The organism is Marinomonas piezotolerans (assembly GCF_003362755.1).
In the GTDB taxonomy this organism is placed as follows: domain Bacteria; phylum Pseudomonadota; class Gammaproteobacteria; order Pseudomonadales; family Marinomonadaceae; genus Marinomonas; species Marinomonas piezotolerans.
The window spans coordinates 113,723-229,065 of sequence record NZ_QKRA01000003.1; the positions used below are offsets into that span (position 1 = coordinate 113,723).

Here is a 115,343-nt window from a genome sequence, read left to right on the forward strand (position 1 = left end):
CTCATACGATTGTTTTGCGTTGAGTATATCGGTTTGGTAAAGGCTACTGCTTGCCGTCGTCAAACTTCTCAGACTATTGCATAATGATTCATGCTCTTTTGTATTAATAAGTAGTCTCAAAGTATCTAATTTAGATCTTATGTTTCTGATCATCTGAAACTCTTTTGTGCCATATTTTTTTTCCTTTCCTTGCTGTTGTGTGCTTGAATAGTTTTCCAAAAAGTGGTGCATAAAATTATTCGCATCGGTAACTAATGATTCAGAGTTATCTATTAATATTAAAACCTTTCTTTCTAAAGTGATTTTTCGTACCCATTCGTTACCTTTTACGAGGGCAATAAAAAATACGCCAATTGCGCCAACTCCTGAGCAGAGAGTGCCAACCGTCTGCCACAAGTCCTTTGAACTTTCGTAAGTCAGTCCTGCCGTAAATGTTGCACCTAATAGCGTGCCAGTGAGAAGAGTAAGTCCGTGCTCGGCTAGAAATGTACCGCAGGTTTTTTTCATACTGTCCCTGTAATTGATTAGCGTAGATCAATGGACTGTATCATGAAGTCTGGCTAAACTGACAATTCATATACAAAGTTCAAGGAGGAACGACATGGAACAACTTACCAGATTACTCAAGGATTTAGAGAGCATCACATTCCAAGATATTTCAAAGATACCGCACGAAGAGCAACACATCATTGTGGCGCATATAGAAGCGCTGCAGGATCGGTTGCGCAAAATCTCAATCCGGAGACAGTAATGTACGATAATAACGAAAACATTGTTATGAGAGCGTTATTCAATCAGCAAAGAATCCAAATATTAACGCTGGGTATAGAAAATAATTATTTCACTGACAGTTATCTATATGCGTGGGAGAGTGGTGTATATCCATACCTTGATGACTCTGACGGAAGTGTTCTACCTAAGCCACATGAGTGCTACGAAGAATATTTTCAAATCACGCGCGACATCGTGAGTGAAGTTCTTGAGTTTATATATAACTCATTCAAGGATGATAAGAGCATTACCTTCTACGAGCTAGAAGAAAATTATGGTGGCCAATGGGATGCTCGCTATGGACGAGAAACATTATTATCTATTTGTCGTTATGCATACCTCAAAGGTCACTTTCATAGCAAAGTATGGGAAGGGCTTCTAACTCAGTTTGAACATCCTTCTGAAGCAAGCGCAATAGTAAGAATTATGGATAGAGATAATGATATCTATATTATGTAGTAATGAGAGAGTGCTTAAGGAGGAGCAACAAAAACATTGCGGAGAAGGTTGGGACTTTGCAGGATCACTTGTATATATTTGCTATGGAGAGGGGGGTTGAGTTATTTATCTGATTTGCGTGGTGAGGTTGCTCATGATGCAGCCTCTAAGTACAACTTTGATTTCATTGAATCACGCAAATATGCCATCAGGATATATGAAGGTGGAATAGGGCGAATGATGACAACCAATGAGCTTGAGGATCTTGAAGAGATTCTTGAGCGCATTTGCAGCACTGAAAAGAAGCGAAGGGCTGAAATTGCAGCCGAGAAGTACAGAAGGATGAAGGATGGCTACTGAGTTGGCTCAAGTCTGCGAGCACATCAACGACACCTTTGTTGTGAAGTGTGTTGAACAGGTTCAGCCAGAAACATACCTAGGCTTTGAAATATTAGACCTTATCAGTGCCATTATTGCTGTATTTAGTGTGTTGGCGGCTGGCTTTGCGGCTTACGCAGCATGGAAGGCTAATAAGCTTAGCGAATCAGGAGCTAAGGCAAATAGAGTGCACAATATGCAGTCTGTTCGTCCTTTACTCGATTTCGAGGTTGGTTCACAGAAGCTATTATCCGAAATGAATGATAAGGAGACATACTACGATGCACTAATGTATCTAAAGTTGTCTAACCATGGGAATGGTCCCGCAATTATAAGTTCAATTACCTTATGGTGTGTCTCTAAAGCTATTGAGCTACACAAGTTTGATCTTAACTCTCGTGATGAATTTCTGAACCGTATTTCAGAAGAAAATCTACTTGATGATCTTAGTGCAAGGATAACTTCAATTATAAGTGAGGCAGTCTTAAAGGCTGGTTCGGAAATAACTTTAATGGAAGTCCTATTTAGCTCTAAAAATAAGAACCAAGAAGCCAAAGTTCATTCAGCAGTAGGCTCTATAAAAGTACTAATCAATTACGAGTGTATTTATGGGGAAAAATATACGCTTGACACCTTGATAACAAAAAACTAACCTTTTTCCCATAGTGCAAGATTCTGCTTAAAACCTCGCTTCGGCGGGGTTTTTGCGTTTCTGGCCTCCAATTTAGTTCTGACTGGCATAGTCAGCTTAGCCGCCCACGGTGCGAATCGTGAGGCGGCTTTTTTATTTCCGCACCACATGGAACCCATTTATGTCTGATGATATTGCTGCACTGCGTCAAGAAGTAAGACAGCAGTTCACACAGTTAACAGCCGCTACCAATGAGATTGCATCGTCAGTTTCGAAAATGACGGCGCTTGTTGCTCGAATAGAAGAGCGCAACGTAAGCCACGATGATGGAATGCGCCGTCTTGGTAAGCTGCTAGATGATCACGAGGAGCGTATTCGTATCGTTGAGCGTAACGCGCTAACTCAAACATCCTACGTAGCGGGCACGTGGAAAGTGGTGACAATTGTTGCTGCTATTGTATCCGTGGTTGTTGGTGCTACTGCGAGGTTTTTCCCGTTATGAGCATCACACGCATCGTAATCCATTGCTCTGACTCGCCAAACTTTCGTGACGATACAGCAGAAGATATTCACCGCTGGCACAAAGAGCGTGGTTGGGATGGTATCGGCTATCACCATGTGATTTGTGTTGACGGCGATGTGCAGAATGGTCGTCCGCATTATTGGACTGGCGCACATGCCTCGCCATACAACGCCAATTCTATTGGTATCTGTCTTATCGGTCGCGATCAATTCACAGACGCGCAATGGCGATCACTGGAAGGTTTGGTTTTATCCCTAACCAATGAATACCCATACGCCGAAGTGCTAGGCCATTGCGATCTCAACGAGCACAAGAGTTGCCCAAACTTCGATGTAAAGAGTTGGTGGGGCAATATCGAGCGCAACAATTTAGACTAATCGGAAGGGGAGAACATGGTAACTGCAATCGTTAACGCCATCGCTGGAGCGTTCTCTAGCGGCGGACTAGCTGGAATCGCATTGCGAATGGTGTGGGAATCACTACTCGCTATGGTTCTTAAAATGAACTGGAAAGTTGTCATTGAGCGAGCCGTTAGTCGTCTCGTAGTGCGTGGTCTGCATGGCCTAGCATCGATGAAAACTAATGATCTAACGCGGGAAACCGTGAGTGATATTCTTGAGCAAATGGGCGAAAAACGTTTACCAAAGCTAAAGGAGGCCAATGACGTGCTGAATAAAAAGCACGATCCTGGCTGAATCCGCTAAATCAAACCGCTCAAGATGTCATAAGTCTGCGCCTCAGTAACTAAGTTGCTGGGGCGTTTTCTTATGGGGTTTAAAGAAAACTATGGCAAGAAAATATGACTTAGAAGCGATTGAGGCTGACTACCGAGCCGGCCAACTCAGCAAACGCGCAATCGCTACAAAACATGGGTGCTCAGAGGCTGCTATTCGCAAGTGGGCTGTTAAGCGCGGATGGGCTCAAGACCTAAGCGGTAAAGTGAAGCAGGCCACTAAAGCCAAGCTAACAAAAACCGTTGCGGAAACTACGCCCAAAGTTGCAGAGCGTAAGAAGCGCGAGCCTGATGCCAAGCTAACTGATGAAGAGATCGTAGAGGAAGCCAGTAACGCCGCCGTCGATGTCATTACTAGCCACCGCACCCGCGCCGCTGAATATCAGGAAATTGTTCGTATCTATGGAGCGAAACTACGCGAGCAGCTAACGAATGGAAAGCTGACAGTACAGGCGCCGAATGGCGACCCAGTAGAGATCGACATCCCACTTGAGTACATCGGTAAATGCCTGAATTCTGCAACACAGTCACTAGAGCGCCTAACTAAGCTAGAGCGTCAAGCGTACAACCTCGACGATCAGCAAGACTCAAGCTACGAGGATGATTTAGAGGCTATATCTGAGGGATTGTAAATGGATAGAGCCGAGCGTAGGCGCAGGATCAAGGCGTTGCGCAAGGACTATGCGACATTCGCCAAGCGCTGCTTAAAGATCAAAGTCAAAGCGGGTGAGATTAAGGCGTTTGAGTTCAACGCCGCACAAGAGCACATACACAACGAGATCGAGGACCAACTTAAGCGAATCGGAAAGGTTCGTAAAGTGCTGCTAAAAGGACGACAGCAGGGCGGCTCAACGTATGTGGCGGGGCGCTATTACAAGAAGGTTACGGAAACCAACGGTTACAGCGCATTTATTCTCTCACACGAGGCTAAGACAACTGGCCGACTGTTTGAAATGGTGCAGCGTTACCACAAGCACTGTAACCCGTTAATAAAACCAAGAGCGGGGCGAGATTCAGCGCAGGGCATGAACTTCCCTAAGCTAGACAGTGGTTTCGAGCTAGCGACAGCGGGTAACAAAGAGACGGGGCGGGGCTTTACATCGCAACTGTTTCACGGCTCAGAGGTCGCGTTCTGGCCGAATGCTGATGCGATTCTAGCGGGTATCCTTCAAACACTTCCCGATGTGCCAGGTAGTGAGGTGGTGCTTGAGTCCACGGCCAACGGCGCAGGCGGCATCTTCTACGAGTACGTGCAGGATGCGATAGCGGGTAAAGGTGAGTACGAATTGATATTCGTGCCTTGGTATTGGCAACCAGAGTACCGAGCCACACCACCAGCCGATTTCAAGCGAACGGAAGACGAAGAGCATTTAGTTAAGCTCTGCTTGAATCATCCAGACGGCCCCAAGTACAGCCACAAACTAACAGACGCGCAACTGTACTGGCGTCGAAATAAAGTCTACGAGCTCAAGAGCCGCGACAAATTCAAACAAGAATACCCGTGCTACATCAAAGAGGCATTTTTGTTCTCAGGTCGTCCAGTATTCGACCCGAACCATACAGAGGAAGCGCTAATTGAGTGCTTCTCTCCATCTAAAGTGTATCGAGTAAGCCCTAACGGAATGACCGAAAACACGATGGGCGAGTTTAAAGTATGGGATGAACCAAAGCCCGGTAAGCGCTACGCCATTGGAGGGGACGTTGCGGAAGGTCTAGCGCACGGTGATTACTCATGTTTAGACATAGTAGACGAGAAAGGATTACAAGTTGCGCAATGGCATGGGCATGTTGAGCCTGATTTATTAGGCGACATTGCGAGCTTTATAGGGCGTCGATATAACAAAGCGTTAATCGGCATTGAGCGCAATAACCACGGCTTGACCACGCTGACACGCCTTAAAGACTTAGGGTATCCGAATATCTATGTTCAAGAAGAGCTAGAGCGAAGGTATGGAGAAAAGCCAACTAAACGAATGGGTTGGCAAACAACTACGCGTTCTAAGCCGCTTGTCATTGATAACTTAGCAGCGCTACTACGTGACGGAAATGCGGGAATAGTTTGTAAAGAGACGGTAGACGAGATGCAAACCTACGTCATTGATGAGAAGGGCGCGTTTAACGCCCGATCAGGCTCATTTGATGACCGTGTAATGAGTTATGCGATTGCCCAAGAAATGGTTAAGCACATGCCTAAAAAGCGTTTCACATCTATGCCAGCAAGCGCGCTGGTGACAGCAGACACAACAGCAGGTTACTAATTAATGGCCGGTTTACTCAACTTTGTAAGCAACGATCAGTTAGTCGAACGCGAGCAAGCAGAAATTAAAGAGAAAGAAGAAAAGACCCGCCAAAAGTACAACGCTTTAGGTCTGTCTTTGGCAAACAAATACGACGAGTGGAAACGAGCCAAAGAACCAATCGAACTACGTTGGCTTGATGCGCTGAGAGCGTTTAACAGCCAGTACGATGCAGACACCAAGAAAGTTTTAGACGCCGCACCAGAACGATCAAAAGTGTACGTTGGTTTGACTCGCACAAAAGTGATGGCTGCATACTCGCGCTTAATAGATTTGCTATTTCAGTCATCAGACTCATTTTGGGGAATCGATTCTACACCATCACCAGAAATGCCAGAGCAAGAACTCAAGGCGCTAAAGCATATTGCAATCCAGCAAGTGGCTCAAAGTGGAGAGCAACTTACACCCGACGCGGTAGAAGAATACTACAACCGATTAGTCGAGTTTGCCCGCGATGAATTCAAGGATTTAGCCAAGGAAGCCGCCAAGGAGATGGAGAAAGAGATCAAAGACATATTGGTAGAGGGAGAAGCAGAAAAACACCTTAAATCATCCATCTTAGAGGCTTGCATCACAGGATCAGGGTGCGTAAAGGGTGCCACCGTTAACGTGCTGAGTGATAGCGTATGGTCGCAAACGGAAGGACAGTGGAGCCTTGATGTTCGCGAAAAAGTCACTGCAGACGTTGAATCGGTAAGTGTCTTTGACATAGTGCCTGACCCTTTTGCAACGAGCATGGATGATATGGAGGGTTTATTTCGTCGTCATGTTTTGAATCGTTCACAGTTTCGCGCCTTAGCTAAAAATGGATTCAGCGAACAGGAAATACTAGCCTCGTTAGTCGATTACGAGCATGGGAATCACACATTAAGCGATTCAGAAACCGCTCGCAGAAATATCGCAGGGATGAGTAACGAATCGTCCAGCAATCGCTTTGAAGTGCTTGAATATTGGGGAACTGTTGATGGCCGAGACTTACGATTAGCAGGGGTTCAAGTTGAAAATGAGCAGGTTGAGTATCAAGCGAACGTCTGGATTTGTGGTAATCACGTACTGAAAGCGCGACTCAATCCATTGGTTCCAGAGCGTATCCCATACAACATATTTCCTTATGAGCGCGTTCCTCATCAATTTTGGGGTATTGGCGTACCTGAGATGATGAAGGACAGCCAGACCACAATGAATGCAGGCGTGCGAATCTTTGTAGACAATGCTGCGGTTTCATCTGGACCAATGGGGGAAATAAACGTCGATATGATCCCTGACGGTATGCGCTTGGAAGATTTTATGACGGCCAAGCCTTGGAAGCTTTACCCTCGCAGTGGTGGAGCACCCGAGGCTCCTATGATTCGATGGAATCAGCCATCAGCAAACGGTCAAGCCATCAATCATATAATTGAAATGTTCCGCCGTTTTGCAGATGAAGAAACCAGCTTACCAAGTTATACCCACGGCGAAACAGGACAAGGGCTCAATAAGACGGCATCCGGTATGTCGATGCTTATGGGAGCGGCAAACGTTGCCATTAAATCAGTTGTTAAGAACTTCGACGATTACCTCACTAAGCCACTTATTCAATCCCTGTTCGACTTCTGTATGAAGTGGAGCGATAACGAGGAAGCCAAAAGCGGCGACATTAAAGTTATGGCGCGTGGCTCCACTGCACTGATTTCAAAAGAACTGCAAAGCCAGCGCTTAATGCAGTTTACACAAATGACGGTTAATCCAGTGGATATGCAGCTTACAGACCGTAAGTTTTTGCTCAAATCCATAGCGGAATCGCTAGACATTAACGCAGACAAGGCATTGCTATCCGATGAGCAAATACAAAATGCAGCCGCCAGAAGCCAGCTCAATCCTAGCTCTGAGGGCGAACAGCCAGCATTGGGAAGTCCTGAACAAGTACCTGCGCAATCGACTTGATGCGCTTAGGTCGGAGCTGGAAACCTTAGACAACGATACTGAGGTGCGGCGCGTACAAGGCCAAATTAGAGAGTTACACGATATTATTAAGCTGGAAGAAACAGCCGAGCGAGTCATCAAGTCCGCTCGTTAACCCCAAAAACATTTCAATTTAACCGCCCAAGTGGCGGTTTTTTTATTCCTGGATACGCCAATGCGCCCCAGGGCAAACCAAAGCAACGCGGATTCGCCGAGAGAAGGCCCCGCAAGAGGAAATCATCATGACTGTAAACACTGATCAACTAGAGCAAGAGGCAGACGAGCTATTTGCGCGCAGGAATCAAGCCCCCGATAAATCGGATACGGCTAAAGATGAAAGTGAGCAAACCGAGCAAGAGCAGGCAGAGCAAACGCCCCCTGAGCAGCAGGACACAGCAGAAACTCAAGCCGAGCGAACGCCAGAGGTAATCGCAGAAGAGCGAATCAAAAACGCTCAAGCCTTGATGACCAAAGCCACGCAGGAAGCCGCCGCACTACGACGAGAAAACGCCCAACTAAAAGAGCAAATGGAAGCTTTACAAGCCAATCCATCTGAAGGTGAGAGTAATGCGCCCGAAGTCGGTTCGCTTGAAGATTTGATGGAAGAATATCCTGAATTGGTAGGGCCTCTTGTCCAGCGGTTAAATCAACTCGAAGGAAAGATTAATGGCATCGAAACAGTAAGTCAGAAAAGCAAAGAGGATGCTGCGCTTGAGGCTCACTGGGACACGATTAACCAAGCTCATCCTGATCACATGGAGATAGCCCAAGAACCTGACTTTCAAGGGTGGGTGGCGCGTCAGCCACCAGTGATGCAACAGATTGCACAGAATGGTTCTGCTCAAGATGTGATTTACCTTCTGGATCAGTACAAAGCCACCATCTCTAAAGGCACCAGTCAAAACAAAAAAGTGGATCAGGCCAAAGAGTTAGCAGATAAGGTTCCGCGTACTCAGCAAAAGCCTACCACGTCCTTAAAACCTTCTTTCACCCGCGAACAAATAGCCAAGATGTCGCCAGAACAATTCTCTAAGTATGAAGCGGAGATTGACGAGGCAATGGCTCGCGGGGAAATAAACTAATATCTGGAGAATACAATGCCAGCACCTTTCCCCGATGGCAATGCTGCCAACTTCGTACCAGAGGTATGGAGTAAAAAGCTACAAGCGCGTTTTTACGCACAAACCGTATTAGCTCAGTTTTGTAATCATGACTGGGAAGGCGAGATTAGCGGTCAAGGCTCAAAAGTTAAGATTCGAACCCCGCCTTCTATTAGTATCGGTGATTACACCGGCACGGTTACTTACCAAAGCCTAGAAACAGATATTATTGAGTTAGCGATTGATAAAGCGAAGTTCTATGCTTTTAAAGTCGACGATATCCAGAAAGCTCAGTCGGACATTGAGTTAATCAATAGCTCAACTACCGATGCGTCTCAAAACATGAAAATCCAAGTTGAGCGTGATGTGTTTTCCTCTATCTACGCAGACGTTCCAGCCGCCAACACGATTACCACACAGGTAACAAAGTCTAACGTGCTGGACATTATCGTAGACCTTGGAACCGCGCTTGATGAAGCTGATGTGCCAGAAGAAGGCCGCAAGCTGATCTTGCCACCTTGGATTTGCGGCATGATCAAGAAATCTGACCTTAAAGATGCGTCATTGTCTGGTGATGGTACGTCCATCATGCGTAATGGTCGCTTAGGTATGCTTGATCGTTACGAAATCTTCACCAACAACAACTTGGCGGTGATCGACGGAACCGGTAAATCTCCTGGCGATGTTGGTTTTGATCCCGCTACAGCAGTGTGGCATGCGCTTGGCGGCACCAAGCATTTCTGTTCTTTCGCGTCTCAGTTCGTGAAAACAGAAACAGTGCGTCTACAAGACACCTTTGGTGACGGTATCCGTGGACTTAAAGTGTATGGCTTCGAATCAACTAAGCCAGAAGCCGGCGTATTGCTGAAAGCCAGTAAGTAAGCCGTAAACCAGCAACAGGGCCACTAGCACAGCGCTAGTGGCTCTTTTTTTTGTGAGATAGCAGCATGAAACAACCAAGCCAAATGACCAAAGACGAACTAGAAGCCTACGCCAAAGAAAAACACGGTGTAGACCTAGATAAACGCGAAAAAATCGATGATTTACGCGCAAAGGTAGCCAAGTTGGATTCTGAAATTTCAGATAAGGAAGTAGATGCCTCTGCGGTGCCAAATGAGGACGCAGAACAAGTGAAGTACTTAAAGCATCCTAAGACTGGCGTGGTGATGGTGGCGACTAAGGCGTTGCTTAAACGTAGCGACCTCCAGCCATGCGAAGCACCTAAAAAAGACGCTTAGGGGTAAAGTATGCCTTTAGTGTTTAGCGATATTGAGTTGCTTATCAGTCCAGAAGCGCATCAAGCCCCGTCGGTATTGATTCAAGACTATCTTGGGTATGTTGTAAATGACTTCTGTAGGCGAAGCAAATTTGTTAGGAGAACATTTGAGCATGACCTGCTTGCAGAAGGAAATAGCTTCCAGCAGGAAGTCACAGACGACGAACAGCTTCATGAACTATGGAAAGCGGAGTTGGGTGGAGTAAGGCTTGATCATTCAACGCCATATACGCCAAGTAATGTTCCCTCACTTACTATTAATGATGATAAAAAAGGCTTTTCAGTCAACAACCCCCAAGATGCTAAGCAACTAAAGGCTACCTTTGTTGTTACTACTAAACGATCTGCCACTCAATATCCTGAAAGCCTAGAAGAATGGCTTGATGGTCTTGCTAGTGGCGTCATTGCAAGATTGCAGTCCATGACAAACAAGCCATGGAGCAATGCCAATAACGCATACACTCACCAACAACGCTATGAAATGGCGGTATCTAAAGCCAAAACAAAAGCAATAGTCACATCTACTGGTGGCGATATGCGTTTGCGACCAACCCCTTTTATCTAAGGTAAAAAACTATGGCCACCACAACCGTTGTGAGCATCATTAAGCGCGCTCAATTGGCGCTCAATGATAAAACGAGCATTGTTTGGAACGAGCGGGAATTGCTCGATAACTTCAACGATGCCGTGAAAGACATCGTATCTCGGCGTCCTGACGCGAACGCAATTAATGCTTTTTTGGACTGTACGCCCGACTCAAGCAAGCAGACATTGCCTGCAAATGCGTTGCGCCTTGTCGATGTCGTGCGTAACAAGGACGGTCGAGTCATTCAGGAGACGGATCGCTTAACGCTTGATTCGAGTCGCCCTGATTGGCACCAAAGCACACCGACGCTTTCTGTAGAGCATTACATCTATGATGAGCGTGACCCTAAGACGTTCTATTTGTATCCGCGCCCTATGAATAATGGCGCTGATCCTCACCAGATTGAAGTTGTTTACTCAACGTGTCCAGAAGCTATAGATATCGACGATACAGCTATCAAAGCTGGCACCGACACAACGAAGATACCACTAGACGACATTTACGCTAATCCTTTGCTCGATTTCATTTTGTACCGATGTTACAGCAAGGATCTTGGATCGGCAGCGAACGCACAGCGAGCAGCGTCACATTACCAAGCGTATGGCAACGCGCTTAATGTGAAGCTGCAAGCAGACGCTATGATTGCGACAAAGGGGTAATAAGAGATGGCATGGCCTAGTTTTACAGCAGACGTTACCCAAAACAGTAACCAGATCACCATTTATGGCGCAGTTCCTGCGAGTGAGATTCCAGCAGGGTTTGAGGCCATCGTTTATGGCGTTGAAACGGTTGCGAATTTAGAAGTCGCTGCAGGCACCGAGATTATGTATGACGGCGGCGGCAATCCGTATTCGACATTATCACTTGTTCGCCCGTTTACTGGCTCAACTGCGACAGGTGTTGAGGTCGTGATTAAGCCCACTGGATCACTCTTTAACGATGTTGTGGGGGTGTTCCGAAATGGCTCCAATCAGCAAAACCAGCTCATGGCGAACTATTACCAGTTCTGCGAAGGTGATACACCGATTACACACCAGCCGTTAGACGAAAATGCTGATCCGCTATCAATCGATACGCTACCCATGATGAATCAGCAAGTGGCCGATGCTATCTCTGCTTTTCAGAACGCTGCGGGTACGGCGGCTGGTTATGATGTAACTAGCACTAGCACGGATACATCAAACGGGTCGAATGGTTTAAAGCGATTAATGCGTCTAGGTGATTTTGGCGGGTATGGAGGAAGCACTGCACCTAGCCTAAGTAGCTTGAGCCTAAACGATTTAAATAATATCCCTATATCTAGTTTGCTAGCGGCAGGAGTTGGCGCTTCAAACTTACCTGTCGAAACTAGCGTAACTGTAAATACTAATTTACGTAATGCAGATCACGGAATGCAGGATGTATTTACTTCAAACGGCCAAACCCGCCGCTATTTTAGAATAAAAGACGGAGGAGCTTGGCTACCTTACGTAGAAATGCTCCATACAGGCAACACTGGCTCCATCGTCAGTAAAGATTACATAGAGGGCACATTCGACCCATCAGTTGAAGATACTGATAGTGTCGGCGTTCCGAGTTATTCCATTAGAGCTGGTGAATACACTAGAACGGGTGATGACGTCACAGTTTATATTCTTATGGGCGGGTCATGGGCAATCACTCCAAGCGTAACTGGAAGACTCAGAATTGCAAACCTGCCGTTTATTTCAAACGGCGATTATAGTTTCATGCCAAACATAGGATTTACAGACCCAGCATCGGTGGGGTGTTCACTGGTCACTGGGTATGTAGTTAACAACAGTAACCATTGTGTCATAAATGCGACCAGTGGAATTTCTACAAATGGGGAGCCACTACCATTTGACGGCGTAAAATCATCTACAACAGATTTTTATGTATTTGCGACCATTGCCTACAAAGCCGTACCTCAATAATGCTAGGAGAGAAAAAATGTTAGAAAAGAAAGATACATACACTGCCAGAGTAATTTTCGACGCCTTCAACGCTGTTGAGGTAACACGATTCACAAAAATTTATGAGAATGGCGTTCTGGTGTCAGAGCTAAAACCGTATAGCTATGTGATCACAGCCGGAAAGGATTACTCAGACCAACCAGCGGAAGTGCAAAGTATTTGCCAAGCTGTTCACACGCCAGAAATCATCGCAGCTTATCAAGCCAGCATAGAGCAGTCAGAGCCGACGGCCTAATCCACTACGCCTGATTCACCCACAGCGCACTAGCGCTTTTTTTGTGCCTGAAATAAGCTTATGACCCTAAAAATTAGTAATTTTGCGGGCATAGCGCCCGTTGTAGCCCCCCACAAACTTAGCAATGGCCTTTCACAGACTGCGAAAAACGTGCGCCTAAATTCTGGCGCATTAGAAGCGATGCAGGGCAATACTGTGGATTCGCCGCTAGCGTTAGGCAACACAGCGTCAATCGCACGCTACAAGCCGGGCGAATCAGCGTACTGGTTCGAGTTCGACAGTCATGTTGATCTCGTGCCATCTCTAATATTCGGATCGGCACGCAGCGAAATGTATTGGACGGACGGGATAAAGCCAAAGCGCACGACATCGAGTATTGCGACCGCTAGCGCGCCTTATCCGTCTACATCGTTCTCTTTGGGTGTGCCAGCACCAGACGGCCAGATCGTTGCGGGTGATATCACAGGGGATGAACCAGAGTCTGAATTCGATAATGAAGACCGCGTTTATGTCGTGACGTTTGTTACAGACGAAGGCTATGAGGGAGCGCCGTCTCTGCCAGTGACTATTACGCTAGGCACTGAGCAGGGCTGTACGATTTCAAACCTGCCTACCTCAGCTTCAGGTAACTATAACGTCACTAAAAAGCGCATCTACCGCGGCACGTCTGCGACAACTGAGCTGCAATTCCTCGTAGAGCTGGACTTAGCGACCGCTGAATACGCTGATAGTAAAGCAGCTAATGAACTAGGCGAAGCGCTCATAACCTACGACTTTGATCTTCCGCCTGATGACTTAATGGGGCTCACGGTTTTGCCTAATGGTGTATTGGCTGGATTCAATGATAATCAGCTTTGTTTCTGTGAGCCTTTTATGCCCTATGCGTGGCCTACGGGTTATCGTCTCACGACAGAAAGCCCGATAGTGGGCATTGCCGCAATCGGTGGCGGTTTGCTGGTCACAACAACAGGTAAGCCTTATTTAGCATTGGGTGCAACACCTGGCAGCATTCAGCTACAACAAATGGACAGCAATCAAGCGTGCGTAAGTAAACGCAGCCTTGTCGATGTTGGAGCGTCGGCTTTGTACGCCAGCCCTGATGGAATCGTACAGGGCAGCGCTAGCGGCGTTCGTTTGGTCGGTGATGCGCTGTTTTCGCGAGAGCAATGGCAGACCCTAAAACCAGAAAGCATTCACGCATACTACCATGACGAAAAGTATATTTTCTTTTATGACAACGGCACAGAGCAGGGCGGATACATCTTTGATCCGCAAGGCAAAGGCAATGCCCTAACAGAGTTAGATTTCTACGCCACCACAGGCTACAACGATTTAGAGAGCGATACGCTTTACTTGGTCGTTGGTTCAAACATCGTAGCATTCCAGCATGGCGACACGCTTACCTACACTTGGCAATCCGCTCAATTCCGCCTTCCTAGTCTTATGCCTTATTCCGTGTGCCGTGTTATTGCGGATGATTACCCTGGGGAAATTACAGTTAATGTAGACGGGCAGACTACGACAGTTGAATACGAGGATGACCAACCGTTTCGCATTAGCGCAGGCGGTCGAGGTCGATTTGTCGATATCACGTTGACTGGCACCAATACGGTTAAAGAAGTGCTGCTAGGCCATGATATGGGGGCCGTGTATGGCTAATCGACGCAAGCGACCAGCTATAGAACATGTTCAATTAAAGGGTGAGCTATCTAGTTTAAACAGCGTACTTGCTGCTATTCGCGAGCATCTTGAGATAAACGAAGGTGAGCGCGGCGACCCTATGGAAAGAGGTGTTAAGGTCCGTGATCTTGTCGCAGCTGGTATATCTGAATATCGGCTTCGTAAGAGCGGGAAGGGGCAATATGCTACGCTGACAGGCACGCAAACAGAAACACACAACACCAGCACACCGCCGACACCGCAAAACCTTCAAGCGCTCCCAACAACCGCAAACGTCTATTTGTCGTGGGGCAATCCGAGCTATTCCTACCACGCATACACTGAGGTTTGGCGTAGCAGTGAAAACAATCTTGCGACCGCTGTAGACCTTGGGGCGAGCCCTGATGGTCTGGTTTACGCTGATGCCGTGGTGTCAGGCCAAACCTATTACTATTGGATTCGCTTCGTTTCTAAAGCTGGCGTTAAATCAGAGTTCAATGCGGTCGATGGTGTTGAGGCAGTTACGGAACTACCTCCAGAAGAAATACTGAACCAGTTAAGTGGCCGCATTACGTCGAGCGAGCTGGTTCAAGAGCTACGTGATCCAATAGAACAAATCCCTTTATTGTCGGAAGCGATCGGCACTGAAACTGAAAATCGAATTGCTGCAATATTGGCTGAATCGCAGGCGCGAGCCGATGCTATACAGGCGGAAGTTGATGCGCGTATTGCAGCGATTACACAAGAACGCGCAACGTCAGCGTATGAAATATCTGTAGAGCAAACAACTCGCGCCCAAAAACTAGCCGAGGAAGCGCAAGCCCGAATTGATGCCCTACAATCTGAGGCGGATCAGCGTGTTGCCGCCATACAAACAGAGCAGGCCGCTAGAGCTACAGCAATCGCGAATGAGCAACAGGCTCGTGCTAACGAAATTCAACAGGAAGCGCAAATCAGAGCCAATGCGCTTGCCGCTGAATCACTGAACCGAATCAAAGGGTTTCAGGCGTTACAATCCATTGAGTCGCTTGTAGGCACGGATGCACGAGAGCTGAAAACGCTATCGCGCATTGCAAACGAAGAAATGACTCGGATGCAGCAATATCAAGAGCTTTCAGCATCCTATCAAACACTCTACAGCACTACGTCAGCGGAAATTATCAGGCTAGACGAAGCAGTTGCAACGGAAAAAGAAGCGCGAGCCACGGCGATCACAAGCCTTACGGCGCAGTTTCAAACGGAATTAGGCACGGTACAACAAGCGGCTGTAACGGAAGCTATAAACGTTATCACAACAAATGATGACGTAATTGCCGAAGTTATTAGCAAAATCAGCGCAGCGGATACGACAGGATGGGCAACGACTGCATATGTAACGGAAAACGCAGTAACGCCGCTCAACGCGCTCACTAATCGTACCACTACCCTTGAAAGCCAATATCAGGCCATTGATAGCACGTATTTATCTCAAGCATCGTTCACAGAATGGCAACAGACGTACACGACCGACAAGGAAGCCACCACAGAGCGCTTAGATACACTAGAAAGCACTGTCTCCGATCCATTAACAGGGCTAACAAGTAAAGCCAGCACAACGCAGCTCACACAGACTAAGAATGATATTTACAACAGTCAAGTATCTCAGTTCGGCAGTATTTCAGCACGATTCATCCAGCAACAGGGCGACATTGATGCTAAAGCGACTAAGACAGAGCTGACGGATGCTATCAGTGATGCCAAAGGCGCTAGTGTAAGCGAGTTCACTCAGATACAGGCTGAGTTTGATAACGTTGCCAATGATGTCAATTCCAAAGCTAGTAAGACCGAAGTAGAGGACATCGCTGCAGGGCTTGAAAGCGCGTCCATCGAACAAGCAAGCAACAGCAAAGCGGTGGTTGAGTTTGCCGAGCTGTCAGCAATGACGGAATCAATAAAGTCATTACAGCAGTCCGTTACGGCTGATCAATCATTGATTAGCAAAATTGACAAGGTGACAGCGGAATACAGGACAGGTATCAGTACGGCGACCGCAGAGATAACACGAGTTGAAACAGTACTGTCTGATGAATTGAGCGCTAGCGTGGAATCGTTCGAAGCATTTACGGCCAGTTACGAGACAGACAAAGCCAACACACTTGCAACTAAAACAGAGCTGAATCAGGCCAAGACGGACGTATTGGGTGCAGAGGTAAGCGAGTTCTCTAGGCTAGAGGCTAAATTCAACGAGCAAAATAGCCAAATAAACACGAAGGCTAGCACTGCCGATTTATCTAATGCGATCTCAACAGAGCAAGAAGCAAGAGCAAACCTAGCGTCTTCGGTCGCTACACAGCTTAATTCCCAACAACAAGACATCGACACACGAGCAACTAAAACTGAATTAACAGAAGCTATATCTACTGAGCAACAGGCCCGTACTAGCCAATACAACTCTACGCAATCTGAGATTTCAGGTCTTAATGACTCACTTAAATCGAAAGCCAGTACGACAGAGTTAGAAGAAACGGCAGCAGCGTTAGATTCATCGTTATATGCGCGGCTAAATTTGACAGCAACAGCTCTAAAACAGGATGCATTTACCGCTGAAACGAGAGCAATTAAGAGCATAGAGCAGTCTGCGAACGCTGATGCCGTTCAGATCAAACGCCTAGATCGAATGGAGTCGGAGTACAAAACAGGTGTCGGCCTAGCGCGAGCAGAAATTGCTCAAACACAAACAATCCTGACGAACAGCGTTGAGGCTCTAGCTGAAACCGTTACAACTCATAAAACGGAATACGAAACAGACAAGTCTTCAACATTAGCGACAAAGACAGAGCTAGATCAAGCAAAGTCAGACATTAAGGGAAGTGCTGTTACGGATTTCACAGAGATCAATACGCAACTCGAATCGCAGCAACAGGACATTGCGACGCGAGCCACTAAGACAGAACTTAATGAAGCTATATCTGGCGAATCAAATGCGCGAGTATCCGCTATAAATCAGCTTTCAACAACGGTTAACGGTCACACCTCGACTCTGCAAACACAAAGCGAAAGCATTGATGGTATCGGCGCTAAGTGGGGTGTTAAGTTTTCCATAGGCAATGATGGACAGCAGCGCGTCACCGGCTTTCAAGTTAACGCAGGAGAGGGGTCAACTGGGGCGCACTTTGATGTTGATGAGTTCAGTATCAGTAAGCCCGGTGCGGAAGCATTGGATTTTGCTGTGGCGGATGTCTTGCAACCTGACGGAAGCACTAAGCGAATGGTTGTGATGGACGCGGCCAAGATAGTGAACCTCGCCGTTAAAAGCGCACAGATTGAATCCGTAGCGGCTGACAAAGTTACAGCAGGAAAAATAAACGCGGCTGTCTCAATGATGGCAGCAAAGATATTTGGCGGGGCTCTTCGTCTTGGGGCTGGCGGGACTATTCTGAGGGATGACGAAAACGGAGATTCTGCAGGGTACAAAGCTGTCATAGACAGCGACGGTAGCATCTATTCCGAAGCGCACTTAAGAGTAGGCAACGAACAGCAGTACATCCATTGGAATGGTGAAACCTTTGAAATATCGGGTATTTTAAAGTCTTCGGTTATAGACCCATCAAGTACACTTGTTAAGTCCAGTGAAAATGCGACAACTGGACCTATAACTGTTCATACGCTTAATACAGATGTTTTGTTCGCCAAGCGTGAAGGGGTTCAGGAGTTTGGATCGGGCTACATTTACAGTGAGAGTACCTACATAGGAAAACTGTATTTACCCAAAAGCGATGATACTAGCGAGCCTAACAAGAAGGTGGTAACTGATCTAGGGCAGGTTCTTAATATAAACTTCCCATGCCGCGGCCATGATTGCTCTATGAATATTCAGTACAGGCTAGATGGTGGCGATTGGATAACATGGGAGCCGTGGCCTAACAGTACTGTAACGTCAGTTGCTGGTGCGACATCAGGCAACTTCTATCAAATTGTTAATTTGGATTTCCCGTTATTCGGCCCAAATGGGGTAACAGATGCAAATGATCATTCATTGATAGAGTTTCAATTTCAAGTTGATTCGATTAGTGGGCAGTATGGTCGATTCGAGGCGAGTAACATTTCGTTTACCTACAACAACCTCTAACTGACATTAGATAACAAATAAGCTATGATTTTCTCATGCTGCCGAAATTGTGAGCAGCCCTCCAATAAATCAAAAATTCCAAATAAAACCGCCCACCCGAGGCGGTTTTTTTGTGCCCAAAGGTAACCCCATGACTAATGAAAACGACACAGATACGTCTAGTGGCGAGCTTTCGTGCGCCCAGATACATGAGCTATTGGCTCAGCAGGTTAACGACAAAATTGAAGAATTCGAAGCGTTCGCTTTAGAGCAAGAGCAGATCGAATTACCCGTCGAGCATTTGTTTGTGAATGGCATGTACGCCCGAAAGATATTGATTCCGAAAGGTACTGTCCTTACTGGAGCTGTTCATAAGTGGGGATACGTTGACATCATGCTTAGCGGGGATATTTCAGTTGCGACACCCGAAGGTGTCAAGCGCATGACAGGTTGGCAGATTCTAGAAGGCAAGGCAGGGCGGAAGCGTATGGGTTATGCCCATGAGGATACGCATTGGATCACAGTGCATAGAACCGACGCCACTACTTCCGATGGCATTGAAAGCATTTTAACGGTCCAAAACATGGCGCAGTTTGAGGCTCTACCTTTAACCGAGCGCGAGGTTATTTTAAAAGAGGAGACTCAACTATGTCAGTTGCCATCGCAGCAGTAGGTGTTACTGCCTACAGCGCTTATCAGAATGGGGAGAACGCGGACAGATCCGCAGGTAATCAAGAAAAGGTAATTGAAGCCCAAAACCGCATTGCCCAAGCGCAGCTCGATATGGCTCAAGAAGACCGTGATTACTATGAGCAGACTTACCGACCGCTGGAAGAAGAGATTGCCGCTAATGCAGGCGTTACGGATGCAGAAACCAACCAGATGGTTGCTCAAGCTGGCCTAACAACAGCAAATGCTATGGATTCCGCTAATGCGCAACGAGAGCGAAACTTACAGCGCATGGGGGTAAACCCCAATAGCGGCGCGTACGCAGCCAATACACGCAAGAACGCTATTGCAAAGGCAGTCGCCAAAGCTAATAGCCAAAACAGCGCACGCGCAGCAGCAGAGCAGCAGGATTACAGCGAAAAAGTGGCGGCAGTAGGATTGGGTAAGGGAATAACTAGCTCAGTAGGCGGATTAATGTCTAGTGCAGCGAATACATACGGAAATTCAGCCGCTGGCTATGGCATGCAAATGCAAGCGTATGGTAATGCTGCGGCTAGTTCAGCTCAGTTAGGTATGCAGATTGGCGGGGCGGCAATGGCTTCCTACGGAGAGAACGGTTTTGATAAAGAAAAGTTTGGGAATCTCGCAATCGGCAACTACAACTACGGGGTACAGAAACAATGAGCATCGGATTAGGGTATGTTGCAAAAGGGTTGATGCAGGGCAGACAACAAAACATTAATGATTCATTGCGCCGCAATGAGGAAGAAAGAAGACAGATGTCATTCGGCCTACAGCAACGAATTGGCGAAGCTGATGCTAAAGTGAAAGAGCATAACTCCAGTGATCACAATCTTGGCTTACTGGATCGCCGCAATACGGCTAACACCGAACAAGCCGAAGCCCAAGCGCGCACTGCTAATTTTCAATCGTCAGATGGATATCTGGATACCCTTTATCGAGGTGTTGAGGCTGGCGTGACAGGCAAGCAGCTGAATAACCAATATGCTCAGCAAGGCATTGATCTACGAGGCGAGCAGCTTACACCCGAGGCCAAAGCCCTCCGCCAAAAAGAACAAAATTTTAAAGCGTCTGAACTTGAACGACGTGAAGCGATTGGAAAAATGGACTTGCGCATCAAGCAGCGAAACGAAGAGCTATTACAATTAACTCACCTAAACGATAAAGCGCGAGCTCAGCAAGAGCGCCAGAAGCTTACCGATATTGATGCATATGAAACGATCAATCGTCTGCGTCAAGGTGACAAATCAAACGCTATTCGACTGTTTAACGAGTTGGACAGCAACGGCATATACGATGCCACAGACCTATCTTTTGATGATGCAGGGAATCTGTATATCGCGCGTCGAGATAATGAAGATATTATCTATCCTGCCGAAGCAATCAAAGGCATAGAGCAGCGCATTCAAGCGGAGATTGAACGAACTTCGGCTAAAAAAGCGCCTAAGGTTTACAAAGAGAAAGTGTTCAATGAAGCAGGCGTGGAAGTAGGTGAGAAAGCCTACGTTCTGCAGCACGATCCAGCGACAAATAAGCAGTACAAGCAATATATCGAAGAAAAGCCACAGCAGCAGGCTCAAGTTGATGCAAACGAAGAAATTCAAGTAGCGTTAGAAATGGTTCGTGATGGTGAGCTTTCAGCCGAAATGTTTGAGAAGTGGTACGGAATTAAGCCGCCGTCCGATGCCTCACAAGGTGCGAACACCGAATTTGCAGATGACTACATTCCACCGGACACAAACACCACCACGACGGTTGATAAACCAAAAGGGCTAGGGCTTCTACAATCAGGTATCAAGCCTAGACCGTTAGCACGCTAAACAGAATGAAATGATGAAACCCGCCAAGTGCGGGTTTTTTATTGCTCGGAGAAAACAACGTGAGTGAAATTACACGCGAAGAAATACAGCGAAAAGCACTGATTCGTAAGCAAATCCGTGAAAAAGCAAATTCGGAACAAGAGGACGAGCAAGGGTTCTTTGGTGATGCCGTTGACGCGATGCAACACGGTTTCTTATCTGGTGCCGCCGATTTAGCAGATGGTATTGGCTATCTAACTGGTAGCGAAACTGCTAGCGATACAGGTGAATGGCTACGCGGGCATGCTGATAATCAGATCGAACAAATGAGCACACAGGGGCGTGAAGCGTTCGAGGGTTTTGGTGTCGAGTCTGACGATGACAGCATTACAGGATACGGCTTGAAAGACAGCAGCTCACTAAAAGGATTTGGTTTAAATGTGCTAAGTGGTGTTGGCTCATTTGCCCCAACAATGATACCAGGCGGTTTAGCGGCGAAAGGAGTTAGCACAGTTGGTAAGGTGACGGGTGGCGTTGCTAAAGGCACAAAGGCGGCAAGTGTTATCGACAAAAGCGCTGATGTTGTCGGCTTTGGTGGTGTTGGCGCGGCGACTATTGGCGGCTCAACGGGCAATCAAGCTAAGCAGGAGATAATGAACGCCACCCCTGCCGACCTTAAAGATGCACCGCTCTACCAAGATCACTACCGAGCACTACGAAACAGTGGCACAGACCATAAAACTGCTATGTATCAGGCGCGTGAAAACCTCGCAAACGATGTTGCAGAGTTAGCCGCACAAGATGGCGCGAAACTTGGCGCAGTGACACAGGGTGCGCTTGGTCCAGTAATGGGCAAGCTATTCCGAGGTGAAGGGGGGACATGGACAAAATCTATTGCTACAGGTGCCGCAACAGAGGGCTCGCAAGAGTTTGTTGAGTCAGGCGGTCAAACGGCCGTGTCAAACCGTGCCGTGAACCCTGTGTTGCCTCGCGATACTATGGATGGCGTTGTGGAAGATGCCATTAGTGGCGCAATGATTGGCGGTCCTGTGGGCGGTGCGTTTGCCGCTGGCGGTAAAGCCGCTAGCCGAAACAAGCCACAACCCGAAGCAGCTCCGGACCCTAACGATCCACTAAGCCAGCCAGACGCACCAGAAACGCCACAAGACAAGGCCCAAGCTGAACTTGATCAGATAGACGATCTACTCACAAACGAAGCTGAAACGCTCAACGATGAAGAATATGAAGCGTTCCTTGCCCGTCGCGATGAGCTATTACAGATACTTGATGTAGGTGATCAAGACAGCCAGCCATTTGATATGGCAGGGCCAGAGCAGACACAAGCACAGCAGTTTGGCTTATCACCGAATGGTCCAGTTCGTGATGACACTGAATACAGCCGCAATCAATCGGCATTTGAGCGACAGCATGGCACAGCAAGAAATACCAGCATTGATGGTGAATACATCCCTAGCCAACAGCCAGAAACTAATTACTCTTGGGAAAACCGCTTAGGTCGAATTGGTGAAACAGTAGACGGGGAGCTATTACGAGATCCTCAACAGGTTGGGAGAGATGAAAAGCAAGCTCAACAGGTAAGACCACAAGAGCAATTAGCAGGACCTAGAGGGCTAGGGTTAACACCGCCAAGCTATTTGCGGGTGGAACCGGAGCGCACACAGCCTAACAGAGAAGCGGTAAGTTATTCGCAAATCAATAGCGAGGGCGCTTTCCTTGATGCTCCAAGCTTGCGACCAGAGCAACGCCAGCAGCAGGAAGGGCGTCAGAGGCGCACTAAACAACAAACTGAGTTTGGCGTTCCACAACAAAGTGTTATTGCTGAACCTTATCGGCCAACAGAAACCGAGTTGGCCGCACGCGAAACCACACGCCGCTCTTTTGAAGAACCAGTAACCGAAGTGCGTCAAAGTCGTAAAGCGCGTGACGAAGCGTACCAATTGCAGAAGCTACAAGAACGGCAGCTTGTAAAAAGTCGATTAAAGCAGCGTTTGCGAGAAACCGAACGCCGTAAGCAGGAGAACCAAGTAGCGCTTGGTCAATTAGAAGTAGGTAGCGAAGTAAAAGCAGCCAAGGGCAACAAAGCAAAAGCGTATACGCCCAACAACAAGGCTATTGATGTTGAATATCAAATCGTTGAAGCAAGCGATCTAACCACTAGCCATGATGATCACTTCCAAGCGCGCACCGATTATCCTCAAGCCCTGCAGAACCGTGACCGCTCAAGCCCAGCATTGCGTAAACAAGTGGAAGACAATGCCAAGAACTTGATCCCTGAAAAATTGGGCGAAGACTCTGGTGTCGTGAGTGGCGCGCCTATTATCCGTAATGGTGTCGTGGAAAGCGGAAACGGTCGTACCATGTCAATCCGTCGCGCATACAATGACAATGGTGCAGCGAACTACCTCCAGTATTTAGAAGACAATGTCGAGCGATTAGGCATTAACAAAGATGAGCTAAGCCAATTCAATCAGCCCGTGCTTGTACGTCAGCGCCTAAATGATATGACGGCCGACGAGCTCACCAGTTACACCAAAGATGCGAACACTACAGATGCGTTCGCCTTAAACCCGGTAGAGCAAGCTAAGTCAGACTCAAACCGCTTGAGTGATGACGATATGGCATTAATTGACATTCCAGAGTCTGGCGACTTTGCTGCAGCGTCTAACCGTTCCTTTGTGCGGAAGTTCCTGAGCCGATTCCCGAAAGCCGAACAGAACGCCATGCTAAATGGTGACGGCACTATCTCAGATGGCGGTATCAGTCGTGTGCAAAACGCTATCTTTGCCAAGGCATACGGTTCTGATCAGCTAATTGAAGACATTACCAGCACGTCAGCCGACGATATGAAGACGGTCGCTAAGGCATTGATCAATGCAGCACCAGAAGTGGCTAAGTTAAACGCACAGGGCGGTGTCGAGGGCTTCACCGATACGATCGTGGATGCTGTAAATATTGTTAAGCGTAGTCGTCGTGATGATGTGCCAGTAAAAGAGCTAACTGACCAGTTTGATTTGATGTCAGAAAATACAGTCGATCCAACCACGGCAAGCCTTGCCAACTACCTAGACCAGAACGTGCGCTCTATTAAGCGCATGACCGACGCCATCAAAGGGGCCGCTCAACGAGGGCAAGAGGGATTGCGTAACTCTCAGACTGATGGGCTATTTGGCCGCGCTCCTGCGCCTACAGTTGCCAACGTCCTAGATTTTGGTGGTGAATCTAGCGCACCGAGTGGTAAACAAAATAGCGATACTGGTAAACAATCCTCTGATATTAGTGAACAAAACACCAATATCGGTAAAGAAAATGCTGTAACCGCCCCCATTGGTAACACTGAAACGGTAAACAATGCCCAGCCAGAAATAGAGCAATCTGATGAACCTCAGGTAAAACTTCAGAAGTCAGGCAGACCATACAGCTCTGAAAAAGTCGCAAGGATGTCGCAAACCTTCAAGAACACGCCAAACGCTGAAATCGTGCCGTATCAAGGTGGTTTTGGGATTATTGAAGGCAAAAAGCCTAAGCCGCAATCAAGGATAAGCAAAAAACAAGCAGCCAATATCAAAGCATCGGTACAGCAATCACTAGATAAAACCAGTTTGGTAAAGGAACAGGGCGGTAACTCTGCAAGCTATGAAAAGCATATAAGCGACACTATTAAGGCAGTTAAACAGCGCGATACGGTGCTGGCCGATGAGTTGCAAAAGATGGTCGACGAACATCAAGTCGAGCAACCTAAAAAGAGAAACAAACTAGATCAAGCCGCTGATTCGCTATCTTCCAAGAAGCGCGAGAAAGCCGAAAAACTAGCTAATTTAATGAAATCACGCCGCGGCCAACTAAACTCAGGTATTGATCCAGAAGTAATGCTGGCCGTTGCCGAGTTGGGAGCTGTGACTATTGCCGAGGGTACGGTACGCTTTGCACGCTGGGCGCGTGATGTGCTTAACGCGACGCGTGCCGTAGGCATTCAAGATGAAGATGTAAAACCGTTTCTAAAAGAAGCGTATGGCGCCGTAAGCGCTAATCCTGAAAAATATGAAGTCTCGGACGATCTAGCCGATCAGATGGATGCCCCGCGTGATGTGCGCAAATTTGACCTTAATAGACTAGAGGACGAAGCTGATGTATCAACTACCAGCGGAGAAGTGGAACGAGCTGGCACAAGCCAAGATCAAGCACAAGTCGATCAAGACTCTAATGGAAATGAATCAGAACCAACTAGACGAAGCTCTGGACGAGCAGAGCGAACTACTACGAAAGCAGTACGACCCAACCGTAGCGATAGCGTACCAGTACGTGATGGTGCCGTATCTGGAGAGGGAAGCACTGGAAGTCTATTTGAATCAGACGGATCAGCAGCAGCTAAAGCAAGCATTAGCGATCCCCGCGAACTTGGACGAAGCGATAGCGACGATGACGGCGGAGTATCGTTTGACCCAACCACAGCAGCAGCAACTAGCGAAGCTACTGGGCGCGTAGAGCAGGCCGACACACAAACCGCCCCACCAGCAAAACACAAAGCTAAGTGGGGGGATGTAGCGGACATTCAGCAAAGCGTACCGGCTTTGATGCCAGAACAAGCGAATGATGTATCGCTTATTGAAAAACGCCTGTTTGATGAAACCAGTTCTACCAATGGCTACTTAAATACTAACGGTACAGGCACAGGTAAAACGTTTGTAGGCTTAGGTACGATTAAGCGTCTATCCCAACAAGGCATGAGCAACACCTTGGTTGTTTTGCCATCTGATGGCATCGCCCGACAATGGGTGCAAGCCGCGAAAGACTTCTTTGATCTTGATGCATACGTGCTTGGCGACAATGGCGGGGCGAAACTTAAAGATGCAGGCAAAGGGTTAACGATCACAACCTATGCGACATTTGGGCAAAACAATGAGCTAATTAAGCAGCGTAAAACGTTTGATTTAATCGTAGCGGATGAGTCGCAGAAGCTAATGGGGGGCCAGCAAGCAAAGAACACCGCTGCATTAAATATGCTGCGAGCTCACACCAATCACGAACAAGGCAGCTACCACCGAGCGAGATCGGTTTATGCAGACGAGCAAGAAGCTGTTACTAAGAAAGTAGATGCTTATGCCGCCAAGGTGCTTCCGCAGTTTGATGGTGACGAAAATAAAGCGTTATTAGCCGCACAAGAGCGCTATAAAGACGATCAAAGCGTCGTTGATAACAAGGTTAGAAAGCTACGAGATAAGCTTAAGGAGCAAGGCCCATTTGATACCAAGGTGCTTTTCTTATCCGCGACGCCGTTCCCTTACGTGCGCAATACTGATTACGCAGAAGGTTATTTATTCCGATATGAAGACTATGGCGATAAATACGAGGGCGGGTATGAAAATGCTTTCCACGGTCACAACGCCTTTTATATACGCAACTTTGGTTACCGATGGCGATATCACAAACTCAATCAACCAGGTGCGGAAGTAGATTCCGAGCTAATGGAACGCCAGTTCCATGAGAATATGAAAGAGCTAGGCGTATTGGGTGGCCGCACTCTTGAAGTGGAGGCAGATTACAAGCGCGACTTTATCAAAGTGGAAACCGCAGCCGGTGAAAAGCTGGATGATCTTATCGAGAAGTGGCGGGATCATGAAGTGGAAGGGGATAATGGTAAGGAGCGTCCATATTCCAAGCTAGCCGATACGTTCAACAAGTCATTCGACTACATTAGCCGCGTAAAGTTACTTGAGGCGATCAAAGCTGATGAGGCTGTTGCGCGCACCAATGCGCACCTAGAAAAAGGCCGTAAGGTGGTGATTTTCCATTCTTACAACGTAGGCGGTTCTGTCGATCCGCTTAATGGCGTTCGCCAAAAGCACCCTGAATTGTTAAATCAATTCGAGTCCGAATTTCCGCGCATGACTAACATCTCTTTTGGTAACTTACAGCGCCCATTGAGCTTGTTCGAGCAAGCCTTTGGTGATCGTGTTCGCTTTTATAATGGTGATGTATCTGACAAAGCCCGAAATGAAGCAAAAGCGTTATTCAACGAAGATGGTAGCGGTGTTGATGTTATCGTGATTCAGCAGGACGCAGGCGAGGCAGGCATTAGCCTTCACGATATTAGCGGCACAAATCAGCGTGTACTAATCAATATCGGTATTCCTGTTAAACCAACACAGATGATTCAGATAGAGGGACGAATTTACCGTGTTGGTGTCAAGACAGATGCGCAGTTTGAAAATCTAACTACAGGCACCGCTTTTGAGCGTTATATCTTTGCTAGCAAAATTGCTGGTCGAGCAAGTACTGCAGAAAACCTTGGCATGGGCGAGCTGGCGCGCAGCTTGAAAGAAAGTATCAGTGAAGGTTACCTAGATGCCGCGTATAAGGAAGTGGGAGACGAAATCGGCAAAGGTGGCAAAGAAGCCGACCGAGCGCAAGAGATTAGCCCATGGGACAAGGCTAAGAGCTTTTACTACTCAAATCTTAAGAGAACTTCAAATACAAAGAGTGCAGAAGGCGAAGATTACTTTGCTACACCAGAGCCGTTAGGAATGAAAATGGTGGAGTGGTTACAGCCTAAAGGTGGGCATCGTTTATTAGAGCCAAGTGTCGGGCATGGTGCGATTGGTCGATGGTTTCCTGGCAACACAAGAAACAAAGCGACTGAGAAAAGCTATAAGCTGGCGTCGCTTGCTGAAATGGTGTTTTCTGGTGACGTGATCAACGAGCCATTTGAAGACTTAAACGTGATCAACAAGTTTGAGGGTATTGCCATGAACCCGCCGTTTGGTCGCGGTGGCAAGCTGGCATACGATCATATTGAGAAAGCAATCCGCCACTTAACAAATGGTGGCCGTATTGTGGCATTGGTGCCGGATGGACCCGCAGCGAACAAGCGATTAGACAAGCTTTTGATAGATGAACGTTACGAAAACATCTATCAAGCTGGTGAAGTGGCTTTACCTAATGGTGTGTTTGATCGCGCCGGTACTGGCGTCAAAACCAAAGTCATTATCTTGGATCGTTTTGATAATCCAGCTGATGCGCCTAACCCTCAGTATGTCAGCTTTGAAAATGCAAAAGACGTAAATGAATTGTTCGATCGTATCGAGCACACCATATTGCGTGATCGTAATGAGCCAACACTCGAACCGGTAGACCCTTCGCTTTATATGGAATACGAAGGTGCGGCACGACAAGGTCGCAACGGTGATACCTACCGTGTAAAGATGTGGGGTGAACTTCCTAACGACGTTACTCAGGCAATCAACGAAGACGCAAATCAATTTGGCGCTCGCCCTGATCGTGATGGGCGCACCTACTACTTTGATAACGACGAAGCACGAGCCGATTTTGCAGAGTACGCCGCTCGAATCATTGAGGAAGCTAAAGAGTCAGGTGTCGAGATCGACATTGAACCGCCTAAACGTGAGCAATCGGCCCCTTCCTCAGCTAACAATGAATTCTTTGAATATACAGGTGAAGTATATACGACGAAGCGGGGTAAAGAGTTTGTTGTTACGGAAATGAAAGATCGCCAAGAGTATGAAACATACAGCAAGCTAAAGGAGCTCGCGAAAGACTTTAGCGGTTGGCCGCGTGGTCAAAAATTCATGTTTCCGACCGAAGAGGATGCGCTTAAATTCAATGGGGCCGCAAAGCAGTTGCTAGATTCCGCCGACATTAACTTATCAGTTGGTGATAAAAGTGGCGGCATGAGTGCCGACGATGTTCGCGCCGCTGTCGAACCATTGATTAACGACCTACATGAGCGCGGCACCTTTGAGGTGGTTCAATCTATTAGTGACTTACCTTTAAATATCCGAATCCAAGCCAAAGCGAAGCTTAAGCAGTCTAAAGGGGAAAATCCTGTACTACGCGGCATCAATGCCGGTGATAAGAACTATCTGATTGCTGATGGCCTGAGCAATGAAAAGGAAGCCGTTGAAATCTTTCTTCATGAAGTGGTCGGCCATAAAGCAGTATTGGATATGTTAGGTAAAGATGGCGATGCGATCATGGAACGCATTGCCTTGAGCTATGGCCGCAAAGGTCTGGCGGATTTGATCAAGACCTACGGCGTTGAGCCTAACACCAAAGAAGGGCGAATTCTCCTTGGTAAAGAAAAAGTGGCGCACATGGCGGAAAAGGGTGAAAAGCCAGCACTGCTTAAGCGCTTGGTTGCAGCCGTCAGATCATGGCTTCGCAAATACTTCCCGTCTATCAAATGGAGCGACAACGATGTTCTGAGTTTAATCAGTAATGCCCGCCAGAGAGTCGAGAATCAATACATGACCAAAGTGGACTTGGATGCGCAAAGTGCTGATTCTAGGGCATACATCAATGCCAGCATTAAAACGGATATTCCCGAGGACATTAAAAAAGTCACTGAGAAAACTCAAGCCAAGCCTAAAGGCCAACTCACCCTAATGGAGCGAGCAAAGGAGTACATAAAAGGTCTGAAAGACATTGATGGCACGGCGCTAAAACAAGGTTTGATTGATTCCTATGCATCCATTGAGAGCTTAGAGAAGAACGTCAACATGGGTAAGCTACTGGATGGTGCTGAATCGGCCTATAAAGCGGCTCTGCGCACAGCTAACCTTGATTCGGTTGTTGAGGTTGCGATGCGTAAAGGCGCTTTAGAGTACAAAGATGGCGCGTTTCAGGTGAAAAAGGATACCAAAGGGCTACTAGAAATTTTTCAGAGCATTGCGGATGCCGACCAGCTCCAGCTTTGGGAAACCTACGCAGGCGCAAAACGTGCTAAGCGCATCATGGACGAGGATCGCAAAGCAAACATAGTCGGTCAAAAAGAAATGATGGCGCAGCGTGCTCGGATCAAACAACTTAGAGGTGTGGCGCCAGCCGAATACCCTGGTGGTTTAGCGCAATGGCAAAAAGATATGCGTACAGCTAAAAAAGCGGCCGATTCTGCGAAGAAAAAAGCATTCCAAAAGCGTGAACGCTTATACACCGCCAAGGATATCAAGAAAGTGATGGACTTTGTAAACGGCAAGCCCGAAATGAAAGCCGAGTTTGAGAAGGCGCAAAGCGAGTGGCGCAAGTTCAACAAAGCCATTCTCGATATGGCCGAACAAGCAGGTCTGATCAATTCGGAGGCGCGAGCAATTTGGGAGCATGATGACTATGTGCCGTTCCATCGTGTAGCGGAAATGGAAGACGATAGTGGTAAGCATCCATTTGCACGTAAGCGAGGTCTAAGTGGTCAGAAGTCGGGCATTGAGCAACTTAAGGGTGGTGTTGAAAAGCTGAACATCATTGAATCAATGGTGCGAAGTACAACCCACATGATTGATGCGTCATTCAAAAACGTCGCGATGCAGCGTATTACCGATATTGCCGATGGTGTAGCAATGGAGAAGTTGCCCACGTCTAAAATGGAGGTAGAGGAGCGTGACAACATGTTGCGCGAGCTGGGATACGACCCTGACGCTATGGATGCAGAGTTATTAAACGCATGGTCGAACCAGCTTGAGCGGTACAACAACGTCGGAAAAGGCACGGTATCGGTTTCCCGTAATGGGAAGCTCCAGAAGTACCATGTCACCGATTCGGGATTGTTTACCGCTATCACTCAGCTTGGCCCAATGCGTGTTGATGGACTTATGAAAATATTCCAAATCCCCAAGCGTATTCTAACCACGATGGTCACCGCCGATCCGGGCTTTATGGCCGCTAACTTTATGCGAGACACATTATCTACGTGGGTAACGGTCGATGCTAAAACTACGCCTCTGTATGACGCGATAAAAGGAGCGTCTAAAGGGATCAAGCGAGATGAGTCGCTATGGGCGATGATGGCAGCGGGTGCAGGCGGTGGCGGGTATTACGACACTAGCCCTGATAGTGTACGTCAGCATTTATCTACCCTGAAAAAGGGTGGTGCGCTGCATTCACCAAAACGAGCGTGGGATGCATGGATGCGGATAGGTCAAGCAACTGAAAACGCCAACCGTATTGCCGTGTACGATGCAGTCATCAAAGACGGTGGTTCTGTAGCCGAAGCAGCTCACGAAGCGCAAGACGTTATCAACTTCTCAAAGCGTGGAGCACATCCATGGGCTCAAGCGCTTATCTCGATGGTTCCCTTCTTAAACGCCCGTATTCAGGGATTAGAGCGGCTATATCGTGGCGGAAAGACAAACCCTAAAGCTTTCTTTATGAAAGGTTCGATCCTGATGGGGGCATCCTTAGCGCTTCTTGCCGCGAACTGGGACAACGAAGATTACTGGGAGTTAGAGGAATGGGATCGCGACGCAAACTGGCATGTGTGGGTAGACGGTGAGCACATCAAGATACCTAAACCATTTGAAGTCGGGGCATTCTTTGGGACAGTGCCAGAGCGTGCGTTTGAGCAACTAAGAGACGATGCCGACGGCAAGTTACTCGCTGAACGTATGGGGGCTATGATGCTTGGCACCTTTGCTATGAACCCTACGCCTCAGCTATTTAAGCCTGCAATGGAGGTGGCGAAGAACGAGAATGGCTTTACTGGCAACCCTATATTGTCGTTTGGGGATCAGTATCGTAAACCCGAAGGCCAATATAGCCCATGGACAAGTGAAACAATGAAGCAGTTAGCCAATGCTATGCCAGACAATGCGCCTGAATGGATGCGCTCACCAAAAAGACTCGAGTATTTGATGCGCGGTTACTTCGGCACATTGGGCGGCTACCTTCTAGGCTTGACAGATATGGCTACGAGTCAAATAGTGGACAAGCCCGACTCGCCAGATTGGACGTTTGGAAAAGCGCCTGTTATCAAGCGATTCTACAGCGATGAAGTGGGCAGCAATAAGCACGTCGGTCGATTCTACGATATGCTTGATGAGACAAGCATGCTTTATTCGGAAGTCAAAGCGCTGGCTAAAGAGGGCAAAACGGAGCAGGCCAATAAGCTGATGAACTCAAACCTGAAAAAGCTACAATTGCGATCATATCTAAATAAAGTGTCCAAGCGTTTAAGTGACATTAGCAGTCAGATAAAGAAGGTCTACCAAAGCCCCACTATGACCGCTAAAGAGAAACGTAAGCGCATTGATGAGTTAACAAAAATGCGCAACGAGCTAGCACAGGATACATCATTGAGATACTACGGCCTGTTTTAGTAAACAAACAGCTCATGATAGGCATGGATGCCAATCAGGATAACCATCGCTACTAAGCTCAGCCCTCCTATAAACGCCTCTATTGTCCTATACATAATGCCTAGCCCCTTCTACCAAAAAGATTCTGAACCTCAAAGAGCTTAGACTTATAGAGACGATCTGTGAAGGGACGCAGGTGGCGACCAACTGCTTTATAATCAGTCGACGTTTATGCTTAGAACTGCGCTTTCTAGGTCCGTAAGCCTATCCGATAACATCCACATAGCATTCGAGATAACCCACGGCTCCAGCTCTTCAAACGAATTTTCATTTGATAAAATCAACACAAGAGCTTTCGCTTGACTAACAAAGCGTAGCGCATCATCCAAGATCAGTTTCTTATCTTCCATTTTGAATATCCTTTCAAGCGATTAACATTTCCTGTTTTCCCTATTGCAAATTTTGCCAAAAAACTGTGCATAAAATTAGCACTCACAAATGGCTCTAGCTGTAAAAGGTCTGATCTATCCAAAATCAACATATTACGGATAGAGGTCTATCTACACAGTACGATTACAATAAGCACACCAAACGTATCAAAGCGTGTGATCGATTTAGATTAATCTAATGTAAATTCATAAGAAAAAATCATATAAACAGTGACATTCGGCCAGAGACTGCGAAAAGCAAGGGAGGGTAAAAATTTAACAAGGAAACATTTAGCGACTATAGTATCCAAGTCTGTAAGTACAATTAAGTCTTGGGAGCTAGATGTGCACGAGCCAGCAAAGGAATTGCAAGCGAAGATAGAGCAAAGGCTTGGCTTACCGTTAGGCACTTTGAGCAATGACACTGATTCAAGCATGATCGAAGTGCTAAACGAGTTCAATCAATGGGTAATGTCTCTAAGCCCCGAAGAAAAAAAAATAGCCGCCGAGGTTATGAAAGCTTTTATGAGCCAAAGATCAATCTAGTTATCCCGTCTACCTCTCCTTTGATATACTCCACCGAAAAATGATCAACGCATCATGAGGTACAATTTAAAATGTGTACACAGGTGCGTACACATAAAAGGTATAAAACAAGTGGATAGTGATTTTCTTCAACAAATTCAAAAACGTAGAACGTTTGCAATTATTTCCCACCCTGATGCCGGTAAAACGACGATCACTGAAAAAGTCCTCTTGTTTGGACGCGCGATCCAGCAAGCGGGTACGGTTAAAGGGCGTGGTTCTAAACAGCACGCAAAATCAGATTGGATGGATATGGAGAAAGAGCGTGGTATCTCCATCACGACGTCTGTTATGCAGTTCCCTTACAACGACTGCTTGGTTAACTTGCTAGATACGCCTGGGCACGAAGATTTCTCTGAAGATACCTATCGTACACTCACTGCGGTCGATTCTTGTCTAATGGTTATTGATGCTGCCAAAGGTGTCGAGGATCGAACACGTAAGTTGATGGAAGTAACACGTCTGCGTGACACGCCTATTGTCACGTTTATGAACAAGCTCGATCGCGATATCCGCGACCCAATGGAAGTATTGGATGAAGTCGAGAATGAGCTAAATATGATGTGTGCCCCGATTACTTGGCCGATTGGCTGTGGTAAGGCATTTAAAGGGGTGTATCACATTCATCGTGATGAAACGATTCTATATTCAACAGGCCAAGGACATACGATTCAAGAAGTTCGTACAGTCAAAGGTTTAGATAATCCTGATCTAGATGAAGCGGTTGGTGAGGATCTAGCGATCCAGTTGCGCGAAGAGCTTGAGTTAGTCATGGGGGCATCAAATGAGTTTGATGAAGAGTTGTTCCTTGCAGGCGAATTGACTCCTGTTTACTTTGGTACAGCACTGGGGAATTTTGGTGTGGATCACATGCTGGATGGCCTGACAAAATGGGCGCCATCGCCATTGCCTCGCCAAACCAGTGAGCGTGAAGTGGTCGCTGAAGAAGAGAAGTTTTCTGGGTTCGTGTTTAAAATTCAAGCCAATATGGATCCAAAGCACCGTGACCGTATCGCCTTTATGCGAGTGGTCTCAGGGACATATTCTCAAGGTATGAAAATGAACCATGTTCGCACAGGAAAGCAGATAAGTATTTCTGATGCGGTGACATTTATGGCGGGTGACCGTGCTCGTGCTGAAGAAGCCTTCGCTGGGGATATTATTGGATTGCATAACCACGGCACGATCCAAATCGGCGATACCTTTACTCAAGGTGAGAGTTTTAAGTTTTCTGGTATTCCTAATTTCGCACCGGAGTTATTTCGACGTATTCGTTTGAAGGATCCTTTGCGTCAGAAGCAGCTTCTAAAAGGGTTGGTTCAGTTGTCGGAAGAAGGTGCGGTACAAGTCTTTCGCCCATTTCAAAACAATGATCTGATTGTTGGAGCGGTCGGTGTTCTTCAGTTCGACGTTGTAGTTGCACGCCTAAAATCCGAATATAACGTTGAAGCGATTTATGAAAATATAAATGTCGCTACCGCGCGTTGGGTTGATGCGGAAGAGGGTAAAAAGTTTGAAGAATTTAAACGTAAGAATGAAGCGAACTTAGCACTTGATGGCGGCGATAATTTGACCTATATCGCACCGACTATGGTTAACTTGAATCTTGCGAAGGAGCGTTACCCAGAAGTAGAGTTCCGAGCGACGCGTGAGCATTGATCAATACTTGACTAAAATACTTGGTTAAGCGGATAATTGCTTCCATACATTCCTAAGTGAGAAAGGTGTTGCTTTCATTATGGTCGAATCCGCGGATCCAATTTCTATGACGTCTGCTGCAGCGGGTAAGCTGAAGTCGTTGATTGTGGAAGAAGAAAATGAGCGTCTGATGCTACGTGTTTATGTGACAGGTGGAGGATGTTCTGGTTTTCAATATGGTTTTGCTTTTGACGAAGAGTATCAAGAAGACGATACCGAGGTGGTTCAAGAGGGAGTGAAGTTGGTCGTAGACCCACTGAGCTTTCAGTATCTCGTAGGGTCGGAAGTAGATTATGTGGAAAATTTAGAGGGTGCACGGTTTACGGTGTCTAACCCTAATGCGTCATCAACTTGTGGTTGTGGTGCAAGCTTCAGCATTTAGACGAAATATTTGTTGAAACAAGTTAAAGTAGAACCCTCGCTTTTTGTGAGGGTTTTTTTATGGCAAAAGGAAATGAAATGAAAACGCAGCTAATGATGGGGGTAGGCTTGCTCGCACTCTTGAGTTCTGTGCAAGCCAATGCTGGGGACTGGCGAGTCGCGACGGGTTTAGGTTCAATATACTTAGATAATGAAAAACATGGTTACGAATCAGCACGGTTAGACGCTTATGCTTTAGATTTTCAAGTTATCTACGCCGTTTCCCCATTGCTCGAACTATCAGTCGGTTATATGGAGGGGGTTCGAGGTCTGGTTAAACAGAATAATGAACTGATCGATGTGTCGGTTATGTATTTGGATACCCATTGGAAGCTTTCGAATGGGGTGATTCGACCCTATGGTGTTGTTGGGGTCGGCAAATTAGACGCAAAGCCGGAGATAGGGGATCAAATAGCAAGCTTGCGCGCAGGATTTGGCGTGGCGCATGAGCTAATGGACCGTTTGGATTTGAATTTTTCATATATTGCCACGACAGCGAGTATTCAGGACGCCGAAATGGAAAGTATGACTTCTTTGGGCGTTGTTTACACCTTTGAGTAGTTGGGGAGATCCTAGGCGCTGGTATCGATATCGCTTGAGTGCTGAATGGTGTCCTCTGCGCTCTCCTTGTGAGCTTCATATGCCCCGTAATTACCAATGTAGATATAGCCACATTGTGTATCTCCAATGAGAATAGGTAGAGAATCCTTTGCGCGTTGGAGCCAGATTTGCAAGCCGGTTGCAGAAATAGTGTATTTAGCAGGGGGAGCGTAGCTGTAAAGCGCTTCTAATGGAGTGCTTTCGCCGTCTTGGTCAATTTCAAATGACCAACGAGCTGGCAAGTCTTCGAGCTGTTCGGCTTGATAGGGGGTGCTAAGGTGTTGTATCGGTGGAAGGTTTTTGAATGAGGTTAAATAGTCGCTCTGTAAGTGTTGGATATTAAAGTGCAATGTTACTTTTTTTTGGCTGTTATCACTGCCGTGCAAAGTGCATTCAAAATGCTTTTCGTTATGCTTATGTCGCTGTGGCTTTAGGTCGTCACCATAATCAGGCGAGTCGTTATTGGGTTTTTCTGCCGGAGGCGTTTGCAGAACAAGCTCCCAATCGTTTGCGGCGCCGGCAAGTTGCGACAGCGCATGAACTGTAATTTGTTGAGGTTCTAACTGCTGTAATATGACTTCTAAGACATTGGCAAGAATACTATCAATCGGCACCAGTTCAGACGCCAGCTCTTGAGACAAGGTTATTTGTTGAACATAAGCAGCCGCTTCACTGAGTGTGAGACTGTCTTGGCTGGAAGATAATGTTCGCCTGCGTTGGAAGCGGGGGTCTTCTCGTTCGGGAAGTTGATTTAAACGATTGACCGTATCAATAAAGATCATCATTCCACCTAATATGTTTGCGTAGTGTAGAAGTTTATCGGTCAATGATTGCAAGAGTTAAGGCTGATTTATTCAGCCTTAACTCAAAATTTTTAGCGTAACAAGTTTGATAGCTTTGGGTTGGGCTCTAGCGCTGCTCGGTATAGTAGAGCAACTTTACCAATCGTTTGTACGATCTCGCATTTCAATACTTTGCTTGTTTCTTCTACATGAGCATAACGAGCTTCGCGGTCAGCGATACTGTAACGAACCTTTATTAATTCATGATCTTCTAAAGCGCGATCAATTTCAGTCAGTACTGACTCGGTAAGACCGTTTCCTGCAATCGTGACAACAGGATTAAGTGAGTGGCCAATCAGGCGATATTGTTTTTTTTGAACGTTCGTCAAACTCATAAGTATATTTTCTCATCTTAGTTAGTCCTCTTTATTGGAGGCGTCAGAGGTTAAGCGATATTATAGCGGAATATGTGCCTGTTTAGGTATGATGAAAAAGTGCAATAATCAAAAACTGCCTTAGTAGATAGTGCGGAACGAATCGATTTTTGTTTTGTCTTACATTCGATTCGTTAAAGTCATAGTTTGAACGCTATATTCGTACGAAAATAGCAGTCAGTATGCGACTTCTGTTATATTGGCGTGATGGTGTGTCAAACTCATGCGTTTACGAAAATACACGTAATGCACATTAGAACTGCAGACTTGAATCTTGTAATTTTAATTACGGCCCCAATATGTAAAGCTAACTCCCGAAGAAAATCACTTCGGTCAGCTCATTGAGGTGGTTACAGCGTAAGGTGATGCGCTTAAATAGTGGCATCCTTACGAATGCGATGCGAAGTCAAACTGGCTCGATATACCCTAAACCCTGATACGTGCGCCTTTTGGTCAAACGTATCTCAACTAGGACGACAATTTAAAGGTTAATTAAGCAAAGTCGATTTTGGCTTTGCCAACTTAACCGTTAAGAGGTGTGCTCTTGAACGATATGCTAAAAAACATTTTATTGTGGTTGGTGATTGCTGCCGTTTTACTGACAGTATTCAACAACTTTAATACCTCTACTGAAACAAATAGGATTTCATACTCCGAGTTTGTGCAAGAAGTTCATGACGGACGTATCGCGAAAGTAGTGATAGACGGCTATACCATCAGTGGTACCCGTACTGGAGGAGACAGCTTTGATACCGTTCGCCCTGCTGCATCGGATCCGAAGATTATGGATGACTTGTTAAGCAACAATGTTGTCGTTGAAGGGCGTATGCCGGAACAGCAAAGCATCTGGATGCAGCTGTTAGTGGCCAGTTTCCCAATTCTTCTGATTTTGGCGATTTTTATATTCTTCATGCGTCAGATGCAAGGTGGGGGAAGCGGTAAAGGTGGGCCAATGTCTTTTGGTAAATCCAAAGCTCGCTTGTTGCCAGAAGATCAGATTAAAACGACTTTCGCTGATGTCGCTGGGTGTGATGAAGCAAAAGAAGATGTGGAAGAGCTTGTTGACTTCCTTCGTGAACCCAATAAATTTCAGCGCCTAGGGGGTAAGATTCCGCGCGGTATCCTAATGTGTGGTCCTCCAGGTACAGGTAAAACATTGTTGGCTAAGGCGATCGCGGGTGAGGCCAAAGTGCCTTTCTTTACAATATCCGGGTCTGACTTCGTTGAGATGTTTGTCGGTGTAGGTGCATCTCGCGTGCGGGATATGTTTGAGCAAGCTAAGAAGCATGCGCCGTGTATCATTTTTATAGATGAGATTGATGCAGTGGGTCGTAACCGTGGTTCCGGTATGGGGGGCGGTAACGACGAGCGTGAGCAAACTCTTAACCAACTATTGGTCGAAATGGATGGCTTTGAAGGTAACGAAGGTATCATCGTTATTGCCGCAACAAACCGTCCTGATGTGCTCGATCCCGCATTATTACGTCCAGGCCGATTTGATCGTCAAGTTACAGTTGGTTTGCCTGACATCCGTGGTCGTGAGCAGATTCTGAAAGTACATTTGCGCAAAGTACCTGTTGATGACGATGTGGTGCCAAAAAATATCGCGCGTGGTACGCCTGGTTTCTCAGGGGCCGATTTGGCGAACTTGGTAAACGAAGCTGCCCTATTTGCTGCTCGTTCAAACCGTCGCTTAGTCAACATGGAGTTGCTAGAGCTTGCTAAGGACAAGATCCTTATGGGGGCTGAGCGCAAGTCGATGGTCATGAAAGAAGAAGAGAAGCTCAATACCGCTTATCATGAAGCAGGTCATGCGATTGTTGGTTACTTGATGCCTGAGCATGACCCTGTTTACAAAGTGACGATTATTCCCCGTGGTCGTGCTTTGGGTGTGACGATGTATCTTCCTGAGGAAGATAAGTATAGTTTGAGCAAGCGTGGTATCGAGTCGCAAATATGTAGCTTATATGGTGGGCGTATTGCCGAAGAGCTAATTCATGGGTTTGATGGCGTCTCTACAGGGGCTTCAAATGATATTGAGCGAGCATCAAGTCTAGCGCGCAACATGGTTACTAAGTGGGGACTCTCTGAGGAGCTTGGGGCTTTTGCATACGAAGAAGACGATCAACAGAGCTACACAGGCAGTAAAAATAACTACTTCTCGCCGGAAACAGGCAAGAAGCTGGATGCCGAAGTGCGAGACATCATTGATCGTTGCTACAAAAAAGCCACTGACATTCTAACAGAGCATCGTCCGAAGCTCGATATGATGGCTGATGCATTGATGGTCTATGAAACGATAGATGCCGATCAAATCAAAGAGATCATGGATGGTAAGAAGCCAAGTCCACCGGCTGGTTGGACGGATCCTTCTGGTGGTAATGGTGGCAGCGGTTTTGAACAGCCTGAGGTTGATAATAAGGCGACGTTGGATGATTCTGATACCGCTAGTTCGGCCGACCAAATGACGGATGAAGGTGACCAAGCGCCAGCGTCTCAAAAATCTTCTGGTGAAGCGTAAGCTTCACCAGATCCTGTCTAACATTGAATGGCCGACGAATGTCTGTGATGAAATTTGGCGATAAGTCTCTCGACTTATCGCTTCCTCGCGTTATGGGGATACTGAATGTAACCCCTGATTCTTTTTCCGATGGCGGTAAGCACAACACACTGGATGCAGCGTTGCGTCAAACGGAACAAATGTTGAATGACGGTGCGTCATTTATCGACATTGGTGGAGAGTCTACTCGGCCTGGTGCTGTGAGTGTGGGCGAGCAAGAGGAGCTTGATCGGGTTTTGCCTGTCGTTGAGGCTATCGCCAAGCGCTTTGATACAGTGATTTCTGTCGATACAAGTACGCCATTATTAATGCTAGAAGCCCAGCGTTTAGGTGCGGGGTTGATTAATGATGTGCGAGCGCTGGAGCGTGATGGAGCGGTCGAAGCTGCTGTCAAAACGGGGTTGCCCGTTTGCTTAATGCATATGCGAGGGACACCTCAGGATATGCAAAATGCCCCAATCTATGATGAGCTTATCGCAGATGTAGAGCGCTATTTGCTTGACCGTGTGGCGGTCGTTGAAGCGGCTGGAATCAAGCGTGAGCAGATTATGCTAGATCCAGGGATTGGTTTTGGTAAAACGCTTCATCATAATGCCTCGCTTCTTAAGCAAACTGGGCGCTTTGTGGACTTAGGGTTTGAAATGTTGATTGGTGTGTCTCGTAAAACCATGATTGGAGAGATTTTAGACGCCTCTGTAGAAGAGCGTTTGTCGGGGACGATGGGAGCAAATGCTTCAGCTTACTTAAAGGGAGCACGTATCTTTCGTGTTCACGATGTAAGGCCTCATGTAGAAATGTTAAAAGTTATGCATCACATAGAAGAGAGTTAACATGCGTAAATATTTTGGTACAGATGGAATTCGTGGGGAAGTGGGTAAGGCACCAATCACACCAGAGTTTATGCTAAAGCTCGGTTGGGCCGCCGGACAGGTATTTAAAGAGCAGGGTAAGAAAATACTCATTGGTAAAGATACCCGTATTTCAGGCTATATGTTTGAGTCGGCATTAGAATCAGGCATTGTTGCTGCGGGGGCTGATGTGCGATTGGTAGGACCTATGCCGACCCCAGCAATTGCTTACCTAACTCGTACCTTCCGTGCCAGTGCTGGAATTGTTATCAGTGCATCGCATAACCCTTATACAGATAATGGTATTAAATTCTTTTCCGCAGAGGGCGGTAAGATCTCTGATGAGATTGAGGAACGAATAGAGTATTACCTTGAGCAACCGATGGAGGTTGTACAGTCAGAGTATATTGGCCGTGCCAAGCGTATCGAAGATGCAGCGGGACGATATATCGAATACTGTAAAGGTACCTTTCCCATCGGCCGTCAGCTTACGGGCTTAAAAATTGTCGTGGATTGTGCGGATGGTGCTACCTACCATGTTGCGCCAAGAGTGTTTTCTGAATTAGGTGCCGACGTGATATCAGTTGGTGTGAACCCTGATGGATTGAACATTAACGAAGTGAGCGGCGCAACGAAGCCTGAATTGTTGCGTAAGAATGTGCTAGCCGAAGGTGCTGATCTTGGTATCGCTTTAGACGGCGATGGAGATCGACTGATTTTAGTTGATGCGAAAGGTAATGTGCGAGACGGTGATGATATTTTATATATTATTGCCAACCACTTAATGAATACTGGTCGTTTCAATGGCGGTGTAGTGGGTACATTGATGAGTAACTTTGGTCTTGAGTTGGCATTCTCAGAAAATGGCATTGGTTTTAGCCGAGCGAAAGTCGGTGATCGCTACGTTAATGAGAAGCTTGTGCAGCACGGTTGGTCTCTTGGTGGTGAGCCTTCGGGACATATCGTATGTCGCGATATTACGACTACTGGGGATGGTATTGTTGCTGCTTTGCAAGTTTTGCGGGCAATGATAGAAGAGAAGAAAACATTAGAGCAATTGCTAGAAGGGCTAGTTAAGTTCCCTCAAAAGCTAAAGAATGTTCGCGTCGCAGCGCGCTTTTCACCTGCTGAAGAGCCTTCTTTACAGAAAGCAATCGCTCATGCGAACGAACGATTGAATGGCTTGGGGCGTGTGTTGTTACGAGCATCAGGTACTGAACCTTTAATTCGAGTGATGGTAGAGGGAAGGGATCAGAAGATGGTTGATGAACTCGTGGACGTCCTTGTTGCCGAGGTTGAAGCAGTGGCAAAAGAGAAAGCACAGGCAATTAGCTGATTTCTAAACCTAAATCCACAAATAGCGCTTGATATACGTTGGGCAATTGCCTAGAATGAGCGCCTCGAAATCAAGGGTATCGTTATGACTCGTCGTAAGATAGTTGCTGGTAACTGGAAAATGAATGGCTCAAAAGAGTCTGTTGTTGAACTAGTGAAGAGCATTCAGTCGAATGATGCCGTTGATGTCGTGGTTGCTCCTTCATTCGTGTACTTGGCAACCGTGGCAGATCTGGCGTTGGCGTCAAACTTGAAAGTAGCTGCGCAAAATGTATCTGACCAAAAGCAAGGTGCGTTTACTGGTGAAGTAAGCATTCCAATGTTAGAAGATTTCTCTGTGTCTCATGTCATTGTAGGGCATTCAGAGAGACGCTCACTGTATGCAGAAACTGATGCGATAGTAGCTGATAAAGTGGATGCGGTGCTTGCAGCTGGATTAACTCCTATCTTGTGTGTGGGAGAAACTTTAGAGCAGCGCGAAAACGGCACAACATTAGCTATTTGTAATGGTCAGATCGACGCCGTTATGAATGTCGTAGGTGCTGAACGTTTTGAAAGTGTAGTGGTTGCGTATGAGCCTGTTTGGGCCATTGGTACCGGTAAATCAGCAACATCAGAACAAGCACAAGAAGTACATAAAGGTATTCGAACTCACATTGCAAAAACATCGTCTAAAGCAGCTGAGAAAGTGGCGATTTTATATGGTGGCAGTGTGAAGGCATCTAATAGTGCTGAGTTGTTTGCTCAGCCTGATATTGACGGCGCCCTTGTTGGTGGCGCATCACTGGATGCCGCAGAATTTAATTCGATCATAGAATCCGCGAAGTAGAATAATGGAAACTTTAATTTTAGTTGTTCATGTATTAGCCGCCGTTGCTATCATCGGGTTGGTGTTAATACAACAGGGTAAAGGAGCTGATGCCGGCGCGTCATTTGGCGGTGGTTCATCTCAGACAGTATTTGGTAGTCAAGGCGGAAGTAGCTTCTTCGGTCGTATGACGGCCTTGATTGCATTAGTGTTTTTCTTAACTAGCTTTGGCTTAGCATTTTTTGCGAGCGAACAGGCTAAAACTGTTGGTGGTGGTTTGGACTTTGTGCCAAGTGCGCCACAAGTTGAAGAAAATGTTGATATGCCTGACCTTCAAGCAGGCGACGCTTCATCAGAAGCGAATAATGATATTCCTACAGTAGATTAAATTTAATTTAATGAGAAAAAGAGTTGCCGATGTGGTGGAATTGGTAGACACGCTATCTTGAGGGGGTAGTGGCCTACGGCTGTGCCGGTTCGAGTCCGGCCATCGGCACCATTCTTGAGAGTTTTTCTATGTTGTAGTAGAATGCGCTCTTGTTGACGCGGGGTGGAGCAGTCTGGTAGCTCGTCGGGCTCATAACCCGAAGGTCGTTGGTTCGAATCCGGCCCCCGCAACCAACCTAGTTTCTTTAGAGAAACTGAGGTCTGTAAAGATCTTGAAGTTTGGATGGCCCCTTTATGGGGTTTTTTATTATCTGAACTTTTGTTAAATGGGCCTTGTGCCCGTTTTTTGTTTCTAGGCTTTTATTCGGAGAAGTGATTTGTCTACTAAGTTCACACAGTTAGAAGAGCTTATCAGGCCTGTTGTAGAAGGTTTGGGGTTTGAGTTTTGGGGCCTTGAATATCTCTCTCAAGGAAAAGATTCGGTTCTTCGTGTATTCATAGAAACGGACTCCGAAAAAGGCATTGATGTCGAAGACTGTGCATCGGTTAGCCGCCAAGTAAGCGCTATTCTCGATGTCGAAGACCCTATTACTGGTGAATACAGCTTGGAAGTGTCTTCTCCAGGTTTGGATCGCCCATTATTTGAACTCAGCCAATACCAGCGCTTTCTAGGTGCGGTTGTGTCATTGCGATTACGAGTGCCGTTCGATGGACGCCGTAAATTTAAAGGTCGGCTCAATGGTATTGAGGGTGATGAAGTCGTACTCGTTGTTGACAACGAAGAATACATCTTACCGATTGAGTTGATTGAAAAAGCAAACATCGTTCCTCAGTTTTAATTTATTTAACCTTAAAGAGAGGCTAAAAGGATGAGCAAAGAAATTCTTTTGGTAGTGGAAGCAGTTTCAAACGAAAAAGATGTGCCTAAACAGGTTATTTTTGAAGCTGTAGAAACTGCATTAGCAAGTGCTGCAAAGCGTCGTTTTGAAGGCGATGTGAAAATCCGTGTATCAATAGACCAGCGTACTGGTGATTATAAAACGTATCGCCAATGGAATATTGTGGCCGATGAAGATTATTCTGCACCGGATTCTGAGCTAACAACGGATGATATGGAAGAGATGAATCTTGCACTGGGTGCAGGTGAAATCTACGAAGAAGAAATCGAATCTGAAGAGTTTGGGCGAATTGCTGCACAAACTGCTAAGCAAGTCATTGTGCAAAAAGTACGCGAAGCTGAACGTGCGAAAATGGTGGCACGTTACACAGAGAAAGTCGGTAAACTTGTACATGGACAAGTTAAGAAAGTGACGCGTGATAGCTTGATCATTGACCTAGGTGAAAACGCGGAAGCGTCGTTACCTAAAGATCAGCTGATTAATCGTGAAACGTTCCGCATGAATGATCGTGTTCGTGCACTGCTGCAAGAAATCCGTGAGGATGCCCGTGGCTCGCAATTAGTGCTTTCGCGTACGTCTCCTGAATTTATGGTGGAATTGTTCCGCCTAGAAGTGCCAGAGATTTCTGAAGAAGTAATTGATATTCGTGGCGCTTCGCGTGATCCAGGTTTGCGTGCAAAGATCGCAGTGAAAACCAGTGACCGTCGTATTGATCCGATTGGCGCGTGTGTCGGTATGCGTGGTGCACGGGTTCAGGCTGTCTCTAATGAAATGAATGGTGAGCGCGTTGATATTGTGTTGTGGGACGATAACCCAGCACAGTTAGTGATCAATGCGATGGCTCCTGCAGAAGTTGACTCAATCGTAATAGATGAAGATGCGCACTCAATGGATGTGGCTGTTAAGAGCGATAACCTAGCGCAAGCGATTGGTCGAAATGGTCAAAACGTTCGATTGGCATCCGCTTTAACTGGCTGGACGCTAAACGTTATGACCAGTGAAGATGCTCAAGCGAAACAACAAGAAGAATCACAAAAGCTGATTGACGTGTTTGTTTCTGCCTTGGACATTGATGAAGATCTAGCAATTTTGCTGGTTGACGAAGGCTTCGCAACACTTGAAGAAGTTGCGTATGTGCCTATGGAAGAAATGTTGGACATCGACGGATTTGATGAAGATTTGGTAAACGAGCTACGTACTCGTGCTAAGGAAGCGTTGTTAAATCAGGCGCTACAGGCTGAAGAGCAGCTAGAAGGTGCTAAGCCTGCTCAAGATCTTCTTGAGATGGAAGGAATGGATAATCACCTGGCTCTAGTTTTAGCGTCCAAAGGCGTTATTACAATGGAAGATTTGGCTGAACAATCAGTTGACGAGTTACTCGAAGTTGATGGAATGAATGAAGAACGCGCGGCAGCACTAATTTTAACCGCACGCGCACCTTGGTTTGCTGAATCTGAATAAAATCTGAGTAAAAAGGGGGAACTTAATGACAGTTCAAACCGTTAAGATACTATCCGAATTGGTGAACACGCCAGTCGAGAAGCTATTGGCTCAGATGCAAGATGCTGGTTTGCCGCAAAAAAGCGCAGATCAAGAAGTCTCTGATGTTGAAAAGCAAATCCTGCTAAACTACCTTAAACGCCAGCACGGCGAGACTGAGGACTCAGCAGGTCAGCGCATTACACTACAGCGCCGTACGAAAAGCACGTTATCTCGCGGTGATGGTGGTAAAGCAGTAAATGTCGCCGTGAAAAAGAAACGTACATATGTTAAACGTGATGATGCCGATGAAGAACTGAAACGCCAGCAAGAACAAGCTGCAGCGCAACGTGAGGCAGAAGAAAAAGCACGTATTGAAGCTGAAAAAGCTCGTGAAGAAGCCGCGAGACTTGAAGCAGAACAGGCAGCTAAAGCGAAAGCCGAGGCTGAAGAAAAAGCTCGACAAGAAGCACAGCGCAAACAGAGTGAGCGTGATGCTGCAGAACGAGCTGCACAGCAACCGGAGCAAAACGACTCCGACATGGGAGCGGATAAACTCGTGGATAAACCTAAAGAGACTAAGACCAATCGTAAGGTGTCTCAACCTACTGGTGACAGCAAGCCAAGTGCGCCTGCACCAAAAGGTAAAAAAGCGGCACCCAAAGGTGATCGTGAGAAAGACAAGCCACGTGGTCGTCAAAATGACTCCAAGCGTGGTCGTATTTCGCTAAATGGCGATGATGAATTTTCGCGTCGCGGCGGTAAGCGTAAGCTGAAAAAGCCTGCGGTGAAGCAAGAACATGGCTTCCAAAAGCCTACAGCACCTATCGTACACGAAGTGGCACTTCCTGAAAGTATTACGGTCGCAGAATTGGCCGATAAAATGACAGTGAAAGCTGCGGAAGTCATTAAGGTGATGTTTAAAATGGGCGCAATGGCGACCATTAACCAAACCATCGACCGTGATACCGCGACGCTTGTCGTTGAAGAAATGGGCCACACGGTTAAATTGATTGATGAAAATGCTGTTGAAAACGACATGCTTGAAGCAATCGATTACGAAGGTGAAGCAATCAAGCGTGCGCCTGTTGTGACCGTAATGGGTCACGTAGACCATGGTAAAACATCGCTACTTGATTACATTCGTACGACGCGCGTTGCCGCGGGTGAGTCTGGTGGTATTACCCAGCACATCGGTGCGTATCACGTAGAAACAGATCACGGTATGGTCAGCTTCCTTGATACACCAGGACACGCGGCCTTTACTTCGATGCGTGCTCGTGGTGCTCAAGCAACGGATATCGTTATCCTAGTGTGTGCGGCAGACGATGGTGTTATGCCTCAAACGATCGAAGCGATCCAGCACTCGCGTGCAGCGGGCGTTCCGATTGTCGTCGCGGTGACTAAGATCGATAAAGAAGCGGCAGATCTAGACAGGGTTAAGAATGAATTAGTTGCACAAGAAGTCGTGCCAGAAGAGTGGGGCGGCGACGTCCAATTCGTAGGCGTATCGGCGAAATCTGGTGAAGGCATCGATGAGCTTTTAGAAGCCGTTCTTCTTCAAGCAGAAGTCTTAGAGTTAACAGCAGTGCCGAGTGCTCCAGGTAAAGGCGTAGTTGTTGAGTCTCGCCTTGATCGTGGCCGTGGTTCTGTAGCAACTGTATTGGTTCAAAACGGTACGCTTAAGAAAGGTGATATCGTATTGGCTGGCCTACAAATGGGCCGTGTACGTGCGTTGTTGGACGAGAATGGTAAGTCTGTAAATGCAGCGGGCCCTTCTATCCCAGTTGAGATCCTTGGTCTTGATGGCACACCTGATGCAGGTGAAGAATTCATCGTCGTAGCCGACGAGCGTAAAGCACGCGAAGTAGCAAACTTCCGTCAAGGTAAATACCGTGAAGTCCGCTTTGCCCGTCAGCATTCTGCGAAACTTGAAAACCTATTCTCCGGAATGGGCCAAGATGAAGTAGGCACACTGAATATCGTATTGAAAGCCGATGTTCGTGGCTCTCTAGAAGCCTTGATTAAGTCGTTAACAGATCTAAGTACTGATGAAGTAAAAGTGAACGTAGTATCCAGTGGCGTTGGTGGTATTACTGAAACTGATGCAACACTTGCGCTAGCGTCCAATGCGGTAATCTTTGGTTTCAACGTTCGTGCAGACAGCTCTGCGAAACAATTCATTGAGCGTGAAAGTGTTGATCTACGTTACTACAGCGTTATTTACAACATTATCGATGATGTGAAGCAAGCTCTATCTGGTATGTTGACGCCAGATCTACGTGAAGAAATCATGGGTACTGCAGAAGTACGTGATGTGTTCCGTTCACCGAAGTTTGGCTTAGTAGCCGGCTGTATGGTTATTGAAGGAACGGTTCACCGTAATGAGTCTATCCGTGTATTGCGTGACAACGTTGTTATCTATGAAGGTGAGCTAGAATCTCTACGCCGCTTCAAAGACGCTGTTAACGAAGTGCGTCAAGGCATGGAGTGTGGTATCGGCGTGAAGAACTACAACGATGTGAAAGAAGGCGATAAGATCGAGGTCTTCAAGACTATCGAAGTCGCTCGTACACTTTAAGATAGGGATTCAACATGGCAGGCGAATTCAGTCGTACTAGTCGTATTGGTGATCAGCTCCAAAAGGAGCTGGCATCCCTTATACAGTTCGAAGTGAAAGACCCTCGTTTGGGTATGGTCACTGTGAATGAAGTTCGCGTAGCTAAGGATCTTGGTTACGCAGATATTTATTACACGGTACTTGGCTTAGATGATGATGCAGAGCGCTTGGCGGAAAACCAAGCGGCTTTGGACAGCGCGAAGAATTTTTTGCGCGGTCGTCTAGCGAAAGAAGTGAAGCTTCGCGTAATGCCGCACTTACGTTTCCATTATGACCAAAGCGTTGTGAATGGTGCGCGTATGTCAGCGTTAATCGACGAAGCCGTCCGTAAGGACACTCAGAACAAAGATTCAGAAGAGTAAGCAATTACCATGGGCAAAACACAATGGCGCACCATTGATGGTGTCGTTCTATTAAATAAGCCTTTGGGTCTGAGTTCGAATCAAGCGTTACAAAAAGTTCGCCGTGTGTTCCGCGCCGCCAAGGCCGGGCATACGGGAGCTCTTGATCCTCTTGCCACCGGCATGCTCCCTCTATGCTTGGGTGAAGCCACCAAATTCTCGCAATTCCTCCTTGATGCTGATAAACGCTACATCACCTGTATTGAATTGGGTATTCGTACCACTACGGGCGACAAAGAAGGCGATATTCTAACCACAGATACTGTTCCACAACTGTCTGATAGTGAGCTAGAGACTGTATTGCAAGCGTTTCGTGGAGAGATCGAGCAAGTGCCGCCTATGTATTCGGCTTTGAAACACGAAGGCAAACCTTTATATGAGTACGCTCGCCAAGGGATTACCATCGAACGAAAGCGTCGTACGGTGACGATCTCAAATTTGACCGTGTTGGAGCGCACCGATAATACTCTGACGTTAGATATCAGTTGCTCAAAAGGCACTTATATTCGCACAATCGGTGAAGATATCGGCGAAGCACTTGGGTGTGGGGCACACTTGAAATCGCTTCATCGTGTCTCTACAGCCGATTATGATCCCGCTGATATGCTGACACTCGAACAATTCGAGGCGTTTGCAGAGCAAGGTGAAGACGTGCTGGATCAGCAATTAATGGGCGCTGATACTGCTGTACTGCATTTGCCTCGCGTTGTCATGACACTGCAAGAATCCAGTGATATTGTTTTTGGGCGATTGCTGCATGACACACGCGGATATTCAGAAGGTCAGCTACTTCGATTATACGTTGAAAAGAGCGACGCATTTCTTGGATTAGGCGAAGTGAAAAAAGGCAAAATTAAGCCCCATAGATTGGTAAATACCAGTGAGTTGACGCACAAATAGTGCTACAATCCACAACCCTAGGATGACTGGAAATATGCTCGGCCACCCTGGATTATTTAATAAGCATATTAATTTCGGAGATTATGATTATGGCATTGTCTGCAGAAGCAAAAGCAGCATTGGTTGCAGAGTTTCAAACTAAAGAAGGCGACACAGGTTCACCAGAAGTTCAAGTTGCATTGCTAACTAAGAACATCGAAGGTCTACAAGGTCACTTCAAAGATCACAAAGGCGATCACCATTCTCGCCGCGGTCTTATCCGCATGGTTAACCAACGTCGTAAGTTGTTGGACTACCTTAAGCGTAAAGACGCAACGCGTTACACTAGCTTGATCAAAAAGCTAGGTCTGCGTCGCTAAGACCAAAGAGGGGCCATAGACAATTCTATGGCCCTTTTTACTTATAGGACTCCCGAGAGACAGCCTGTACTTCACATGTGTTTTTCACCGCTTAGGAACGTCAGCAAAGGTGACCCAAGAACACATCTGAGTACTGGCTAACAAAGAATGTCTTTGGGAGAAAGTTACAAAAATTAAGTTAAGGAATACGAGTGAGTATTACGACTAAAACGTTTCAATATGGCACACACGAAGTCACCCTAGAAACAGGCCGCATCGCACGTCAAGCGACTGGTGCTGTACTTTGTACAATGGGTGATGCACAAGTTCTTGCAACCGTTGTTGGCGCAAAAAGCGCTAAACCTGGTCAAGACTTCTTCCCACTATCTGTTCATTACCAAGAACGTACTTACGCAGTCGGTAAAATCCCTGGTGGTTTCCTGAAGCGTGAAGGCCGTCCTTCAGAAAAAGAAACCCTAACATCTCGTTTGATCGACCGTCCGATTCGCCCACTGTTCCCAAAAGGCTTCATGAACGAAGTTCAAGTGGTTTGTACAGTAATGTCGACGAACACGGATTTGGACGCTGACATCGCAGCAATGCTAGCGACGTCTGCAGCACTTACCATTTCTGGTATTCCGTTCAACGGACCAATCGGTTGTGCACGTGTTGGTTTCAGCGATGAAACAGGTTACGTTTTAAACCCATCTAACTCTGAACTAACAGAGTCTCTACTAGACATGGTAGTAGCAGGTACCAAAGACGCGGTCCTAATGGTTGAGTCTGAAGCGCAAGAGCTGACAGAAGACGAAATGCTAGGTGCAGTGTTGTATGCACACAAAGAAATGCAGACCGCCATCTCAGCGATCAACGAATTTGCAGCAGAAGCTGGCAAGCCTCGTTGGGAATGGTCTGCTGAAGAAGCCAATGCTGATCTAGTGGATGCGGTTAAATCTGGCTACGCAGATCAGATCGAAGAAGCTTACGGCATCTCTGAAAAAATGGCTCGCTACGCGAAACTTGGTGAAGTGCGCGATGCAGCGATTGCCCAGCTTGTAACAGAAGAAGGCCCTTACTCTGAAGCAGACGTAACAGGCGTATTCGGCAAGCTAGAGAAAAACATCGTACGTCGTCGCGTTATCGACGGCAAACCTCGTATCGACGGACGTGACAACAAAACGGTTCGTGGCATTAACGTTGAAGTGGGCATGCTTAAGAAAACCCACGGTTCAGCGTTGTTCACTCGTGGTGAAACGCAAGCAATCGCTACTTGTACACTGGGTACAAGCCGTGACGCACAAATTGCTGATGGCCTAGCTGGCGAATCCAAAGACAGCTTCATGCTGCACTACAATTTCCCTCCATACTCTGTAGGTGAATGTGGTCGCATGGGTGGCGTGGGTCGTCGTGAAATTGGTCACGGTCGTCTAGCTCGTCGTGGTGTTCAAGCGGTTCTGCCGACAGAAGATGAATTCCCATACACAATCCGTGTGGTATCAGAGATCACTGAATCGAACGGTTCAAGCTCTATGGCATCTGTTTGTGGTGCGTCTCTGTCTATGATGGATGCTGGTGTACCTCTTAAAGCACCTGTTGCAGGTATCGCAATGGGTCTGATCAAAGAAGAAGACGGCTTTGCAGTCCTAACTGACATCCTAGGTGACGAAGATCATCTTGGTGACATGGACTTTAAAGTAGCGGGTACTGAAGAAGGTATCACTGCGCTACAAATGGACATCAAGATCGAAGGCATCAACGAAGAGATCATGGACATCGCACTATCTCAAGCGATGGACGCACGTAAGCACATCCTACGTGAAATGGCTCAAGTGATTGGCTACGCTCGTCCAGAAGTGTCTCCAAACGCGCCTTCTATGGCAACGATCAAAATCGATCCTGAAAAAATCCGTGAAGTCATCGGTAAAGGCGGCGCAACCATTCGCTCTATTACTGAAGAGACAGGTGCTTCAATCGATCTTGACGACGACGGTACAGTACGTATCTACGCACCAGATAAAACAGCTTCTGATGCAGCGCTACTACGTATCCATGAAATCACTGCTGAAGCAGAAATCGATAAACTTTACCAAGGTAAAGTCGTTCGTCTAGCTGAGTTCGGTGCATTCGTGAACATCTTGCCTGGCAAAGATGGCCTAGTACACATTTCACAGATCGCTGAAGAGCGCATCCGTGCTGTCGCAGACGTACTAGAAGAAGGACAAGACGTAATCGTTAAAGTCCTAGACGTAGACGCACGTGGTCGCATCAAACTGTCTATGAAAGAAGTGACTGAAGAAGAAAAAGCAGCATTTGTTGCTGGCTAATCTTCTAACTTCTGGTTAGATCCTAAAAAGGAGCACCTCGGTGCTCCTTTTTTATTACCTACGATTTATGTGTAGCAAAGGGATCTGGCCCCTTAGACGACACATAAATCGTAGGTCGTGCTTTAGCGCGACAGTGTCGGTACTCTGTCACTACTTTGGGGTGGCGCTATCCCACGTAATTGAATTGGCTTGCGCCTGTCTCTTCTTGTACCTCGAACCCGACGCGTGGCGTCAATTAAACACATGGTACATCGCTAATAATGCCTTCACTTTCTCGACTTGTCATGGAAGCGCCTGTCAGAGTGTATTAAGATCAAGAACTAAATAATACCGCAGTCAGAAAAACGTGCTGTGGATAAAAGACAAGACGAGCATGCTCGATTTTACATTTTTGGACTATGTTGAAAACTTAATAAAGTCTAAGGCCGATAGCTGGTTAGGCGATTTTTTAAAGATATTTGCGTTCGTCTAAACGCGCATGCGCACTATTAAAACGTTAGCAGTCAAATGGTAGATACAATGGACGTAACAGATATAAAGGCCTTTATTCCAAGCAAAGATTACGAGTTATCCAAATCATTTTATTCAGAAATTGGTTTTGATTCTGAGTATGTATCTGACGACCTTACCTTATTTCAAAACGGTGACTGCCTTTTCTTCCTGCAACGCTTTTACGATGAAGCGCTAGCTAGCAACTTTATGCTTCAAATTTGCGTTTCTGACATCAATGAAGCCTTTAGGTTATGCTCTGAATCCACACTTAAACAAAAATTCACTTCAATATCCCAAGAATCATGGGGTAAAGTTTTTTATTTGTGGGGCCCATCGGGTGAGTTACTACACATCACTCAGGTTGGCAGCTAACAAACCGCTGTAGCCGGTCGCAAGTTCACTGGGACAACAACACGTGGGCTCAGTCGCTTCGCCCCAAATTCTTGCCCACGTTTTATTGTCCCTAAGCTGGGTGTTAAGTTTCTTTATCGAGATCGAGAATGGATGAAAAAGTGAAAGCGTCATGGGAGTGAGCCCTTCACCTTGATACGCTTAAAACAAATATAATTACTGTGTCTATATTTTCGATGGCCTTCGAAATGCTCAAGAGTAGTATTACTGAAAAGATCGAAGGTTTTTTTACTAATGGATTTGATGAAAATGGGATGATTGTAAGCCCTGAATATAAAGAAAAGGTACTTAGTCTAAACAGAATCGCCCTTTATGCATCACTGAAATGGCTGCAAGGTATGGAAGCTATTGATGGTGAAGATTTGGAGAGGTTCGAATATACCAAAAGGTGTCGTAACACCTTGGCTCACGAAATGCGTACGTTTGCATCCTCATGTGTAGATTTTGATGTCGCATAAGTATTTGAAAAGATGGTCGATCTGCTGAAAAATAGGGATTTGGTGGCTTTAAAATCTAGAAATGGCGATAGGCCCAGAGGCTTACCCAGAAGATCTAGAGTAAGTAATTCTCAGTCCTGTATGGAGTCTTCAAATGCTGATTGACGTTGCACTAGGGCCAGAGGAATAGGCGCGAAAGTATTATGATCAATTTGTCGAAAATGCAGACAAAACTTAACAAGCGCATGTTGGCGGACTGTTTTCCTGCTGCGCTCCAAACCAGCCGCAAATGCGGGTGCTATAGAAAGTGAGATGTTCTTCAACATGGATCAACTGTTCAATAATAGGGAAATTGCCGTATCGATATGGATATTGATATTCTTTTCTTGGGCATTTACCAAAAAAGAGGTTAGATCGACTGGCAAAGCAGTTGTGTTTGCATTCTGCAACCCTAAAATACTTTCAATTTTCATCCTTATGGGAGCCTACACTTATTTTTTTGTCGACCTCCTAAATGGCATTGGGGTATGGGATATAGACCAACTCAAAAACACTATTTTGTGGTTTGTTTTTGTCGCATCAGTAGAGCTCTTTAAAGCCAATACAATTCATGACGAAGATGGGTACTTCAGAGACTCTATTAAAGGACACTTCAAATTACTTGCTATCTTCGAATTTATTGTTGCTTTTCACTGCTTCAGCTTGATCGCTGAACTTATAATAGTCCCAGTCACCTCAATTTTAGTAATGGTTCTCGCATATTCGGAATTAAAAGAAGAGTATAAGCCTGTAGAGAGAGTCGTGAATTTCATCCTTTCAGCTTTCGGGGTGCTTTTACTAATTTATGGGGCTTACTTTATAGGCACAAATTTTGGGGATTTTGCAAAATATCAGACTTTGATGGACTTCGTCATTCCAATAATTTTGTCTATTATCTTGCTTCCATTTATATATTTCATCTCGATATTCATGCTTTATGAGCGGATTCTCCTAAGAGTAAACATCTACACTGACAATAAATTTTATAGACTATATGCAAAAGCCAAAGCGCTGATGCACTTCAATCGTGATCACAAAGCGCTCGATAGCTGGCTTGCTTATGCTTGTGCAAGTGACTTTACAAGTAGAAAATCCATTAATGAGTCTATATCTGGTTATCATAAGGGAGACCAGTGAGTGGTATAAAAACGTCTGTAGTCGCCATGAAAAAATACGCGGGGCTGAGTCGGTCTTTTGGTTGTTGGTTTATGTGCTTAACGCTACGTTAGCACAACAAAACAACTCCAAGTCCGCCCCAAACTGAGGCTTATATGAATACAGGAAATTCGGAATATGGAAATCAAAATAGACGATTTATCGGGTGGTGAAGTCATTAAGCTCCTCGAAGAGCACTTAGCAGATATGTATGCCACGTCACCGCCTGAGAGTGTTCATGCTCTAGATGTTAATGAACTTAAATCACCAGACATTACATTCTTTAGTGCTTGGTCTGATGGAGCGCTACAAGGCTGTCTTGCTATCAAGCAGTTAACCCCTCAGCATATCGAGTTAAAGTCGATGAGAACGTCTAGCTCCTCTAGAAAATCAGGTGTTGCGACTAAGCTGCTAGCTCATGCATTGAATGTAGCGATCGACAAAGGATATCAGAAGGTTAGCTTAGAAACCGGTACTCAGGATTTTTTCCGCCCCGCAAGAAATTTGTATGAAAAGTTTGGGTTCAGTTATTGCGATCCATTCTCTGATTACGAACTAGATCCGCACAGTTATTTCATGACAAGAGAACTGGCGGAAAAATTCGCATAGCAACGCATTTTGAAGTGATTCGTTACGCTGAGCAGTTTCGCTTCGCTCAAGTGTAGCCAAACACTGCTGACACCTTAATGAAGCGTTATACATCAAACAATCTTAACTGTATCAAGGAAGCACATGGAATATATTGAGTTAGTCGGAGCCTTGGCTGTGCTTCAGTTTTTCTTCTTTGGATTCATGACTGGATCAGCCCGGAGAAAATCAGGTTTAAAAGCGCCGGCCGTAACTGGCGATGCAGGTTTTGAGCGTATGTATCGCGTTCAAACAAACACCCTAGAAACGCTTGTTGCATTTTTACCTGCTTTATTTATTGCTGGGAATCATTGGTCATCGGCCTTAGTTTCGGGAATAGGGGCAATCTATCTTGTGGGACGTTTCATATACTGGCGTGCTTATATTTCTAATCCAGAAAATCGAGGGTTGGGTTTTATGCTGTCAATGCTACCAACGTTTATATTGATTGCATTGGCTATACTTGGTCCACTTATCAGTGTCTTAAGTTCGTAACAAAGCCAATCACAGTCGCCCATGCAAACAACGCATGGGCTGGTCCTCGCTGTTGTTCTGCTTGTGGAAGTAGTCCGCCGAAAGTGGATCTAAGCGGCATCCACCAGCAATACCTGATCTTGACCCGATTTCTGAACATGGTACGTAAACGCCTAACGAGGCCATTAAATTTGCTCCCTTCGGCTTTTTCGCTTGATCTTTTTTTTGCACATTATCCGAAGCTGCTCTAGCCGCCAGCATGGCTTATGTGGATCTCAACCTACTTCGAGCTAAAATCAGCGAAATACCGGAAAAATCAGATTTTACCAGCGTGAAGCAACGCATTCTCTCCGCAAATCGCTCCGAGCAACCTGAAGGTCTATTTCCTTTTGTTTGCAATCCAAGAGAAAATGCGCCTCAAGACTTACCTTTCAAATTAGAAGACTATCTTGAGCTTGTTGATCTAACGGGACGAATCGTTTGAGAAGATAAACGAGGCAGTATTGATATGTCACTCTTACCTATTTTTATAGTAATGGGTGCCTTTGTGTTATTTTAGATTTATAAGAGTCTGGTAGACAGAAAAGCTTATGTTTGGAATAGTAAAATGTTGTTAGAGTATAATCCAACTCAAGGGAAAGTTACGGGCGAATGCGGCTATAAAACTTTTCAGCCATTGCCACCTTTAGATACCTGGATCCAATCATATTGGCAACTTTCGGTACCGAAAGGACAGTTTCAATACCATAGTGTGCCGGATAACTGTGTGGATTGGATTATCAATATAGGTTGCTTCGACGATAATTTTCTTATTCCCCCATTTCTTTCGCCTACTCTTTTCTATATAGATGGCCCAGCGTCTTTTTTTGGTATCCGTTTCCGAATTCTCGGGCATAAAGGCTTGGTCTGTGTGCCTGTTGGTGAATGGGGGGAGACTGATAGCGTAATGGCGCAAGAATTATTACCTAGGGACATCGTTTACGCTGTATTTGAAGTCATTACTAACGCAGAGTGCTTTGATATGCGCTGTAAGAGCTTATCAGCCGTCATGCACTCTGCTATAACGTCTACCAACATTGATCCTCGCTTAGCTCGTTACGTTCGATATTGTTACGAAAATGTCGGCTCTTATCTCGACCTCTCAGATCACCGAAGCAGTGAGTTCGGTGTTTCTGCACGTCAGCTTAGGCGGTTAGTTAAAGAGCACATTGGTATACTTCCCAAAGATTTTGGCAAGGTTTTAAGGTTTCAGTGTGCTCTCAAAGCGATAAATAATGCACCGCAACACAGCAAGCCTTACCTTGATTACTACTACGATCAGCCTCATTTCGTGCGAGAGTTTAAACGCTTTTCAGGTGTTACTCCAACGCAGTTCAAGAAAATGTCCGTTTTATACAACCAATGATCTTTTGAGTGAACAATAATGTAGCTTACTTAGTCAACGATAAGAGCTTAATAATATGATTGAAATAGACGCGATGTTCCCTGTGATGGTGACGACAAATTTAGAAGCTGTGAAAACATTTTATGAAACCGTTTTTGGTTTTAATGCCGTATTTTACGAAGCTGACTTTTATTTACATTTGATATCACCAAGCTCTGGTGTACAGCTTGCCTTCTTGGTGCCAGACCATGCGAGTCAGCCAGACTTTCTTCGGCCATTAATGTCTCCAGATGGCTACGTAGTGTCTCTAGAAGTTAAAGATGCATTACATGCCTATACCGAAGCGAAAAAGATGGAATTGACAATGGCTATGGAGCTCAAAGAAGAAGTTTGGGGGCAGCTACACTTCATTTTGGAAGACCCCGCTGGTTTTCGGATTGATGTAGTTCAACATTTGACTGTTACAGATCAATAGTCTGAATTACTGATCTTCGTTTAGAGCTATATTTAGTAGGGTTCTGTGGACAAAAATATTACGCACATGTGCATTAATAAAATAAGGCTTACCCAGCATGAAGGTGTATTTGAAAAACCTTATGGGCTACAACGTGTTATCTATTGTCGTGTTAGAGTACACCATGGAATACTGGAACAGGTGGTTCTCAAGCGATATTAGGTATTGCCGGATTTGGAATTGTTTTAACAACGGTTATTCCAAACAAACGTAAGGTCATTTATGCGTTAATGTTTGCATTAATTCCGGCTTTTTCGCTTGATCTTATTTTTGCTCATTATCCGAAGCTAGGTCATGTTCTTGGCCTAGCTGTTGGTATGGTATTAGGTGTTTCTTACGTAAGTAAATTAACAAAAGGTTCAAGCTAGGAGGCTGCTTAGCTTGGCGTTATATATCTAGATAATCATTTCATTAGGCTAATTCTTGCATGATTGGTTGTCCGGTGCGCTCTTGAACTTATTCACTGATACCTGTGAAGTTATCGCACATGGACGATTTTAGTGTCGTCTCTTTAACCAGTTTAGGGAGGTTGGAGCTTAGGTAGTCCATCAGATAATTGAGTCCGTCTATCGTTTTTGTTTCGCATTTTTCATAGTCAAATATCAATGCAATGGAGCAGCTTCGATCCGTGGGGTCTGAGGCATTATGAGCGGATATACGAATGATACGCCCGGTCAAATTACATAACTGGATTGTGTCATTGTCATTGAGAGGCATATTAATGTGCATTCGTATGTTGGAAAACAATGCCAAGGCGGAGTGAAAAGGTAAGTCCAGTAAAGCACCAGAACGACTAATGTTTTGAATTTTGCCATCCAGCATTTGTCCTGATGTGGCAATCTTTAAAACATGCTGTGGCAATCCTGCAATACGCATTTCTTTACGTTTACGAGAGGATGTCCATGAGCGGCGTATCGCGTCTTCAAGCTTCTCTGTTGTAAAAGGCTTAACCACATAATGACTCACGCCATTTTGTATCGCTTCAAGAACAGACTCCTTTCCGCCTCGGGTGGTCATCATAATAAACGGTATTTCGCTGAGTTTTTTGGATTCCTTAACGAAAGATAAAAGCTCTTGGCCACTCATTTTGGGCATTTCCCAGTCTGAAATAATAATATCTACTTTCTTAGACAGGAGTATGTCTTTTGCTTGGGCACCGTTGCTGGCAGTGAAAATTCGATTGGAGCCGAACTGAGTAAAGACTGCCGTTTTTACTAAGCTACGTACTATTTGTGAGTCGTCCACGACTAAAAAAGTTAAGTCTTTCAATTTTTATACCTGTCGTCCGTTTTTATTCTTGTTTTAGACAATATGCAAAAAAGGTGGACTTTTCAACTCATTGTTTTATATGAAATATTTCTAATTCTCAATTTGCTAATAATACCTAGCATTAAAATGAGCTCTATGGGTACTTATCGATCATGATGACAAGGCTCAAGATAGGCTCACTAGAATACGTCTCATCCTATGAGCGTTAAGGAGCCTCTGGTTTAGTGCTTTTAAGTTGAGCACACTCTTGTTCGGTATTGATGGCACGAATTGGATAGGGAATGACGATGTTTTCTTGTTTGAAACGCTTGTGCAATTGCTTGATAAACGCTGCGCGTAGAAAGAACTGATGAAAGAATTCTTGGCCTTTTAGAATAACGGTAAAGTTAATGCTGGAGTTGTCAAAGGTATGGAAAAACACTACGGGATCGTGGCTGGGCACACCAAACTCATGTGTCTCCATTAAGCGTTTTGCTTCGTCGAGGACGACGGCTTCCACGTGCTCCAAATCAGAGTCGTAATGCACGCCAACCTCAACGGGCACAGACATCACTTTCGTTGGGTAGAAGTAGTTGATGATTTTTGATTCGGACAACACGCTGTTAGGCATGATGACTGTGTTGTTAGGCAGGGTTTTGATCCAAGTGGATCGCCAGCCAATTTTCTCAACAAAGCCTTGCTCGCCAGAATCCAACTCAATGAAGTCTCCCACTCGAATGGGACTGTCGACGATTAATTGAACACCTGAAAAGAAGTTTTCTAGGGTTGGCTGAAGTGCGAGGGCGACGGCTAAAGAGCCAATACCCAGTGATGCAATCAAAGGGGTAATAGATATTCCTAAAGTGCCCAGTAACACCAGCATGCCAATACCGAAAACAAACGATCGACTGATGCCTTTTACGATAGATCGGCTGCTGTGTAAAAGAGCGGATTGACTGCTGAAGTGGTTAATCGTGCCTGCGATCATTTTATCTAAAAAATAGACGGCGGCGAGTACAAGCAAGATAGGCATAGCATAAGCCGATGAGCCATCGATCACCTTATTAAAGTTGGATTCTTGTGCAGGTAGTTTTTCTAGGATGAATATCCCAAGACAGAAAATGATTAACGAGAGTGGGAAGCTAATGGCGTTGAAAAGCAACGAGTCGAAAAAGTAATCACTTTTATTGGCAAGCCGAATTAATCGACTTAGCACCAAGCGCTTAATGAGCAACAATGCACCGATAATGATCAGGACGATTAGGACGGCCAGCACCCAATCGGGCAATATATGATTTAAAGAACGGAGATCATCCATACAAGTATCCTTGATAATGAATCATGCTCATAACTCTGCAAGTTCCATTCCCCTTATGGATGTTCCGCGTAGAGAATCTCTGTGTGTTAGTTATTTGTGTTTTTACAGGTGAGCCTTGCGCACGCTACACTGGCGTCACGTTCGATTAATGTGAGGCTGGTTATGAAAGCTTTCTTGGTTATGTGTTTTGCTCTGATTATGAGCGGTTGTGCTTCGCTGTCACAGCTTTCTACATACACTGTATCCAATTCTGAATTAGAGCAGGTACTCAAAAGCCAACTCGACAGTTTGCGAAGTGAATCGACCGTAGTAGGTCTTCCACTTTCCCTTGCGGTGAAGGATATGACTGTCAATATCGGGCCCGAAAATCGAGATGTAGTGCAACTTGGTACGCGCGCGATCGCTGATATCACGGTATTAGGTTTTTCCTATTCGGCAACATTGAATCTCAGATTAGAAGGCACGCCTTTTTACGATAGCCAACAGAAAGCGATTTTTATTCGCTCGTTAGCGTTACGCGAGAGCTCTGTGGAAGCGGGTGGCTATAAAGGAGATCTCGCGCCTATTAGCGATGAAGTGATGTCATTGGTGAATACTTACTTATCGTCAAATCCAGTTTATAAAATGGATACCACTAATGATGCAGTTCGCTTATTGACCAGCATACCACTCGATCTCACCGTCGCTCAGGGCAAGTTAGTGTTGCAACCAAAATAAACTATTTAACGGAAACAGTGTTATCTCTGATTGACTGCAAGTCACTTGCTAACACGAAGCGTTTAATATCAGAAAACATGGTATTAAAGGGTTGTGGTTGAACAGCGTAGCGCCCATTTTTGCAGTCACTTACGATGCTTTGGGCTTGTTTAAGATACTGATTTCTTTCCTGTGAATGTACTTGGGGCAGTGGCGCGCTATTGGCTTGCCAAAGCAGGTTATCGAGCGCCTTTGGCGCTTGACTGTGACCTTGAAAGCGCCAAAGATCATTTTGGTTGTCATATGCGTAGAAGGGCAAAAGGGCGGTACCCTGTTCGGCAATAAAGTCGATGGCATCTAAGATAAATTCGGCTTCCGCTTCGTCGATAAAGTAATTGAAGTTAAAACGTACCCAGCCTGGTTTAACCAGTTTTTCGCCTTGCTTCAGCGCTGTCTGAATTCGCTCTGATTCTGCCATATCGATGCCGAGAAGCTGATGACCGTAAGGCCCAGCGCACGAACAGCCACCGCGGACTTGAATCCCAAATAGATCATTGAGAGCTGCCGTTACAAAACCATGATGCAGGTATCCAGAGGGTGTCCTAATCCGAAATGCTGTGATGGATAAGCGAGGCGCACTTTGATGCCCGAGTCGTTCTATCTGAGGGTGGTTTTGCCAACGTTGATCAATCATCTTTACCAGTGCATGTTCGCGCGCTTCGATTTGCTGGGCGCCCACTGCCTGCTTTAATTGGAAAACCAACCCTGCACGAATAGCGTCGATGATTCCTGGAGTACCACCTTCTTCTCGACGTTCGCCAATGTCGAGGAAAGTATGTCCCTCAGGTGTCACAAAGGACACGGTACCGCCGCCCACATGGCTTGGTGTGCTGTTCTGGATTATGGCCTTTTTGACGACTAAGATGCCAGGGGTGCTTGGTCCACCGATGAATTTGTGCGTTGAGAAGAACATCGCATCTTTGGCAAATTCTTGCCCTTTGGTCGGGTTCATATCTAGGGTGACGTAGGGAGCAGCAGCGGCAAAGTCCCAGAATGATAATGCTTTGTAGCGATGAAGTAGTGAAGTGATGGCATCTTGATCGCATAGAATACCAGTAACATTCGAGGCAGCGCTAAAGCTACCGATCAGGCGTTGATCTTGACGTTGCTGAAGCTGTTGTTCCAAGGTTTGCAAACATACACCGCCGGCGTTTGACTCGGGAATACGGATTACATTGACGCCAAGCTCTCGCCACGGTAACTCATTCGAATGATGTTCGTAAGGGCCTATGAAGACACATACATTCGCTGCTTGTTCTGGACCTAAGGACCGTAACCCAAGCTGACTAATCAGAGTATTAATCGCTCCAGTTGCACCATTGCCACAGAAAACTACTAGATCTTCTGAGCTAGCGTTCACTGCGTCACGAATCTGCTGCCTCGCCTGTTCACGGAAGGCGGTAGTTTGCTGCCCAGTGGCATTCGCTTCGGTGTGTGTATTGGCATATAACGGCAGCACGTGCTGCCGGATGGCATCTTCAATGAAATCTAAACTGCGCCCTGACGCAGTGTAGTCTGCGTAGGTTAGGCGCCTAAAGCCGAACGGTGTTTGAATTTGAGTATCATGACCAATGATCCCGTCACGAATACGTGCCATTAAGTGATCACTATCATGGGATGGGGAGTGGGGTATTGTGGCGCTCATTGCATGATCCTTTAGAGTACACCACTTAACCCGCTGCTGTTATTCCTTAGATAATGTCGGTAGAGGCAGCTGTGTGGTCCACTTAATCTGCTCCATTGCAAAATTTGAGGTAACGTCAGTGAGTGCTGTGGCACTGATTAATCGTTTATAAAATCGGTCATAGGCTGGGATGTCTTTTACCAGTACACGCAGTAAGTAATCGTATTCTCCTGCCATTCGATAAAACTCAACGACTTCGGGGAACGCTGACACGGTGCGAGCAAAGTCTTCTGACCAGTTAGCATCGTGCTGATTTGTTTTTACTTGTACAAAAACAGACACCCCTAGGCCGAATTTTTCGGCATCCAAAAGTGCGACACGGCGTTTGATATAACCTGCGCTTTCTAACTTTTGAACTCGTCTCCAGCATGGGGTTTTTGATAACCCGACATGGCTGGCCATGACTTCTATTGAAATACTATCATCGCTTTGAATTAAGGCAAGTAGTTGCAAGTCTGTGTTATCTAAGTTCATTTTGTTCTATTTTATAGCTTAAAGTTGGAATTATATTTCCTATTGTGGCGGTTTGGCTTGAGCGTTGCAACTCTGTTTCTTGCAATAGAGTGTTTGAGGAATTTGATCCTGCTAGAAGCCTCAGAAATACTGTTTCTTTTTACCTGTTTTATTTGAAATGGGGGCAGAATTAGCAGGAGATATTGGAATCTCCTGCTGAAAATCTAGACGAAAGAGTAGAACATGACGATGAGATTGCTATGAGCTGGCGTTGTCTTGGGACAAGCTGACAACAATATTTCGCCCATTTTGTTTGGCTTGGTAAAGCGCTTTATCTGCGAGCTGTAATAGCGTCTTATAATTGTGTGTCTGGTGGCTGCTTGCAATGCCGACGCTTACCGTTATATGAATATCAGCTTGGTCGGTTGTGATAGTCGTTTTAGCGATGGCCTCTCGAAGTCGCTCGAAGCGCTCGGTAATGGAAGAGCCTTCGCCGGAGGTTATGCAGGCAAATTCTTCTCCGCCCCAGCGTGCCACCATTTCAATACCATGCTTGTTATCCGTTAGTAGCTTTGAAAGAGCTTTTATCACCTGATCTCCCGTCAAATGACTAAAGGAGTCATTGATCCTCTTAAAATGGTCAATATCGACGATTGCAAGCGAAAAGCATGTGTCAGAGGTAGGTTGGCTTAGGCGTGCCTGAAGCGCTCTATCGAAGGCGCGTCGATTAGCTAAGCCGGTGAGCGCATCTTCGTTACTTAATCGTTCAAATTCAGCAGATTGCTTTCGTAACTCTCGCGTTTGCAATTGGACTTGCTGCTGCAATTGGCGTTCCCGTTGTTTTAAAGCGTAGAGCCGCAAATAGATAATTGCTCCTAGGGTTAGCAATGCCATAAAAGAGAGTATCAGGCGGATATCGGAGCGCTGCCACCAGAAAGGCTCTATATGAAAGGCATATTGAAAATCGGCTTCGTTCCACTGTCCGTATGGGTATCGAGCAGCAACACGAAATTGATAACTGCCAGGAGGTAAATTGGTGTATTCAGCGACGTTGTGATTACCACGATTAATCCATTCATCTTCAAAGCCAATCAATTGAGTACGATATTCCAAGTGATTTTGCATGGAATATCCGAGACCAGCGTAGGTGATGCGGATAAGGTCAGTGCCTGCTGGTACTTGGTGTTGGCTCGCAGGGTTGACTGATTGGTTATCAAAGGAGACATCTTCAATGACTAACGGCAACAAGATTTGATCCGGTTGTTTGAGATGGTTGGGGGTCACTTTGGAAACACCATGTGCTGTCGCAATAAACATTTGACCGCTATCGGTAATCGACATTGCAGGGTTAGAGCCACCATTGGCTTGGCTGCTACCCATACCATCACTGCGCCCGAAGTGATCAAAACGGATGTGCGATTGTTTGCCGTCTGCCACGGCATGGGCTTGATCGTAAGGGATACGCCAAAGTCCGCGATTGCTGGAAAGCCAAAAGCTACCGCTACGGTCTTTGACGACTTGGAAGAACTTGTCGATAGGAAGCCCTTGTGGCCGCCCAATAATGGCCAGTGACTGGTCCGATTGTCGGAAACGAATTAAACCACGATCCGTGGCGATCCAGACAAATCCAGGCTCTACTTGGAAGCCAAAGCTAAATTCAGCTTGCTCGTATTGCTCGAGCGCCAGTGCGGTGACTTGTCCATCTTCAATATACCCAGCGCCAATGCCCGTGCCAAACCAAACACGACCCAGTTCATCTTCTGCGAGCGCCACAACGTAATCGTCTGGAAGGGCACTATTGGATTTTGTATATAGTGTCATTTGCGTCAGCGAAGGAGAATAATGTGCTAAGCCAGCAGGTGTCCCAAACCAAAGACCTCCTTGTTTGTCCTGTAGAATGGCGCGAACTTCCGCTGCTGGTAATCCAGACTCTGTTGATAGGAATGGGGTCAATTGATTGTCCGATAGCTGATAGACACCGTGAACATAGGTGCCAACTAGGGTATTGCCGTTAGCTAAAGATTCGAGACTTAAGACTGATAGCGGCTCGCTTTGAGGGGCCTTTAATGAGTGGATTTCTGTCTCTGATATTAAGTCTAATCCGGCATCTGATCCGACTAGAAGGTGATTGTCTTGATTAGGCATTACCGTACGGACAAAATTGCCTGACAGACCGTCTTTCTTGGAAATGGATATGAATGGCGCTTCCCGAAGTCTGAGTATACCGCCATTCGTGCCGACCCAAATACTTCCTTCAAAATCTTGAAAGATAGAGATAACACGATTGTTGGGCAGTCCTTCGGCGGTGCTCATTCTCTCTAAAGATTGTCCAGTAATACGAATTAAACCTGTTGAAATGGTTCCCAGCCATAATTGACCATTTTGATCTTCTTCAATGACTGAAATTGGCTCGTGGGCGAGCGAAGCATGCACTAGTGATAATTTACCGTTGTCCATGCGCCACGCGCCAGCTTCGGTTGCGATCAGTAAACGCCCTTGTTGATCCATCGAGACGTGCATTACGTGTAGCGTATGTCGGCCATTCGGAAAATGGATCAGTTGCACTTGATCATCACGTATGCGATAGAGCCCCTTGCTGGTAGCGGCATAAATGTCGCCATTAGCAGTCTGTGTTAAGCGGTAGCCGGAGATGCCTGTAATGAACGCTTGTTCATCCTGATATTGGTGTGGTGCGATATACGTACGTTTAAAAACGCCTTTACCTTGTATCGCGAACCACGCATTTTTTTGCTGATCAATCAGGACATGGTTTACTAGGCTCTGAGCGGAGTCTTGTGGATACCAATCATAACCTTCACGTAATGTTAAGCTTCCTCGTGCTCCACCTATCCAGAGTTGATTGTCGGGTGCGGCAACAAGTGCGCGAGTCCCTGAATCGCGGATACCAGTCGCGGCATTACGGTCAAATAGTTTAAATTCACGCCCGTTGTATTGTGCAACCCCTTCCCATGTCGCAAACCAAAGATAGCCGTCATCTGTTTGTGCAATCGCATTGATACTGTTATGAGGCAATCCGTTGTTTGATGTCCAAGTATCAGTAAAGTAATCGGAAAGCGTTAATGCGTAGCTAAAGCTGGCAAAGACGTGCAGTAAAAACGTAATGGCCAGCAAAAAAAGACGGCGATTAACCATGGTCGAGCTCCATTAATCCTTTAGCTTCAACACGACAAAGATCAGGCTTTGGGGAATAGTTATCATGTTTATTATGCAAAAAAAGTGCAATATCTGACTAAATGATAACACTTATTGCGCTATTTTCGACAAGTGTGGACATAGGGAAAGGGGTTAAAACGGTATCTTTATGTAAACGCTTTCTGAGAAATGCGTTGTAGAGTAAATAAACAAGTGGTTAATTCAGGTTAAGGGCTATTAGAGCGAGGGATGCGGCAATTGATTGCAAGAGTAGGAAACCAAAAGCCTGTTTCCTACTCTCTTTAGCTTAAAAATTAGCGGCTGTTTTTAAGCTCTTGCAATTCATCGCTGTGCCAGATTTTGCGTTTGAACCGAGGGTTTTTTGATGACATGTCGATCTTGTAAGGGTTGGGTTCGTGGGTTTGGGGTAGGCCAAGAACGTTGCAAAGTTCTTGGGCAAGCCATTTCTCCACTTTTAACACAACCATTTTCTTACGTAAGCGGCCTTGTTCATCACGGTTTAAAATCGTCGGTAGCGTGTTTAATGTTAGGATTTCACCCAGTGCAGGGTGTGCCATACGTTCTCGCCCTTCGTCGCTCGCATAGAAATGCGATACAGCGAATACCATGCGTTCAGGATTGATTTGCTTTAAGAATTGGCACGATTTCACTACGGTTGAACCTGTACGAACCATATCATCGAATAATATGATGCTGGCGCCGTCTAATCCTTCAAAAGTATGCTCACTTTCTTTGTGCAGCGTGATATCGACCTTGCGCTCAGCCGTACGCTCTTTATCAAGCATAATGAACTTGGCTTTCGTCAAACCTAGAGTGTTGTACATCTGTTTAACAAAGTCGCGTGCACCTTTGTCCGGCGCACAAAGGACTAACCCTTCACCTTCATCACCATAACTTAAAATGTCTGAGTTTAAGAGGTAATGCGCGTAGATTTCGTAAGGGATTAAATTATGGAAATCACCCTCAAAGACATCCGTAAAGATTTTCTGAACTGAGTCCGAGTGGTTATGAATGGTCATCACTGTATCTACGCCGGATAGTTTGAGCATTTGTGCGTAGAGCTTAGCGGTAAAAGGCTGACCGTCGAATTTTTTGATGTCTTTCGTGTCTCGCTCGAAGCTTGTTTCGCCAAGATCTTTGCGTGGGCCTCGATCTTGAGCACTGTAGAATAAATCTGGTTCGACAAGAATGACGCGCTCAGCGCCGTTTTCTTTCGCAGCACGCGCAATGATGAGGTTAGACATAGCAAGCTCTTGGCGGCTTTTTATCCGACTGCCAGTGCTCACAATAATGACAGATTTGCCTTTTAGCTTGCGTCCGATGTTTTCGAAGTCAGCTTCGTCAGAAATGAAGCGCGGACAGAACTCGGAGTTCATAAATTGCTTCATACTGATGATGTCTGCAATATCTTCATGTTGGCCCATGGCATAGGCGACATCAATGGCAAAAGGGTTATCAGATGAGTTGCTAACCACGACGACGTTGGTTGGGTAGCTAGTAGACAAAGTCATTCAAGATCCTTAACGAGGAGAGTAAAGCTTTGGCTAATTTTAATATGTATGAGCGTTGAGTAATAGGCGCTCGGCCGTTTTCTGACAACAAATATTTCAATAATTCGAAATAACGTTTACGGATCAATGATTATTGGCCGATTTTTTTCTGAAAAGAGTCGGAGACCAGTGAAACTTTACTGCGCGGACAGATAATAGAATTAGGAAAATACCTAATAATTGGATTGACGAGATCTGAGTGGAGAATGCGAGATGATCAACAAATAGAGCTGAGATGGGGTAAATAAACGATAAAAAAGCGATCACATGGGGGAGCGGTTTTGTTAATCGTAGCTGCGTCTGCGCATCGTCCCTTGATCTTAACACTGTCGTCCCCAGTTACTGCAATACATTCACAATCATTGAGCAAGGCTATGTCTAATAAAAGTGTTGTTATTACCGGAGCCAGCCGTGGCATTGGTTTGTCGTTTGCAAGTCTCTACCTAAATCGTGGTTATCATGTGTACGCTGCATGCCGACAGGCTAGCGAAGAGTTAACGTCATTAGGGGTAACGGTCATTGAGGGAATAGATGTGACTGAGGACTCGGGTATCAATCGTTTGGCGGAGGCGCTGAATGGAGTCTCGATTGATCTACTGATCAATAATGCTGGGATTCTTAGAGATGAAGTGCTTGGTGACATCGACAAGGATTCGGTGCGTCGTCAGTTTGAAACCAACGCACTGGCACCATTAGCGGTAACTGAAGCGTTAAAAGGACAGTTTAGCGCCAATGCTAAGTTAGCGCTGATCACAAGTCGCATGGGTTCAGTAGCCGATAACACCAGCGGAGGTCGTTATGGTTACCGCATGTCAAAAGCGGCTTTGAACATTGCGGGTGTTTCGTTAGCACACGATTTGAAGCCACATGGTGTGGCGGTTGCTTTGCTACACCCTGGTTTAGTGGGTACAGAGATGATTGGTGGCTATGGCGATATCACTCCTGACCAAGCAGCGGCGCGTTTAGCTCAGCGTATTGATGAACTTACGTTAGACAATTCAGGGACATTCTGGCATTCCAACGGTGATATTTTGCCTTGGTAAAATTGCTTGATCGGACATGTAGACAACCCAGTCGATATAAACGATCGCTCAGAGGTATACGTGGCGGTGCATTCATTGTGCCCCGCCATCGTTTATCACGATACTTTAAAACTTCCTACATGATTCTCTAGGGTTTGATAAAGCTCTGATATACGCTTTGATTGACGGTTGATATTCGTCGACACCTCTTGAACGCCACTTGTTTGTTCTTTTAAAGAAACCAAACTTTCATTGATGTCATTGGCAACTTGGGACTGTTCCTGAGTGGCTTGCGCGGTTTGGGCCGCCATGTCTTCTACTTTTGAAAATGACTCGTGCAAGGCATCGAAAATGCTAATGACTTTGTCAAAGTTTTCAGACGTCGCTAATGCGTTGTCACGGCTGCTAAGTGTTGATTTGGATGATGCCTTAACGCTTTGATTAAGCTGAGTAATCATAACTTCTATTTCATTCGTGCTGTCCTGTGTGCGCGTTGCCAGTGTGCGCACCTCATCGGCCACCACGGCGAAGCCACGACCTTGTTCTCCGGCACGCGCGGCCTCGATCGCAGCATTGAGTGCTAATAGGTTTGTTTGTTCGGCAATGTTTCGAATCACTTCCAGCACCGATGCAATGGCCTCTGAGCTTTTCTCTAATTCAGTGGAGTGAGACAGTGCCTGTTTAATTTCTTCGACCAAGGTTGAAACGGCTTTGTGTGAGCTTTGCACTGCGGCGATACCTTGAGACGTAAGATGATTAGAGTCGGTGGCTTCTTTGGCAGCATTTGTGGCAATACTAGACATTTCTTGGTTGGACATGTTCATTTCATGTCCTGCGCTGACGATAAACTCAGAGGAGGTTACCAATGAGTGTGTGATTTCCTCGGTCTGCTCAGACGCTGTTTTTAATTGGTCAGTCATTGCGCCGAGTGCTTTGGATTGTTCTCCGATACTCGCGATCATAACGCGTAAATTTTCGACGAAGCTATCAAACTCTTGGGCAAGGTCACCAAGCTCATCTTTGGATGAGCTGTTGATACGCTGAGTGAGATCGCCATCACCGTCGGCAATTTCTCGGATACGGTCGCTAATATGTTGAATGTTGCGGGTTAATCTTAACGGTACCAGATAGCCAAATATAAGCGCAGCGACAAAGGCTATGGCAATAATTGTGATAGCGATAGATTGATAATTGGCTATTTCCTCGTTGGTATTTTTCTCCACTTGACGAGCATGCGTTTGCACTTGAGTGCCCGCCGAATCGAGTAGCTCTCGCAGTGCCGCAAAGCTTTCTTCAACGTCTTTAAACCCTGCTGTATTTATAATGTTGCTGCCATCTTGAGGGATTGACTCTAAATAGGTAATACTCGATTGCAGCCACTCATTGAATTTTGCATCAAACCCTTGGTACTTGGATAAAAGGTCCGGCTCATTTTTTAAATAAATACGGTATTCGTTGAAATGTTGTATGACTTGGGCAGTATTGTGATGAAACTCTTCGACGGCGTTATTAAAATCGTCTAATCCAGTACGAGCATGGTTGAACGCGATACGTGCTTGGTAAAGATCTCTGTCGGCATTTAAAACGGCCGCCACCGCTTCAAAATGTCTCTCAAGACGTGACTGAGTTAAGTCTTCTCTTTGATTGCGGGTATGAGTTCGAAGCGTTTCTCCAGCATCATCCAGCATAGAGCGAATTTCAGTAAAGAGCTGTTCTAGATTGATGACTTCTGCAGAGCGATTTTGCATAGCACGGGTCGTTGTGTTGAGTTGCTCGCTTCGCTCTATCCATCGTTGGTAAAGTGAATCAAAATTCTCGTAAGGTTTAACCAGTTCTTTGGGTTCGTCGGCTAAATATTGTCGATACAACTGAAAACGATTGAAAACCTGCTGGGCATTCTCGTTAAACTCGGTCTGATTCTGCTCAGTGTTGCCTTCGCCTGTTAGCATTCTTTCTTGAGCTAGACGGGCTTGATAGATATCACGGTCAGCATTAAGTACTTCTGAAATGGCTTCAAAATAGTGTTCTGCCTGAGTTTTCATCGCGTTCGCTTGATAGTTGCTCAGCAACACCATAAAGGCAAACAGTCCTACTAATATCAGCGCTAGACATACAATAGGAAGCATTACTTTTACTCGAATAGAGTGCAGTCGCATGATCAGATCCTTTGCTTGCGAGAGGGAAGTTAGATATTAATTTTTTACAGTCTAGGCTAGGATTTTTCATCGTGCAAAAAATAATCATAGTATTGGCTTTGCTCCTGCAGAGTTGCAAATGAGACGAGGCTCTCACTCATGAGATCGTATCGGATTCAGCTTTTTTTTGATGTCGTTAGTATGATTAGATCAACAAAAATTAACGATAATAGGACACTTTAGAACAGATGAGACAGTCACTTAGAGATAAAATCATTCAAGTATGCGACGTGAAAATGGCGGCTAAGGGCGATCAAGTAGGATTGTCTTTTTACGCGTTTTTTGCGAACAAGAATGATAACCCAGAATTGTTAATGGAAGCGGCCACATGGTGGATTCAAACACACCAGTTAGATCATTTTGAAAAAGCAAAAGTGATCAAAGAAATGGTGCAAAAAGGTTTATAAATTATAGCGCGAATTAGTCTGATCAAATCATCGAATAACCTAGCTTTGGTATCTCTTTGTTGCACTAACTGAATGTAGTTTTTGTACCAAAGGTGAGTGAGTGGTCTACAATTTTATCGTATTTCAAATCATGGATCTGAAAATGGAGTTAACTCTATGATTACTATACCGACTGAAGCCATCGGCAGTATCCCCAGAACGCAAAAATTAATGGAAGCACAGCGATTGTATGATGAGGGGAAGCTTGATTCCAAAATGATGGAGATTGCTTACGATGAAGCGGTAGTAGAAGCCGTTAAGCAATTTGAAGCGACGGGCTCTCCGGTATTAAGTGATGGTGAGCAGCGTAAAACTCATAGCTTTGTTACTTACTCGGTCGAGGGGGGGGATAACTTTGCCCCAGATGGTATCGAGATTCCTTTCCAAGATGGGCATGTAAGGCGTTTACCGCGCTTAACCGCGGGTCCATTTCGCTTTATTAAGAATGCTTATGACACGTTTCCGCTGGTTAAGCGTCATACAGATAAGCCAGTAAAGCAGGCCATTATCTCTGTTTCCGCATTGAGTCTACTTTATCCGGTAGATGGACTTCCTGACTACAGTCGAGAAGAGTTTTTGGACGATTTGGTTGACGAGCAAGAGAAAGAAATTCGTGGCTGTTTCGCGGCGGGCGCCTGCAAGGTGCAAATTGATTTTACCGAAGGGCGGTTAGCGATCAAGCTGGATCCTAGCGGTAGTTTGTTGACGGCCTTTATTGAGTTAAACAATCGGGTTTTAGGGCGGTTCAGTGATGTTGAACGACAAAAAATTGGCATACACACGTGTCCAGGGGCTGATCACGATTCAACACACAGCGCGGATGTAGATTATTCAGAGTTGCTTCCCAGTCTTTTTGAGTTAAAAGCAGGCAACTTCTATATTGCGATGGCCGGTGAAGCCGATCCTGATCGAGCGTTAAGAATCGTCGCACGCTATTTAAAACCTCATCAGCGCGCGTTTATAGGCGTCATTGATGTGATTGATCCAGCCATAGAAACACCAGAAATGGTATGCGAACGAGTCCTCGCTGCAGCTCGCCACATACCGTTGGATCAGTTAGGAACGACGGATGACTGTGGTTTCTCTCCATTTTGTGATGATGTATCCACGACACAGGAAACGGCATTCGCAAAAATTCGAGCGCGTGTGTTGGGCACTGCGATGGCAGCAGAAAAATTGTCACAGGAGCAAGGTCGTCAGAATGGATGATTTATCAACCTTCAATAAAAGCTTTGCGTTGTTTGACGCTGAGTATCGACTACTGGATTGGAACGACGATTTTGTACAAGAGTTTGCTGATGCGACAGATATTATAGCGCTCGGCGTGAAGGTAAAAGATATTTACGCAGCCTGCTTACTACCCGAAAGGGCTCTAGATCTTTCGTGGACCGCTCATGGAGAAGTGCCGCCAGTCTTCGAATACATAAATAATCGGCTAACAATATCTGTGGAGCAGGATGTAGGGGTTGGAGGGACCATTTTACGTATTGCAAAAGGTGCTTGCCCAGCGGCTCCACTGCATCCTTCTATGGCAGAAAATAGTACCGAACTGTTGCGCAGTGCCGCGCTACAAATGTCTGCATCGGTGCTGAAACAGCGTGATCAGGAAGCCTCTCGATTAAATGAACTGGCCCGTAAGGATCAACAAACAGGGGTGGGTAATCGACTGTTTTTTGATGAGCAATTGATGAAGAACTGGCAACAATGCCAGAGTGCGCAACAACCGTTATCGATGCTGTATGTCACAGTTGACTATTTTAATAGCTATATGGATTTGTATGGCAACACCCAAGGTGACTCTTGCTTAAAAATGGTTGCTGCGACCATTAGAGCGTATTTAAACGTTCCGAGAGATTCGATTGCACGCTATGGTCCCGAAGAGTTTGCTTGTTTGATGCCTAAGACAGATTTGGTAAGTGCGAAACGTATAGCTGAAGCGTTATTGTCGGCCATTCGTGCTCTAGCCATTCCTCATGCAAAGTCAAAAGCTTCGTCTATTGTGAGCATCAGTGTTGGGGTAGCCAGTACGGAACAAACACATGGAGACAGTGCCGAAGCACTTGTGGTGGCCGCCGAACAACAAGTGTATTTAGCTAAGCGAGATGGCAGAGATTGTATCCGCAGTGCAAACTTATACTAGAGAACTAGGGCTCAGTTATTGGGGAGCCTTAGTTAATACCCTTCTGGTTTTTCCAGTTCTTGGATCACGTAACTTGCTTCGTCCATCTTTTCTTGCAGGGTAATCAGAGCATCCTCTAAACCTCGGTTATAAAAATTGGGACCAATTTCTCTAGCGAAAAAATCGATAAGAAATTCGGCGTCAAACGCACCAATCTCTTGATCGAGTTCGTCTCGGAAATACGATTTTACTTTGTGTGTTAAATCATCTTTCTGTTGCGGCGTGAATTCGATGTGTTTCATGGGGTGCTCATTGTTTAAGAATCTTAGGTGAGTATTAGGTAGGAATAATACTGAAATACGGTATTTGGGGCGAATCTGGCTGAGAATATCCCCTGTTAATGCTATAGATCGGCTATTATCCCCAGTATTAATGTACGCATAGGTTAGGTGTTTTAATCGTGAGCAAACAAGACAATGATACCGCTTATTGGGCTGCATGCTCAGAGTGTCAAGGCCGAGGTAAACGAAGTCGTCGCCTACGCAAGAAAGTCCGTCTGCAATATCAAAAAGACCTTGCTTCGTATGAAAATCAAGGTAGCGAAGGTGATGCCCCCGAACGTCCAAAAGGACATTTAGAGTCGTGTTGGAAATGCCAAGGCGCAGGGGTGTTGCCGACGGGTGGTTATCCATCTGTAAACACTGATTATCCAAATGTTGCCATTATTGGCGGTGGTATTGGTGGTGTGGCGCTTGCGGTAGCGTGTTTACAGCGCGGCATTCCTTTTTCGTTGTACGAACGTGACGCCAGCTTCGATGTCCGCTCGCAGGGTTATGGCTTGACGTTACAGCAAGCCAGCAAAGCCATTGAAGGCCTTGGCATTTTTTCGTTAGCGGATGGTGTTGTTTCAACAAGGCATATTGTGCATACACCCGAAGGGAATATCGTTGGTGAATGGGGCATGCGCAAATGGGGGCATGACGGCTCGAAAGCTGGACCGAAGCGTACCAATGTTCATATCGCTCGGCAGTTATTGCGCAGAGAGTTAATCCAACAGTTAGGTGGACCCGATGCAATAAAATGGGGCCACCAACTAGAGTCGTTTGCAACAACGCCGAAAGGAGCCGTTGAGCTAACATTCAATGTCGCTGGTGAACTCAAGTACGATACCGCAGATCTAATTGTAGGCGCTGATGGAATTCGTAGTGTGGTGCGTCGTCAGCTGATTGGGGAAGACCAATCACCTTTGCGGTATCTGGGGTGTATCGTGATACTGGGTATTTGCTCATTAGAAGCACTGGGTGACGTAACCAGCGAATTACTGGACTCAGCGACCGTATTTCAGACCGCGAATGGGAATGAACGTATCTATATTATGCCTTACACCGCTGATTCCGTGATGTGGCAGTTAAGCTTCAGGATGTCAGAACAGGCCGCGTTGGATCTTAGTAGAGAAGGTCCTAGTGCTTTGAAATCGGAAGCCTGTCGACGAACTCCTTGGCATGAACCTATTCCACAAATACTGTCTGCAACCGATTCCTCTCTAGTGTCTGGATACCCTGTATACGATCGGGCCTTATTAACGTCTGACCAATTAGCGTCTGTCGGGCCTGCGACATTAATCGGTGATGCGGCGCATCCTATGAGTCCTTTTAAAGGGCAAGGTGCTAATCAGGCAATATTGGATGCGTTAGTGTTGGCACGTGATATTGCTAATGGCTGTTGGTCCAAGTCCGGTTGGCGTGAAGTGGGTATTCGTGACAGCGTACTTACGTCGTATGAGAGTGAAATGCTCGCTCGCAGTGCTGTGAAGGTGCAAGATTCAGCGGCAGCCGCTGAGTTCTTGCATTCAGATATCGTGTTACAAAAAGTCGATGAACCTCGAGGTCGTAGTCTCGAAGTCGCTAGAGTAAAAACACGATAGAACAGGCCTTTTACTGGCTTAATAAAGGTATTTGGGTTAAAAAAGGGCAATTGAACACATTGATCTAATATCAACACCAAGATACGACTCAGGGGATAACGATGCATTTAAAAGCAACAGGAATTGGTTTTATGGCGCTTGCACTCGTGGCGTGTAGTTCTTCACCAGAAGATACCGCCACGAATATGGCTGTCGCAGAATGTGTATTTGCAGATGGTTCCAATCAGCCAGCACCAGAATGGGTATGTGGAGCGCCAGTTGAAGGGATTGAATTGTCGGCCATAGGCTACAGTGAGAAGTCGGCAGCGGGCCATAATTACATGAAGCAGATGGCTGCAACGGCGGCGCGCGTAGAATTGGCCCAGGTGCTAAGTGTCGACGTGCAAAACATGGTGAAGCAGTATGTTGAAACTACGGGTGCGGCAGATTCCGAGACAGTGGATCGTGTTAATAGTGTGGTAACAAAGCAGATTACGGAACAAACGCTGATTGGTTCTCAAGTGATGCGTCAAATGCCAACCCCAACAGGAGGGTTAGTTGTGTTGGTTGGGTTAGATCCACAACAAGCCGCGACGATGTCTGAAAGTATATTGCGCACATCTATGAATAACAATGCGGCGTTATTTCAGAAAATCCAATCAGAAAAGAGCTTTGACGAGTTGGCAGAGGAGATTGCTAACCGTCGCTATTAGTTGCAATGGTCGCTCTGATGTAACGTGAGGCCGCTTAGTTAAGTGGCCTCATTTGCATGGTAAAAGGGAGTAATCTAGCGGGCTGTTTATTCTTCAGGGAAAATAGGCGTGGGTTTTTTATCCTCGTCGATGGCAACGAAATTGAAGTGACCAGAGATGGCTTTTTCTCGTTTATCACTAAACAGCTCCTCAATGTATATCGTGACTTCAACCTTTAATGATGTTCTACCGACATGAACAACTCTGGCTACCAGCTCTACAATAATACCGGATGGTATAGGGCGGCTGAAATCCACTTGCCCCGTTGAGATCGTAACAACAGGCCTACGGGCAAATCGAGTGGCGGCAATGTAAGCGACTTCGTCCATCCATTTGAGAGCTTCTCCGCCAAACAAGGTGTCATAATGGTTTGTAGTGCTGGGGAACACCATTTTCGAAACGCGGGTTTCAGATAGGTCTTCGCGTTTTTGTATAAGAAGCGTATTCATCATGACAAGTAGAGTCTCTTTAAAAGCTGTGTGTGTCGGTTTGTTGCTGGTGCTACTCAGCGGTTGTGATAGTCGGTTTCAAGCGCAAACGTTGTTTGAGGCTTACCTGAGCGATCTAAATCGATCAGACTGGTTAAACATCGAACCTATCGCTTCACCTGATTTCATACCGCTACCGCCGTTACGGACCCGCCAATTGGCACTTAGCCAGTTTGACGTAGGACTGCTGGACTTTTTATCTTTGCAAAGTTGCGATGTTGGCAGTCTAGCCGGTCAGCGCAATAGTATACTTGGCAAAGTCATGCCTACAAGTCAGCGTTTAGTCTATGAGTTGGATATGATTCGAGCGATCAGAGAATGCTCTATAGAAGACGAAGCGTTGCGTGACACGTTGAGCCATGTTGCTGATGTGAAAACAAAGGAGCTACCGCGAGCGTTTTCGAATGCTTTGTGGGCGGGCGATGAAACCCAAGCATTTTTCAGTCTTGCTAAGGGATATATTCCAGTATCCCCAGAGTCGTCACGATACCAGCAGTTAGTCATTGCCCTGCAAGATCTAACATCGATTGCGGAGCATTTGGACAGTATTCCAGAGGTGAGTAGCAAGCAAATTGAGCGTGACATGCAGGCGATTTTTGAAAGTGAGTATCTTGGCAAATTATTGTTTTCCCTAGGCCATATTAGTCGTTATTTGACGACAGTATCTGAGCATGTCGTTGAGCTTAGTCGTGACGAATCTGTTTGTGGAGCACCGCTTAGATTCCTTAAAAAGCAGTTTGAGGCGCACTATATCGATCAGTTGCAGCCCTACATGGCACGTATAAATCGTGTTGCGTATCAAGTGTTGCCTTTAATGTCTCAGCTTGTTGCTGTTAGTGATCAAATGGAGCCTAGCTGGCGGACGTTTACGAACCAATTCTCAATGCAGCATTCTGACAGTCTATGGCAACAATATTTGCAGGCATCCAGAGATCATGGGCAAGCTTGGAGTAATTTGTTTGCGAAATGCAATTCTGAAGTAACTTAGGCCTGAGTAATCAGTAAGTTGTCTACTGCAGACACAGCATCATAAGGTGTAGCGGCCCCCTCGGCTAAGGGTTCATGGCTTAGTGCCTTCAACAGTGCAAGGTTGGCACCGGGATTGGCACCAATTTGACCGGAAAATTGAATAGGACGTGTTACGGCATGAGGCTGGTGTTGATTGCGTGTATCGGCTTCTTGGCGAAGACTGGGACCAGGCTGAGTAAAGAGACTCATAAACAACGCGAAGTTGGCATTGCCTGAGACTTTTGCCCCAGGCCTGACTTCGTGTGTTAATTGGGTTTCTAATACTTCTCTTATGCTCATAGTAAACCGTCTCGATTGATATAAAGGTTATCGGCATCAAGGTGTTATCTTTAATTGAGTCGATAGATTAAATTAAAGTTTTTTATAGACGGGGCGCTAATAAGAGTATTCAATAAGTTTGAGTATGCCGAAAAATAAGCAGTTTTCAGTCTATACTGTCAGGCAACTATCTCAAGTTTGATTCCGTTATGTTGTTGGATTTCTTGAATGCACAATATTGATGAGCTGATCGAAAACGTTAGACAAAATGAACAGATTGCGTTGAAGTTTTTTAACATCGAACGCTGTATTTTGTCGATTGGACGTTGTGATCAATTTGTCTCTACTTTGACGAAAGAAGTTCAAAAACAGTTCAATGTGCCTTTTGTTTGGGTCAACTTAATTAATGAAGCACCATTAGCCCACTTAGTAGAAACGCTTGAAAAAACAAACGGTTTGAAAGATCGAGTTTTGTTCACTCGCCGGCCCGCCATGATTGATGCGATTGGGGTAGGTAATAAGACGGTTCTGGTGAACGATAATATCGCGCGGTATTCTGAAGTTATTCCACTTTCGTATCGATCCATTATTGGTTCTGTTGCGATTTCGCCGCTGACGATAGATGGTGAGTTGGTGGGCTTGTTTTGCCAGGCGGATCAAGACCCGCATCGCTACGATCCTCATGTCAAAGATACTTTTTTGCTCGATCAGCTGTCTATTAAAATTTCGATTTGCTTGAGCAATGTGACAGCAAGGGAAAAGCTTGAGTATTTAGCGACGCGAGATTCCTTGACTGGCTTGCTCAATCGCCGTCAGCTTGAGTTGATGCTAGAGCGTGAATTTGCACGCTCTAAGGCGAATCAAAGAGATTTAACCGCAGTCTTCATAGATTGCGATGCTTTTAAGTCGATTAACGATACCTTAGGACACAATTGTGGCGATGAAGTGCTAGAATATATTGCTAAACGCCTACTAAGGCATGTTTATAAGCAAGGTCTGGCATTTCGTTTTGCAGGTGATGAGTTTGTGTTTGTTACTCCAGGAAAGAGTTATGAGCAAGCATTAGCCATAGCTGAGTCGATACACGATTATCTACAAGCGAACCCGTTACGGTATAAGAGCAATTTGGTGCCTATCACAATTAGTTATGGTGGTGCCAGTGTGTTGTCTGATTCCCCGTCTAGCTATAAACAACTCCTAAAACTCGCGGACGAGCGCCTTTACAATTACAAAAACAATCGTAAGCGATCTGTTCCTACTAAAGTCTTCAAATTTCTCAATAAAATTCGCTAAACTGTAATTTTATTACATTATAGTGCCTATATTTTTTTGAATTAGGTGTTTTTATGCGTAATTTCGTTGTAAAATTTCAAAAAATGATAAATCCAAGAGGTTATTTATGTCTCATGCATTGATTGCGGATTTGGGCGGGACAAACGCTCGTTTTGCCTTGGTGCCGATCAATCAGTATCAGCCCAAAGAAGTAAGGGTTTTCTCTTGCAAAGAATATGAGACGTTTTTTGAGGCCGCGTCGGCTTACGTAGAACAATGTAGCGTGGATTTTAACTCGATCGATGCCATTGTGTTAGCCATTGCAGGGCCTGTGAATCAAGAGGTAATACGTTTTTCTAACAACCCTTGGCACTTTACACGTCAGCAGATCCAAGAACACTTCGGTTTAGATAAGAAGATAGCCTTGTTGAATGACTTTGATGCGATTGGGCACAGTTTAGAAGTGATCCCAAAAGAGGAGCTTGAAGTTATTGGTGAGCACAGCGATGTTGATCCTAGTGCTGCTGCATGGGTGTTGGGGGCTGGTACCGGGCTGGGCGTAGCGTGCGTCGTACCTCAAGAAAATGGCGCTAATATTGTTCTTCCTGGGGAGGGTGGTCATGTAGATCTTGCTACCTGTAATGAGCAAGAAGATCACATTCTACGCTTTCTGCGAGCTCGGCATAAGCGAGTGTCAGCAGAGCGTGTACTGTCTGGTATGGGCATTGAAAATATATATGAAGCTCTAGCGAACAAAAATGGCCTAGAAAAACGTTTAAGTGCGCCTGAAATTGGTTTGGCGGCCGAGCGCGGTGACGATCGGTTGGCACTAGCAACGTTGGAACAGTTTTTTACTTTTCTTGGTCGAGTAACGGGTGATTTGGTGTTGTCTGTTGAGAGTCGTGGTGGTGTGTACATTGCCGGCGGGATTGTGCCGCGCTACTTAAACTATATTAAGCGCAGTGCGTTCAGAGATGCAATGCAAGACAAAGGACGTATGAAAGCGTTTGTGACACCTATCCCAACGTTCGTGGTCATGTCTGAATATCCTGGGCTGATGGGGTGTGCAAACTACGCATCTTATCTCGTGAATCAAGCCTAATTAGAGAATTGGAGAGAAAGCAATGAAGGTCAGTTTGAAAGCCTGTGATGTGGTGATTTTTGGTGGCGGTGGCGACTTGGCCATGCGCAAACTTTTACCGGCTCTCTATCACTTGGACATGGATGGTCTCTTGGCAAAAGATACGCGGATTATCGGCGCTTCCCGTCGCGATATGAGCGCTAAAGATTATCAAGAGAAGGTTCGTGAAGCGTTAAATGAGTTTGTACCCACAAGCGTTGGTGATGAAAAGACATGGCCTCGTTTCAAAGATCGTTTAAGTTATGTCTCGGTTGATGCTCAACAGGAATCTGACTTTGCTCGGTTTAATGAGCATGAGGTCGGAAGTGATGATCGGGATGTTGTATTTTATCTTGCAACGTCGCCAGATTTATTTGGGTCAATCTGCTCATCTTTAGCGAACCATGGCTTGAACCAAGAGCGTATGCGCGTTGTGCTAGAAAAGCCACTTGGACGTGACTTGATGTCGTCACGTGCGATTAATGATGAAGTAACACAAAACTTCGGCGAGAAACAGATTTTCCGAATTGACCATTACCTCGGTAAAGAAACGGTTCAAAACCTACTAGCGATCCGTTTTGGTAATACGTTGTTCGAACCATTATGGGATAGTGCCCATATTGATAACGTTCAGATTACAGTATCTGAGACGGTCGGAGTTGAAGGCCGTTGGGGCTACTATGATAAAGCCGGTGCACTTCGGGATATGGTGCAAAACCATTTGGTTCAGCTATTGTGTTTGGTTGCGATGGAGCCGCCGGGGCGTAATGATGCTGACTCGGTACGTGATGAAAAAATCAAAGTATTGAAAGCGCTGCGTCCAATAGAAGGAGCGAACGCTTACACGAAAACAGTTCGTGGCCAGTATGCAAAAGGCATGATTAATGGCAAGGAAGTAAAAGGTTACTTTGATGAGGAAGGTAGTAACCCTGAATCTCGAACAGAAACATTTGTTGCTCTGCGAGCTGACATTGATAACTGGCGTTGGGCTGGCGTACCGTTTTACCTAAGAACTGGAAAACGACTCGGGCAACGTTACTCAGAGATCGTCATTCAATACAAATCGATACCGCACAGCATATTTAATGATGAGAGCAATCGTCAGCTTCAGCGCAATCAGCTCATTATTCGTCTTCAGCCGGAAGAAAAAATCTCCTTAACTGTGATGAACAAAGTGCCAGGTGCCGGTGAAGGGATGAATCTACAACCAGTTGATTTGAACTTAAGTCTGAGTGAAGCATTTAATAACAAGCGTAGCCCTGAAGCCTACGAGCGTTTATTGCTAGATGTGATGCGCAATGATGCGACGTTATTTATGCGCTATGACGAAGTTGAGGCCGCTTGGAAATGGGTCGATGGAATCATGGGGGCGTGGAGTCAAACCAGTGAGCGTCCAAAAGAGTATGCGTCTGGTTCGTGGGGACCTGCTGCTTCAATGGCATTGCCGATAAAAGATGGCCGTAATTGGCATGATTACTAACAATTTTTAAGGATACAGAACCATGACAACATATACAGCCGCTCAAGTCATGACGGCAACCCCAGTGGTGCCTGTGATTGTAGTTGATAGTGCAGAACAAGCTGTTAACTTAGGCAAGGCATTGGTGGCAGGTGGCGTACCAGTATTGGAAGTGACTATGCGCACAGAGGCTGCACTAGAAGCTATTTCTGCGCTGCGTAAAGAAGTGCCTGACGCCATTGTTGGTGCCGGAACAGTATGCAGTCGTGAACAGTATATTCAAGCGATTGAAGCGGGCGCAGAATTTATCATCAGCCCAGGTGCGACTCCCGATTTGCTAGCGGTAGGTAAAGAATATGATGTTCCTTACCTGCCAGCAGTAGCGACTATTTCGGACATTTTGTTAGGTATGGAATACGGCTATGATCACTTTAAATTTTTCCCAGCGGAAGTGAATGGCGGTATCAAGGCTTTAAAAGCATTTGGTGGGCCACTGCCCCAGATTCGCTTTTGCCCGACAGGTGGTATTGGCGCAAATAATTTCAAAGACTACTTAGCGCTGGACAACGTCTTATGCGTTGGGGGGTCTTGGATTGTGCCGACTGATCTTGTGCGAGAGGGTAAGTGGGACGAGATTACTGAGCTTGCAAAGTCTGTTCAATAAAGATTGGCCCAATAGAGTCACTTGAAACGCCTCACCGGCGATGTCGGTGGGGCGTTTTTGTTGCTAAATAGTACTAGCGTGCTTAGCTCTGATTTATGATACAAATAATGCCATAACCCAGATAGACCAAAACGGAGAGGTCTCCCATGAAAATCGCTATTTTGGATGATTATCAAGATGTGGTGAAGAGCTTGCCATGTTTTAAGCTGCTCGACGCTCATGACGTGATGATACTGACTAAGACGCTAACTGAAGTGCAACTTGTAGAGCAATTAAGCGAGGTTGAGGCGTTAATTCTAATTCGTGAGCGTACTGTAATTACCGATTCCTTACTCGCTAAACTGCCAAACCTACGCGTCATTAGTCAAACGGGAAAAGTGAGCCATCATATTGATCCAGCCATGTGTGAGCGCTATGGGGTTTCGGTATTGGAAGGGAAAGGCTCTCCGATAGCACCGTCTGAGTTATGTTGGGCACTCATTATGGCGGCTAGTCGTCATCTCCCCACCTATACATCGAATCTAACCCAAAATCGCTGGCAGGATTCTGGGGTGTTGGGGTTAGGTCGAACGTTACGTGGCTTAACTCTAGGTATTTGGGGGTATGGCAAAATCGGGCAGCGCATCGCTCAATATGCCCAGGCGTTTGAAATGTCTGTATTGGTATGGGGAAGCGAAACATCACGAGCGTTAGCAATAAAGCATGGTTTTATGGCGGCAGAGACTAAAGCGGACTTTTTTTCCGAATCGGATGTATTATCGCTGCACTTACGCTTACATGAGGCCACAAAGGGATGTGTGAAGGCTGAAGATTTAGCGCTCATGAAACATGACTCATTATTTGTAAATACCAGTCGAGCGGAGCTCGTAGAGCCTGATGCGCTGTATCGTGAGCTAGACCGAGTGCAGAGTAAGCGAGCTGCGATAGATGTTTTCGTGAATGAGCCTGTAACGCTAGAGAGTGAGCCATTGTTAGCGTTACCCAATGTGACGGCAACACCACACTTGGGTTACGTAGAAAAAAATAGTTATGATCTGTATTTCAGAACTGCGTTTGAAAATATTCTGTCGTTTGAGCAGGGAGCTAAATAGAGTACCCTGCTCACTAACCTTTAGTCCTTTAAGAAAAACGCTGTTCAAGATAGCGAATAATTTCAGAGGACTCATACATCCACTGGACTTGGCCATCCTGTTCAATCCGAAGGCAAGGGACTTTTACCTTACCGCCACCGTCTTTTAGCTCTTGTCTATGGGGGGAGCCTTCTGAAGCGTTGCGCATTTCGATAGGCACGTTCAATTTGTAAATTGCACGGCGAGTTTTTATGCAAAAAGGGCAGGCAAAAAATTGATAGAGTGAAAGTCCTTGAGCGGCGGTATTGATCGCTTGCTGCTGCTCTGGTGTTCGTTTCAATTTTGATCCTCTGGTGAGTAAATCAGCTAATGCGATAAGGCCACCTAATAGGTTGCGGATCAGTTTAATAATAAATTTCATGGAATTGCTCGCTGGTTTGAAAACTACAGACGGTTTTTGAGTGTGCTCGGCATTCTACCGTTGTCTTCTCTGTTCCACAATTTTTGTTCTACAACAAAAGAAAGGGTCTGCAAATTAGAATATGTACAGCATGATCAAAGGGGAGAGTTGCTTTTCTCTCTTAGATAAGTAGCTTGAATGTATTCAACTCATTACAGGAAGGACACACAATGAAGATTTTAGCCTTTGCAGCGAGTAACTCTAAAGCCTCTATTAATAAGCAACTGGTGACCCACGCAGCGCAGTTATTAGCAGATAGAACGCAGGGAGAAGTAGAAATTCTGGATCTGAATGACTATGACATGCCGCTATATAGTATTGACCGACAAACAGAAAATGGCATCCATGAGTTGGCTCAGGCGTTTTTCGACAAAATTGGTGCGGCAGATGTAGTGTTGGTGTCTTTCGCTGAGCATAATGGCTCTTACACGGCGGCCTACAAGAACTTATTTGATTGGGCGTCGCGCATTGATATGAAGGTATATCAAAATAAGCCGAGTATAGTGCTGGCAACATCGCCAGGAGCGCGTGGCGCACAAAGAGTGCTTGAAAGCGCAATAAACTCCGCTGAAGCTTTTGGGATGGACCTTAAAGGGAGTTTGTCGGTGCCATCATTTGGCGATAACTTTGATAGCGATAAAGGCCAGTTATCGAGCCCTGAGTTATCGAAAGACTTAGATCAGGTTCTCGCCAACCTATAGCAACATAATAAATCAAAAATCAGGGAGCTTTAAGCTCCCTGATTGTTTTAGGAGTTATAAATTTTCCTCTGCAAACTCTGCAAGACGGCTTCGTTCAATCCCATTGACATGCATGATGCTGGTGTACTTAAAGTCTTTACAGCGCTCAACAAGATAGGTGAGGCCTGATGTAAGGGGGGTGATGTATTTGTTATCAATCTGTGCGAGATTGCCCAAAACAATAATTTTCGAATTCACTCCGATACGTGTCACGATCGATTTAAGCTGAAACTGTGTAAGTCCTTGCGCTTCATCGACAATAATTAGCGCGTTATTGAATGAGCGGCCACGCATGAAATTAAGTGATTTAAATTGAATGTTGGCTTTTTGTTTGACGTAATCAATTGAGCTAACTGCGTGCTCGTCACTGCCATGAAGGATCTCTAGGTTATCGTCAAACGCTGCTAGCCAAGGTGCCATTTTCTCCTCTTCGGTACCAGGCAAAAAGCCTATGTCTTCAGCAAGGGGGGGGGTTGAGCGCGCTACAATGATTTTGTTGAAGCGTTTTTCTTCCATGGTGACGTGCAGGGCATACGCTAATGCAAGCAATGTTTTACCCGATCCAGCAGGGCCCGTCATGATCATCATGTCGCTGTTTTCATGGCGTAGTAAATAAAATGCCATTGCCTGCTCTAAGTTACGTGGTTGGATGCCCCAAAATGATTGATGCATGAGACTTTGGCGATTGATATCCAAGAGATAAATAAACTCATTGTCGATATTGACGACAAAGCCAGTGAACTCCTCATCGTCAATGACAAACATATTTAGGAACAAAGTAGGCAGCTCATTTTTGCTGATTTTGTGTACTGTATGAGCGCCGTGTGTTTCCGTGTTGACGGATGATATGCCACTCCAAATTGTTCCATCTATATGGACATAACCTTTGTTAAGCAGGTCTACATCATCCAGTACCTTGTCTTTTCGATAATCCTCAACACGCTCTAAGCCGGAGCCTTTGGCCTTTATTCGCATGTTTATGTCTTTGGTGACAAGACAGACCGCCGCTCTAGGAGTCGTAGCTTGTAAGCTGAGTGCTACATTAATGATGCGGTTATCATTCGCATGGTTGTGATTGCCATTTAGAAATGGCACGTTGTCGAGTTGGGTGATTTGCTGGTCAGGAAAAACGGCGAGGGTACCTCTGGCTTTGCTGATTTGCTCATGCTCGGCTGCATGGATGGGGACCCCAGATTGGAGTTCTTTTGGTGTTGCATCCCCCACCATTTTATCGATGATATTGATGGCTAGCCTTGCTTCGCGGCTAACATCTTTATCTCTGCGATCTTTAATTTCATCCAGCTCTTCCAGCACAGTCATCGGAATAATGACCTTGTGCTCGGCGAAGGCGTAGATAGCCATTGGATCGTGAAGTAACACATTGGTATCTAGAACATAGATTTTTTCCATAGTACTTCTCTCCTCTACATAGAGATAATAAATCCGTTAGATAAGCTGACGTAGGTATGTGTAAAGGCACAGAGTCGGGTATGACTAAGTCGAGCCAATTAGTGCTAGTTAGATGTAATGGGGCCAAGGAAGGGTGTGAGAGGAAGGCCTCTCTGAAGGGGGACGATGGTATTCTGTCAATGACTGCTTCTACTACCATATACGACAAGCTGCTCTCTTTGAGTTATGAGCTTACTTAGAGTGTATGACAAAATGACTAACAATGAGAACAAAAAAAACCACTCAGAAATATGAGTGGTTTTTTGAATGGATGTCGTGACGATTACTGATCGTCTAAGAAGCTACGTAAGTGTTCAGAACGACTTGGGTGACGAAGCTTGCGAAGCGCTTTGGCTTCAATTTGACGAATACGCTCACGTGTTACATCAAACTGTTTACCAACTTCTTCAAGCGTATGGTCAGTATTCATATCAATACCAAATCGCATACGTAGTACTTTCGCTTCACGTGCTGTAAGGCCAGACAATACGGTCGTGGTTGATTCTTTTAGGCCTTCGATCGTTGCTGTGTCAATAGGGGACTCAGCACCATCGTCTTCAATGAAATCACCTAGATGCGAGTCTTCGTCGTCACCTATTGGGGTTTCCATTGAAATAGGTTCTTTCGCAATCTTTAGTACTTTACGAATTTTATCTTCTGGCATGTCCATGCGCACGGCCAGCTCTTCCGGTGTCGCCTCACGTCCCATCTCTTGCAGCATTTGACGAGAGATACGGTTCAGCTTGTTGATTGTCTCAATCATATGCACCGGAATACGGATCGTACGAGCTTGGTCTGCAATAGAGCGGGTGATTGCCTGACGAATCCACCATGTTGCGTAGGTCGAAAATTTGTAACCGCGACGATACTCAAATTTATCAACGGCTTTCATCAAACCTATATTACCTTCTTGGATCAGGTCCAAAAACTGTAAGCCACGGTTGGTGTATTTCTTAGCGATCGAAATAACCAGACGTAAGTTGGCTTCAACCATCTCTTTTTTCGCACGACGAGCACGCGTTTCACCTATGGAAATTCGGCGATTGATTTCTTTCAACTCAGGGATACTTAACCCTGTGTCTTTTGCGATACCACGAAGTTTACGTTGGCAGCGATTGAATTCCGCTTGGTGCTCTTCTAAGCCTGCTGAGTAATTCGTACCCGCATCAATGCGTTCTTGTAGCCACTCAGTGTTGGTCTCATTGTTTGGGAAACGTTTTAAAAACTCTGTACGAGGCATGCCTGCTTTACGAACACACAATTGCATGATCAAACGTTCTTGCTCACGAAGTTTATCCATGCGTGAACGAACACGATCCACCAATTCTTCAAACAGTTTTGGCGCAAGTTTAATCGGTGCAAACATCACACTTAGTTCTTCTTGCTTGGCAGATACTTCAGAAGAGTGACGACCATGCGCTTCAGTTAGTGATAGTACTTCGGCATATAGGCGACGGATTTCGTTAAAGCGCAGTGCTGTTTCTTCTGGGTCTGGGCCGCTTTCTGTTTCTTCTTCAGAATCGTCGCTATCATCGTCGCTATCGTCATCAGTGCTGTCATCTGTATCAGCAACGTCAGGCGTATTATCTTCCAGCTCTTCGAAGTAAGGTTCTTCGCCATCACCATCGATAAAGCCACTGAATATATCGCTTAAGCGACCTTCTTCTTCAATAACGCGATCATAAGTGTTGATAAGAAGATCAACGGCACCAGGGTAGTATGACAACGCTGCCATGACTTCACGTGTACCTTCTTCAATACGCTTTGCAATAGCGATCTCGCCGGCACGTGTTAGCAGTTCTACTGTACCCATTTCACGCATGTACATGCGTACCGGGTCTGTGGTGCGTGTAACGTCACCTTCTACAGCCGCTAGGGCTGCTGCAGCTTCTTCTGCTGCGTCATCATCTGTAGAGTCACCTTCTTCCATAAGAAGGTTTTCTTTATCAGGAGCATATTCAGAAACCACGATGCCCATGTCATTAATCATGGCAATGATTTCTTCTACCTGTTCTGGATCAGAAAGGTCATCAGGCAGATGGTCATTAACTTCCGAATAAGTTAAGTAACCTTGTTCTTTACCTTTGGCGATCAGCTCTTTAAGACGTGACTGTTGAGTGTCTGGCATTCGACAACCTATCATTTAGAATTCGTTGGGAGTTTAGCAAGCGGCGGATTATAGCAAAAAAACCTGATTTCATCCAGATATTCTCATTAATGTTGGCCGAAAAATAGTCAATAATTATGATTTCTTTTTCCTTAGCTGCTCCATAAGAGCGCGCAGTTCTTGCTTTGTTTCTGAGTTGTTTATGGCGTCATTGCCATGAGTTTTCAACCGCTGAATACTAGAATTTAAACCTAATGCTTGAGTTTGTTCTTCAATCATGTCGAGAACTTCCTGTTTTGCATTGGTGATTTTCTGTTTTGTGGTGGCATCAGGATGATTTAATAACCTGTAGATAGCGTCAAGTAATTCAGAATTGCGCTCTTGGTATAGTAAGTGTCCAGTATTGTTTTCTGGATGTTTGTTAAAGTAACGCCAGACGCGACTAAATGCTTGTCGGTCAATCGTATCACCGGATAGAAGTGGGTCGGGTACGTCGATATCTCGGGCGATAGCTGGGTGCATCAACAAACATAGCGTCGCTTGAGCAACACGAGTTAGCCCCGCTTGTAAGGGGGTGAAGATGGGTTGAGATTCGTTGTTTTGCCATTTACCTTTCTTTTGCCACTTGTTCTTTTCTTTAAAATTGGAACTAGGGCTTTTATGCCCGTCTTTATAAGAATGTGATCGCTCATCAGGGTATGTGTGGGGAAGTGGCTGATCATCGTAATCATGCGGGACGTAAGTATCATCATAGCCATAGCTGTCATACTCAGGAGCATGGGGTGTTTGGTGTGCCGCATGCTGGGTCGGATTATATAAAGGCTTTGGCGTAGGCGCATTGGCCGTTAAGGTCTCTGAGCTTAGTCCTGATTGGTCAGCAAGTTGCTTCACTAATAGCGAGCGTAGCGTGCTTTCCTTCGGGATGTTCTGTATTAAGCTCATCGCATGTTGAGTAAACTGTGCTTCACCCTCTTCATCGCCCAATGTAACGAGAGACCGAGCGTGGTCAAATAGAACATGAGCTAGGGATGAGGAGTCATCAAGAAGTTCTAAAAAGGCATCTTTGCCAATCTTCCGAATTAGCGAATCAGGATCTTCTCCGTCAGGCAAAAATAGAAAGCGAACTTGCTTGCCGTCTTGAATAACTGGCAATGTTGCTTCTAATCCCCGAATCGCAGCCGCTCGACCAGCTTTGTCGCCGTCAAAACATAAGGTGACTTTGTCGACCAATTTAAAGAGTTTTTTGAAGTGCTGGCTATTGATCGATGTGCCAAGAGTTGCAACGGAGTTGGTAACGCCATGTTGGGCCAAAACAATGACATCCATGTAACCTTCAACCACTAAAATGTGATCCAGTGTCGTGGTGTTTTGTTTGGCCTCATAGAGGCCGTATAACTCTAAGTTTTTATGAAAAACAGGCGTTTCTGGAGAGTTTAAGTACTTGGGCTTTTCATCACCAAAGGCACGCCCGCCGAAAGCAATAACACGACCTCGTGTGTCTCGGATTGGGAACATGATCCGATCACGAAAACGGTCGTAATACTGCCCCGCATTCTCTTTTTTCTCAATCAGCATGCCGCCATGAAGGAGCTGCTCTTGAAGCTCCGCTCGTTTGCCGACCGCCTTTAAAACATTGTCCCAGCCTGGTGGAGCAAAGCCTAGGCCATAGACCTTCGCTATCTGACCAGACAATCCTCGGTCTTTAGCAAGATAGGATTTTGCCTTTTCTTTGTGAGGGTGTTCGATAAGTTGGCGCTGAAAGTAGGTGGCACATTCACTTAGGCGGTTGAGTAGTTCCGCATTTTGCTCATAGCGGTCAGGCGCGCCTTGCTCTCTCGGAACCTCCATACCTGCGTCTTTCGCAAGTATCTCGATGGCTTCAACAAAATCTAGATGATCGTGTTCCATCACAAAGGAAATAGCGTTGCCGCCAGCGCCACAGCCGAAGCAATAGTAGAACTGTTTGTTAGGGTTTAGGCTGAATGAGGGCGACTTTTCATTATGGAAAGGGCATAGCGCTGAGTAGTTTTGCCCGGTTTTCTTAAGGCTAATGCGAGACGCTACCACATCGGTGATATCTGTTCGGGCTAATAGCTCGTCGATAAACTGATCTGGAATGCGTCCCGCCATTAGAGTGACCTTAGCCTAAAAGTGCTTTAACTTGCTTGCTGACAACGCCCATATCACCACGTCCCTGAACTTTGGGTTTCACAATAGCCATGACTGCGCCCATTTGTTGCATGTTGGTGGCACCCGTTTCTGCGATCGCTGCTTTTACAATTTCAGTGACTTCTTCGTCTGTAAGCGGCTGGGGTAAGAATTCAGCGATGATTTCCATTTCCTTTTTTTCTACTTCAGCAAGATCCTCTCGGCCGCCGTCCGTGAATTGCTGAAAAGAGTCTTTTCGCTGCTTAACCATTTTATCTAAAATTACGAGTACCCGAGCATCATCGACATCGATACGTTCATCCACTTCGACCCGCTTAATCTCTGCTTGAATGGTGCGCATCATGGTCACGCGCTCTTTCTCTTTTGCGCGCATAGAGGTTTTTAGTGCATCGGAAATTTGCTTTTTAAGCTCTGACATCTTTGTCTTCCTTAAAGAGGTAAATGGTTTAATTGAAGCAAAAAAAATCGGCTAGTTGTAGAACTAGCCGATTTCTATCGTAAAGCTTTTATCTCTACGGCGTAACCTAACAACTTGCTCTTAGTGGAGCAAACTGTGGTTGCCTAGTACAAGCGTTGGAATTTCTTCTGCTCGCGAGATACTTTCTTCGCGTGACGCTTAACAGCAGCCGCTGCTGCGCGCTTGCGAAGAGTAGTTGGCTTTTCATAGCACTCACGACGACGTACTTCAGCTAGAACACCTGCTTTTTCGCAAGAGCGCTTGAAACGACGAAGAGCGATATCAAATGGTTCGTTATCTTTTACTTTAACTTGTGGCATATCTAATTACCTATAAATTTTTCTTACGTTTAGTAAACACAAAACGGCGCGAATCATACCGATTTTTTTTGATAAATAAAATGGTACAAGCCGTGTTGCGTGGCTTTAGTGTGTGTACCCAGATCTATTGCATGTCTATCGATGGGTGTCCTTGTTGTTGCGGACTAAAAAATCACCTGCCTATTATTTAAACGTTAAAAACGGGCAGTATTATAATGTTTCGATCCGCTGGTGTCCAATCCTTTCATGTTTTATATGACGAATAGACTGCCAATAAGAAAGGGATACGCTACAATAGCGCGCAAATCTTACAGCGCAGGATTACCATGAAAGTTTTAGGGTTAGAGACGTCGTGTGACGAAACGGGTATCGCCATATACGATACCGATAAAGGGTTGTTGACGCACAAAATTTATACGCAAATTGCGCAGCATGCTGAGTATGGCGGCGTCGTGCCAGAGTTGGCGTCTCGTGACCATGTACGTAAAACCTTACCGTTAATTGAAGAAGTACTTGCGGACGCTGAGTTGCAAAAAAGCGATTTAGATGCGATCGCGTACACATCTGGCCCTGGTTTGGTCGGTGCCTTGATGGCCGGAGCGACCATTGGGCGATCCTTGGCTTACTCCCTGAATATACCTGCTTTAGGTGTACACCATATGGAAGGTCACCTATTAGCACCGATGTTAGAAGAAAGTCAGCCGAAAATGCCATTCATTGCATTATTAGTATCAGGTGGGCATACGCAATTGGTACGTGTTGATGCGATTGGTGAGTATCAGCTACTTGGTCAGTCATTGGATGATGCCGCAGGTGAAGCGTTCGATAAGGCAGCTAAGATGATTGGTTTGCCCTACCCTGGAGGACCTTATATCGCTGCATTGGCGCAAAAGGGGAGCCCCGATGCGGGGATCAAGTTTCCTCGTCCTATGACGGATCGCCCAGGTTTGGATTTTAGCTTTAGTGGCCTGAAAACGGCGTTTTTAACCGCAGTCCATGATGCTTTGGATCGCGAGGCATTTAACGACCAGTTTCAGGCTGATATTGCTTTGGCGTTTGAGCAGGCGATCGTCGATACGTTGGTGATTAAATGTCGTCGAGCGCTTGAGCAAGAAGGTTTGTCTCAATTGATTATTGCTGGCGGCGTGAGTGCTAATAAGCGCCTTCAATCGCAACTGGAAACACAGCTAGCGAAAATAAAAGCGAGTGTATTTTATGCGCGACCGGAGTTTTGTACGGATAACGGCGCAATGATTGCTTATGCCGGCGCACAGCGGTTACTGGCAGGCGAGTCCTCACCATTAAATCTATCTATCCGAGCGCGTTGGCCGTTGTCTGAGCTGCCCAATATTCAGGGAGTACAAAACTAATGCAAGATACGGTGTTTATTGAAGGGCTACATGCGAAAGCAGTGATCGGTGTGTATGAGTGGGAAAAAGCCATTTGGCAAGATTTGGTTTTTGATATTGAAATGGCACACGACAACCGTATTCCTGCAGCGGAGGATGATTTGAGTAAAACGCTCGACTACGAAGCCATCTCAAACGCCATTATTACATTCTGTAATACGCGGCAATATGAATTAATTGAAACGCTGGCGGAGCGCTTGTGCGCTGAGCTTATCGCCATCTTTGCATTGTCTAGCATTACAATGACCTTACGTAAGCCTGGAGCTGTGCCTGCGGCTAGAGCGGTGGGTGTTAAAATTCATCGCAACGCTTAGGAGAAGATAGCGCCACCCAAGATATATAAGGTGGCGTACCGCTTAAACTAGCTGTCTTGTAATGTGCTTTGCTGATGTTCGTCAAACACTAAAGGAGTGTTTAACGATGCAATTGCATCGATGCGAGCTCGTTTCAAAGCTTGACCTAACTCTGCGCCGGAAAAGCCTTGCTTTATTAATGTTTGCGCACTAATGCCTGCTATCGCTTGGCGTAAGTTTTGCCAGCCTTTAAAGTCAGTTTGTGTTAAATCCGCTAATAAAGCGGATAATTTGCTATAGGGCTGAGGTTTTTTGACCGCTGCGATACGGGTGAGCCACTGTTCCCATTGGTCGGCAGTAAGCGGTAATGCGTACCCTTCAATAAAAGCTTTAGTTTGTTCGCTAAACCAGCAGTAGTTGTTTGGCACGCGTAAACGTTGATTGAGCTTTTCGATCTCTGATAGGGGGGTTCGATTGGTAATGATTGCCCAGCGACTGTATTTGTCTAGCGGTTCCAATGATGTTTTTGGTGCATTTGGGTAAACGAGATTTGGAAATAATGTGTCAAGCGCACCACAGTTTTTTAAGACATCAAAATACAATGATGCATCAGGCGATTGCAGTGCCTTCTCGGTCTCTCTCCAGACACGCTCTGGTGTTAATGTCGACAACTCTCCTGACGCAGCGATCTCTCGCATTAGCATTTGAGTTTCTGGCGCAATCGTAAATTCGAATTCGGCGAAGCGAGCCATAAATCGCGCCACACGTAAAACTCGTAAAGGATCTTCGACAAAGGCATTTGAAACGTGCCTTATCACACGTGATTTTAAATCGGACTGTCCGTTGAATGGGTCAATAAGAGTCCCGTCGCTAGATTTCGCGATGGCATTTATGGTTAAGTCGCGGCGTTCTAAATCTTGCTCAAGGCTAATATCAGGGGAAAAGTCACATATAAAGCCCTTGTATCCCGTACCTTGTTTCCGCTCTTTGCGCGCCAGAGCGTACTCTTGTTTTGTTTCTGGGTGCAGAAAAACAGGGAATTGCTTACCAACTTGTTGGTAGCCCTGAGCCAACATGGCTTCCGGTGTTGAGCCCGTAACCACCCAATCTTTGTCTTTTACAGGTAAGTCTAATAACTCATCACGTACCGCGCCGCCAACGAGGTAGACGGTCATTGCTGAAGGCATTATTGGCCAAGCTCACACTGCTCTGGGAACATCGCGCTCCACTGGCTGAATCCACCGTTAAGTGAGTAGACCTCTTGGAACCCTTGTGCAGCTAAATATTCTGCTGCGCCTTTACTGCTGTTGCCATGGTAGCAACAGACAATCACAGGCTTGTTCTTGTCTGCGTTGTCAATGAAATCTTGAACGTTATCGTTGCTTAGGCTAATTGCGTTAACCATGTGGCTAGTTTCATAGCTGGCTGCATCGCGAATATCTACGATAGTTGCTTCGTTTTCCATAATGGCTAGAGCGTCAGTGACGTCTATGCAGGAATATGTGCTCATATTACTCTCAAGTCAGGTTGCAGGGTGTAGTAAAGCGTATTTTGTCTTCTAGTCTTAATGCGGTGAGGGCGCCGCCCCATACACATCCTGTGTCCAGTGCATGTATATGTGGAAGATTGGTTAAGCCTTCAAGCGCTGCCCAGTGTCCGAATACTACTTGAGTTGATTCAGGCAGTTGCGTCGGGAAGGTAAACCACGGAGCATAATCTTTTCGTGCCGTGTTAGGTCCTTCCTTTGATTTTAAGTCTAGTTTACCGTTTGCTCGACAAAAACGCATTCTGGTTAAATAGTTAGTAATGGTTCGTAAACGATCCATTCCAGTGAGGCTTTCTGACCATGTGTCTGGCTGATTACCATACATAACCTGTAAAAATTCCTCTATTTGATCTGATTGAAGCATTTTTTCAACTTCTTTGCTCAAGCGAAGTGTTTCATCAAGCTTCCAGCAAGGTGGAACACCGGCGTGAGTCATAATGACATCTAGGTCTGCGTCATAATGAGATAGCGGTTGTTGGCGAAGCCATTCGATAAGTTGATCTCGGTCGCTGGCATTTAGTATGTTCTGTAATGTATCGCCACGTTTCAAGTTAGAAAAACCATGTGCTACAGCAAGCAAGTGTAAATCATGGTTACCGAGAATGACTTTAGCGTTGTCTCCAAGCGAACGCACGAAACGCAGTGTTTCGAGTGATTCATTTCCTCGGTTGATTAGGTCGCCCGCAAACCAAAGCGTATCCGTTTCAGTTGAGAACTCTATTTTTTCAAGCAAGGCTAAAAGAGGGGTCAAACAGCCCTGAAGATCACCGATCACATAGGTAGACATGTAAAACCTTAATGAACTTTATTTGGGACGGCTAACGTAAATGGAGGAATTGGAGCTTCAAATTCAATGCCATCTTCGCTTAAAAATCGGTAACTGCCATGCATACTACCAACGACCGTATCCATAACTGTCCCACTTGTGTAATCGTATGACTCACCTGGGGCAAGGTTGGGGTATTCGCCGATAACGCCCGCTCCTTTCACCTCTTGTACTTTTTCATTGCCATTGGTAATGATCCAGTGACGAGACAGTAACTTAGCCGCTTGGGTGCCGCAGTTCGTCATAGTGATATGGTAAGCGAACACATAACGGTCATCTTCAGGTACGGATTGCTCTTGAAGGTATTCGGTGCGAACAGTCACGACAATATCGTGTTCCTGCATTCGTTAATCCTTTTTGCTAATGTGGTTTGCAATGTTCACGAAGTCTTTCACATCTAAACGTTCTGGGCGCAAGCTTGGATCAATACCGAGTTGTTCGAAGTCCCCATCGCTTAATACACCCTTGTAGTTATTGCGAAGCGTTTTTCGGCGCTGTTGAAAGCCGATTCGAACACTGTCCTCAAGTTGTTTTAGATTATGTGCAACGTAAGGCATAGTTTTATGCGGGGTCATCCGTACAATTGCTGAGTCGACTTTGGGTGGCGGGTCAAAGGACTCTGGTCCTACGATAAATAAGTTGTCTACTTGACAAAAATACTGTGCCATCACGCTTAAACGGCCGTATAAGCTATCGCCTGGGCGAGCGGCTAATCGATCTACCACTTCTTTTTGCAGCATGAAGTGCATGTCATCAATATGGTTATTGAAGCTTAAGAGGTGAAAGATTAGTGGCGTTGAAATATTGTACGGTAAATTACCCACGACGCGGATGTTGCCCTGGTCTGTCAGGGTAGAAAAATCGAACTTCATTGCATCGGCTTCGTGTACGACTAAGTCCGGGTAACGAAATAGGTTGACGCGCAAGATAGGGATGAGGTCTCGATCCAGCTCTACAACGTCCATGCGTTTGGTAACGCTGATAATGCCTTCAGTTAACGCGCCTTTACCTGGGCCTATCTCAACGATACGCTGGCCCTCTTTGGGGGCAATGCATGCAACGATGCGGCGAATGATGCCAGCATCATGTAGAAAGTTCTGGCCAAAGCGTTTTCTGGCTTTATGGGGCTGTGATTTGCTCATTTAAATACTTTTTCGGGTGTTGTTTGCCATGACGATGGCATGTTCGATGGCAACTTTTAGGCTGCCATCACTTGCTTGTCCAGTGCCTGCTAAGTCTAGAGCTGTGCCGTGATCGACAGAGGTTCTAATAATGGGTAGACCGAGAGTGATGTTAACGGCACTACCAAACCCTGAATACTTTAACACAGGTAAACCTTGATCGTGATACATGGCTAAAACACAGTCGGCTTGTTCAAGGTACTTAGGTTGAAACAGTGTATCGGCGGGTAATGGGCCTATGACATCAATACCTTCATTTCGCAATTCAGTTAAAGTGGGAATGATCGTATCAATTTCTTCGCGACCTAAGTGGCCGTCTTCCCCTGCATGAGGGTTGAGTCCACATACGAGAATCTTAGGCGAGACACAGCCGAAGCGGTGTTTTAGGTCATGGTTAAGCGCTCTTGTGACGCTTTTGATAGCATTAGACGTAATCGCAGAAGAGACATCTTTCAGTGGTAAGTGAGTCGTCACCAAGGCAACGCGCATAGCGTTGCTAGCAAGCATCATTACCACCTGTGGGCTGTTACAGAGTGATTGGAAATACTCAGTGTGCCCTGAGAAATGCACCCCCGTTTCACATAGAATGCCTTTATGGACAGGCGGCGTGACGACGGCGTCAAATGTCCCTGTTAAGCAGCCTTGTCCAGCCAGGCGTAAAGTTTCCAGCACATAGGGAGCATTCGCAACATCTAATTTTCCAGCTACGGTGGTCACTGCAAGAGCCGTCGGGAGAACTCTTAGGGTACCCGCTGAATGTGTTGGTACTGCGCCGAGTTCGTTTACTTCCTCAACTGTAATAGATGCCCCGAGTTGCTGAGCGCGACGTTTAAATAGGTCTGGGTCTCCTACCACAATCAGTTTTGCGGCAAAGTCGTTTTTAAAAGCACCAATAATAATATCTGGGCCAATACCTGCCGGTTCACCTGATGTTATTGCTATCGTTGGATGGTTCAAGCGGTCACGCTCCTAATCAATTCGCTTTGCGGTCAATAAAGGCGTCAGCACGCAGCTCTGATAACCAGTTCTCTATTACGAAGTCACGTTTTTGTGCAATTAACGCTCGTTCTGCGTTAGTGCGTTTTACTTTATCGCTTATGTCGGTCTGACGACGACCTTCAACGGTCAAAATGTGCCAGCCAAATTGTGAGCGAAATGGCGCACTGATATCGCCGACAGCGGTGAGGTCCATCACTTCTTCAAATTCTGGAACCATAGTGCCAGGTGTAACCCAGCCTAGATCGCCACCCTGTAAAGTAGAGCCTTGGTCTTCACTGTATTCTTTTGCAAGCTCGGCGAAATTAGCTCCATTCTGCAGCTGGTTATACAGCTTTTCTGAAAGCTCCTGAGTTTGTTGATCATCGCGAATCTCGTTCGCTCGTACTAGTATGTGGCTGACTTTGGTTTCTTGCTGTAGAGCTACGTCTTGTGATTGCTTGTCAACAACCCAAAGTAGATGAAAGCCAGCGTTGCTTTGTAGGGGGCCTATTAATGGACCTTGTTGGTTGGCAATTGCCTGAGTAAAGAGTTTTGGGAGTTCGTTGGCCTTACGCCAACCTAAGTCACCACCTTGGATTGCAAATTGTCCTTCTGAATTCGCAATAGCCTGATTGATAAAATCTTGCTCGTTATTTATCGACGCAGCGATCTCTTCGATTTGAGCCCGCGTGTCAGCGACGTCTTTTGCACGAATAACGATATGACGTAGACGGTACTCAGCTTTGCTTTGGTTATTCTTTTGCTGGTTTGCAAGGAAATCATCAATTTCTTGTTCTGTAATGGAGATGCGAGACTGAACCACTTGTTGTCTAGCTTTGCCAATTAATATTTCGTTCTCGATCTGTTCTCGATAGCGAGCATAGTCTATGCCTTGCTGAGCGAGACGTTGGCGTAAGCCATTGATGTCTGTCTGCATATTAGAGGCGACGTTCAAAATAGCTTTGTCGACTTCACTGTTACCGACTCTTATACCAAGTTTTCGTGCATAGTTGATTTGTAGAGACTCTTCCACAAGCTGATTCAGGATTTGTCTGCGTATACTGCTGGTTAAAATGCCTCCAGGTACACGGTCTTTGACGACATCAAAACGAGCGGTAATATCACTGTCCAAAATGGCGTTGGCGTCAACAATGGCAGCAATACCGTCTAATTTCTGAGGGGCTGCTAAGGCAGGGGTTGAAGCCCAGATAGCGGTAGAGAGAAAGATTGAGCAAATAATTTTATACATCATTAATATCCGACTTTGCCTGCGTTCCAGTAGTCGTTGGCGATGCTGGATGAATCAAGGTTCTCCCGACCAACACCACTTAAACTACGTAAAATAAATTGTAAAAAGATGCCTTCTTTGTACTCGTTGGTATCATCTCGCCACCGTTGGTGGCTCAGAGATGCTTTGACACAACAGTTTTCGTAACCCAATCCATTTACATTTTTTGTCTGTTCTTGATCAATCCAGTCATAGGCTTGTTGATGGTATACATGCCAGTTTTCACTCAGCGGAATGATGGTCGAGAAACTCGACTGCTTGGTACGATCATTGGCCACTTCATCGTAAACATAAGAGAAGCTCAGGTTGAAGACAACACCGCTGTCTGGCTTGTAATTTAGGGCTGTTTGCGCAAGATCTACACGTTCTTCATCTAGATCGTAGTTAAAGTTGTTGGTAAGCGTGAAACTATTACCATTGTATGATGCGGACGTTAACAAAGCACTGCGCGGTGTGTCATCTACGGTGTTGCCAGTATTGCCAGTAAGACCTACTCTGCGATCCTTTAAATAAAAAATTTGTCCTCCCTTGAGTGTCCAGCGGTTAACGTTCTCGCTGTCGTAAAAGCGGCTTTCTAAGCCCAATGCGATTTGCTCCGTATCTCCAACTCGGTCATTGCCACTAAAGCGACTGTGTGCAAAGGCCTGGGTGTAGGTCATGCTTGGCTCACTGGCATCAAAGTTTGGGATGTCAGACTGCTCTGTGTAGGGAGAGTTCAAATACGTCAAGCGAGGTTCAAGTGTTTGACGCCAAAATTGGTTGTTAGATTTGAAAGTTCGTTCAAACGTTACGCCAGTATCTAAGTAGTAAGATAGGTGATTAAGGCTCGTATTCTCATCGCTATCGGTACTGTAGCGATGTAAATTGTAATCTCGATAATGGTGTATTGTCCCGAGGGTAATGGTGCCCCAAGCATTTTCAGTGTTGATACTAATATCTTGGTTTAAAGCGGTTCGTTGGCCGTCAATGGTATTCTCATCAGGCTCGTAGAAATCTGTGAACTGGACGTCAGGCGAGTAGCTGAAATGGCTGGTTGCATAGCCATAGGAAGCATTCACTCTTGGTAACCACTCTAATGGCTTATCCACCGTAGGATCGGGGGTTTGGTAACGCTGCACTGTTACGTCAGAGCTGAAATTCCCCTTATTGTATTGCGCATAGGCATTACGTTCGTAACTGTCTTTTTCTCCAATTGACGTGGTGTTGACTTCGGGCACTCTCTCGAGAGTGGGGTTGTCTTCAAGCAAAATGCCGACGTTAACACTCTCTGTTAATTGCTGGTCTGATGCTAGTTTGCGTAACGTTGCTTCTTCGCCTGTGTCATCATAATAGGTAGACTGTTCAAAAACGGTCTGTCCCCAGCGACTGAGGTGTCGAAACTCGACATCTAGCCCTTGTCCATTATCCTCACTACCATGCGGTATTGGGCCTGGTCCCATGCGAGTAGTAAGGTTTGGTGTAATCGTGGCGTCGTAGTTGGGCGCTAGATTCAGGTAAAATGGCGCCGAGACAGTGAGGTTGTCGTCGCCATCATAAGAAAATGATGGGAATAGGAAACCTGTCTGACGACGGTCATCGATAGGAAATCGTAACCACGGAAAATAGAATACTGGAATGCCGTCAATACGAATTTGAATGTGCTTTGCTGTACCAAAACCACTGTTTGGGTTTAGCTCAATACTTGATCCATATAGCTGCCAATTGGTTTCACCAGGCTCGCACGTAGTGTAAAAGCCTTCCTTGATGAAGATTACGCCATCTTGGGCGCGTGCTATTTGGGTTGCAGCGCCTCGCACCCTCGTACTGTGTGATAAAAACTTGGCGTTATCGAATCGTGCTGTCTTGTTATCCGACGTGTTACTAACCAAAGCAGAGGAGCTTCTTATCAATTGATTTTCAGCGCGTAAGGTAACGTGACCATCTGCTTGATAATATTCGCTTGGAACACCTTGAATGACATCCGCATTCAATGTTGAAGCAGGTTGTCTCAGTGTTGCAGCACCTTTCATATGTAAGGTGCCTTGCTCATCACGGTAAATCATGTCGGCGAGCAGATGAGTGTTAGCGCCGTCGGAGGCTTCCCAACCATCAATGTAAGTCCCACGACAATATTGATTCAGTGTTGACTGCTGGGTGGCAGTCAACGACTCTCTAGGGACCCAGTCCCATTCATTTGCATGAACGATAGGCAAGATGAAAAGACTTTGAAATAATAGGGCGTAGTAACGTATATGCTTAGGCATGCAAGGTATACTAAATCTTTTGTTGGTGCTCGTTACGCAGTAAGCGAGACACATTTAAGTCAATGTTGGCGACAAATAATAATCTATGCGCCCCCTAAGGGGCTACCAATTCTGGAGAAATATCTTTATGTGGAAATGGATAGGGGCAATCGTTGGTGTTATGTTTGCCGGCTTCTTGGGCTTGATTGCAGGGTTCTTTATTGGCTCCTTTGTTGATCGTGCTAAAAGTGCTCAAGGCGGTAATCGACGTACTGGAGCCTCTATGGCGGAACAGCAGCAGGTGTTTTTCCAGACGTTATTTCAACTGATGGGGCGTTTAGCTAAATCTGACGGTCAAGTAACCAGTGCTGAAATAGAGTTGGCTAAAGCAGTCATGCAACGCCTGCGTTTAACGCCAGACGCGCAGCGCCAAGCGCAAACCCTGTTTAATGAAGGTAAAAGCGAAGCGTTTGATGTTGATGCCGCACTTGCTCGCTTTAAACGTATTGTCGGCTCCCGTTTGCTGATGCGCTCAATGATAGAAGTCTTATTGCTTTCGGCCTACGCAGATGGCTATTTTAGCTTGGAAGAGAAGTCTTTGCTTGGGCAAATTTGTGCCCAGCTGGGGATGTCAGAAGCAGAATTTAACGACATTCATGAGCAGGTGAAGCGCCAAGCACATTTCCATCAAGGGTATCAACAACAGTCCGAAGGCGGGGAATCTTCACCCGCATTACTCAAAGCGGCCTATGAAGTTTTAGGCGTGACGGAAGACATGAGTGACTCCGATATCAAAAAAGCCTATCGCCGCTTAATGAGCCAAAATCACCCTGATAAGTTGAGTGCAAAAGGTTTGCCTGATGAGATGATTGAACTGGCAAAAGAGCGTACTCAAGAAATTCAATCGGCCTATGAATTAGTAAAAAAATCTCGTAAATAAGCGATCTAATCTAACGGGCTATTATAAAACAGCTCTTTATCGAAAGTAGGGAGCTCTTTGCGTTGTCCTTGTTGTACCGTATTTTGTTTTAAAAATCCCCATACGCGTTGCACTAGACGCTTGTTCCCAGACGGGTCATAGCGAGCGTCAGGTAGCGCGTTGATTTGCGTATACGACTTGCTTCGGTTGGTGCGCTTGTTAGCGGCAGACTGTCGCCAGAGAGCAAATTGATGATCTTGAAAGGTGCGGTCGAAGTAATAATCGAGTACTGGCAGCCGAAGCTTTCTAATTTCTTGTGAGAGCTGAAATTGGGAAACGGGTGCAATGGTTTTGGGCTCGATTAATACCAGTGCTTGCCCAACGATATTATTTTCGGCGGTATAACGCAGTGCGTAGGCCGCACCCGTTCGATACCCCAGATATACCACTTGGTTGTACCCTTTTTCACGTATTCGCGACAAAGCTGCGTCAACACGTGCAAACACAATCTCCTCATTTGGGAGGTTGGCTTGAATTTCCACCTCAGAGTTTTCTTCATTATCATTCAGAGTCGCCAAGGCTCCTCGCTCGATAATGTCTGGCACTTCTATCGAAAGGCTACACCAGCTGTGTTCAGGGAGGCTGTAGCGTAAAGGAGATACCACCTGGGGCCAGTCTGGATGGCCGTGATCGTTATGTAAAATCAACACACACCCTTGTGGGTCACCACTTGTTGACTCTTCAAATAGCCCCAAAAAAGAGGTGCCATTCGCTTCGATGGTTTCAAGTTGGTGTGGGTGACTTTGGGAAATGCGTTCGATAAGACCGTCTATCCGTGTCTGTTGTGGTGTCGGAGAAACACGCTCTTCATTGTTCGTGTTGCTGTTTGTTGAAGTTGAATCATCACCTTCTGCAGCGATCACGCAAGATGACACATACAAACTGATAGCGATGGCGAGCGTTAATTTCTTCATTGATTTCAATACTTATGCACGACGGCTTGTTAAAATGTAATCGAAATAACATTCTGTCATTGCCGGAGCGAAATATGAAAGACTTTCTTATTGCCCCCTCTATATTATCTGCTGATTTTGCCCGTTTAGGCGAAGAAGTGGATAACGTTTTGGAGGCAGGTGCGGACATTATTCATTTTGATGTAATGGATAATCACTACGTCCCAAACCTTACGATTGGGCCTATGGTGTGTAAAGCGTTGCGCAATCACGGCGTAACCGCCGATATTGATGTGCATTTGATGGTTAAACCTGTCGATCGTCTGATCGGTGACTTTATTGAGGCTGGAGCGAGCTACATAACATTTCATCCACAAGGCAGTGAGCACATCGATCGATCATTACAAATGATTCGTGAAGGAGGCTGTAAATCGGGCTTGGTGTTTAACCCAGCAACGCCACTAGATGATTTGAAATATGTCATGGACAAGGTTGATATGATTCTTCTGATGTCAGTTAACCCAGGTTTTGGTGGGCAGAAATTCATTCCTGCAACACTTGATAAGCTTCGTGAAGCACGTCGTCTGATTGATGAAAGTGGTTATGACATTCGTTTAGAAGTCGATGGCGGAGTCAGTGAGAAAAACATAGCTGAGATCGCTGCCGCAGGGGCAGATACCTTTGTAGCCGGTTCAGCAATTTTTAATAAACCAGATTATAAAACCGTCATTGATCAAATGCGCAGTGAATTGGCAGGCCTTGATCGATGAGGACGCCTAAGCATTTGCAGCGGTTGTTTGATGGTTGGCCAGATCTCGTCTGCTTTGATCTTGATGGCACCTTGGTTGACAGTGTTCCAGATATTGCGAATGCCGTGGATAAAGCCTTGCTGTCACAAGGAGCCGAGCCCGCTGGAGAGGTAAATGTGCGAGGTTGGATAGGTCACGGCTCAACGACGTTGATTCGACGTGCCATGATATGGGCTGACGTGCCTGAAGAGCATTATGAAGACGTTTATAGTGGTTTTTTAAAAGCTTACTTCGAGCATTTGGCTGACGAATCAACTTTGTATTCGAATGTTGAGTCCGTTCTTAAGGCTTTTAAACATCAAAATGTCCCCATTGCTTTGATTACGAATAAGCCAAGTGTTTTTGTAAAACCTTTATTGGACCACTTTGGAATTTCAAGTTACTTTAGCTGGATGTTGGGCGGGGATTCTTTGGACGAAAAGAAGCCATCGCCCGTACCTCTGTTACATTGTGCTGAAGATGTGGATGCCGAGCCAGCGCGATGCTTAATGATTGGCGATTCGCTCGCGGACCACAATGCTGCGCGAGCCGCTGGATTTAAAAGTGCGTTGGTCACCTACGGGTATAACCATGGACTTGATTTAACAACGCTCGAAGCAGATGTTTTGATTGATGATTTAGTAGAGATGTTAACGTAATTACAATGACGCTCGGCTCGAAAAATGCAGGCGTATTGCGTGCATTTTTCGATTGCGCCGATTGTGTTTACTGTGATGGCGGGGTGTCATCAAACGTGAACCAGTATTTCCATAAGCAATAGCCTGTCATTGCGGCAAAGATCACGCTCCACATTGGATTTCCTGTAAACCATTCTAATAAAGCCCAGCCCGCACAAAATGCTGTTACAGCAATACGTCGCCATTTAGGGCGGAAAAATTCTTGCTCAGAATCACTCACGATAAATTCCTTAATCTAATTAGACGATGTCGCCGAATGGTCTTTTGTTTGGTTGGTTTGCTGAGGTGGCTCTTGAGCCGCCGCTTCCTGCTCAGATTCATTGAACAAGTGCAGAGTACGAGTTGGGAAAGCCACTTCAGCACCGTGTTTTTCAATGATTTTCATCGCCTGAAAGAGAACATCTTGTTTCACTTCGTGATATTTGGCCCATTGTACCGTTTTGGTGTATGCGTAGATAAAAAAGTCGAGCGATGAAGGGCCAAATTGATTGAAGTTAACCATGTAGATTTGGTTGCTATCTATTTCATCATGATTACCAACCATGTCTTTGATTTCTTCTATGATTTTTTCCAACTTGGCAAAGTCGCTGTAGCGTACACCAACTGTTTCATTAATGCGGCGGTGCGACATTCGGGATGGGTTTTCAACTGATATGGTGGAGAAGGTGGCGTTGGGTACATATAAAGGTCTCATATCAAATGTGCGAATTCGAGACTGACGCCAACCAATGTGCTCGACTGTGCCTTCGATGTTCTGATCGGGAGAGCGAATCCAGTCACCGACAGCAAAAGGTCGGTCAAGGTAGACCATTAATCCGCCAAAGAAGTTCGCCAGTAGGTCTTTCGCTGCGAAGCCGACCGCGATACCGCCGATACCGCCAAATGCCAACACACCTGAAATGCTGTACCCCATTGTTTGTAGAACGACCAGCAGCGAAGTGATAATGACCGTCGCGCGTAATAGTTTGCTGATGGCGCTGGCCGTCGTGTAATCAACAGGCTTTTTCGTGGCTCGCCCTGACGTTAGCGCACTTTCGGTGCCTTTTACGCAACGAAGTAAGAACCAAGTCAGGATAACGATGACACCAATCTCTCGAACTCTGGTGATGATCTCGGTCAGGTTTTCATCCAAAGTGGTGTCAGATATTTCAGCCGCAATACTTAAGCCTACTAACCAGATAAAAAGTCGTATAGGGGTACGAGCCGCTTCGATCAGCATGTTGTCCCAAGGGTTTCGGGTTCGCTGTAGTTGGGCATCTAAACGCTTTAAAATACGGTTGACGATAAAATTCAATACCAGCGTTGCGAAGACGACGATAAAGACGCGAACAATCCAATGCATCTTTGAGTCGCCTAGGCCAATGTAGGTTTGCATGGTTTCCCAAGTCATTTTGTTATTGACTCCCTATAATAGTAGTAACGTACCCAAGCCCAGGAAGGCTATGTAACCTGCAATATCTGTCACGGTGGTAAGGATAACAGACCCAGACAAAGCAGGGTCAATTTTAAGCTTGTCCAATATGACGGGAATGATGACGCCTGAGAGCGCAGCCATGATGATATTGATTACGATGGCTAGGCCAATGGTTAGTCCTAAAAGAGGGCTGTGGAACCACCATAACACCATGCCTCCGATGCAGATCGCCCACACAACACCGTTTAACCCCCCAACTTGGATTTCCTTTTTGAGTAGAGACACTAAGTTGGAACGTGTGATCTGACCAAGGGCTAGGCCCCGCACAATCAGGGTTAGGGTTTGACTGCCTGCGATGCCACCCATAGAGGCAACTATAGGCATTAGAACTGCTAGCGCAACGACCTGTTCTAATGTTGTTTGGAATAGTCCAATAAATGCTGAGGCTAAAAAGGCAGTTAACAAGTTAATGCCTAACCAAATGCCGCGTGATGCGGCACTGCGACGTACAGGAGAGAATAGGTCTGATTCTTCATTCAGACCGGCGGTCGACATCTGACTAGACTCCAGCTCTAAACGGCGGGCTTCCAAAGCATGTCCTGCATGAAATCGGCCGACGAGTAAGTGGTTTTCGTCAACGACGGGTAAGGCAGATTGTTCGACTTTTTCGAGCTGTTCTGCCGCTTTAATAACATCCGTGTCTGCCGTTAAAAACGGATGATCTTCAATGATTAAGCTTGATACTGGATCATGCGGTTGTGCGTTCAAAAGGGCGTTGATTTGAACGCAGCCTACCCAGCGCCCCGTCCGATTTACTAGATAGATGATGTCGGAGTATGCAGAATCGGCGCGTTTGAATAATCGCATCGCTTCGGATACTCGGATTGTCTGAGCGGCAACAATTAGCTCATGATCTACCCAGCGCCCGACTTCATCCTCATCATAGGTGACACCCTGGTGGTAATATTCCCGCTGCTTCGAATCCATTTTTTGCAGCGCAATCTCGATCATTTGGTCGGGTAGAGAGTCCGCTATTTCGAGTAAATCTTCAGCATCGACATCCGAAAATAGGGCGGCTATTTCGTAGTCTTCAAGTTCTTTTAAAAGTAGGGTTCTTGTCTCACCCCGCATTTCCACCAAAATATCGAGGCGATTGGATTGTTTGATTGTATCCCATGCGATGCGACGCTGAGATACGGGGATCGATTCCAACGCGAGTGCCACATCGTCAGGTAGCATGTTACTGATAGCGGCATTGATGGCGTCTTGAGATAGGTCTTCTTGGTTTAACAGTTCTATGAGTTCAGCAATAGGGTTGGACAAAGCAAAGCCCCTTAAGTACGGCTAAAGTTGATGCATAACAGTGTGCGGTATCTAACTAGCTGAATCAATTAGATTAATTTAAAACATGATGAATGTTCTGTGTACGGCACTGTTGTATCACTTCAAAGTGCTACGGGTTCTCTGATCCATTAATGATGGTTAGATTGTGCTCATTTCTTGGCCCATGAATGAAGCCAAATGTCGCATTCGCGTGCTCCCTCATAATGCCTTCTGCTCGCGTACCTAAGCCTTGAATAATGGCGTAAAATACATGATGGTGCTGTTGATGTGCAAAGGCAAAGCGTTTGGATTCGTGGGCCATGTTATTGGGATCAAATGCCAGCGCACTAGCGGACGCGAATGGTAAGTGCTCACTGCGGCTGAGTGCCGCTTGAATAGCAGGGTTCTGAGCGGCTTCAATGATGATGTCATGGAACTGTTTGTTAATTTGCTGATACTGCTCCAGCGCGGCTTCGGTAACGGTTGTCCCATTTAATACAAGGGCATCACCTTGATCCAGCAAAGATTGCAACATTTGGCGCTGGTGTTCAGTGAGTCCCCGCTCTGCTGCTTGTCGAGCGGCGAGACCCTCTAATACACCACGTACTTCTACTGCACCTTCGATTTCGGATGTCGACACGGTGCGTACTTCATATCCTCGTCTGGGCAGCTTTGTGAGCAGCCCTTCTTGTTCTAGCGCTCTAAAGGCAATGCGCACAGGTGTGCGCGAGACCCCTAAGTTCTCTGCAGTGGGGATTTCTGCTAAGCGTGTGCCAGCTGCAAGCTCTCCACTAAGTATTTTCTGTCTGAGAGTTAAGACAACATGATTATTGGAGCGACTCATGATTGTTCCTTGGTTAGTTGGATCCAATTGCTTGTATTAGACCCTATTTTTTTTTCAATTCAACTAATAAGTTGTGGTTATTCTAATTATTGGATCCATTATGCAGTTTTTTTATGAACGTTTTGCTCTTGATTGGTATATATTGGATCCATAGAGAACAACAAAAAATAATTTGGAGATTTGTATGAGCCAGCCAACTTTCCCAAAAAATACCTGGTACGTCGCAGCAATGTCAGACGAAATTGGTACTGAGAAGCCTTTAGGGCGCAAGATTTGTGGTGAAAGTATTGCGTTTTATCGTCCATCGGAAAATGAAATTGCAGCCGTTTTAGACTTTTGTCCGCACCGAGGTGCTGCGATGTCTTTAGGTTTCGTAGAAGATGGCTTATTGGTTTGCGGTTATCACGGTTTAAAAATGGGTGCAGACGGTAAAACCAAAGAAATGCCTCTTCAGCGAGTACAGGGCTTTCCTTGTATGAAGTCATTTGCTGTGGAAGAGCGTTATGGATTTATTTGGGTTTGGCCGGGTGATCAAGACCTTGCTGATCCAAGTTTAATTCCTGTTCAAGAATGGGCAGAAAGTGACGAATGGGCATTTGGTGGCGGCCTTTACTACATTAAATGTGATTACCGTTTAATGATTGATAATTTGATGGATCTGACTCATGAAACTTATGTGCATGCGTCGAGCATTGGTCAAAAAGAGATTGACGAATCGCCGGTAGATACAAGCGTCAATGGCGATGAAGTGATTACCAGCCGATCAATGGAAAATATTATCGCCCCGCCATTTTGGCAAGCTGCATTAGAGGCTAACGGATTACCTAAAGATGCGCCGGTAGATCGTTGGCAGCGCTGCCGATTCAATCCACCTTCCCATGTCATGATCGATGTGGGGGTGGCGTTGGAAGGGCATGGTGGTTTTGATGCCCCGCAAGACAAAAAAGCCAGCAGTACGGTTGTAGATTTCATCACTCCAGAGACAGAAGACACAATGTGGTACTTTTGGGGAATGGCTCGGAACTTTAAAGCGGATGATCAGGCACTGACGGATTCGATCCGTGAAGGTCAAGGCGGTATCTTTAAAGAAGATTTGGAAGTCTTGGAACGTCAACAAGCCAACCTTAAAGCATTCCCTGATTATGATTTGCTGAAGTTAAATATTGATGCGGGTGGTGTGCAATCTCGTCGTGTCATTGAGCGTATTATTAAAGCTGAAAGCGCTAGCAAAATTGCATCAAATGATGTTCCGCTGCAAACGATCTCATTCTAAGGAAGGTCAATATGATTGAAGTCGTTGTATTAAACAAAGTGCAAGAGGCATCAGCTGTGGTGCGCCTAGTGTTAGGAAAGGCAAATGATACACCGTTGCCTTCTTTTGAAGCAGGTGCACATATTGATATAAAGCTCCCCAGTGGCTTACTGCGTCAATATTCATTGTGTCGCTTACAATCTGATCCTCGTTACTATGAAATTGCGGTGTTAAAAGACCCTCAATCTCGTGGCGGATCTGAAGAGGTGCATGGCTTGAGCATTGGGGATGTTGTGCACGTCAGTGAACCGAAAAATCACTTTCCACTGCGTAGTAAAGAGGCTAAGTCGCTTTTGCTTGCAGGCGGAATCGGCATTACGCCACTACTGCCAATGGCGCAAACATTGCAGTGTGCAGGAACGCCGTTTGAGTTTCATTACTGTGGTCGTTCACCAAGTACGGCTGCTTTTTCAGACGTGCTGAAACAGGCCTCGTTTGCAGATAAGATGCATTTCCACTTTGATAGCGGTGCTCAGAATCCGGGCCGGATAGACCTGCATAAAGTGATGAGTGAACATGTTGCCGACGCGGATTTGTATGTTTGCGGCCCTGCTGGGTTCATAGAAAGTGTATTAGAGCACGCTGCTGCATTAGGTTGGCCTGAAGATCGTGTTCATCGAGAATTCTTTGCTGCGCCAGCAATGGATGTCAATGTCGAAGACAATCATGCATTTCAAGTTAAAATTGCGGGTACAGGTCAAGTGTTAGACGTTGCGCCTAATCAGTCGATCAGTGACGCATTAGAAGAGAACGCTATCTTTGTGCCTGTCTCTTGTGAAGAGGGCGTATGCGGAACATGTTTAACCAATGTCATTTCTGGCGAAATAGAGCATCGCGATGTCTTTTTGAGCAAGAAAGAGCGTGAAGAAGGTAAGCAAATCTTGACGTGTTGCTCGCGCGCAAAAAATGCTGGCGGACTGATTGAGTTAGATCTCTGATCCATATTGATACTGGGTACGTTTTGCAAAGCGCTGGACTTAGGTCTGGCGCTTTTTCGTATATTGTCGGGGTCAAGATTAGGGTTGTCTCATAGCGCTCAATATGACATTCATGTAGTATTGGGCGTGCTCAAATTTTCTCCTTTCATCGCCGAATCTAGGCATTAGCGGATACCATTGAGCCTACTATATAAACAGCTTTACATTTCAGTGGTTTGAAACTCTATGGTTCTGATGATCGATAACTACGATTCGTTCACCTATAACTTGGTGCAATATATTCGTGAGTTAGGGTATGACGTTGAGGTGCGCCGTAATGATGCCCTCACAATCCGCGATATCGAGGTGCTAGCACCGAGTCACATCGTTATTTCACCTGGTCCATGTACGCCAAATGAAGCAGGGATCTCGCTGAGTGCAATTGAGTATTTTGCAGGGCGTATTCCTTTGTTGGGGATCTGTCTTGGTCATCAAAGCATCGCTCAAGTATTCGGTGGAGATGTCATTCGTGCTAAAACAGTGATGCATGGCAAAACCTCTAAGGTGTACCATAAAGGGATTGGTGTGTTTCAAGGATTACCTAATCCTTATACAGCAACTCGATATCACTCATTAGTTGTTAAGCAAACGACGTTACCAGAATGTTTTGAGGTGACTGCATGGACACAAAATGATCAAGGCGAGTTAGATGAAATCATGGGATTACGTCATACATCATTGAAAATAGAAGGGGTGCAATTTCACCCTGAGTCAATTTTAACAGAGCATGGTCACGCTCTATTAGACAACTTTTTTAAACACTAGGAGTTGGCAGGTGAACATACAACAAGCGATCGCTCGAGTCGTTGATAAACAAGACCTCACGGGCGAAGAAATGCGTGATGTAATGAACAGCATTATGACATGCCAAACCACAGACGCTCAGATCGGCGGCTTCTTGATAGGCCTGCGTATGAAGGGCGAGACGGTTGAAGAAATTATTGCGGCAGCACAAGTAATGCGTGAGTTGTCGACAAAAGTAGATTTGGGTGGTGATGAAATAGTCGATACCTGTGGGACAGGTGGCGACGGCAAGCACTTATTCAATGTCTCAACGGCTGCGGCGTTTGTCGCTGCGGGTGCGGGGGTGCATGTTGCTAAGCATGGTGGCCGCTCCGTATCGTCTAAATCCGGTAGTGCGGATGTACTGGAGCGCGCAGGTGTTCACCTAGGACTCAATAGTGAACAAGTGAAGCGCAGTGTTCAGGAAATAGGCTTAGGCTTTATGTTTGCGCCGAACTATCATTCGGCCATGCAATATGCCATCGGGCCTCGTAAAGAGATGGCCACACGTACTATTTTCAATTTGTTAGGGCCGTTAACCAATCCTGCTGGCGCTAAGCGACAAGTGATGGGTGTGTTTGCCCGCGAATGGGTGCGCCCTATTGCAGAAGTTTTAAAAGCGCTCGGAAGCTCTCACGTCTTAGTCGTTCATTCCGCAGACGGACTTGACGAAATCAGTATTTCAGACAAGACGTATGTTGCAGAGCTAAAAGACGGAGAAGTGACCGAATACGACATTGCACCAGAAGATTTCGGCATTGAACGCCAACCGCTGACTGAGGTGCAAGCTCACGATTCTGAGTCTAGCCTCGAAATGTTGAAAACTGCCATTGAAGGCAAAGGTCTTGTCAATGCACCGAGAGACATTGTCGTACTGAACGCTGGTGCAGCCATTTATGTATCAGGTGTCGCTGATACCCTAGCTGAGGGGATTGCGATCGCCGAGGATGTTGTAGGTGGTGGTTTAGCGAAGATTAAGTTGCAAGAACTGGCAAGCTTTTCGCGTTGTTATATGCCTGATTAAATTGAAACCGTATAGATAGTAGAGACCTATTATGCAAGTCGAGACTCCTACAATTTTAAGAAAAATCGTTGCGCGGAAACACGAAGAAGTTGCGGAGCGACTTGTTCGAACGCCTTTCGCCAATCTTGAAATTGCGGCTGCGGCTGCCAATGCGCATAACCCTGTCCGAGGATTTGCAAGTGCGTTGCGCCGAAAGATTTCGCAGGGAAAAGCGGGTGTCATTGCAGAGGTGAAGAAAGCGTCACCTAGCAAAGGTGTCATTCGTGAAAATTTTTCTCCCAAAGATATCGCGAAATCATATGAAAAAGGCGGAGCAGCGTGCCTTTCAGTGCTGACAGATAAAGATTATTTTCAAGGGCACGAAGACTTTCTGGTAGAGGCTCGTGCGGCCTGTTCTTTGCCCATCATCCGCAAGGATTTCATTGTTGATCCTTATCAAGTAATGGAAGCACGTGCCATCGGAGCGGATTGCATATTGCTGATTGCTGCGTGTTTGAATGGTAAGGAGCTAAGAGAACTTGATCAATTAGCGCGAGACCTTTCAATGGATGTGTTAGTGGAGGTGCACAACCGAGCAGAGCTTGATCTTGCGCTCGAGAATACCAAAACTGAATTGTTAGGGATCAACAATCGAGATTTGCATACGTTTGAGTTGAGCTTACAAACAACCTTTGAGTTGATGGGAGCTGTTCCGAAAGATCGTCTCATAGTGACTGAGAGCGGTATCCACACTCGTGATGATGTGGCTGCAATGCGTGAAAATGATATCCATGCGTTCTTAGTAGGGGAATCTTTTATGAAAGCGGATAACCCTGGCGACAAGCTTGCAGAATTATTTAAATAAGTTTGAGAGAGTGACTGATGAAAACAAGTGTTGCGTGGCAAGAAGACGTTCATTTTACGGCTGAAACTGGGTCAGGCTTCAAAATTGAGATAGACGGTTCTCAAACAGCTGGACCGCGTCCAATGGAGTTGATTCTTGCAGGCTTGGGCGGGTGTACATCGTATGATGTGGTCGGTATTTTGAAGAAGGCGCGTCAGGATGTTGTTTCTTGTGTTGCCCATGTAGATGCTGATCGAGCCGAAACCGTGCCCTCGGTGTTTACTGAAATTCGTGTTCATTTTGTGGTGACGGGCCGTAAGATAAAAGAGAACCACGTGGCTCGCGCTGTGAAACTGTCAGCGGAAGAATATTGCTCGGCCTCTCTTATGTTAGAGCGGGGCGGCGTGAACATCGTTCACAGCTATGAGATTGTTGAAGTCGAATAACGTATTGGTGATGCGATAAAAAGCCCCAGTAAATTGATTTTACTGGGGCTTTTTTACGTCAGTGCATCAATCATTTCGATAAAGGTTTCTTGAATGAGATTAGGCGTGTGGGAGGTGCGTGTCACAACAGAAAATGTTGTGTAGTAACTATGGCGCTCTTCTAGGATGGGGCGAAACTCCCCTTTTTCTTGCCAGCTTGCCGCCAAATGATCCGGTAAAAAGCCAATATACTGTCCAGTACGAATCAAAAAAACGATGCCTTCACGGTCCGTTGCCGTAGCTGCAGGTTTCAGCGCCTGATGGTGTGCTTTTATTGCTGCGGTTTGGGCATAAGCGGGTATCACTGCATCATAGTTTTGTAAGTCTATATGACTAAGTTCTGCGTCACTCATATTGAATAATGGATGACTGCGATCACAGTAAAGCAAAGAGCGTTCTTGATATAAGGGGCGGTATGTCAGCCCATTAATAACCCGCAGCTCTGGCACAATACCTACATGCAGTTGCCCATCTAAAATCTTTTGTTCGATGACTGTAGGGGGAATCATTCTGATGTTGATTGTGATGTCTGGGCCGCGTACTTTTAATTCTGAAAGTGCCTGGGTTACTTTCATGTGCGGAATCGTGACGAGATTGTCGGTGATGCCAATATTGAACTCGCCTTTCATATTGTCATGTAATGTATTGACGCTTGTGCGAAAGTTTTCAATCGAGGCGATTAATTGAAGGGTATAGTTATAAACTTGCGCCCCTTCGTTGGTGAGAGAGAAACCAGAGCGACCTCGTTGGCATAGTTTGAAGCCTAATCGAGTTTCTAAATCGGACATGGCAATGCTGATGGCGGCTCGAGAGATGTTGAGCTCCACCTCGGCTGCAGAAAATCCACCACATTCAACGACGGCTTTGAATATCCTTAAGGTACGAATGTCCGTGTCGCTTACTTGTCCCATTCCATTTTTACTGGCCAAATTGTGTTCTCGTCTTTTTGAAGGTTTTGAATGCTATGTCTGCTTAATTTGAAGGCTTTTTCAGCGATTTTTTACGGAAGTTGCTGGGAGCCGAGCCAAAATAGTCCTTAAAGCAGTTACTAAAATGACTTGAGCTGACGAACCCACTCGCAATAGCCACTTCAATAATCGGTTTGTTGGTTTGTTGTAGCAAACGCCGAGCATACGTTATGCGTAATTCAAGGTAATAACGAGATGGGCTTGTTTCTAGGTTGGTTTGAAATAAGCGCTCTAATTGACGTCGAGAAATACTGGCGTAATGGATTAACTCTTCTAGCGTGAGCGGTTCTTCGATGTTGTTGCGCATCAGCTCCAATACTTTACGTAAGGAGTCTGGGTAATGCTTATCGTCAGTAGGTTCTTGCAGTGGTTGGACTGACGTTTCAGAGAGCTGGTCACATCTCAAAATTTCCGTGACGGCTCTTGCGATGCGATTGCCTTGAAAGTGCTCGACCAGCAACAGCATCATCGAGAGAGCGCTCATCGGGCCGGCGCCTGTTACGATTCTGCCATCGAAAATGGATGTTTCGCTGGCAATGGAGATGTCTTGAAAATGTTCTTTGACATAGGGGTGGTTATCCGAATGAACGGCAATGCGCGCGTTGTCTAAAACACCCGCGTGGGCAAGCGATATAGCGCCATTCCACAATCCTCCTAGATATAAACCTTGGCGGTGACAGTGTCTCAAAAACTCACTTAATTTACTGTATTCACCCAGTTGGCAGCGATAGCCCCCGCAAACGATAATGACGTCGAATGGGATGCGCTCAGCCTCGACATGATCCTCCACTTTAAAACTGGTGGAAATCTCGATGCCTAAATCACTGGTAACCGTCAGGCTCTCAAGACCAAAGGTTCGGTAATCAAAGAGATTATCTGTCTGAACGAGGTTGGAAGTAACGAGTGCATCGACAGCGCCCGTGAACGCAACCATCGAGAAGTTTTCTAGCAAGACAAAACCAACCATTACCGGTCTATCAACGCCACCGGACTGACCAAGATGAGGGTG

107 protein-coding genes, 2 tRNA genes and 1 pseudogene (2 of these 110 running past the window's edge) are annotated in these 115,343 nt (G+C 45.8%); 75 read left to right on the forward strand and 35 right to left on the reverse strand.

Annotated elements, in window-relative coordinates:
* Positions 1-507: the 5' portion of a hypothetical protein gene (locus DN730_RS08055; RefSeq protein WP_115467610.1), read on the reverse strand. Its footprint begins 93 nt before the window's first position; only the first 507 of its 600 coding nucleotides appear in the window; its start codon is at positions 505-507; the stop codon falls past the left edge of the window.
* A gap of 94 nt (positions 508-601) precedes the next feature.
* On the opposite strand from DN730_RS08055, the gene DN730_RS19130 reads away from it, so the two are divergent.
* The 23 genes from DN730_RS19130 to DN730_RS08165 all read left to right on the forward strand — a co-directional run bounded on the left by DN730_RS19130 (position 602) and on the right by DN730_RS08165 (position 32,240).
* Positions 602-751, forward strand: coding sequence for a hypothetical protein (locus DN730_RS19130; RefSeq protein WP_170139015.1), 150 nt, complete (start codon positions 602-604; stop codon positions 749-751).
* Positions 751-1,230: a hypothetical protein gene (locus tag DN730_RS08060; RefSeq protein WP_115467611.1), complete on the forward strand. Its 480-nt coding sequence runs from the start codon at positions 751-753 to the stop codon at positions 1,228-1,230. Before DN730_RS19130 ends, DN730_RS08060 begins: the two co-directional genes overlap by 1 nt.
* 96 nt (positions 1,231-1,326) lie before the next feature.
* Positions 1,327-1,569 carry a hypothetical protein gene (locus tag DN730_RS08065; RefSeq protein ID WP_147290566.1) on the forward strand — a complete coding sequence of 81 codons (243 nt, stop codon included), beginning with the start codon at positions 1,327-1,329 and terminating at the stop codon, positions 1,567-1,569.
* Positions 1,559-2,239: a hypothetical protein gene (locus DN730_RS08070; protein WP_115467613.1), complete on the forward strand. Its 681-nt coding sequence runs from the start codon at positions 1,559-1,561 to the stop codon at positions 2,237-2,239. Before DN730_RS08065 ends, DN730_RS08070 begins: the two co-directional genes overlap by 11 nt.
* A 160-nt stretch (positions 2,240-2,399) precedes the next feature.
* A complete protein-coding gene (locus tag DN730_RS08075) occupies positions 2,400-2,720 on the forward strand; it encodes a hypothetical protein (RefSeq protein ID WP_115467614.1) in 321 nt (106 codons plus the stop codon).
* The gene (locus DN730_RS08080; RefSeq protein WP_115467615.1) at positions 2,717-3,118 is read left to right on the forward strand and encodes an N-acetylmuramoyl-L-alanine amidase; all 402 of its coding nucleotides are present in this window, start codon (positions 2,717-2,719) and stop codon (positions 3,116-3,118) included. Before DN730_RS08075 ends, DN730_RS08080 begins: the two co-directional genes overlap by 4 nt.
* Before the next feature lie 15 nt (positions 3,119-3,133).
* Positions 3,134-3,436 carry a hypothetical protein gene (locus tag DN730_RS08085; protein WP_115467616.1) on the forward strand — a complete coding sequence of 101 codons (303 nt, stop codon included), beginning with the start codon at positions 3,134-3,136 and terminating at the stop codon, positions 3,434-3,436.
* 91 nt (positions 3,437-3,527) lie between these two features.
* The gene (locus tag DN730_RS08090; protein WP_115467617.1) at positions 3,528-4,106 is read left to right on the forward strand and encodes a hypothetical protein; all 579 of its coding nucleotides are present in this window, start codon (positions 3,528-3,530) and stop codon (positions 4,104-4,106) included.
* On the forward strand, positions 4,107-5,732 hold the full coding sequence (locus DN730_RS08095; RefSeq protein ID WP_115467618.1) for a terminase large subunit: 1,626 nt from the start codon (positions 4,107-4,109) through the stop codon (positions 5,730-5,732).
* A gap of 3 nt (positions 5,733-5,735) precedes the next feature.
* A complete protein-coding gene (locus DN730_RS08100; protein ID WP_115467619.1) occupies positions 5,736-7,694 on the forward strand; it encodes a portal protein in 1,959 nt (652 codons plus the stop codon).
* 260 nt (positions 7,695-7,954) lie between these two features.
* The gene (locus tag DN730_RS08105; RefSeq protein ID WP_115467620.1) at positions 7,955-8,794 is read left to right on the forward strand and encodes a hypothetical protein; all 840 of its coding nucleotides are present in this window, start codon (positions 7,955-7,957) and stop codon (positions 8,792-8,794) included.
* A 15-nt stretch (positions 8,795-8,809) separates the two neighbouring features.
* Positions 8,810-9,694 (forward strand): major capsid protein, encoded by an 885-nt coding sequence (locus DN730_RS08110; RefSeq protein ID WP_115467621.1) that lies wholly within the window; start codon positions 8,810-8,812, stop codon positions 9,692-9,694.
* A 65-nt stretch (positions 9,695-9,759) separates the two neighbouring features.
* Positions 9,760-10,050, forward strand: coding sequence for a hypothetical protein (locus DN730_RS08115; protein ID WP_115467622.1), 291 nt, complete (start codon positions 9,760-9,762; stop codon positions 10,048-10,050).
* Positions 10,051-10,059: 9 nt separating this feature from the next.
* A complete protein-coding gene (locus DN730_RS08120) occupies positions 10,060-10,653 on the forward strand; it encodes a hypothetical protein (RefSeq protein WP_115467623.1) in 594 nt (197 codons plus the stop codon).
* Between the two features lie 11 nt (positions 10,654-10,664).
* On the forward strand, positions 10,665-11,333 hold the full coding sequence (locus DN730_RS08125) for a phage adaptor protein (RefSeq protein WP_115467624.1): 669 nt from the start codon (positions 10,665-10,667) through the stop codon (positions 11,331-11,333).
* Between the two features lie 6 nt (positions 11,334-11,339).
* A complete protein-coding gene (locus DN730_RS08130; protein WP_115467625.1) occupies positions 11,340-12,608 on the forward strand; it encodes a hypothetical protein in 1,269 nt (422 codons plus the stop codon).
* Positions 12,609-12,624: 16 nt separating this feature from the next.
* Positions 12,625-12,882 (forward strand): hypothetical protein, encoded by a 258-nt coding sequence (locus tag DN730_RS08135; RefSeq protein WP_115467626.1) that lies wholly within the window; start codon positions 12,625-12,627, stop codon positions 12,880-12,882.
* A gap of 60 nt (positions 12,883-12,942) precedes the next feature.
* Entirely contained in the window at positions 12,943-14,541 is a 1,599-nt protein-coding gene (locus DN730_RS08140) for a hypothetical protein (protein WP_115467627.1), read from the forward strand.
* Positions 14,534-18,649, forward strand: coding sequence for a hypothetical protein (locus DN730_RS08145; RefSeq protein WP_115467628.1), 4,116 nt, complete (start codon positions 14,534-14,536; stop codon positions 18,647-18,649). The genes DN730_RS08140 and DN730_RS08145 overlap by 8 nt, the downstream gene beginning before the upstream one ends.
* Before the next feature lie 130 nt (positions 18,650-18,779).
* Entirely contained in the window at positions 18,780-19,301 is a 522-nt protein-coding gene (locus tag DN730_RS08150) for a hypothetical protein (RefSeq protein ID WP_115467629.1), read from the forward strand.
* Positions 19,277-19,981, forward strand: coding sequence for a macro domain-containing protein (locus DN730_RS08155; protein ID WP_115467630.1), 705 nt, complete (start codon positions 19,277-19,279; stop codon positions 19,979-19,981). Before DN730_RS08150 ends, DN730_RS08155 begins: the two co-directional genes overlap by 25 nt.
* Positions 19,978-21,138 (forward strand): hypothetical protein, encoded by a 1,161-nt coding sequence (locus DN730_RS08160; RefSeq protein WP_115467631.1) that lies wholly within the window; start codon positions 19,978-19,980, stop codon positions 21,136-21,138. Before DN730_RS08155 ends, DN730_RS08160 begins: the two co-directional genes overlap by 4 nt.
* A gap of 59 nt (positions 21,139-21,197) precedes the next feature.
* On the forward strand, positions 21,198-32,240 hold the full coding sequence (locus DN730_RS08165; RefSeq protein ID WP_115467632.1) for an LPD38 domain-containing protein: 11,043 nt from the start codon (positions 21,198-21,200) through the stop codon (positions 32,238-32,240).
* A gap of 197 nt (positions 32,241-32,437) precedes the next feature.
* Here the strand turns inward: DN730_RS08165 and DN730_RS08170 are convergent, their stop codons facing one another.
* Positions 32,438-32,629, reverse strand: a complete 192-nt coding sequence (locus DN730_RS08170) for a hypothetical protein (RefSeq protein WP_115467633.1) — start codon at positions 32,627-32,629, stop codon at positions 32,438-32,440.
* A gap of 249 nt (positions 32,630-32,878) precedes the next feature.
* Between DN730_RS08170 and DN730_RS08175 the strand changes: the two genes are divergently transcribed.
* The 4 genes from DN730_RS08175 (at position 32,879) to DN730_RS08190 (ending at position 35,911) form a co-directional block, all read left to right on the forward strand.
* On the forward strand, positions 32,879-33,193 hold the full coding sequence (locus DN730_RS08175) for a helix-turn-helix domain-containing protein (RefSeq protein WP_115467634.1): 315 nt from the start codon (positions 32,879-32,881) through the stop codon (positions 33,191-33,193).
* Between the two features lie 111 nt (positions 33,194-33,304).
* Complete coding sequence (gene prfC / locus DN730_RS08180; RefSeq protein WP_245957927.1) at positions 33,305-34,891, forward strand: peptide chain release factor 3; 1,587 nt, start codon at positions 33,305-33,307, stop codon at positions 34,889-34,891.
* 79 nt (positions 34,892-34,970) lie between these two features.
* The gene (gene erpA / locus DN730_RS08185; protein WP_147290567.1) at positions 34,971-35,312 is read left to right on the forward strand and encodes an iron-sulfur cluster insertion protein ErpA; all 342 of its coding nucleotides are present in this window, start codon (positions 34,971-34,973) and stop codon (positions 35,310-35,312) included.
* Between the two features lie 77 nt (positions 35,313-35,389).
* Positions 35,390-35,911 (forward strand): outer membrane beta-barrel protein, encoded by a 522-nt coding sequence (locus DN730_RS08190; RefSeq protein ID WP_158541191.1) that lies wholly within the window; start codon positions 35,390-35,392, stop codon positions 35,909-35,911.
* An 11-nt stretch (positions 35,912-35,922) separates the two neighbouring features.
* On the opposite strand, the gene DN730_RS08195 is transcribed toward DN730_RS08190, so the two are convergent.
* Positions 35,923-36,732, reverse strand: a complete 810-nt coding sequence (locus DN730_RS08195; protein ID WP_115467638.1) for a hypothetical protein — start codon at positions 36,730-36,732, stop codon at positions 35,923-35,925.
* Positions 36,733-36,824: 92 nt separating this feature from the next.
* Positions 36,825-37,127, reverse strand: a complete 303-nt coding sequence (locus DN730_RS08200) for a YhbY family RNA-binding protein (protein WP_115467639.1) — start codon at positions 37,125-37,127, stop codon at positions 36,825-36,827.
* A 583-nt stretch (positions 37,128-37,710) separates the two neighbouring features.
* Between DN730_RS08200 and ftsH the strand changes: the two genes are divergently transcribed.
* The 23 genes and pseudogenes from ftsH to DN730_RS19430 all read left to right on the forward strand — a co-directional run.
* Positions 37,711-39,687, forward strand: coding sequence for an ATP-dependent zinc metalloprotease FtsH (ftsH, locus tag DN730_RS08205; RefSeq protein WP_115467640.1), 1,977 nt, complete (start codon positions 37,711-37,713; stop codon positions 39,685-39,687).
* A gap of 38 nt (positions 39,688-39,725) precedes the next feature.
* Positions 39,726-40,556 (forward strand): dihydropteroate synthase, encoded by an 831-nt coding sequence (gene folP, locus DN730_RS08210; protein WP_115467641.1) that lies wholly within the window; start codon positions 39,726-39,728, stop codon positions 40,554-40,556.
* 1 nt (position 40,557) lies between these two features.
* Positions 40,558-41,910 carry a phosphoglucosamine mutase gene (gene glmM, locus DN730_RS08215; protein WP_115467642.1) on the forward strand — a complete coding sequence of 451 codons (1,353 nt, stop codon included), beginning with the start codon at positions 40,558-40,560 and terminating at the stop codon, positions 41,908-41,910.
* Between the two features lie 84 nt (positions 41,911-41,994).
* Positions 41,995-42,738: a triose-phosphate isomerase gene (gene tpiA, locus DN730_RS08220; protein WP_115467643.1), complete on the forward strand. Its 744-nt coding sequence runs from the start codon at positions 41,995-41,997 to the stop codon at positions 42,736-42,738.
* Positions 42,739-42,742: 4 nt separating this feature from the next.
* Positions 42,743-43,105, forward strand: a complete 363-nt coding sequence (secG, locus tag DN730_RS08225) for a preprotein translocase subunit SecG (protein WP_115467644.1) — start codon at positions 42,743-42,745, stop codon at positions 43,103-43,105.
* 25 nt (positions 43,106-43,130) lie between these two features.
* Positions 43,131-43,216, forward strand: a tRNA-Leu gene (locus DN730_RS08230).
* 45 nt (positions 43,217-43,261) lie between these two features.
* Positions 43,262-43,338: transfer RNA gene (locus DN730_RS08235), tRNA-Met, on the forward strand.
* A 143-nt stretch (positions 43,339-43,481) separates the two neighbouring features.
* On the forward strand, positions 43,482-43,943 hold the full coding sequence (gene rimP, locus DN730_RS08240; protein ID WP_115467645.1) for a ribosome maturation factor RimP: 462 nt from the start codon (positions 43,482-43,484) through the stop codon (positions 43,941-43,943).
* Positions 43,944-43,973: 30 nt separating this feature from the next.
* Positions 43,974-45,464: a transcription termination factor NusA gene (gene nusA, locus DN730_RS08245; RefSeq protein WP_115467646.1), complete on the forward strand. Its 1,491-nt coding sequence runs from the start codon at positions 43,974-43,976 to the stop codon at positions 45,462-45,464.
* 25 nt (positions 45,465-45,489) lie between these two features.
* The gene (gene infB, locus DN730_RS08250; RefSeq protein ID WP_115467647.1) at positions 45,490-48,063 is read left to right on the forward strand and encodes a translation initiation factor IF-2; all 2,574 of its coding nucleotides are present in this window, start codon (positions 45,490-45,492) and stop codon (positions 48,061-48,063) included.
* A 14-nt stretch (positions 48,064-48,077) separates the two neighbouring features.
* Complete coding sequence (rbfA, locus tag DN730_RS08255) at positions 48,078-48,464, forward strand: 30S ribosome-binding factor RbfA (RefSeq protein WP_115467648.1); 387 nt, start codon at positions 48,078-48,080, stop codon at positions 48,462-48,464.
* A 9-nt stretch (positions 48,465-48,473) separates the two neighbouring features.
* A complete protein-coding gene (truB, locus tag DN730_RS08260; RefSeq protein WP_115467649.1) occupies positions 48,474-49,403 on the forward strand; it encodes a tRNA pseudouridine(55) synthase TruB in 930 nt (309 codons plus the stop codon).
* Positions 49,404-49,492: 89 nt separating this feature from the next.
* Complete coding sequence (gene rpsO / locus DN730_RS08265; RefSeq protein WP_115467650.1) at positions 49,493-49,762, forward strand: 30S ribosomal protein S15; 270 nt, start codon at positions 49,493-49,495, stop codon at positions 49,760-49,762.
* 191 nt (positions 49,763-49,953) lie between these two features.
* Positions 49,954-52,065 (forward strand): polyribonucleotide nucleotidyltransferase, encoded by a 2,112-nt coding sequence (gene pnp, locus DN730_RS08270; RefSeq protein WP_115467651.1) that lies wholly within the window; start codon positions 49,954-49,956, stop codon positions 52,063-52,065.
* 519 nt (positions 52,066-52,584) lie between these two features.
* Positions 52,585-52,929: a VOC family protein gene (locus DN730_RS08275; RefSeq protein ID WP_115467652.1), complete on the forward strand. Its 345-nt coding sequence runs from the start codon at positions 52,585-52,587 to the stop codon at positions 52,927-52,929.
* A gap of 227 nt (positions 52,930-53,156) precedes the next feature.
* The gene (locus DN730_RS08280; protein ID WP_115467653.1) at positions 53,157-53,426 is read left to right on the forward strand and encodes a hypothetical protein; all 270 of its coding nucleotides are present in this window, start codon (positions 53,157-53,159) and stop codon (positions 53,424-53,426) included.
* A 303-nt stretch (positions 53,427-53,729) separates the two neighbouring features.
* A complete protein-coding gene (locus tag DN730_RS08285) occupies positions 53,730-54,581 on the forward strand; it encodes a hypothetical protein (RefSeq protein ID WP_147290568.1) in 852 nt (283 codons plus the stop codon).
* 156 nt (positions 54,582-54,737) lie between these two features.
* Entirely contained in the window at positions 54,738-55,208 is a 471-nt protein-coding gene (locus DN730_RS08290) for a GNAT family N-acetyltransferase (protein WP_115467655.1), read from the forward strand.
* A gap of 123 nt (positions 55,209-55,331) precedes the next feature.
* Complete coding sequence (locus DN730_RS08295) at positions 55,332-55,721, forward strand: MAPEG family protein (protein WP_115467656.1); 390 nt, start codon at positions 55,332-55,334, stop codon at positions 55,719-55,721.
* Positions 55,722-55,959: 238 nt separating this feature from the next.
* A complete protein-coding gene (locus DN730_RS08305) occupies positions 55,960-56,184 on the forward strand; it encodes a hypothetical protein (protein ID WP_115467658.1) in 225 nt (74 codons plus the stop codon).
* A 123-nt stretch (positions 56,185-56,307) separates the two neighbouring features.
* Positions 56,308-57,105, forward strand: coding sequence for a helix-turn-helix domain-containing protein (locus tag DN730_RS08310; protein WP_115467659.1), 798 nt, complete (start codon positions 56,308-56,310; stop codon positions 57,103-57,105).
* 55 nt (positions 57,106-57,160) lie between these two features.
* Entirely contained in the window at positions 57,161-57,559 is a 399-nt protein-coding gene (locus tag DN730_RS08315; protein WP_115467660.1) for a VOC family protein, read from the forward strand.
* Positions 57,560-57,747: 188 nt separating this feature from the next.
* Positions 57,748-57,966, forward strand: a pseudogene (locus tag DN730_RS19430) (hypothetical protein); the annotation flags it as partial.
* An 88-nt stretch (positions 57,967-58,054) separates the two neighbouring features.
* Here the strand turns inward: DN730_RS19430 and DN730_RS08320 are convergent.
* Both DN730_RS08320 and DN730_RS08325 read right to left on the reverse strand, forming a co-directional pair.
* Positions 58,055-58,867 (reverse strand): response regulator, encoded by an 813-nt coding sequence (locus DN730_RS08320; protein ID WP_115467661.1) that lies wholly within the window; start codon positions 58,865-58,867, stop codon positions 58,055-58,057.
* A 205-nt stretch (positions 58,868-59,072) separates the two neighbouring features.
* The gene (locus DN730_RS08325) at positions 59,073-60,164 is read right to left on the reverse strand and encodes a mechanosensitive ion channel family protein (protein WP_211313852.1); all 1,092 of its coding nucleotides are present in this window, start codon (positions 60,162-60,164) and stop codon (positions 59,073-59,075) included.
* 162 nt (positions 60,165-60,326) lie between these two features.
* Between DN730_RS08325 and DN730_RS08330 the strand changes: the two genes are divergently transcribed.
* Positions 60,327-60,881: a YceB family lipoprotein gene (locus tag DN730_RS08330; RefSeq protein WP_115467662.1), complete on the forward strand. Its 555-nt coding sequence runs from the start codon at positions 60,327-60,329 to the stop codon at positions 60,879-60,881.
* Position 60,882: 1 nt separating this feature from the next.
* Here the strand turns inward: DN730_RS08330 and DN730_RS08335 are convergent, their stop codons facing one another.
* The 4 genes from DN730_RS08335 to DN730_RS08350 all read right to left on the reverse strand — a co-directional run bounded on the left by DN730_RS08335 (position 60,883) and on the right by DN730_RS08350 (position 67,742).
* Positions 60,883-62,565: an aminotransferase class V-fold PLP-dependent enzyme gene (locus DN730_RS08335; protein WP_115467663.1), complete on the reverse strand. Its 1,683-nt coding sequence runs from the start codon at positions 62,563-62,565 to the stop codon at positions 60,883-60,885.
* Positions 62,566-62,604: 39 nt separating this feature from the next.
* Positions 62,605-63,078, reverse strand: a complete 474-nt coding sequence (locus DN730_RS08340) for an Lrp/AsnC family transcriptional regulator (protein ID WP_115467664.1) — start codon at positions 63,076-63,078, stop codon at positions 62,605-62,607.
* A 237-nt stretch (positions 63,079-63,315) separates the two neighbouring features.
* Complete coding sequence (locus DN730_RS08345; RefSeq protein WP_115467665.1) at positions 63,316-66,210, reverse strand: ligand-binding sensor domain-containing protein; 2,895 nt, start codon at positions 66,208-66,210, stop codon at positions 63,316-63,318.
* 314 nt (positions 66,211-66,524) lie between these two features.
* Positions 66,525-67,742 carry a phosphoribosyltransferase family protein gene (locus DN730_RS08350; protein WP_115467666.1) on the reverse strand — a complete coding sequence of 406 codons (1,218 nt, stop codon included), beginning with the start codon at positions 67,740-67,742 and terminating at the stop codon, positions 66,525-66,527.
* Positions 67,743-68,155: 413 nt separating this feature from the next.
* On the opposite strand from DN730_RS08350, the gene DN730_RS08360 reads away from it, so the two are divergent.
* Complete coding sequence (locus tag DN730_RS08360) at positions 68,156-68,824, forward strand: SDR family oxidoreductase (protein WP_115467667.1); 669 nt, start codon at positions 68,156-68,158, stop codon at positions 68,822-68,824.
* A gap of 95 nt (positions 68,825-68,919) precedes the next feature.
* On the opposite strand, the gene DN730_RS08365 is transcribed toward DN730_RS08360, so the two are convergent.
* Positions 68,920-70,959 (reverse strand): methyl-accepting chemotaxis protein, encoded by a 2,040-nt coding sequence (locus tag DN730_RS08365; RefSeq protein WP_115467668.1) that lies wholly within the window; start codon positions 70,957-70,959, stop codon positions 68,920-68,922.
* Between the two features lie 227 nt (positions 70,960-71,186).
* On the opposite strand from DN730_RS08365, the gene DN730_RS08370 reads away from it, so the two are divergent.
* The 3 genes from DN730_RS08370 to DN730_RS08380 all read left to right on the forward strand — a co-directional run bounded on the left by DN730_RS08370 (position 71,187) and on the right by DN730_RS08380 (position 73,584).
* Entirely contained in the window at positions 71,187-71,405 is a 219-nt protein-coding gene (locus tag DN730_RS08370; RefSeq protein ID WP_115467669.1) for a DUF6500 family protein, read from the forward strand.
* Between the two features lie 156 nt (positions 71,406-71,561).
* Positions 71,562-72,653: a cobalamin-independent methionine synthase II family protein gene (locus tag DN730_RS08375; protein ID WP_211313853.1), complete on the forward strand. Its 1,092-nt coding sequence runs from the start codon at positions 71,562-71,564 to the stop codon at positions 72,651-72,653.
* Positions 72,646-73,584: a GGDEF domain-containing protein gene (locus tag DN730_RS08380; RefSeq protein ID WP_158541192.1), complete on the forward strand. Its 939-nt coding sequence runs from the start codon at positions 72,646-72,648 to the stop codon at positions 73,582-73,584. The genes DN730_RS08375 and DN730_RS08380 overlap by 8 nt, the downstream gene beginning before the upstream one ends.
* 32 nt (positions 73,585-73,616) lie before the next feature.
* Here the strand turns inward: DN730_RS08380 and DN730_RS08385 are convergent, their stop codons facing one another.
* Positions 73,617-73,865, reverse strand: coding sequence for a DUF2164 domain-containing protein (locus DN730_RS08385; protein WP_115467671.1), 249 nt, complete (start codon positions 73,863-73,865; stop codon positions 73,617-73,619).
* Positions 73,866-74,023: 158 nt separating this feature from the next.
* Here DN730_RS08385 and DN730_RS08390 point away from each other — a divergent pair, with 158 nt between their 5' ends.
* Together DN730_RS08390 and DN730_RS08395 are read left to right on the forward strand one after the other, a co-directional pair.
* Positions 74,024-75,487 carry an FAD-dependent monooxygenase gene (locus DN730_RS08390; protein WP_115467672.1) on the forward strand — a complete coding sequence of 488 codons (1,464 nt, stop codon included), beginning with the start codon at positions 74,024-74,026 and terminating at the stop codon, positions 75,485-75,487.
* A 101-nt stretch (positions 75,488-75,588) separates the two neighbouring features.
* Positions 75,589-76,179, forward strand: coding sequence for an LPP20 family lipoprotein (locus DN730_RS08395; protein WP_115467673.1), 591 nt, complete (start codon positions 75,589-75,591; stop codon positions 76,177-76,179).
* Positions 76,180-76,265: 86 nt separating this feature from the next.
* Here the strand turns inward: DN730_RS08395 and DN730_RS08400 are convergent, their stop codons facing one another.
* The gene (locus DN730_RS08400; RefSeq protein WP_245957928.1) at positions 76,266-76,670 is read right to left on the reverse strand and encodes an acyl-CoA thioesterase; all 405 of its coding nucleotides are present in this window, start codon (positions 76,668-76,670) and stop codon (positions 76,266-76,268) included.
* Between DN730_RS08400 and DN730_RS08405 the strand changes: the two genes are divergently transcribed.
* Positions 76,669-77,694 (forward strand): DUF3080 family protein, encoded by a 1,026-nt coding sequence (locus tag DN730_RS08405; protein ID WP_115467674.1) that lies wholly within the window; start codon positions 76,669-76,671, stop codon positions 77,692-77,694. The two genes, DN730_RS08400 and DN730_RS08405, sit on opposite strands and share 2 nt — an antisense overlap.
* On the opposite strand, the gene DN730_RS08410 is transcribed toward DN730_RS08405, so the two are convergent.
* Entirely contained in the window at positions 77,691-78,014 is a 324-nt protein-coding gene (locus DN730_RS08410) for a hypothetical protein (protein WP_115467675.1), read from the reverse strand. The genes DN730_RS08405 and DN730_RS08410 overlap by 4 nt on opposite strands.
* A 207-nt stretch (positions 78,015-78,221) precedes the next feature.
* Here DN730_RS08410 and DN730_RS08415 point away from each other — a divergent pair, with 207 nt between their 5' ends.
* The 5 genes from DN730_RS08415 (at position 78,222) to DN730_RS08435 (ending at position 83,599) form a co-directional block, all read left to right on the forward strand.
* Positions 78,222-79,286: a sensor domain-containing diguanylate cyclase gene (locus DN730_RS08415; protein ID WP_115467676.1), complete on the forward strand. Its 1,065-nt coding sequence runs from the start codon at positions 78,222-78,224 to the stop codon at positions 79,284-79,286.
* Positions 79,287-79,392: 106 nt separating this feature from the next.
* Positions 79,393-80,367 (forward strand): glucokinase, encoded by a 975-nt coding sequence (glk, locus tag DN730_RS08420; RefSeq protein ID WP_115467677.1) that lies wholly within the window; start codon positions 79,393-79,395, stop codon positions 80,365-80,367.
* 22 nt (positions 80,368-80,389) lie between these two features.
* Positions 80,390-81,865, forward strand: coding sequence for a glucose-6-phosphate dehydrogenase (gene zwf, locus DN730_RS08425; RefSeq protein WP_115467678.1), 1,476 nt, complete (start codon positions 80,390-80,392; stop codon positions 81,863-81,865).
* 22 nt (positions 81,866-81,887) lie between these two features.
* Positions 81,888-82,508, forward strand: coding sequence for a bifunctional 4-hydroxy-2-oxoglutarate aldolase/2-dehydro-3-deoxy-phosphogluconate aldolase (locus DN730_RS08430; RefSeq protein WP_115467679.1), 621 nt, complete (start codon positions 81,888-81,890; stop codon positions 82,506-82,508).
* Positions 82,509-82,654: 146 nt separating this feature from the next.
* Entirely contained in the window at positions 82,655-83,599 is a 945-nt protein-coding gene (locus DN730_RS08435; RefSeq protein ID WP_115467680.1) for a D-2-hydroxyacid dehydrogenase family protein, read from the forward strand.
* 28 nt (positions 83,600-83,627) lie between these two features.
* Here the strand turns inward: DN730_RS08435 and DN730_RS08440 are convergent, their stop codons facing one another.
* Complete coding sequence (locus tag DN730_RS08440; protein ID WP_115467681.1) at positions 83,628-83,999, reverse strand: glutathione S-transferase N-terminal domain-containing protein; 372 nt, start codon at positions 83,997-83,999, stop codon at positions 83,628-83,630.
* A gap of 209 nt (positions 84,000-84,208) precedes the next feature.
* Between DN730_RS08440 and DN730_RS08445 the strand changes: the two genes are divergently transcribed.
* The gene (locus tag DN730_RS08445) at positions 84,209-84,739 is read left to right on the forward strand and encodes an NADPH-dependent FMN reductase (RefSeq protein WP_115467682.1); all 531 of its coding nucleotides are present in this window, start codon (positions 84,209-84,211) and stop codon (positions 84,737-84,739) included.
* 54 nt (positions 84,740-84,793) lie between these two features.
* On the opposite strand, the gene DN730_RS08450 is transcribed toward DN730_RS08445, so the two are convergent.
* The 5 genes from DN730_RS08450 to rpsU form a co-directional block, all read right to left on the reverse strand.
* A complete protein-coding gene (locus DN730_RS08450; protein WP_115467683.1) occupies positions 84,794-86,188 on the reverse strand; it encodes a PhoH family protein in 1,395 nt (464 codons plus the stop codon).
* Positions 86,189-86,510: 322 nt separating this feature from the next.
* A complete protein-coding gene (gene rpoD / locus DN730_RS08455; protein ID WP_115467684.1) occupies positions 86,511-88,355 on the reverse strand; it encodes an RNA polymerase sigma factor RpoD in 1,845 nt (614 codons plus the stop codon).
* Between the two features lie 114 nt (positions 88,356-88,469).
* Positions 88,470-90,464, reverse strand: a complete 1,995-nt coding sequence (dnaG, locus tag DN730_RS08460) for a DNA primase (protein ID WP_115467685.1) — start codon at positions 90,462-90,464, stop codon at positions 88,470-88,472.
* Between the two features lie 10 nt (positions 90,465-90,474).
* The gene (locus DN730_RS08465) at positions 90,475-90,921 is read right to left on the reverse strand and encodes a GatB/YqeY domain-containing protein (protein ID WP_115467686.1); all 447 of its coding nucleotides are present in this window, start codon (positions 90,919-90,921) and stop codon (positions 90,475-90,477) included.
* 143 nt (positions 90,922-91,064) lie between these two features.
* The gene (gene rpsU / locus DN730_RS08470) at positions 91,065-91,280 is read right to left on the reverse strand and encodes a 30S ribosomal protein S21 (protein ID WP_115467687.1); all 216 of its coding nucleotides are present in this window, start codon (positions 91,278-91,280) and stop codon (positions 91,065-91,067) included.
* A gap of 326 nt (positions 91,281-91,606) precedes the next feature.
* Between rpsU and tsaD the strand changes: the two genes are divergently transcribed.
* Complete coding sequence (gene tsaD, locus DN730_RS08475) at positions 91,607-92,650, forward strand: tRNA (adenosine(37)-N6)-threonylcarbamoyltransferase complex transferase subunit TsaD (RefSeq protein WP_115467688.1); 1,044 nt, start codon at positions 91,607-91,609, stop codon at positions 92,648-92,650.
* Complete coding sequence (folB, locus tag DN730_RS08480) at positions 92,650-93,003, forward strand: dihydroneopterin aldolase (protein ID WP_115467689.1); 354 nt, start codon at positions 92,650-92,652, stop codon at positions 93,001-93,003. Before tsaD ends, folB begins: the two co-directional genes overlap by 1 nt.
* 47 nt (positions 93,004-93,050) lie before the next feature.
* Here folB and DN730_RS19340 read toward each other — a convergent pair whose 3' ends face one another.
* The 8 genes from DN730_RS19340 to DN730_RS08520 are packed head-to-tail and all read right to left on the reverse strand — an operon-like array spanning position 93,051 to position 101,044.
* Entirely contained in the window at positions 93,051-94,169 is a 1,119-nt protein-coding gene (locus tag DN730_RS19340) for a tRNA nucleotidyltransferase/poly(A) polymerase-related protein (RefSeq protein ID WP_281270508.1), read from the reverse strand.
* Positions 94,169-94,492 (reverse strand): thiosulfate sulfurtransferase GlpE, encoded by a 324-nt coding sequence (glpE, locus tag DN730_RS08490; RefSeq protein WP_115467690.1) that lies wholly within the window; start codon positions 94,490-94,492, stop codon positions 94,169-94,171. Before glpE ends, DN730_RS19340 begins: the two co-directional genes overlap by 1 nt.
* A 7-nt stretch (positions 94,493-94,499) precedes the next feature.
* Positions 94,500-95,315, reverse strand: a complete 816-nt coding sequence (locus DN730_RS08495) for a symmetrical bis(5'-nucleosyl)-tetraphosphatase (protein ID WP_115467691.1) — start codon at positions 95,313-95,315, stop codon at positions 94,500-94,502.
* Positions 95,316-95,323: 8 nt separating this feature from the next.
* Entirely contained in the window at positions 95,324-95,698 is a 375-nt protein-coding gene (gene apaG / locus DN730_RS08500; protein WP_115467692.1) for a Co2+/Mg2+ efflux protein ApaG, read from the reverse strand.
* 3 nt (positions 95,699-95,701) lie between these two features.
* Positions 95,702-96,496 (reverse strand): 16S rRNA (adenine(1518)-N(6)/adenine(1519)-N(6))-dimethyltransferase RsmA, encoded by a 795-nt coding sequence (gene rsmA, locus DN730_RS08505; RefSeq protein WP_115467693.1) that lies wholly within the window; start codon positions 96,494-96,496, stop codon positions 95,702-95,704.
* Positions 96,497-97,492: a 4-hydroxythreonine-4-phosphate dehydrogenase PdxA gene (gene pdxA / locus DN730_RS08510; RefSeq protein ID WP_211313854.1), complete on the reverse strand. Its 996-nt coding sequence runs from the start codon at positions 97,490-97,492 to the stop codon at positions 96,497-96,499.
* 16 nt (positions 97,493-97,508) lie between these two features.
* Positions 97,509-98,765, reverse strand: a complete 1,257-nt coding sequence (locus tag DN730_RS08515) for a peptidylprolyl isomerase (protein ID WP_115467694.1) — start codon at positions 98,763-98,765, stop codon at positions 97,509-97,511.
* On the reverse strand, positions 98,765-101,044 hold the full coding sequence (locus tag DN730_RS08520; RefSeq protein ID WP_115467695.1) for an LPS-assembly protein LptD: 2,280 nt from the start codon (positions 101,042-101,044) through the stop codon (positions 98,765-98,767). The genes DN730_RS08515 and DN730_RS08520 overlap by 1 nt, the downstream gene beginning before the upstream one ends.
* Before the next feature lie 127 nt (positions 101,045-101,171).
* On the opposite strand from DN730_RS08520, the gene djlA reads away from it, so the two are divergent.
* Positions 101,172-101,963, forward strand: coding sequence for a co-chaperone DjlA (gene djlA / locus DN730_RS08525; protein WP_115467696.1), 792 nt, complete (start codon positions 101,172-101,174; stop codon positions 101,961-101,963).
* A 5-nt stretch (positions 101,964-101,968) separates the two neighbouring features.
* On the opposite strand, the gene DN730_RS08530 is transcribed toward djlA, so the two are convergent.
* Positions 101,969-102,916, reverse strand: a complete 948-nt coding sequence (locus DN730_RS08530) for a DUF3530 family protein (protein ID WP_115467697.1) — start codon at positions 102,914-102,916, stop codon at positions 101,969-101,971.
* Positions 102,917-102,990: 74 nt separating this feature from the next.
* On the opposite strand from DN730_RS08530, the gene rpe reads away from it, so the two are divergent.
* Positions 102,991-103,665: a ribulose-phosphate 3-epimerase gene (gene rpe / locus DN730_RS08535; protein ID WP_115467698.1), complete on the forward strand. Its 675-nt coding sequence runs from the start codon at positions 102,991-102,993 to the stop codon at positions 103,663-103,665.
* Entirely contained in the window at positions 103,662-104,342 is a 681-nt protein-coding gene (locus DN730_RS08540) for a phosphoglycolate phosphatase (protein WP_115467699.1), read from the forward strand. Before rpe ends, DN730_RS08540 begins: the two co-directional genes overlap by 4 nt.
* 67 nt (positions 104,343-104,409) lie before the next feature.
* Here DN730_RS08540 and DN730_RS08545 read toward each other — a convergent pair whose 3' ends face one another.
* The 4 genes from DN730_RS08545 to DN730_RS08560 all read right to left on the reverse strand — a co-directional run bounded on the left by DN730_RS08545 (position 104,410) and on the right by DN730_RS08560 (position 107,962).
* The gene (locus DN730_RS08545) at positions 104,410-104,601 is read right to left on the reverse strand and encodes a hypothetical protein (RefSeq protein ID WP_115467700.1); all 192 of its coding nucleotides are present in this window, start codon (positions 104,599-104,601) and stop codon (positions 104,410-104,412) included.
* A 15-nt stretch (positions 104,602-104,616) separates the two neighbouring features.
* On the reverse strand, positions 104,617-105,771 hold the full coding sequence (locus tag DN730_RS08550; RefSeq protein ID WP_115467701.1) for a mechanosensitive ion channel family protein: 1,155 nt from the start codon (positions 105,769-105,771) through the stop codon (positions 104,617-104,619).
* A gap of 15 nt (positions 105,772-105,786) precedes the next feature.
* Positions 105,787-107,118 (reverse strand): magnesium transporter, encoded by a 1,332-nt coding sequence (locus DN730_RS08555; protein ID WP_115467702.1) that lies wholly within the window; start codon positions 107,116-107,118, stop codon positions 105,787-105,789.
* Positions 107,119-107,248: 130 nt separating this feature from the next.
* Positions 107,249-107,962, reverse strand: coding sequence for a GntR family transcriptional regulator (locus DN730_RS08560; RefSeq protein WP_115467703.1), 714 nt, complete (start codon positions 107,960-107,962; stop codon positions 107,249-107,251).
* Between the two features lie 184 nt (positions 107,963-108,146).
* Between DN730_RS08560 and DN730_RS08565 the strand changes: the two genes are divergently transcribed.
* The 6 genes from DN730_RS08565 to DN730_RS08590 all read left to right on the forward strand — a co-directional run bounded on the left by DN730_RS08565 (position 108,147) and on the right by DN730_RS08590 (position 113,327).
* Positions 108,147-109,235, forward strand: coding sequence for an aromatic ring-hydroxylating oxygenase subunit alpha (locus DN730_RS08565; protein WP_115467704.1), 1,089 nt, complete (start codon positions 108,147-108,149; stop codon positions 109,233-109,235).
* Between the two features lie 11 nt (positions 109,236-109,246).
* Positions 109,247-110,212 carry a PDR/VanB family oxidoreductase gene (locus DN730_RS08570; protein WP_115467705.1) on the forward strand — a complete coding sequence of 322 codons (966 nt, stop codon included), beginning with the start codon at positions 109,247-109,249 and terminating at the stop codon, positions 110,210-110,212.
* A 225-nt stretch (positions 110,213-110,437) separates the two neighbouring features.
* Positions 110,438-111,016, forward strand: coding sequence for an anthranilate synthase component II (locus DN730_RS08575; RefSeq protein WP_115467706.1), 579 nt, complete (start codon positions 110,438-110,440; stop codon positions 111,014-111,016).
* A 10-nt stretch (positions 111,017-111,026) separates the two neighbouring features.
* The gene (trpD, locus tag DN730_RS08580) at positions 111,027-112,058 is read left to right on the forward strand and encodes an anthranilate phosphoribosyltransferase (protein WP_115467707.1); all 1,032 of its coding nucleotides are present in this window, start codon (positions 111,027-111,029) and stop codon (positions 112,056-112,058) included.
* Between the two features lie 31 nt (positions 112,059-112,089).
* Complete coding sequence (trpC, locus tag DN730_RS08585) at positions 112,090-112,902, forward strand: indole-3-glycerol phosphate synthase TrpC (RefSeq protein ID WP_115467708.1); 813 nt, start codon at positions 112,090-112,092, stop codon at positions 112,900-112,902.
* 17 nt (positions 112,903-112,919) lie between these two features.
* A complete protein-coding gene (locus tag DN730_RS08590) occupies positions 112,920-113,327 on the forward strand; it encodes an OsmC family protein (protein ID WP_115467709.1) in 408 nt (135 codons plus the stop codon).
* Between the two features lie 53 nt (positions 113,328-113,380).
* Here the strand turns inward: DN730_RS08590 and DN730_RS08595 are convergent, their stop codons facing one another.
* Together DN730_RS08595 and DN730_RS08600 are read right to left on the reverse strand one after the other, a co-directional pair.
* Complete coding sequence (locus DN730_RS08595; protein ID WP_115467710.1) at positions 113,381-114,277, reverse strand: LysR family transcriptional regulator; 897 nt, start codon at positions 114,275-114,277, stop codon at positions 113,381-113,383.
* 61 nt (positions 114,278-114,338) lie between these two features.
* Positions 114,339-115,343, reverse strand: partial view of a GlxA family transcriptional regulator gene (locus DN730_RS08600; protein ID WP_115467711.1) — the 3' portion only. It continues 54 nt past the right edge of the window; the window shows 1,005 of its 1,059 coding nt (coding positions 55-1,059); the start codon falls outside the window, past its right edge; its stop codon occupies positions 114,339-114,341.

What these genes read in the sequence shown, in the direction of transcription:
- rbfA (WP_115467648.1), top strand. Translation starts at nt 48,078, where the DNA reads ATGGCAGGCGAATTCAGTCGTACTAGTCGTATTGGTGATCAGCTCCAA.
- secG (WP_115467644.1), top strand. Translation starts at nt 42,743, where the DNA reads ATGGAAACTTTAATTTTAGTTGTTCATGTATTAGCCGCCGTTGCTATC.
- DN730_RS08415 (WP_115467676.1), top strand. Translation starts at nt 78,222, where the DNA reads ATGCACAATATTGATGAGCTGATCGAAAACGTTAGACAAAATGAACAG.
- DN730_RS19340 (WP_281270508.1), bottom strand. Translation starts at nt 94,169, where the DNA reads ATGCCTTCAGCAATGACCGTCTACCTCGTTGGCGGCGCGGTACGTGAT.
- DN730_RS08315 (WP_115467660.1), top strand. Translation starts at nt 57,161, where the DNA reads ATGATTGAAATAGACGCGATGTTCCCTGTGATGGTGACGACAAATTTA.
- nusA (WP_115467646.1), top strand. Translation starts at nt 43,974, where the DNA reads ATGAGCAAAGAAATTCTTTTGGTAGTGGAAGCAGTTTCAAACGAAAAA.
- DN730_RS08365 (WP_115467668.1), bottom strand. Translation starts at nt 70,959, where the DNA reads ATGCGACTGCACTCTATTCGAGTAAAAGTAATGCTTCCTATTGTATGT.
- DN730_RS08155 (WP_115467630.1), top strand. Translation starts at nt 19,277, where the DNA reads ATGTCAGTTGCCATCGCAGCAGTAGGTGTTACTGCCTACAGCGCTTAT.
- DN730_RS08090 (WP_115467617.1), top strand. Translation starts at nt 3,528, where the DNA reads ATGGCAAGAAAATATGACTTAGAAGCGATTGAGGCTGACTACCGAGCC.
- tpiA (WP_115467643.1), top strand. Translation starts at nt 41,995, where the DNA reads ATGACTCGTCGTAAGATAGTTGCTGGTAACTGGAAAATGAATGGCTCA.
- glpE (WP_115467690.1), bottom strand. Translation starts at nt 94,492, where the DNA reads ATGAGCACATATTCCTGCATAGACGTCACTGACGCTCTAGCCATTATG.
- DN730_RS08145 (WP_115467628.1), top strand. Translation starts at nt 14,534, where the DNA reads ATGGCTAATCGACGCAAGCGACCAGCTATAGAACATGTTCAATTAAAG.
- DN730_RS08310 (WP_115467659.1), top strand. Translation starts at nt 56,308, where the DNA reads ATGTTGTTAGAGTATAATCCAACTCAAGGGAAAGTTACGGGCGAATGC.
- DN730_RS08400 (WP_245957928.1), bottom strand. Translation starts at nt 76,670, where the DNA reads ATGATGAATACGCTTCTTATACAAAAACGCGAAGACCTATCTGAAACC.
- DN730_RS08345 (WP_115467665.1), bottom strand. Translation starts at nt 66,210, where the DNA reads ATGGTTAATCGCCGTCTTTTTTTGCTGGCCATTACGTTTTTACTGCAC.
- rpoD (WP_115467684.1), bottom strand. Translation starts at nt 88,355, where the DNA reads ATGCCAGACACTCAACAGTCACGTCTTAAAGAGCTGATCGCCAAAGGT.
- DN730_RS08085 (WP_115467616.1), top strand. Translation starts at nt 3,134, where the DNA reads ATGGTAACTGCAATCGTTAACGCCATCGCTGGAGCGTTCTCTAGCGGC.
- trpC (WP_115467708.1), top strand. Translation starts at nt 112,090, where the DNA reads ATGCAAGTCGAGACTCCTACAATTTTAAGAAAAATCGTTGCGCGGAAA.
- DN730_RS08125 (WP_115467624.1), top strand. Translation starts at nt 10,665, where the DNA reads ATGGCCACCACAACCGTTGTGAGCATCATTAAGCGCGCTCAATTGGCG.
- DN730_RS08195 (WP_115467638.1), bottom strand. Translation starts at nt 36,732, where the DNA reads ATGATCTTTATTGATACGGTCAATCGTTTAAATCAACTTCCCGAACGA.
- DN730_RS08570 (WP_115467705.1), top strand. Translation starts at nt 109,247, where the DNA reads ATGATTGAAGTCGTTGTATTAAACAAAGTGCAAGAGGCATCAGCTGTG.
- truB (WP_115467649.1), top strand. Translation starts at nt 48,474, where the DNA reads ATGGGCAAAACACAATGGCGCACCATTGATGGTGTCGTTCTATTAAAT.
- glk (WP_115467677.1), top strand. Translation starts at nt 79,393, where the DNA reads ATGTCTCATGCATTGATTGCGGATTTGGGCGGGACAAACGCTCGTTTT.
- DN730_RS08575 (WP_115467706.1), top strand. Translation starts at nt 110,438, where the DNA reads ATGGTTCTGATGATCGATAACTACGATTCGTTCACCTATAACTTGGTG.
- DN730_RS08370 (WP_115467669.1), top strand. Translation starts at nt 71,187, where the DNA reads ATGAGACAGTCACTTAGAGATAAAATCATTCAAGTATGCGACGTGAAA.
- DN730_RS08440 (WP_115467681.1), bottom strand. Translation starts at nt 83,999, where the DNA reads ATGAAATTTATTATTAAACTGATCCGCAACCTATTAGGTGGCCTTATC.
- DN730_RS08565 (WP_115467704.1), top strand. Translation starts at nt 108,147, where the DNA reads ATGAGCCAGCCAACTTTCCCAAAAAATACCTGGTACGTCGCAGCAATG.
- erpA (WP_147290567.1), top strand. Translation starts at nt 34,971, where the DNA reads ATGGTCGAATCCGCGGATCCAATTTCTATGACGTCTGCTGCAGCGGGT.
- DN730_RS08465 (WP_115467686.1), bottom strand. Translation starts at nt 90,921, where the DNA reads ATGTCAGAGCTTAAAAAGCAAATTTCCGATGCACTAAAAACCTCTATG.
- DN730_RS08375 (WP_211313853.1), top strand. Translation starts at nt 71,562, where the DNA reads ATGATTACTATACCGACTGAAGCCATCGGCAGTATCCCCAGAACGCAA.
- DN730_RS08115 (WP_115467622.1), top strand. Translation starts at nt 9,760, where the DNA reads ATGAAACAACCAAGCCAAATGACCAAAGACGAACTAGAAGCCTACGCC.
- rpe (WP_115467698.1), top strand. Translation starts at nt 102,991, where the DNA reads ATGAAAGACTTTCTTATTGCCCCCTCTATATTATCTGCTGATTTTGCC.
- DN730_RS08200 (WP_115467639.1), bottom strand. Translation starts at nt 37,127, where the DNA reads ATGAGTTTGACGAACGTTCAAAAAAAACAATATCGCCTGATTGGCCAC.
- rsmA (WP_115467693.1), bottom strand. Translation starts at nt 96,496, where the DNA reads ATGAGCAAATCACAGCCCCATAAAGCCAGAAAACGCTTTGGCCAGAAC.
- zwf (WP_115467678.1), top strand. Translation starts at nt 80,390, where the DNA reads ATGAAGGTCAGTTTGAAAGCCTGTGATGTGGTGATTTTTGGTGGCGGT.
- DN730_RS08170 (WP_115467633.1), bottom strand. Translation starts at nt 32,629, where the DNA reads ATGGAAGATAAGAAACTGATCTTGGATGATGCGCTACGCTTTGTTAGT.
- DN730_RS08105 (WP_115467620.1), top strand. Translation starts at nt 7,955, where the DNA reads ATGACTGTAAACACTGATCAACTAGAGCAAGAGGCAGACGAGCTATTT.
- DN730_RS08340 (WP_115467664.1), bottom strand. Translation starts at nt 63,078, where the DNA reads ATGAACTTAGATAACACAGACTTGCAACTACTTGCCTTAATTCAAAGC.
- DN730_RS08140 (WP_115467627.1), top strand. Translation starts at nt 12,943, where the DNA reads ATGACCCTAAAAATTAGTAATTTTGCGGGCATAGCGCCCGTTGTAGCC.
- DN730_RS08190 (WP_158541191.1), top strand. Translation starts at nt 35,390, where the DNA reads ATGAAAACGCAGCTAATGATGGGGGTAGGCTTGCTCGCACTCTTGAGT.
- DN730_RS08095 (WP_115467618.1), top strand. Translation starts at nt 4,107, where the DNA reads ATGGATAGAGCCGAGCGTAGGCGCAGGATCAAGGCGTTGCGCAAGGAC.
- DN730_RS08305 (WP_115467658.1), top strand. Translation starts at nt 55,960, where the DNA reads ATGGCTTATGTGGATCTCAACCTACTTCGAGCTAAAATCAGCGAAATA.
- DN730_RS08295 (WP_115467656.1), top strand. Translation starts at nt 55,332, where the DNA reads ATGGAATATATTGAGTTAGTCGGAGCCTTGGCTGTGCTTCAGTTTTTC.
- DN730_RS08110 (WP_115467621.1), top strand. Translation starts at nt 8,810, where the DNA reads ATGCCAGCACCTTTCCCCGATGGCAATGCTGCCAACTTCGTACCAGAG.
- DN730_RS08080 (WP_115467615.1), top strand. Translation starts at nt 2,717, where the DNA reads ATGAGCATCACACGCATCGTAATCCATTGCTCTGACTCGCCAAACTTT.
- DN730_RS08430 (WP_115467679.1), top strand. Translation starts at nt 81,888, where the DNA reads ATGACAACATATACAGCCGCTCAAGTCATGACGGCAACCCCAGTGGTG.
- DN730_RS08590 (WP_115467709.1), top strand. Translation starts at nt 112,920, where the DNA reads ATGAAAACAAGTGTTGCGTGGCAAGAAGACGTTCATTTTACGGCTGAA.
- DN730_RS08135 (WP_115467626.1), top strand. Translation starts at nt 12,625, where the DNA reads ATGTTAGAAAAGAAAGATACATACACTGCCAGAGTAATTTTCGACGCC.
- djlA (WP_115467696.1), top strand. Translation starts at nt 101,172, where the DNA reads ATGTGGAAATGGATAGGGGCAATCGTTGGTGTTATGTTTGCCGGCTTC.
- folP (WP_115467641.1), top strand. Translation starts at nt 39,726, where the DNA reads ATGTCTGTGATGAAATTTGGCGATAAGTCTCTCGACTTATCGCTTCCT.
- DN730_RS08495 (WP_115467691.1), bottom strand. Translation starts at nt 95,315, where the DNA reads ATGTCTACCTATGTGATCGGTGATCTTCAGGGCTGTTTGACCCCTCTT.
- DN730_RS08280 (WP_115467653.1), top strand. Translation starts at nt 53,157, where the DNA reads ATGCTCAAGAGTAGTATTACTGAAAAGATCGAAGGTTTTTTTACTAAT.
- DN730_RS08405 (WP_115467674.1), top strand. Translation starts at nt 76,669, where the DNA reads ATGACAAGTAGAGTCTCTTTAAAAGCTGTGTGTGTCGGTTTGTTGCTG.
- glmM (WP_115467642.1), top strand. Translation starts at nt 40,558, where the DNA reads ATGCGTAAATATTTTGGTACAGATGGAATTCGTGGGGAAGTGGGTAAG.
- DN730_RS08285 (WP_147290568.1), top strand. Translation starts at nt 53,730, where the DNA reads ATGGATCAACTGTTCAATAATAGGGAAATTGCCGTATCGATATGGATA.
- DN730_RS08595 (WP_115467710.1), bottom strand. Translation starts at nt 114,277, where the DNA reads ATGGGACAAGTAAGCGACACGGACATTCGTACCTTAAGGATATTCAAA.
- DN730_RS08385 (WP_115467671.1), bottom strand. Translation starts at nt 73,865, where the DNA reads ATGAAACACATCGAATTCACGCCGCAACAGAAAGATGATTTAACACAC.
- DN730_RS08330 (WP_115467662.1), top strand. Translation starts at nt 60,327, where the DNA reads ATGAAAGCTTTCTTGGTTATGTGTTTTGCTCTGATTATGAGCGGTTGT.
- DN730_RS08275 (WP_115467652.1), top strand. Translation starts at nt 52,585, where the DNA reads ATGGACGTAACAGATATAAAGGCCTTTATTCCAAGCAAAGATTACGAG.
- DN730_RS08360 (WP_115467667.1), top strand. Translation starts at nt 68,156, where the DNA reads ATGTCTAATAAAAGTGTTGTTATTACCGGAGCCAGCCGTGGCATTGGT.
- apaG (WP_115467692.1), bottom strand. Translation starts at nt 95,698, where the DNA reads ATGCAGGAACACGATATTGTCGTGACTGTTCGCACCGAATACCTTCAA.
- DN730_RS08560 (WP_115467703.1), bottom strand. Translation starts at nt 107,962, where the DNA reads ATGAGTCGCTCCAATAATCATGTTGTCTTAACTCTCAGACAGAAAATA.
- DN730_RS08540 (WP_115467699.1), top strand. Translation starts at nt 103,662, where the DNA reads ATGAGGACGCCTAAGCATTTGCAGCGGTTGTTTGATGGTTGGCCAGAT.
- DN730_RS08515 (WP_115467694.1), bottom strand. Translation starts at nt 98,765, where the DNA reads ATGATGTATAAAATTATTTGCTCAATCTTTCTCTCTACCGCTATCTGG.
- infB (WP_115467647.1), top strand. Translation starts at nt 45,490, where the DNA reads ATGACAGTTCAAACCGTTAAGATACTATCCGAATTGGTGAACACGCCA.
- DN730_RS08335 (WP_115467663.1), bottom strand. Translation starts at nt 62,565, where the DNA reads ATGAGCGCCACAATACCCCACTCCCCATCCCATGATAGTGATCACTTA.
- DN730_RS08530 (WP_115467697.1), bottom strand. Translation starts at nt 102,916, where the DNA reads ATGAAGAAATTAACGCTCGCCATCGCTATCAGTTTGTATGTGTCATCT.
- DN730_RS08325 (WP_211313852.1), bottom strand. Translation starts at nt 60,164, where the DNA reads ATGGATGATCTCCGTTCTTTAAATCATATATTGCCCGATTGGGTGCTG.
- DN730_RS08350 (WP_115467666.1), bottom strand. Translation starts at nt 67,742, where the DNA reads ATGACTTTGTCTACTAGCTACCCAACCAACGTCGTCGTGGTTAGCAAC.
- DN730_RS08100 (WP_115467619.1), top strand. Translation starts at nt 5,736, where the DNA reads ATGGCCGGTTTACTCAACTTTGTAAGCAACGATCAGTTAGTCGAACGC.
- dnaG (WP_115467685.1), bottom strand. Translation starts at nt 90,464, where the DNA reads ATGGCGGGACGCATTCCAGATCAGTTTATCGACGAGCTATTAGCCCGA.
- DN730_RS08410 (WP_115467675.1), bottom strand. Translation starts at nt 78,014, where the DNA reads ATGAGCATAAGAGAAGTATTAGAAACCCAATTAACACACGAAGTCAGG.
- DN730_RS08450 (WP_115467683.1), bottom strand. Translation starts at nt 86,188, where the DNA reads ATGGAAAAAATCTATGTTCTAGATACCAATGTGTTACTTCACGATCCA.
- DN730_RS08435 (WP_115467680.1), top strand. Translation starts at nt 82,655, where the DNA reads ATGAAAATCGCTATTTTGGATGATTATCAAGATGTGGTGAAGAGCTTG.
- DN730_RS08150 (WP_115467629.1), top strand. Translation starts at nt 18,780, where the DNA reads ATGACTAATGAAAACGACACAGATACGTCTAGTGGCGAGCTTTCGTGC.
- DN730_RS19130 (WP_170139015.1), top strand. Translation starts at nt 602, where the DNA reads ATGGAACAACTTACCAGATTACTCAAGGATTTAGAGAGCATCACATTC.
- folB (WP_115467689.1), top strand. Translation starts at nt 92,650, where the DNA reads ATGCAAGATACGGTGTTTATTGAAGGGCTACATGCGAAAGCAGTGATC.
- DN730_RS08380 (WP_158541192.1), top strand. Translation starts at nt 72,646, where the DNA reads ATGGATGATTTATCAACCTTCAATAAAAGCTTTGCGTTGTTTGACGCT.
- DN730_RS08290 (WP_115467655.1), top strand. Translation starts at nt 54,738, where the DNA reads ATGGAAATCAAAATAGACGATTTATCGGGTGGTGAAGTCATTAAGCTC.
- DN730_RS08395 (WP_115467673.1), top strand. Translation starts at nt 75,589, where the DNA reads ATGCATTTAAAAGCAACAGGAATTGGTTTTATGGCGCTTGCACTCGTG.
- DN730_RS08075 (WP_115467614.1), top strand. Translation starts at nt 2,400, where the DNA reads ATGTCTGATGATATTGCTGCACTGCGTCAAGAAGTAAGACAGCAGTTC.
- tsaD (WP_115467688.1), top strand. Translation starts at nt 91,607, where the DNA reads ATGAAAGTTTTAGGGTTAGAGACGTCGTGTGACGAAACGGGTATCGCC.
- DN730_RS08130 (WP_115467625.1), top strand. Translation starts at nt 11,340, where the DNA reads ATGGCATGGCCTAGTTTTACAGCAGACGTTACCCAAAACAGTAACCAG.
- DN730_RS08445 (WP_115467682.1), top strand. Translation starts at nt 84,209, where the DNA reads ATGAAGATTTTAGCCTTTGCAGCGAGTAACTCTAAAGCCTCTATTAAT.
- rpsU (WP_115467687.1), bottom strand. Translation starts at nt 91,280, where the DNA reads ATGCCACAAGTTAAAGTAAAAGATAACGAACCATTTGATATCGCTCTT.
- DN730_RS08120 (WP_115467623.1), top strand. Translation starts at nt 10,060, where the DNA reads ATGCCTTTAGTGTTTAGCGATATTGAGTTGCTTATCAGTCCAGAAGCG.
- rpsO (WP_115467650.1), top strand. Translation starts at nt 49,493, where the DNA reads ATGGCATTGTCTGCAGAAGCAAAAGCAGCATTGGTTGCAGAGTTTCAA.
- DN730_RS08520 (WP_115467695.1), bottom strand. Translation starts at nt 101,044, where the DNA reads ATGCCTAAGCATATACGTTACTACGCCCTATTATTTCAAAGTCTTTTC.
- DN730_RS08550 (WP_115467701.1), bottom strand. Translation starts at nt 105,771, where the DNA reads ATGACTTGGGAAACCATGCAAACCTACATTGGCCTAGGCGACTCAAAG.
- DN730_RS08070 (WP_115467613.1), top strand. Translation starts at nt 1,559, where the DNA reads ATGGCTACTGAGTTGGCTCAAGTCTGCGAGCACATCAACGACACCTTT.
- DN730_RS08060 (WP_115467611.1), top strand. Translation starts at nt 751, where the DNA reads ATGTACGATAATAACGAAAACATTGTTATGAGAGCGTTATTCAATCAG.
- DN730_RS08160 (WP_115467631.1), top strand. Translation starts at nt 19,978, where the DNA reads ATGAGCATCGGATTAGGGTATGTTGCAAAAGGGTTGATGCAGGGCAGA.